Here is a 115343-nt window from a genome sequence, read left to right on the forward strand (position 1 = left end):
GCCCCACCACTCGGCACCTCGCCTAGGCTCGGTGTGCCCGAACGCAGGCTTGAATCCGTGGGCCGCCGCAATGGGCCATCCATGGCCCAGTGCGGCTAACCCGGCGTCCTGCCGGGTTACCCACGGATTCAAGCCTGCGTTCGGCCAGCGTGGTTTAACGGGGCGACTCAGATCAAGAGCAGAAGCCAAAGCGCGGCGGCCTTATAGCCGACCGATATTGTCTGCCGACCGCCGCCCAAATGTGGGAGCGGGCTTGCTCGCGAAGATCTTGAGGGCGCCGCGTTGAATCAGGTCTCCCGCGTTATCGTTAACCACCATCGCGGGCAAGCCCGGCTCCCACAGGGAACGGCGCAGGCTTCAGCTTTCAGGTCGGCTGTCAGGCCGCCTCGCTTTGCTTTTGATTTTGATCTGAGGCGCCCCGTTAAACACGCTGGCTGGAATTCGGCATGGATTTGGGGGGTAAACCGGCAGGGATGCCGGTTTAGCCGCCCCGCGCCATGGATGGCGCGTGGCGGCGGCCCCCCAAATCCATGTCGAATTACGGGCATACCGAGCCTAGGCGAGGTACCGAGTGTTGGGGCAAGAGCCCTTTGGTTACTTTGGGGCTTTTCCAAAGTGACTCGCCGTAAGGGCGAAACCATAAGCCGCCGTTACCCAAATAATGGATATGTACACCGGAAAACAGGACCAACCCCATGAGCCTGCTCCCCTACGCCTGGGCCAAATCCCAACGCATCCTCCTGCGCCCCAGCAGCGAGGGCATGCTACTCACGGTATGCCCCTCAACCCCCGGTTGGTCCATCAGCGAAGTCCAACGCCAGTTCGGCCAGTCCCACATCGAACAGGTCCGCGACGACGAACTCGACGGCCTGCTCACCACCGCCTACGCCGACACCGGCAGCGCCGCTGCAGTGGTGGGCGCCGCCGAAAACGAGGTAGACCTCGACCGCCTGATGCAAGACATGCCCGAAGTCACCGACCTGCTGGACACCCAGGACGGCGCCCCGGTGATCCGCATGATCAACGCCTTGCTCACCCAGGCCGCACGGGACGAAGCCAGCGACATCCACATCGAACCCTATGAAACCCATTCGGTGGTGCGCTACCGCGTCGACGGCACGCTGCGTGATGTGGTTTCGCCGCGCAAGGCCCTGCACGGCGCGCTGGTGTCGCGCATCAAGATCATGGCCCAGCTCGATATCGCCGAAAAACGCCTGCCCCAGGACGGCCGTATTGCCTTGCGCGTGGCGGGGCGGCCGATTGATATTCGGGTGTCCACGGTACCCACCGGGCATGGCGAGCGGGTAGTGATGCGCTTGCTGGACAAGCAGGCCGGGCGCCTGCAACTGGAAACCCTGGGCATGGAGCCACAGCTGTTGGCGCGTCTGGATACGCTGATTCGCCAGCCCCACGGCATCGTGCTGGTCACCGGCCCCACCGGCAGCGGCAAGACCACCAGCCTGTATGCGGCATTGGCGCGCCTGGACGCCAGCACCAGCAATATCCTCACCGTGGAAGACCCGGTGGAGTACGACTTGCCGGGCATCAGCCAGATCCAGGTCAACGCCAAGATCGACATGACGTTCGGCCTGGCCCTGCGCGCGATCCTGCGCCAGGACCCGGACATCATCATGATCGGTGAGATCCGCGACCTGGAGACCGCGCAAATCGCCGTACAGGCTTCGCTCACCGGTCACCTGGTGCTGGCGACCCTGCACACCAACGATGCGGTGTCGGCGGTCAACCGGCTGATCGACATGGGCGTCGAGCCGTTCCTGTTGGCGTCCTCGTTGTTGGGGGTATTGGCCCAGCGGCTGGTGCGTCGCCTGTGCCCCCATTGCAAGCAGCAAGACCCGGCAGCGCCCGGTACGTGGCGTCCGGTGGGGTGTGCGCAGTGCAACCAGATTGGCTACAGCGGCCGCACCGGGATCCACGAACTGTTCACCGTCGATGACGCGGTGCGCAGCCTGATCCACCAGGGCGCCAACGAACAGGACCTGCGCCTGGCCGCCCGCCGTGCCGGCATGTTCAGCATGCGTGAGGACGGTGAGCGCTGGGTGCGCAGCGGCGTCACCGCGCCGGAAGAAATTCTGCGTGTGACACGGGACGCCTGATGAATCGCTATCGCTATGAAGCCGCCGACGCCAGCGGCAAGGTCGAGGTCGGGCATGTGGAAGCCGACAGCCAGGGGGCGGCGTTTGCCAGCCTGCGCGGGCGTGGTTTGACGGCGTTGCTGGTGCAGCTTGAGGGCAACCCACAAGCAGCCAGTAGCAGCCTGTTCGCCGCCAAGCTATCGGATAACGACCTGGCCTGGGCCACGCGCCAATTGGCGAGCCTGCTTGGCGCCAGCCTGCCGCTGGAAGCCGCGTTGAGCGCGACGGTGGAGCAGGCCGAGAAAAAACACATCGCCCAGACCCTGAGCGCAGTGCGCGCCGATGTGCGCGGCGGCATGCGCCTGGCCGACGCGTTGGCCGCGCGGCCACGGGACTTCCCGTCGATCTACCGCGCGTTGATCGCAGCAGGGGAGGAGTCTGGTGACCTGGCCCAGGTGATGGAGCGCCTGGCCGATTACATCGAGGAGCGCAACACCCTGCGGGGCAAGATCCTCACCGCCTTTATCTACCCCGGTGTAGTGGGGTTGGTGTCCATCGGCATTGTGATTTTTTTGCTCAGCTACGTGGTGCCCCAGGTGGTCAGCGCATTTTCCCAGGCGCGCCAGGACCTGCCGGGGCTGACCCTGGCGATGCTCAACGCCAGCGACTTTATTCGCGCCTGGGGTTGGTTGTGTTTTGCCGGGATCGTCGGTGGTTTCTGGGGCTGGCGCCTGTACTTGCGTAACCCCGTGGCGCGTTTGAACTGGCACAGTCGGGTGTTGCGCCTGCCGTTGATCGGGCGATTTGTGCTGGGTTTGAACACGGCGCGGTTCGCCTCGACCCTGGCGATCCTCGGCGGTGCCGGGGTGCCATTGCTGCGTGCCCTGGAAGCGGCGCGCCAGACCCTGTCCAACGACCGGCTCGACCAATGTGTCACTGACGCTACGGCCAAGGTGCGCGAAGGCGTCAACCTGGCGCCCGCGCTGGCGGTGGAGAAAGTGTTCCCGCCGGTGCTGATCCACCTGATCGCCAGCGGCGAAAAGACCGGTTCGCTGCCGCCGATGCTGGAGCGCGCGGCACAGACCCTTTCCCGCGATATCGAGCGGCGCGCCATGGGCATGACGGCGTTATTGGAGCCGCTGATGATTGTAGTGATGGGGGCGGTGGTGTTGGTGATCGTCATGGCTGTTCTGCTGCCCATCATCGAGATCAACCAACTCGTTACTTAAATGTGCATACGGGCTTGTGTGGGAGCGGGCTTGCTCGCGAATGCGGTACATCCGTGACGGATGCGTTGGCTGATCCACCGCATTCGCGAGCAAGCCCGCTCCCACATTAGTGCTCGGTGTTTTCAGTGTCCCGACCAAGCTCGGGTTCCTCATTTCGTCACATCTGCACCGCTGTGCGGCCTCCAGACACGCACCCTGAAACCCCGCTGTCATCTCCCCTCCAAACCGCTCAAAACCATGACCAAAACACCCGAGAATCTTTTTAAATATCAAGCATTTCCTCCCGAGGTTTTTTCCCACAACGGTCATCGGAAACTGCGACTTTCTCTCCATGGTTTTCACCCCCGGCCACCCCCGCATCAAGGCTTGGGACCGAAGCCATGGCGTCATGCAAGAGCATCTACCCCAAACGTACAAACACGACGAAAGGAGCTTCTTCATGTTTAAGCGCAACGTTCTCGCGGTATCCATGACCCTCGCTGCACTGTGCTCGGCCCAGGCTGCACTGGCTGACATCAACGGCGGTGGCGCAACCCTGCCACAACCGCTGTACCAAACCGCTGGCGTACTCACCACCGGCTTCGCCCCCTACATCGGCGTGGGCAGCGGCAACGGCAAGGCTGCCTTCCTGACCAACGACTACACCAAGTTCGTGGCTGGCGTGAGCAACAAGAACGTGCACTGGGCGGGTAGCGACTCCAAGCTGACCGCAGCTGAACTGTCGACCTACGCGTCTGCCAAACAAGCGACCTGGGGCAAGCTGATCCAGGTGCCGTCGGTGGCCACTTCGGTGGCCATCCCGTTCAACAAAGCTGGCGACGCAGCGGTTGACCTGAGCGTTCAAGAGCTGTGCGGCGTGTTTTCTGGCCGTATCACTGACTGGAGCGAAATCTCCGGTGCTGACCGTACCGGCCCGATCACTGTGGTTTATCGCAGCGAAAGCAGCGGCACCACTGAGCTGTTCACGCGCTTCCTGAATGCCAAGTGCACTGAGGGCGCAGACTTCGCTGTCACCACTTCGTTCGGCAGCAGCTTCGCTGGCGGCCTGCCTGCTGGTGCTGTCGCTGCCACCGGTAGCCAAGGTGTGATGACTGCCCTGGCCGCTGGCGAAGGTCGCATTACCTACATGAGCCCTGACTACGCAGCCACCACCCTGGAAGGTCTGGACGACGCCACCAAGGTTGCTCGCGTCGGTAAAGACGAAGAAAACGGCGTAGAAGGCGTGTCGCCAGCACCGGGCAACGTGTCTGACGCTATTGCCCTGGTCCCGGTTCCGGCCACGACGCCCACCACCATTCGTGCCGATCAGAACAACTGGGTCCCAGTGTTCGGCAAAGCCGGCGTAGCAGGTGTTCAGGCTTACCCTGATTCGGGCTACCCAATCCTGGGCTTCACCAACCTGATCTTCAGCCAGTGCTACGCCAACGCCGGCCAGACCACCCAAGTGCGTGATTTCTTCACCCAGCACTTCGGCGCCACCGCCAACAATGACGCCGCCATTTCGGCCAACCGTTTCGTGCCGCTGCCAGCCAACTGGAAATCGGCCATCACCGATACCTTCGTGACCTCCACCAGCGACTTGAGCATCGGCAAGACCAACGTCTGCAACGGCATCGGTCGTCCGCTGTAACCCAAGCGTTCAACGACCCGCAACACGGATCAGCAACGGCCTGTGCCGTTGCTGATTTTTTTGCGTTACCAGCCCTATGTGAACTTTGCGTGACAAACGTTCAGTCCCGGCCTTCGCCAACCGCCTAACCCTCATACGTGAGCCTGTGTTGCTCCCCGTGGAATAACAAAGAAGGAACCTCCAGATGGCCCGCTGCAAACCAACGGTTAACCGTAAAGCCCAGTCAGTGTTGCGCCTCAAGCCGCTGGCCCAGGCCATCGCTGTGTTGATGGTGGCGGGCAACGCCCATGCCGCCACGGCGTTCAGTTCCGCCTGGTTTGCCGAGAAGGGTGCGAGCCAGGCGGCGACGGCGGCGCGGCTCAGTGCTGGGCAGGGCACGCGGGTTCCAACGTTGAACGAGCAGGCGCGGGTCAACCAGCAGTTGGCGCGCTCTATCAGTACGCTCAATAACAGTGTTGCCGCGATTGCGGCGCAACAGGCGGCGCAGGCCGCCGGGCGGCAAGCGGCATTCGGCCAGGTTTCGACCATTCCCGATGGGCTCGGTAAGGGGGGGCTGCAGGTCGACAACAGCCTGACCCAGGGCTGGACCAACGCCAAGAACCCCACCCAGACCCAATCCGGCGGCAAGACCACGGTGACCATCGAGCAGACTGCCGACAAGGCGATCCTCAACTGGGAAACCTTTAACGTTGGGCGCAACACCACCGTGGATTTCCAGCAGCAGTCCAACTGGGCAGTGCTCAACCGCGTCAACGACCCGAATGCACGTCCGAGTGAGATCCAGGGCCAGATCAACGGCGCCGGCACGGTGATGATCATGAACCGCAACGGCGTGGTGTTCAGTGGCACCAGCCAGGTCAACGTGCGCAACCTGGTGGCGGCGGCAGCGAATATCACCGACGATCAATTCACCCAACGCGGCATCTATGTGGATGCCACGGGCACCCAGCCGACCTTCACGGATGCGGCGGGCAAAGTCCAAGTGCAGCGCGGTGCGCTGATCCAGACCCACAACCCGGCCACGTCCACCGACGCCGGCGGCTATGCGTTGTTGCTGGGCTCCGAGGTGGAAAACGCCGGCACCATCAACACCGCCAAGGGCCAGACCACCCTGGCAGCCGGCGACAGCTTTTACATCCGCAAGGGTGTCGGCACCACCGGCAACGATCGCTCCACCACCCGTGGCAATGAAGTAGCCACAGGCCTCAACAGCGGTAGCAGCGCCGGCAAGGTCACCAACAGCGGCCTGATCATGGCCTCCACCGGCGACATCACCCTCACCGGCCACCAGGTGCAGCAAAACGGCGTGGCGCTGGCCAGCACTTCGGTAGACACCCGTGGCACGATTCACTTGCTCAACTCGGCCACCGACGCCACCGGCAGCGTGACCCTGGGGGAGGGCAGCACTACGGCAATCCTGCTGGACAGCAGTGGCAGCACCGCCCTCAACAGCCAAAAAGGCAATGGCCTGATCAACCTCGACGGCACACCGGCCAACCTGACCACCGGGCAGTTCAACAACCTCAGCGCCGTGGCTGACCGCACTGACCAGTCACGTATCGAGATCGTCAGCGGCGGCACCGTGGACTTCCAGAAGGGCTCGATCACCCTGGCCACCGGCGGGCAAGTCGCCGTCAGCGCCGCAGGGCGCAGCCTGGTGCGCGATGGCGCAAGCATTGACGTGTCGGGCGCAGTCGGCGTCAAGGTGTCGATGGAAGCCAACAACATCAAAATCAACGTACAGGGCAATGAACAACGCGATGCGCCGGTCAACCGTGACGATGGGCAATTGATCAACAACGACGTCTGGGTGGACCTGCGCGAGTTGGTGTTCGTGCCGGCCGGCACCAATGGTTATGCGACAGATCGCTGGTACACCGCTGGCGGTTTGCTGGAAGTGGGCGGTTACCTGGGCACCCAAGGTCATTCGGTGGGGGAATGGATGGCCCAGGGCGGCACCGTGACCTTTACCGGCAAGGATGTGGTGACCCAGCAAGGCGCGCAGATCAACCTGTCGGGCGGCACCGTGGATGTGCAGGGCGGTTATATCCAGCAGACCTGGCTCAAAGGCCCCGATGGCCGTTTGTATGAGCTGTCGCGGGCACCGGGGGACATTCTGTATACCGGCATCTACAAGGGCTTTGAATCCACCAGCGCCCGTTGGGGCCAGACCGAGTATTTCTACAACCCGATGATTGCCCAGCAACGTCGCTACGAGTCGGGCTACACCGTGGGCCGTGATGCCGGCAAGTTGGTGGTCGGCACCACCAGCGCCGTGCTGGAAGGCCAGGTGATCAGCGATGTGTTCCAGGGCCAGCGCCAGACCCAGGCGCCGAACATCAACCTCGACGGTTACCAGCAGTCACAGAAGGCGATGGCCCAGGGCGGCCAGTTGATCATTGGGCAGTACACGCCGATCTACAACAAAACCACCGGCACCTTGCGTTATGCCCTGGGGGCGAATGCCGATGAGGTTCTGATCGAAGGCAACACGCAGAAGATCGCCGATGGCCTGGACCTGAGCACTGCGCTGCCAGCCGATCGCCAAGGCAAGGTCGTGCTCGACAGTGATCAACTCAACGGCTTCCAGTTGGGCGCGGTCAAGGTGGCGGCCACCCAGCAGGTGACCGTTAACGGTGCGCTCAAGGTAGCGGATGGCGGGGCTATCACGCTGTTTGCGCCTGGGGTTGCGATCAACGCCAACCTCACGGCCCATGGCGGCAGTATCAACGCGGGCAATATTCTCAGCCAGGTCGACCCACTTAAAGCCGGGGCGGTCAATGACGCGATCCTGGCAGGCAGCGGCGACGTTAGTGTGGCCAGTGGCGTCAAGCTGGACGCCAGCGGCCGTTGGAACAACCTGGCGCTGGACCCCACGGATATCAGCGGCGTGCCCTATGTAAACGGCGGCAAGGTGTCGCTGCGCAGCACCGGTAACGTGAACCTGGCGAGCGGTGCTGTCACGGATGTGTCCTCCGGGGCCACCCTGGGCGTGGGCGGCACGCTTACCGGTGGCAAGGGCGGCGACGTGACCCTGGGCGCCCTCGGCACCCTGGGCCTGGACGGTGAGGTACGCGGCTACGGCGTGAATGGCGGCGGTACCCTGGCGTTGCAGGCGCGCAAAGTGCAGATCGGCGACAGCGCCACCGCACCGGCGGCCGACACCCTGCAACTGGCTGGGGATTTCTTCAACAAAGGCTTCTCGGCCTACGACATCACCGGCAACGAAGGGTTGTTGGTCACCGACGGCACCCAAGTGGATGTCACCACACCGGTCTACCGCTTGGGCGAGCAGACGTCAGTAATGCCCAGTGGCAGCGACCCGGCCGCGGTGTTGGAGCGCTGGACCCCGACGCTGTATGAGCAAGACCCCATCAATGGCGTGCTGACCCAGCGCCGAGGTGCCAGCCTGACCCTGACGGCCGGCCATCAGGAGTCCACGGCTGCTGAATTGGCGACCACGGCGCTGACCGTGGGCCAAGGCGCGGTGATAACTGTCGACCCAGGCCAGGGCATCAACCTGCGCAGTGTCGGCCAGTTGACCATGAACGGCACCCTCAATGCCTGGGGCGGCAGCGTGAGCCTGGGCGGCTTGACCGTCGCGAGCTCAGAAGGCGTGAATGCCGGCGGCCATGGCCGTTCGATCTGGGTGGGTGAGCACGCGCTGATCGATGTCGCCTCCCGCGCCGTCACCGGCGTGGATAATCGCGGCGCGCTCTATGGCCAGGTGCGCAATGGCGGCAAGATCAGCATCGGCGGCGACATCGACCTGGCCACCGGCATTGCCAAGGCCAGTGACCTGTTTGTCGTGGTGCGTGAGGGGGCGCGCCTGGACGCGTCGGGTAGCCAGGCAGCCTTGGATATTCCGGGGCAGGGCCGTGTGCAGGTCGCCAGTAATGGTGGCAGCATCAGCTTTGCGTCCAACAACGGCCTGTACCTGGATGGCAGCTTTATTGCTCGCGCTGGCGGGGCGGGGGCGGCGGGGGGCAGTTTATCCCTGGCGCTGGAAAGCCCGTACTACGCCAAGAATGCCGTCACCGACCGTGTGCTGAATGTGCGTGAGTTGGTGTTGAGCCAAACCCACCAGGCCAGCGCGTTACCGGGCACCGCTGATGCGGCGGCCGGCAGCCTGGAGTACGGCCATGGTCGCCTCGGGGTCGATCAGGTCAGCGCCGGCGGTTTTGACAACCTGGCCTTGCTCAGCAACGGGCTGCTGGGTTTTGACGGCGATGTGTCGTTGAGCATGGGCCAAAGCCTGCGCCTGTACAGCGGCGCCATGGGGCTCACGGAGAACGCGGCAGACAATTCACGGATCAACCTGTCGGCACCGTATCTGTTGTTGGCGGGCATCCTGGCACCGTTGGACGCCACCAAAGATGCCTATCTGCATCCGATACTGAGCAACGCGGTGTCACAACGCGCGAGCCAGGCGCTATTTGCGGCCAGCGCCAACCTGATCGATGTGCGTGGCAGTGTGCTGTTCAGCAACGCCAGTGATCTGCCGCTGAGCGATGGCAGCGTGGTCAGCGTCAACCGTCGCGGTTTTGATGATGTGCAATTGACCAGCCAGGGCGACCTGCGCTTCCTGGCTGGGGCCGGCCAGGATGTGATTGCCACGGGCATCAGTACCCAACTGATGACGCCAGGGGATATGACCCTGCGGGCGGCGCAGTTGTACCCGGCGACCGAGGTGGGCGCACGGGTGCTGGCGGGGTACCTGAGCGGTGATGTGGGTGCCGGCTTTAACTTCGACCCAACCCGTACCCTGACGATTGCTCGCACCGCTGACAGCAATGCTGCCATGCCGTACTCAGCGTTCGGCCGCTTGGTGTTGGGTGGCGCCACCATCAAACAGGGCGGCGTGGTGCGCGCGCCGCTGGGGTTGATCGAAATCGGCACCCTGGGCACCAGCCGGGTCGAACTGCTGCCCGGCAGCCTCACGTCGGTGAGCGGCAAGGGCCTGGTGCTGCCTTACGGCGGTACGGTGGATGGCCAGATCTATCAGTACAACGGCAAGACCGTGACGTTCCTTGGCCAGGGCGGTAAGCCGAATGTGAACGGTGGGTTGAGCGTCGGCGTGGTCATGGGCGGGCAATCGGTGGCGGTGCTGCCAGACGCGACACTCGACCTGTCCGGCGGTGGCGAACTGCTCGGCGCCGGGTTTATTTCCGGGCGCGGCGGCTCTACGGATGCACGTTACAACCCATTGGTGCAATTTGGCGTCAACAGTGGTTTTGTGCTGCCGGGGCTGGGCACCAACCCGATCTATGCGATTGTGCCGGGTGCGCAGCCGGGCTATGCGCCCGTGGCACCGGAGGGCGGCGCGGTCGACCCACTGATCGGCCAGCAGATCACCATCGGCGCCGGTGTGCCGGGGCTGGCCGCGGGCACCTATACCTTGATGCCGTCTACCTATGCCCTGATGCCGGGGGCGTTCAGGGTGGAAATCAATGGGTTGGCCGCCAGCGCCAGCGACGGTGTGGCCCAAGCCATGCGCAATGGCTCGTGGTCGACGGCGGGGCGCCTGTCTATCGCCAACACGGGCATCGCCAACAGCATCGCGAGCCAGGTGATCCTGACCTCGGCCGACACCTTGCGCCAGTATTCCCAGTACAACGAAACCGGCTATGCGCAGTTCGCCGTGGCCGATGCCGCCAGGCTCGGCGTACCTCGGCCGATGTTGGCGGTGGATGCCAAGACCTTGCAGTTGAATCTGCAGGCGGGTGCGGGGGCGGACGCTTTTTCGTTCCAGGGGATCGGGCGCTTTGACGCCGCCGAGGGCGGCTATGGCGGCACCGTAGCCGTGACCAGCCGGGGCAATATCGAAATCGTTGGGCCAGGCAAGACGGTCACCGGCGGGTTCACCGGCGTCACCCTGGATGCAGAGAGCCTCAATGCCCTGGGCGCTACCCGCATGATGATCGGTGGCATGACGGCGGTGGTGTATGGCCAGGGCGGTAACTACATCGAACTGGCCGGCGGCAGCACAGGCACCATTACCCTTCGGGACGGGGCGACCCTGGCAGCACCGGAAGTGTTCCTGGTGGCCTCCAGCGGCTCCATCGTGGTGGAGCAGGGCGCGTCCATCAACACCATCGGGCGTGGCAAGGCCAGTTATGACGCGCGCGACGGCTTTATCTACAACTTGGCCAACGTGTTGGCGGTGTCCAATGGCTTGCTCAATGTGGTCGCCAAGACGCAACCGCAAGCGGGCAAGGGCATCCAGATCGGTGTCTGCGCCAGTGCACCGTGCAGCGGGCAAACCGCTCTGTACTCAGAAGGCAGCATCGTCGGCTTGACCGACAGCACCCTGCAAATGAGCGACCAGGTGCGCTACGGCACCCGGCACCTCAATCTTGGGCTGACCAGCATCAACGTCGGCAGCCCCGAAGCCCTGGCCGCTGCGGCTGCGGCCAACCGCTTGCCGGCGGGGCTGACCCTCACCCAGGACGTACTCAACCGCCTGTTGCGCGGTGACACCCAGTTCGGCGCCCCCGCCCTGGAAACCCTGCAACTGTCGGCACGCGACAGCTTCAACTTCTACGGCACTGCCACGCTGGACACCTACGATGCGGTAACCGGCAAGTCCCTGTTGAGCAACCTGATGCTCTCCACCCCGGCGATTTACGGTTCAGGCGGCGCCAATGATGTCGCGACGATCCACACCGCCAACTTGATCTGGCAGGGCACCGAGGCGGCACCTGGTACCGTGGTGGCGGGCGGCGCCGGCACTGGCAGCGGGCGTCTGGATCTCAACGCCGAACGCATCGAGTTCGGCTATGGCGAATTTGCCCAGGCCAGCACTACGACGATGTTGAACCGCTTGGCCCTGGGCTTTGCCAACGTCAACCTGACAGCCAGTGACCGCATCACCGCCAACCACAAGGGCAGCCTTTCGGTGTATCAAAGCCAGGGCGCCTACGATGCAATCAAAGGCTTTGCCTACAGCGGCGGCAACCTGAATATCCTCACGCCGTTGCTGACGGGGGCAGCCGGCTCGGTCAACAACATCACCGCCGGTGGCGCCATTGATGTCAGCGCTTCGGCTGGCCCGGTGGGTAAGGTGGATGGCTTGGGCGGCGAGCTGTCGCTGCAGGGCGACAGCCTGCGACTGGCCAGCGCGGTGGTACTGCCCAGCGGTAAGGTGACCCTGGGGGCGCGTGGCGATTTGGTGCTCACTGATGCGGCGCGGGTTGACGTCTCGGGTCGCGCCATCACCTTCAACGACCTGACCAAATACAGCGCGGGCGGCGAAGTCCTGCTGGAAAGCCGTGCAGGTAATGTGTCACAGGCAGCAGGCTCGACCATCGACCTGTCGGCCCAATACAACCAGGCCGGCAAACTGCGCGCCGTGGCATTGGGCAGCGCGGCCGGTACCGTGGACCTCGCGGGCAAGATCCTGGCTGGCAGCAGTGGTTACTACGATGCGGGCGGCACCCTGGTACCGTACCTGGCGGGCGCGGTGGAGGTGCAGGCCCAGCACTTGGGCGGCAGCGGCAGCCTGAGCGACAACTTTGCAGCGCTTAACCAGCGTCTCAACGACGGCCAGGTCTATGGCACCCGCAGCTTCCAACTCAAACAGGGCGACCTGGTCATTGGCAATGGCGTCAAGGCCAACACCGTCAACGTCTCGGTGGATAACGGCAGCCTGCGGGTCACCGGCCTGGTGGACGCCAGCGGCGAGCGCGTCGGCAGCATCAACCTGGCCGGCAAGACGGGCCTGACCGTAGACGGCAGCGCCGTGCTGGATGCCCATGGCACGCAATTGCGCGTGGACAGCTACGGCAAGATCATTGACGCACCGAACCGCGCCATGGTGATCCTCGGCTCAGGCCAAGGCCAGTTGACCCTGGCCGACGGCATGCACATCGACCTGCGTCACGGCACCGAAGCCGGCGCAGCCAATGCCGGGCGCAGCCTTGGCACCCTGGAGCTGAATGCGCCGCGCCTGGGTGGCAATGACATTGCCATCGACGCCAGTGGCAACCTGATCATCGAGGGTGCGCGCTCGATCGCCTTGAACGGGATGATCACCTATGACGATGCCGAGGTTAAAAATGACCTGACGGTCAGCGGTAGACCGTATCAGGTGATCGATAAGGATTATCTCGATAAAAAACATACCGCCAGCGAGGTGTTCATCAACGCAGCCCTCAAGAACGACAACCTGGTGCACAACAAACTCGCCGGCCTGAACAATGCCACCTACGGCGATACGTTCCACCTGCGCCCCGGTGTAGAGATCATCAGCAACACCCCGGATGGCGACTTGGTGGTGCAGGGCGACCTGGACCTGTCCGGTTATCGCTACGCCAGTCTCAAATCGACCCAGCTCACCGAAGCCGGCAGCCTGACCCTGCGCGCCGGTGGCGACTTGAATATCTACGGCAGCATCAACGACGGTTTTGCAGCGCCCACAGCCAGCGCCGATGACAACGGCTGGGTACTGCGCGCCGGCATTGACTACACCGGCGGCACGGTGGTGGTGCCCGGTAACGGCGTGAGCCTGGCGGACGGCACCACCTTCCCCGGCGGCTCAATTCTCAACTTCGACTTGCCGATGAAGGCCCGCAGCCTGCCGGTCGGCACCCGATTGCCGGTGGCCGCGACCCTCAACGCCACCTTGGCACTGCCGGCGGGCACGCTATTGGCCGGCGCGGTGCGCAATGCCGCAGGGACTGTGCTGTACCCGGCGGGCACGCTATTGACCGAGCGTGTGAGCCTGCCTGCCGGCAGCATCCTGGACGCCGGTAACGTGTTGGTGAGCCTCACCAGTGTGCGAATCATGACCTGGCCCGCGGGCGTGCCACTGCCCGGGAAACTGGGCAGCACGGCCACGGTGATCCTCAATGGCACCAAGTTGCTGCCCCGTGGTGCGTTGTTGCCGGTGGGCACCAACGTCAAGTTGCTGGGCGGTGTGGCCTCGGTGCAACTGCGCACGCCTGGGGCGGATGGGCAGGGCAAACTGTGGGCGGCTGCGCCGATGCTCGCCGAGGGCTCCCAGGCTTGGTCGATGCGCCTGGTGGCCGGTGCCGATACCCAGGCGACCGACAGTCGCTTGCTGCAATCGCATCCAGCGGCCGGCAATTTGCGTTTGGCCGACAGCCATTACGGGGTCTATGGCCCGACCAATATTGTGGGGGGCAGCACGCGTTTCAGCGTGATCCGTACCGGCGCGGCAGACCTGGAACTGCTGGCCGGCGGCGACCTGAGCATGGAGTCGTTGTTTGGTGTGTACACCGCCGGCAGTTCTGCGGCGGTTACACCCGGTAGCCCGACAGGCGCCTGGTACCCGGAGGGCGGCGGCAATCTGCTGGTGAAGGTGGGTGGGAACCTGACCGGTAACATCACCAGTCAGGCTAACGTAGGTGTTGGACGACCTGTGCCAACCGACATTGGCCAGGATTCGACCAACGTCGGGAACTGGTTGTGGCGTCAAGGCAATGGCTTGAGTGGCAGCGCCGCGCAAGCGACTGCCTGGTGGATCAACTTCGGGGCTTTTGTGCCGGTACCGGATGTGGCCGATCAGATGGTGGGCTTCACCGGGTTCGGTACGCTGGGCGGTGGCAACCTGAATGTCGAGGTCGGCGGTGATGCGGGGATCCTCAGGCCTTTGGCAGCGGGTTATGTGGCTGCCAACGTGAGCCCCCGCAGTACGGGCCTGGTGCTGGCCGTGGGCAGCACTGGCCGGGTCGCGGCCGATGGCAGCGTGCAGCTTACCGGCGGCGGCGATATGAACGTGCGGGTCGGCGGCGCGGTGAACCCGGGCAGTGAAATCGCGTTGGGCCCGCTCAATGGCGCCCTGGTGAATCTGCGCGGGCATGTGCAACTGACGGGTGGGGCCTTGGGTAGCCTGACCTTGCGCTACGGTACCCAGCCTGCAAACCAAAGCCCCAGTGAGGTCCGCGCGTTCGATACGATGCGCTCGACCTCTGCGTTGGCGGCGGGTGGCTGGAGCCTGTTACCGGGCGACGCGACCTTCAGCCTGGCCACCCGTGGCGATTTGGTCCTGCAAAACGTGGCCGACCCCGGTCGTGCACCGCAGATGAATGTCCTGCCCTACGAGAAAGATGGGGTCAGTGGTTTCGGGCAGACCTGGTTCAGCCTGTGGACCGAGCGCACGGCCATCGATCTGTTTACTGCCGGGGGCAATCTTACGCCGTTGACGCAGGCCTTGGAGACTGACATGGCGGCGGTGTATCCCGCGACGCTGCGTGCCGTTGCCGCTAACGGCAGCCTGTATTACGGCGGCGCTTCGGCCAGCAACCCATCAATCGTTCAGCCACTCAAGGCCATGGTGTTGGCACCGTCGAGCAAAGGGCAGTTGGAGCTGTTGGCGCAAGACTCCATCTATGGCGGCGACCTGACCATCAGCCGCTCCAGTGCCGCACCTGATACGTTGGCGACTATTTTCAAACCCGCCTTCCTGGGCTTTATCAACCGTGCGCCGGTGACAGGCAGCGGGAATATTTCCAGCGACGGCAGCGTGGCCGGCGTCGGGCTTCATCCCTTGTTTGCTTTTGGCCCCAACACCGCCAGTACGGCGTGGGGCGATACCCTTGAACCCGCACGTTTCTATGCCTTGACGGGCGACCTGCTGGGCACCAACAGCGGGCGTACCCTGACCATTACCGGTGTCGATGACCCACGTTTCGGCCAGACTTACCATGAAGGCGCCGGTGCGGTGTGGATGTTGGCTGGCCGGGATATTGTCCGCAGCGGCACGCTCTTGAGTGGTGCCAATGGTGGCGACGCCACGACCGGGCAATACACCATCACTGGCAACCTGTTCGTGCATAACAACCCCACCGATATCTCCATTGCCAGCGCCGGGCGCGACATTCTCTACAGCAGCTTCAACATCGCCGGGCCCGGTTCACTGGAAGTGACGGCAGGGCGCAATATCCTGATGGATGACAAGGTCGGCATCACCAGCCTGGGCGCCGTGGCGGCGGGCGATACGCGCCCTGGCGCCAGCATCGTGCTGCAAGCCGGTGTCGGCCCCAACGGCCCGGATTACCTGCGCTTCGTCGAGGCCTACCTGAACCCGGACAACCTGGCGCAACCGGGTGAGTCGATCCAGGGCGGCAAAGTCGCCAAAACCTATGAACGCGAACTGGCCAGTTGGCTCGGCGAGCGCTTCGGTTTTGCCGGCAGTGCCGAACAGGCCCGTGCCTATTACGCGGCGTTGCCTGGCGAACAACAACGGGTGTTTGCCCGCGATGTGTACTTCGCCGAACTCAAGGCGGCAGGGCGCGAGTACAACCAGGACGGCAGCGTGCGCCAGGGCAGCTACCTACGAGGCCGCGCGGCCATTGCAGCGCTGTTCCCGGACAAGGACGTGGCCGGCAACCCGATCACCTACAAAGGCGATATCACGATGTTCGGCGGTGCAGGCGTGCACACCAACTTCGGTGGCTCCATCCAAATGCTCACTCCGGGCGGCAGCCAGACCTTCGGTATCGAAGGCGCGGCACCACCGTCGACGGCGGGCGTGATTACCCAGGGCGCCGGCGATATCCAGCTGTACTCCCTGGGCAGCATCCTGCTGGGCCAGAGCCGCATCATGACCACCTTTGGCGGCTCGATCATGGGCTGGACCGCCGAGGGCGATATCAACGCCGGGCGGGGTTCCAAGACCACCGTGGTGTACACGCCGCCCAAGCGCGTCTACGACAACTGGGGCAACGTAGGCCTGTCGCCGTCGGTGCCGAGCACCGGTGCGGGGATCGCCACGCTCAACCCGATCCCGGAAGTGCCGGCGGGGGACATCGACCTGATCGCGCCGCTGGGCACCGTCGATGCGGGCGAGGCGGGTATCCGCGTGTCGGGCAACATCAACATCGCCGCATTGCGGGTGGTGAACGCGGCGAACATCCAGACCCAGGGCAAGTCGTCCGGGGTGCCGGTGACGGCCGCTGTCAACACCAACGCCATGAGTTCGGCCAGCGCGGCGGGGGCGGCAGCATCCCAGGCCGCAGAAGACGCCGCACGCGGCCAGCAGGCGGCGGCCAAGCAGGGTCGGCCATCGATTGTCACGGTGGAGGTGCTGAGCTTTGGCACCGAACCCGTGCCCCGTGAGCCCGAGCAAAAAAGCTCCAGCTACAACCCCAACAGCCCGGTGCAAGTGCTCGGAGCGGGGCCGCTGAGCGAACAGGCGCGAGCGCGGTTGACGGACGAGGAGCGCAAGCAGATCACGTTGTAGCGTTTTTGAAGGACCTCTCGATGTAGCTTTGGGGCGATCAGTGATCGCCCCTTTTTTTTGCACATTCATTCAACTCTACAGATACACCCAGATCCAACTGTGGGAGGGGGCTTGCCCCCGATGGCGGTGTGTCAGCTGCAAATTTTTCGGCTGACACTCCTTCATCGGGGGCAAGCCCCCTCCCACAGTTGATCTCCCTATGTCTGATAGATCTCGATCTGCTCTGGCTCTGGCTCTGGCTCTGGCTTTTGATCTTGATCTTAGGCGCCCCGTTAACCACGCTGGCCGAACGCAGGCGAGGTGCCGAGTGGTGGGGCAAGAGCCCTTTGGTTACTTTGGTGCTCTTTTCCAAAGTGACTCGTCGTAAGGGCGAAACCAATATCAGCCCTCACCTGAATAATGGATATGTACTCCGCCCCAAATGCCCACCAACCAATCCCAAATGAAGCTTTCATGACAAAAGTTCGGTAGCTCCCGCCCATCCCCGTCTTGCCTATGTAACGCGCTGGATACGATCAAAAGTCGTCTCCGCAGCCGTCAGCAGGACGCCAGGAGTGGGGCAAATGGGAACTATGGAACGTTACTCGAAAGTCGGCATGCAGGAGCTCGATCAGCGCCTGTCAAAGATCGTCGAAGCCGCGCGCAAGAAGCCCGTTTCGGTGTACCGCTACGGTGCACCGTGGGTGTGGATCGTCTCCCAGGAAGACTGGCAGGGCGCCTTGAAGGAAGTGTCCAGCTACATCCCGGCGGGTCATTCGCTGGTGTTGCTGCGCCCACAGATCGACGAGGTGCTCGACCAGCATCGCGACTGGTTGATGGCCGAGCCCGGCATGTTGATCGCGCCGCACACCCTGGTGCACATCCTGTTGCTGCAACTGCTGTATTCGGTACCCAGCGAACAGCAACTGCACGAGCAGCTCAACTACAACCTGCTGTTTCGCTGGTTTGTCGGCCTGGACCTGAACCAGAAGGTCTGGAGCATCCATGTGCTGAGCCGTGACATTGCCACGCTGCTGGGCAACCCGCGTGCCGTGCAACTCATCCAGAAAATCATCGGTGAAGTGTTTTGTGGCGCCTTGCTGCACATGCCGGAGTTCTCGTTGAACTTCGCCTTGCTGCATACCTGGCTGGCCCGGCACAGCCATCTTTCGACCACGAACAATTGAGCGGGCCAGACGCCGTGCACACGGCGATGGCGCAAAAACCTAGGAATGCAGGGGGCGGTGTGGAGCATCTGTTCAAGTCAACGCTGGCGCTGTGCTGCCTGACGTTTTGGGCCGTGGCCCAGGCGCAGGAAGAGGGCGCGGCACGCCGGGTGGACGTCAATGAGTACTTCGTGCGCGGCAATACCGTGCTGGATGCGGCGGCCATCGAAGAAGCGGTGTACCCGTTCCTGGGGCCGCAGAAGACCTTGGGCGATATCGAAGGCGCCCGTGACGCGTTGCAAAAAATCTACCAGGCGCGGGGCTACCAGTCGGTGTTTGTGGAGCTGCCGGAGCAGAAGGTCGATGACGGCATCGTCTACTTGCAAGTCAGCGAAACCAAGGTGGGCCGCGTGCGTGTGGTGGGCGCCAAGCATTACTCGCCGGTGGAAATCCGCGACGAAGTGCCGGGGCTCAAGGAAGGCGCGGTGCCGGACTTCAACAGTGTGCAAACCCAGTTGGCCGGGCTCAACCGCAGTGCTGGCCGCCAGGTCACGCCGCTGGTGCGTGAAGGTCAGCGCGCCGGCACCATGGACGTGGATTTGCAGGTGGAAGACCAGAACCCCTGGCACGCCAGCATCGGCCTGAACAACGACTACAGCGCCGACACCGAAAAACTGCGCTCGGTCGCCACCCTCGGCTACGACAACCTCTGGCAACTGGGCCACAGCATTTCCCTGACCTACTTCACCGCGCCCCAGGACAGCAGCAATGCCAAGGTCTGGTCCGGCTCCTACAGCGCGCCGCTGGATGAGCGCTGGACCTTGCAGTTCTCCGGCTACCAGTCCGACAGCAACATCGCCACCCTGGGTGGCAGCAACGTGCTGGGCAAGGGCCATTCCTACGGCGTGTCCGCGATCTACAGCCTGCCGGCTGCAGGCAATTGGGCCAACTCGTTCTCGTTCGGCATCGACTTCAAAGATTTCGACGAGGAGATGAAATTCGGCTCCAGCAGCGACCAGGTGCCCCTCAAGTACGCACCGTTCACCCTCGGCTATAACGGCTACCGCTACACCGAGCAATCCCAGCTGGGCCTGGGCCTGAACCTGGTGGTGGGCACCCGCGCGTTCTTTGGCTACGGCAGCGACGCCGAGGAGTTCGACTACAAACGCTACAAGGCCAGCGCCAGTTTCGCGGTGCTCAAGGGCGACCTGAATTACACCTACACCTTTGGCAACGATTGGCAGTCGGCGACCAAGGGCGCGTTCCAGTTGGCCTCGGGGCCGCTGGTATCCAACGAGCAATATTCGGCCGGCGGCGCGACCTCGGTACGCGGCTATCTGGCGGCGGAGCGCACTGGGGATGAGGGTTATCTGCTCTCCCAGGAAGTGCGCACGCCGTCCCTGGCCAAGTTCCTCGGCAGCTATGTGCAGGAGTGGCGCTTCTACGCGTTTGCCGAAGGCGCGCGTATGCGCCTGCACGACCCTCTGCCCGAGCAAGAAGACGAATACAGCCTGGCCAGCGTCGGCCTGGGCACCCGCGCCAGTTTGAGCAAATGGTTGTCCGGCAGCCTGGATTGGGGCTACCCGCTGCTCGATGGACCGAACACCCAGAAACAGGACTCGCGGCTGCACTTCAGTGTGCAGGCGACTTTCTGACTTTTTCTTCCGGAGACTTCACCCATGCAACGCCTATTCCTGAGCCTGTTGATCTGCCTGGGCTTCACGCTCCCGGCCACCGCCCATGCCTGGTGGCAAGACGACTGGCACTACCGCAAACAGATCACCGTGGACACCACCGCCCAAGGCGCCGCGATCAACCAGGCCCTGGGCCGCACCGCGCTGCTGGTGCGCCTGCACACCGGCAACTTCACCTTCGATGGCGTAAAGGATGACGGCGCCGACCTGCGCTTTGTCAGCGCCGACGACAAGACGGTGTTCAACCACCAGATCGAAAGCTTCGACCCGCTGATGGGCATGGCCTTGATCTGGGTGGATGTGCCCAAGGTCGAAGGCGGCCAGCGCCAGGACCTGTGGATGTACTACGGCAACCAGAAGGCCCCGGCCACCAGCAACGGCCAGTTGGCGTTCGACCCCAGCTACACCGCGCTCTATCACTTTGACGGCGCCAACGGCACACCGGCCCGTGATGCCACGGCCTATGCCAACACGGCGCTCAATGCCACCGGCGCCAGCATCGATGGCGTGATTGGCCGAGCCTTGCAGTTCAATGGCCAGCCGTTGATGTTGCCGGCCAGCCCGTCGCTGCAACACGCTGCGGGTGGCGCGTTCACCTTCAGCGCCTGGCTACGCCTGGACCAGGCCAGTGGCGAACAGATTGTATTGGCCCGCCGCGACGGCCCCCACAGCCTGCTGCTGGGGCTGAACCAGGGCACGCCGTTTGTGGAAGTCGACGGCCAGCGCGCCGTGTCGAGCCAACCGCTGAACCCCGGCCAGTGGCAGCACCTGGCGTTCACCGCCGAGGGTGAAAAAATCGCGCTGTATGTAAACGGTCGCGAAATCGCCAACCTGGCCGTGGCATTGCCCGCGTTCAATTCCCAACTCGCCCTCGGTGCCGACCTGCCGGAAGCGGGCAGCACGCACCTGCCATTCGCCGGGGCCATCGACGAGCTGCGCCTGTCCAAGGTGGCACGTCCAGCCGCGTTGCTGTTGGCCGATGCCAGCGCCCAGGGTGCCGAGTCCAAGCTGGTGGCTTACGGCGTGGATGAAGAGCAGTCGGGCTTCGGTTTTGGCAGCCTGGGCTTTTTGCTCAACGCTGTGCCGGTGGATGCCTGGGTGATCATCCTGGTGCTGGTGGGGATGATGGTGCAGTCGTGGGTGATCATGTTGCGCAAGAACCGCCAGGTGGCCCGCGTGAGCAGTGCCAACGAGGTGTTCCGCGAGCACTTCGCGCAGATCGGCACACGCTTGGAGATGTACGCCGACGACGCGCAACTGAGCGAGCGCCTGGCCCATTCTTCGCTGTGGCGCCTGTACCTGGTGGCGGTCAAGGAGATCCGTACCCGCCGTGCCCAGGGCGCCGATACCTCGTCGGTGTCGGCCGCCACCATCGAAGCGATCCGCTGCTCCATGGACGGTGTGCGCACCCGTGAAAACCAGGCCCTCAGTTCCAAGCTCTCGACCTTGTCCAACGCCATCGCGGGCGGCCCGTATATCGGCCTGCTCGGCACGGTGCTGGGGATCATGGTGGTGTTCCTCGGCACGGCCATGGCCGGTGACGTAAATATCAACGCCATCGCCCCCGGTATGGCGGCGGCCCTGCTGGCCACGGCCATGGGCCTGTTCGTCGCAATTCCCGCGCTGTTTGGCTACAACCGCCTGATCACGCGCAACAAGGAAGTGAGTGCGGACATGCGTGTGTTCGTCGACGAGTTCATCACCCGCCTGGCGGAGATGCACGGCGAGAGCCAATCCAGTGAAGCCGCGCACCGTCGCGACCACCACGCTGCCGTTCCGGCCTGAGGAGAATCGCCATGGCTAGCGTAAACGCCTCCCACGACGATGACGATGATGCCGCCGTCGACAGCATCAACATCACGCCCCTGGTGGACGTGCTGATGGTGGTGTTGGTGATGTTTATCCTCACCGCCACCGCCCAGGTGTCGGGCATCCAGATTCACTTGCCCAAGGCCAGCGCCTCGGTGTCGCTGTCGGAGGCCAAGACCAAGGCGATCTCGGTCAACGATGGCGGCCAGGTGTTCCTCGACGCTTACCCGGTGACCCTCGGCGAGCTGGAAGAGCGCCTGCGCATTGAAAAAGCGCTGAACCCGGACTTCCCGGTGATCGTGCGCGGCGATGCGATGGTGCAGTACCAGAAGGTGATCGAAGTGCTTGATTTGCTGCGACGGCTGGAGCTGTCCCAGGTCGGGTTGGTCACCGGCAAACCGAGCCAGGGCTGAGTCATGACTGCACAGATCCCGATCGCGCCGTTGCCGGTGAAAAAGAAGCCACCATTGCGCCCGCTCAAGTGGGGCGCAGGCCTGTTGCTGGGCGCGGTGGCGGCCTGGTTTTTGTGGCAGTGGGCCAATGACATGAGTGGCATACGCCGCGAAGCGCCGAAGGTGCCGACGATCATTCCATTGCCGCCACCGCCGCCGCCACCACCGGAAAAACCCAAGGAGCCCGAGCCCCAGGTCGAGGAAAAAGTCCCGGAGCCCGTGCCTACGCCAGAGCCTGAGGAGGTCAAGCCAGCGGAGGAAGCGCCGCCTTCGCCTGCCGATGACCTGGCCAACCCGATGCAGATCGATGGCGATGCCCAGTCCGGCAATGACGGTTTCAACATCGGCGCCGGCAAGGGCGGTGGCATGGCGGGTTCCGGTGGCGGCGGCTTGGGTGCTGGCACTTACAAGCAGTACCTGGCGGGGGTGTTCCAGCGCCTGCTGCGCGAAGACCCGGAACTGCGCAAGAAGGCCTACACCGTGCAGGCGGACTTGTGGCTGAACGCCGAGGGCCAGGTCACCCGTGCGCAGTTGGCCAACTCCAGCGGCGATGCGCAAACCGATGCCCAGGTATTGGCCGCGCTGCGTGCGCCCCATGCCACGCAGCGGGTGCCGGCTTCGATAACGATGCCGGTACGCCTGTCCCTCAAGGGCCGTCGCCCGGATTGATCGAACCTTATTTTTGGCAATTTTCTACAGGAGTTGCGTACACATGATTTCCCCCGTGAATCGACTGACCCTGGCGGTTGGCATGGTCATCGCGACCCTGGTCGGCCAGGCGGCAGCAGCCCCGGTCGCCCCTTCGGAAAACGTCACCATCAACCTGATCCGGTTGCTGGTGCAGCAAGGTGTATTGACCCAGGACACCGCCAACGGGCTGATCGCCCAGGCCGAAAAGGAAGCCCAGCAGGCCCGCCAGGCGAATGCCGCGCCGGTGGTTGCCGCCGGCCCCACTGCAGCGCCCGGTGATGTGCGGGTGCAGTATGTGCCGCAGGCGGTGCGTGACCAGATCCGTGACCAGGTCAAAGCCGAAGTCATGGCCACTGCCAAGCAGGAAAACTGGGCCCAGCCCAATACCTTCCCGGACTGGATCTCGCGCATCAGCTTCGATGGCGATATCCGCCTGCGGGATGAGTCGCGCTTTTTCTCGGGTCGCAACAGCAACGAAATGACGGACTGGGCCAAGCTCAACGACAGCGGCCCTTATGACGTCAACAAGAACTCCAATACCAAGTTCCCGCCGCTGATCAACGCCAACAAAGACCGCGAAAACCTGTTCCGACTGCGCGCCCGCCTGGGCATGAAAGCAGTGATCTCGCCTGAATGGACCGCCGGTATCCGTCTGGGCACCGGTTCCGACAATAACCCGGTGTCCACCACCCAGACCCTGGGCGGCGGCTTTGGCAAGAAGGACATCTGGCTCGACCAGGGTTACCTGACCTGGAAAACCACCGACTACATGAGCCTGACCGCCGGGCGTATCGGCAACCCGTTCTATTCCACCGACATGATGTACTCCAACGACCTCAACTTCGACGGTGTGGCGGCGATCTTCAACCACAAGCTCAACAGTGAGTGGGGCCTGTTCGGTACGCTCGGCGCGTTCCCGGTGGAGTACACCTCCGACAGCGCCACCACCAACGGCGTCGATAAGGAAGACAGCGAGACCAAATGGCTGTTCGGTGCGCAGATCGGCGCCGACTGGAAGATCAACCGTAGCAACAGCCTCAAGCTGGCGGGCGCCTACTACCAGTTCCAGGACATCGAAGGCCAGCGTTCCAGCCCGTGCAGACCCTGGGCGGGCGAAGCCGGTTGCGACACCGATGGCACGCGCGTGGCCTTTATGCAAAAGGGCAACAGCGTGTTCCTGCTGCGTGACATCACGCCTGACGCGACTGACCCGGTCAGGACCCCGAACGCGCAGTATGTGGGCCTCGCCTCCAAGTTCAACGTGCTGGACCTCAATGCGGTCTGGGACAGCGAGCTGCCGGGCGACTTCAAGCTGCGCAGCCAAGGCAACTTCATTCATAACCTGGCCTACGACAAGGGCGAAATGCTCAGGCGCAGCGAAGGCGAGATCGTCAACAACATCAACAGCAATGGCCAGTTTGAAAGTGGCGGCAATGCGTTGATGGTTTCGTTCACCCTCGGCAACGCGTTTGAAATGCGTAAGCGCGGCGACTGGAACGTATTGGCGGGCTACAAGTACATCCAGCCCGATGCCTTGCCCGATGGCTTCAACGATTCCTCGTTTCACTTGGGCGGCACCAACGCCAAGGGTTACTTCATTGGCGCCAACTACGGCATCGAAAAGAACATCTACGCCAGTGCGCGTTGGTTGAGTGCTTCCGAGGTGTACGGCGATCCGTTTGAAGTGGATGTGATGCAACTGGAACTCAACACGCGCTTCTGATGCGCACAGGAGATGCCACATGAACACGCGAATCTGCGGGCTGCTGTTGCTATTGATCGCCACCGGCGCCAGCGCCGAAGGCATGGAAGAGCGCCTGCGTACCCAACTGCGCAGCACCACCCAGCAGTTGCAGGCGTTGCAAAGCGAGCAGGCCCAGGCCAGTGCGGCGCGCATCGCTGCCGAAAACCAGGCCAAGCAGGCCCAGGCGCAAATCAAGCAGTTGACCGCCGAGCTGGAAAAAGCCCGTGGCGTGGCCGAGCAAATGGCCGGCCAGCAACAGAGTCTGCACAGTCAGGCGCAAGCCCAGGTGGCGGCGAGCAACGAGCAGATCGGCAAGTTCAAGAAGGCTTATGACGAGCTGCTGGTCCTGGCCAAGGGCAAGGAAGCCGAGCGTGCGCGCTTGCAGGCCCAACTGAGCGAACGTGACACACAAGTGCAGCAATGTTCGGTCAAGAATCAACAGATGTACGGCGTGGCCCAGCAACTGCTGGCGGCCTACGAAAAGATCGACGTGGCCGAGGTGATGAGTATCCGCCAGCCCTTCGCCAGCAGTGCACGGGTCAAGTTCGAAGAACTGGCCCAAGGCTTTGGTGACGATCTGTACAAGAGCCGTTTCGATGCGCCCCAGGCAACCGCCAATCACTGATAGACAAGGAAGAGATCACCATGAGCGAATTGATCACCAGCGTCACCCCCCAGAGCCTGACCGAACTGCTGCAAGAGGCCGGCTACCGGGTCAACCAGACCGAGCAGAACGGCATCGTGCAGCTGCTCAGCGCCAGCCAGGGCATCGGTTTTGCCGTGCGTTTCGGCAACCCGGCGGCCGAACAGGGCGGCTACGTGGACTTCACCTACAGCTGCGCGCTGCGCATCCAGGGCGACTTGCCCGAGGGCCTGGCCCAGGTGTGGAACGCTTCGCGTCGGTTTGCACGGTTGTCGGTACAGGGCGAATTCCTGCTGATGGAAATGGATGTGGTGGTGGCTGGCGTGGGTGCCAGCCACCTGCGCAGCCAGTTGGAACTGTGGGACCGCCTGTTGCAGGAGTTCATCGTGTACCTGCGTGAATACAGCCAGCAAGCTGCACAGTTGCAGGCCCAGGCGGCGGTTGAACCGTTGGTCGAAGAGGCGCCTGTATCGTGAAAAAACCAACCCTGATGGTCGGCGCCGGGGCGCTGGCCTTGCTGGTGGTGGCGGTGGGCTTGAGCCTGCGACCGGGCAGCGACCCGGTAGCGGCCCAGCAACCGGCACCGGTGAGCAGCGCGCCAGCGGCGGGGCCGGCGGTGGCGCGCCTGGGCAACCAGCAGATCGACCTGCCGGAACTGAAAACCGTGCTGGCCAGCCTGCCCGCCGAATCACGCGAGCAATTGCGTGGCAACCGTGGCGCGCTGGAGACGTGGATTCGATCACGGCTGGCGCAAAAGGCCGTGCTGGAACAGGCCGACGCCCAGGGCTGGCGCCAGCGTCCGGAGGTGGAGCAACAGACCCGCGCTGCCACCGAGCAAATCGTGTTCCGCGACTACATGCTGTCGGTCAGCCAGGTGCCGGCGGATTACCCCAGCGCCGCCGAATTGCAGCAAGCCTATGACAGCGGCAAGGCGCAATGGGTGACACCGCCGTTGTACCAGGTGAGCCAGATTTTCCTCGCAGTGACTGAGCCCCAAAGCGTCGACACGGTACGCCGCCAGGCCCAGGAACTGAGCCGCCGTGCCCAGGCTGCGCCGGGTGATTTCGCGGCCCTGGCCACGCAGTATTCCCAAGACCCGCAAACCGCTCCACGGGGCGGGGATTCGGGCCTGCAGCCGTTGCAGCAATTGGTCCCGGAGGTGCGTGGAGCAGTGTCGCGCCTCAAGGTTGGCGCGGTGTCGGACGTGGTGCAAAGCGCTGCCGGGTTTCATGTGCTCAAGCTCACCAGCCAGCAACCGGCACGCACCGCGACCCTGGATGAATTGCGTGAACGCTTGACCCAGGCCCTGCGCGCCCAGCGCCAGGAGCAAATCGCCAAGGCCTACCTGGAAGGCATGCTCAACACGGCCACCTTGAGCATTGACGGCGCCGAGTTGAACAAAGTGCTGGAGTAACCCGCGTCAACCCGCATTGGATGCACAGACCAACAAGACAGGGAGTCTCCCATGGCATTTCTAGAACCGTCTGCCCCGAACCGACCCGAGACCTACCGTGCACCAGCTGAGTCGCGCGATACCTGGCTGGCCCTGGCCCGCGACATCGACCCGGAGGTGGCACGCTATTTTCTGGTCAGTGCGCGTTGCGGCTGTTTCATGCAGGCGGCGCGCAGTCTGAATATCAAGGCAACGCTGTTGCGCAAGCGCCTGGCGCAGTTGGAAGCGCAGGTGCGCCACGTACTGTTCACCTACCAGGGCAGTGGTCTGGTGTTGAGTCGCGACGGCTCGCACTTGCAGGCGCAACTGATCGCCCTGGCCCATGAACGGCGCCTGCCGGTGGTGGAGCAGCCGCTGATCCGCCTGGCAGTGGCCGAGCCGATCCTGCATGACATCCTTGGTCGCGACTTGATCGCCTTGCTGCGCCGCAATGCCAGCGTGCGGCTGGAGATCATTTCCCTCGACAGCCAGTTGGCCCTGCAGGCGGTGGAGGTGGACGTGGTGCTGTGGTTGTCGGACGCCGACGGCCCGGCGCCGGGGCCCAGTTTTCCTATCGAACCACCACGGGCCCTGGCGCGCCTGGAATATTTACCGCATGTCGCCAAGCGCTATTCACGCCTGACTACCCGCCCGGACAGCGTGGACGACCTCGATGACTACATGCTGGTGCAATGGCAGCCCGACGCTCAGGTCGGTGCCTTGCAACCGTGGAACCAGGTGATTGAGCAGCGCCTGGCGGCCGTGGTGCAGGTGCAGGCCTATTCGCTGATGCTGGAGATGATCCGCTGCGGCGCCTGCATCGGGTTGCTGCCGCACTACATGGCCAGCTTCGACCGTGGCCTGGTGGCGTTGCCGGGGTTGCTGGACCAGAGCATGCAACGCCAGGTGTGGCTGGCGGTGAATGCCCAGGTGCGGCATGCCGAGGCGGTGGGGATGATCGTGGAGTTGATTACCAGCACATTCAAGGGGCGGCGGGAGTGGTTTGATTGAGGGCGGCGGGCTGACCGAGGGTATTTGCCCATCACAGTTCAACATATAGAAGCGGGCTTGCTCGCGAATGCGGTGTGTCAGCCCCAGGTTCTTTGGCTGAACCACCGCATTCGCGAGCAAGCCCGCTCCCACATAAAAGCAGATCTCCAGTGTACCCACCCATTGGGTCTGCCTCAGCGTTGCAGCACACCGCGAAACGTTGCACTCAACGCGCGCAATGTCTCCCGCGAGCGCGCATCGCTGATGCGGCTGTAAAGCACCACCTCACTCACCGGCAATGGCGGCAGGCCATGTTGCTCGCTGACTTCCACCGACCCCGCCGGCGCCACGCGATGGGCGAGGGCCGCCACGCCCAGCCCGGCGCTGACCGCCGCGCCCACGGCCATCACGCCGCCGCCGACGAACACTTCGGTCCAGTCGATGCGCGCCGCATCCAGGGCGCGGGTTGCCAGGTGCCGCACCCCACACGGCGCAGCCATGGTTGCCATGCGCAGCGGCGTGCCGGGCGTGTGCTGCCAGGTCGGCGCGGCAAACCAGCCAAAGCGCTCCACCACCAGCACTTCACCATCCTGGCGATCGCCTTCGTTGCGCACGATTACCGCATCCAGCTCGTTACGGTCGAAGGCGGCCACCAGATCGCGGGAGGAGGCGATGCGCACTTCAAGGATCACCAGCGGGTCGTAGGCTGCCAGGCGGCTAAGCCACAGTGGCAGGTCCGGCCCGGCCACATGGTCGCTGATGCCGATCACCAGGCGGCGGGGGGCGTGAGTGCCCATATCGCCAAGGGCGCGTTCATGGGCGTTGAGCAACGCACGGGCGGCCACGATGAAATGCTCACCTTGGGGCGACAAGCGCACATGGCGTGGGGTTCGCTCCAGCAGGCGATAGCCCAGGCGCTCTTCCAGGCGCTTGAGCTTGAGGCTGATGGCCGCCTGGGAGGTATCGAGGGCTTCGGCGGCACGGGTGAAACTGGCGAAATCAGCCACCAGGACGAAGGCATGCACGGTATCGATATCCAAAGGCTTGGGCGTGTCAGTCATAACCAATCCTTATCGCATATATATCTGGCCATATCTTGTTGAAATCATCAGCGCTGCGCAAGCTGGAACCTCATCTTGCACAGGAGCTTTTACATGTTCGCCAAACAGTATTCACATCGCCTGCCGGCCGACTACGACATGGGCGTGATCCGCCGCCGTGCCGCGCAATTGGGGCCGTTGTGGGATAACGCCCAAGGGTTGCTGTTCAAGGCGTTTATCGCCCAGGAGCACGGCGCCAATCTGTATTCGTCGGTGTACCTGTGGGCCGACCCGTTGCAGGCCGCCGATTTTTTACTCGGGGAGCGTTTCCAGAAGGTGCTCGACAGCTTTGGCCGCCCGCATATCGAGAGTTGGTTGCCGTTGGATGTGCAACGCGGACCGGCGCCCACCGCGTTGAGCCTGTATCGGGAAGAGTGGCCGCTGGCGCCAGGGGCGGATCGGGCCGGGGTACTGGCCGAAGAGAAACAGCGCAATCAACAGGTGGCCGACAGCAGCGAGACCTTCGCGGTATTCCTGGCGCTGGATGTGCAGGCGTGGCGCCTGGTGCGCGTCACCTTGTCAGCCAAGGCGCTGGACCCAGGGCATCCCGGAACGGGCTATCAGGTGCTGTACCTGGCGCAAGGCGTTGCGCTACAGGGGTAACTGCGCCAGTCTTGAAACCCTCACGTTTCAAGTTGAAGACCTGCGCAATGCTTGCCACCCGTTTGACACTGATCTGCCATGCCGTCACGCCCTTACAGAAACAAGGGCGTTTTCCCGATGACGAGGCGGTGGCGATGGATTGGCAAGGCGCGGCGCTGTCGCTGGCGCACCGCTATAAGGCCACCCGCAGCCTGGTGTGCGCCCCTGAGGCCAGGGCCCGGCAGACGGCGGGGCTGTTCGGAGCCGATGCGGTCGTTGAAGACGCGCTGCGCGATGGGGATCTCGGGCAGTGGAAAGGCCAGCAGATTGGACAGCTGGATACTGAGGCGCTGGGCGCCTGGCTCACCCAGAGCACCTGCGCGCCCCATGGTGGCGAGTCAGTGGACCAGCTTTGCGCAAGGGTCGGGCAATGGATGGCATCCCTTGAAGCCCAACCCGGTCATATCGTGGCTATCACCCATCCCTTTGTGATCCGTGCAGCCCTGCTGCACGTCATGCAGTTGCCGGTGGCGATGTTTTATCGGATCGACGTTGAGCCGTTGTCGGCCACCGAGTTGCGCTTCAACAACGTCTGGCGCTTGCGCCTGGAAACTGACATGGCAAAATCCACGCCCCGCAATGAGAGCAACCCATGAAACGCATCCTGATCATCGGCATTGGCGCCGGCAACCCTGACTACATCACGATGCAGGCCGTGAAGGCGCTGAACCGCACCGACGTGTTCTTCCTGATGGACAAGGGCCAGAGCAAAGACAAGCTGATCGACCTGCGTCGCGAGATCTGCCAGACCTACATCACCGAGCCTGGCTACCGTTTCGTCGAGGCTGACTGCCCCGAGCGCGTGCGCGGCGATATCGACTACACCACCGCCGTGCAGGATCTTAACCGCGACAAGCAACACACCTTCGAGCGCATGATCAACGAGGAAATGGCTGACGGTGAAGTGGGCGCATTCCTGGCCTGGGGCGACCCGGCACTGTACGACAGCACCATCCGCATCCTGCAGGCGATTCTGGCCAGTGGTCGCAGCACCTTTGAATTTGAAGTGATCCCCGGTATCACCAGCGTGCAGGCCTTGGCGGCCCAGCACAAAGTGCCGTTGAACCGTATTGGCCGCTCCATCGAGATCACCACCGGGCGCCGGCTGGCGGCCGGGCAGGCGAGTGATGCCGACACGCTGGTAGTCATGCTTGACGCGGAAGATTCCTACCGCACCGTGGCCGACCAGGACCTGGACATCTACTGGGGCGCTTACCTGGGCACGCCGGACGAGATCCTGATCAGCGGCAAAGTCGGCGAAGTGGCCGAAGAAATCGAACGGGTGCGCAAGGCCGCGCGCCAGGAAAACGGCTGGATCATGGACACTTATCTGCTACGCAAACCCTGAGGGACCGTCCCATGCTCAAACTGCTTGCCGTGGCGTTGACCTTGATGGCCAGCGTCGCCCACGCCGATACCGCACTGCACACCGACTTGCCGCTCACGTATCTGGAGCAAACCCAGGGCGATGCGCGCAACGAGCCTTTGGTGATTTTCCTGCACGGGTTTGGCAGCGACGAGGCCGACCTGTTTGGCATCAAGGACGCGTTGCCCTCCACCTGGACCTACCTCTCGGCGCGGGCACCGATGCCGGTGGACCCCAGTGGTTACCGCTGGTTTACGAAGAAGCCCGGTGACGGTGATTACGACGGCGAGACCGCCGACCTGCAGCGCAGCGCCAAGCTGATCGAAGACTTCGTCACCCAGGCCACGGCCAAGTACCACACCCAAAGCGACCGCGTGTTCCTGGTGGGGTTCAGCCAGGGGGCGATCATGTCCTACGAGGTGGGTTTGCGTAAGCCGACATTGGTGCGTGGGATTGCGGCGTTGAGTGGCAGTGTGTTGCCGGTGTTGAAGGCTGAGCTGAAACCCAATGCCTCATTGGACAAACTGGCAATCTTTATCGGCCATGGCACGTTGGATCAGGCCTTGCCGTATGCCTCGGCGACTCGGGCCAATGAGGTGTTGCGCGGGGTGGGGCTGAAGCCTGCGTTTCATGGGTATGTGGGGATGCCGCATACGGTCAGTGAGGCTGAGGTGCAGGATTTGAAGGTTTGGTTGGCGGAGAATCTGAAATAAACACGGTCGAAAATGTGGGAGCGGGCTTGGTCGCGAATACGCTGTGTCAGTCAGTGTTGCAACCACTGAAAGATCGCTTTCGCGAGCAAGCCCGCTCCCACAATAGGTAGGTGTTGTCTGAGCAGATCAGTTACTTGCCGCCCGTAATCTGCTTCACCAGCGCCGCATGCCCCTTCGCATCATCGGCCCGGGAAATCGCCTGGATCACCAGCAAGTGGTTGCCCGAACCGCCCAGGAACGTGGAGTTCAGGGTCTTGCCGCCGCCCTGGGTGGCGGTGCTGTCCACCTGGCGCAGGCCCAGACCTTTGTAGGTCAGTTTCTTTTCGTTCTGCTTCTTGAAGTCAGGCAGGGCTGCGCTCTGGTCCTTGATGAACCCGGCGACGGCGCCATCGAGGAACTGGGTGTCGTTGTCCTGGATGTTTACCCCATCGTTACGCACGGTTTCGGCGACGATCACCACACTTTTTGTGGTCTGGTTGGCGTACATCGTGCCTTGGGTATCGGCGGTGCCATCCTCGGCCTTGCCTGCCGGCAGGGTGTCGGCGGCGTAGGCCTTGGGCAAGGTGAAGGTGAACTTGCCACCCAGGGTGGAGATGGTCTGTGTGGCCGGTTTGGTGGCGGCGAACACGCTACCGGCGGCAAGCGCAAGGGCCAGCAGGGCGGCGGTCTTGGTGAAAGTGGCCATGAAGCGCTCCAGGGGGTGAACGAAATTGCGGCATATTCTGTCAGAAAATTCGCAATATCGTTCACCTGTAGCCTCACACCTTGTCGGACTCTTCCTCAAGCCGGTCCATCTCAAACAGACGCGCCAGCTCCGCCCGGGCTTCCTGGGCGGTTTGCATCACCTTGGCCGCGTCGTCATACACCGCGTGTTGCGCGGCCAGCAGTTGCAGGTCGTGGTTTTTGAAGCGGGTGATGCGCGCATCCGCCTGGGCCTGGGTCAAACCGAGGCCCACCAGGGTGCGGCGGCTCATTTCCAGGCTGGAATAGAAGGTCTCGCGTATGGGGGACGCGTCCAGGTCCACCAGGCGGTGAACGTGCTGGCGGTTACGGGCGCGGGCGATGATCTTCATGTGTGGGTAGAGGTTGCGCACCAACTCGGCGGTCTTGATGTTGATCTCTGGGTCGTCCATGGCAATCACGAAGTACTCCGCCTGGTCGACTTTGGCCGCGTGCAGGATTTCTGGGCGTTGCGGGTCGCCGTAGAACACCGGCATGCCGCCGAAGCTGCGGGTCAGTTCGATGGTTTCCACCGAGGTGTCCAGGGCGATAAACGAGATGTTTTGCGCCCGCAGGATCCGCGCGACGATCTGGCCCATCCGGCCCATGCCGGCGATGACCACACGGGGAGCGTCGCTTTCGATGGTGCGGTATTCCTCGGGAATGTCCACCGGCTTGGCCTTGGGCTTGAACAGCTTGGGGCACACCAACAGCAGCAGCGGGGTCACCGCCATGGACAGGGTGATGGTGAGGACCAGCACATCGTAAAGGTGGGGTTCGAACAGGCCTTGGTCGCGGCCGATCTTGAACACCACGAAGGCAAACTCACCGCCCGCTGCCAGCACCACGCCCAGGCGCAGGGCGCTTTCGCGATTGAGGTCGCCCACCAAGCGGCCTACCGCGTACAGCAGCGGCAGTTTCAAACCGATCAACAGCAGGGTCAGGCCGATCACTACCAGCGGTGAACTCAGCAGCAAGCTGAGGTTGGCACCCATGCCCACGCTGATAAAGAACAGCCCCAGCAGCAGGCCTTTGAACGGTTCGATCTGGGACTCCAGTTCGTGGCGGTATTCCGAATCTGCCAGCAGCAAGCCGGCAAGAAAGGCACCCAGGGCCATGGACACGCCCACCAACTCCATCAGCCAGGCGGTGCCGATCACCACCAGCAACGCCGTGGCGGTGGACACTTCCCGTAGCCCGGTCTTGGCGACGATGCGAAACACCGGCCGCAGCAGGTAGCGTCCGCCGATGATCACCACGGCGATGCTGCCGAGAATCTGCAGCACATGCTGAAGGCCCTGGGCTTCGGTGGTGGGGTGGTCACTGCCGGCCAGCAGCGGCACCATGGCAATCAAGGGGATGGCCGCGATGTCCTGGAACAGCAGAATGGCGAACGCCAGGCGACCATGGGGCTGGTTCAGTTCCTTGCGCTCGGCCAGGCTTTGCAGGCCGAAGGCGGTGGACGACAGCGCCAGGCCCAGGCCCAGCACGATGGCACTGTTCCACGGCTGGCCGAACAGCCACAACGCGACTGCGCCCATCACCAAGCCGGTGAGCAGCACCTGGGCCAGGCCGACGCCGAACACGGCCTTGCGCATCACCCATAAACGTTTGGGCGACAGCTCCAAGCCGATGATAAACAGCAGCAACACCACCCCCAGTTCCGAAAACTGCGCCACGCTTTGCGGGTTGCCTACCAGCCCCAGCACGGACGGGCCGATGATCACACCGGCAAACAGATATCCCAGCACAGCGCCCAGTTGCAGGCGCTTGGCCAGCGGCACGGTGAGCACGGCCGCGAGCAGAAACACCACGGCTGCTTGTAACAGGTTGCCTTCATGGGGCATTGGAAACTCCAAAATCTTCAAAACCAATCAACAGGCGGGTATTAGAGCGCTTTTTACGTTTTGAAAATTGTGTTTTTGCTGCGTGTGGACGTGATATCGCGCCTTCTCTCAAGGGCATGGGCGTTCACTGTCGAGTTAGAAGGACGTACTAACAATTTCCCAGGGGAGGCGGGTGCAAGCCTAGCCGCTTTCTCCTGCGTTTTAAGTTCTTGAGTTTATATTCCTTGGGTGGCATATTTTCATGGGCTGGGAAATTGAATACACGGATGAATTCGCAAGCTGGTGGGATGAACTCGGAACAAAGGAACAGATTTCGGTCTCCGCCAGCGTTGATCTACTTGGGCTGTTCGGGCCAGGCTTGGGCTTCCCTCATAGCAGCGATATCAAAGGCTCCCGGCATCGCAACTTGAGGGAGCTGCGCGTCCAGCACGCAGGCCGGCCATTCCGGGTGTTGTATGCATTTGATCCACGCCGATGCGCGTTATTGCTGATCGGCGGGGATAAGACCGGACGCCATCGATGGTATGAAGAACACGTCCCCATTGCAGAAAAGTTATACGACGTGCATTTGGAAACATTGCGTAAAGAGGGCCGCAACCATGGCTAAGAAATTCGCTGAACTTCAGGCGCAGATGACGCCGCAAGCCCGTGCCGAAGCCAACCAGTTGTTCCAGCAACATCTTCAGGAAATGCCCCTCCATGAGCTGCGCAAAGCCCAGCAGTTAAGCCAGCAAAGCCTGGCCAAGGCATTGAATATCAATCAGGCGGCGGTCTCCAAGATGGAGCGCCGTACCGATATGTACATCAGTACGCTGCGCGACTACATCCGTGCCATGGGCGGCGAGTTGGAGATCATCGCAACGTTTCCTGACGGCCAGGTGAAGATTGATAATTTCTCTTGCTGAAAAACGCCCAGCCCAGCGCTGGCCGGCGATACAACCCTACGCCCAACCCCGTTAGGATGATCGCCATCGAGATCAGGTCCGGCGTCGAAACCTGCTCGCCGATGATCAGCACCGAACTGGCAAGTCCAAACACGGGGATCAGGAGTGACAGCGGCGCCACGGTCGACACTGGATAGGCCTTGAGCAATGAGTTCCAACCCCAATAGGCAAAGTGCGTGGCCAGGTACACCTGGAACAGGATCGACCCGATGACGGTCGCATTGAGGCTGGCGGGAAGGTTCTCGAAGGCGGTGCTGCCGTGCATGCACCACGCCATCAGCAACAGCGGGATCGGCGGGAACAGGCTTGCCCACACCATGAACGAGAAGATCTCCTTCACGCCCGATTTTTTGATGATGACGTTGCCCACGCTCCAGGCCAGCGCACTGAACACGATCAGCATGACGCCCAGCACGGCGTGGCTGCCGTCCTGGTTGACGATGATGCCCGACAAGCCGATCAAGGCCAGCCCTGCGCCGACCAATTGCGCGTCACGCAGGGTTTCGTTGAACAACACTACGCCCCAACCCAGAGTGAAAAACACGCTGAGCTGGATGATCAATGACGCGATTCCTGGGCTGACCCCCACCTGGATGCCATAGTTGATCACGCCCCACATACCCAGGCCGAAAATCACGCCGTAGGCGGCCACATAGCCGAACGGAACGGCGGGGCGCTTGATGAAGAACACCAGGGGTAACGCCGCGAGCGTAAAGCGGATACCGGTGAGTACAAAGGGGTCGATGCCGCGCAGACCCAGTTTGGTAATCGGAAAGTTGAGCCCCCAGACCAGAGTGACGAGTACGGCAAGTGCCAGGTGTTTTTTCAGCATGGGCAATCCCTTGAGCCCGCAGGCGTGTTTGAAGGCGTTCAGGTTAATCACCAATGCGGTGGCCCGCTTGCTATGCCAGGTCATAGTTTGACAATATCGGGCCATGATTCCGACTTTTACACCTGATGACCCCGGTGCGCTGGTGACGCTGCGCGAATACGCGTCCGGCACTGTGTTTGCGCGGCACACCCATGCGCGCGGCCAGTTTGCCTATGCCTCCACCGGCGCCTTGAAAATGTTCACCGACCTCGGCAATTGGGTGGTGCCGCCGCAGCGCGCGATTTGGGTGCCTGCTGGCGTCCCTCACGAAATGCATATGCGTGGTGATGTGGTCATGCTCAACACCTACCTTGACGATGCTGCCGCTCAGTGCGCCGGGCTGCAGGCGCATTGCCAGGTATTCGAGGTGTCACCGCTGCTCCGGCACCTGCTGGAAGCAGCACTGGCCATCGACCCAGCCACGTTGCCCAGTGTGCGCCAGCGTTGCGTGCTGACGTTGCTGATCGATGAAATCGGGGCCATGCCTGAGGTGCCTTTGAGTGCGCCGCTGCCCACCGAACCGCGCCTTGCCCAGGCATGCCAGCGCTTCCTGGATGCGCCCACGCAAACCCTCTCGATCGATACGATGGCGGATTGGTCGAGCATGAGCCGACGCACCTTTACCCGACAGTTTTTCGAGCACACCGGCATGACGTTCGTGGCCTGGCGCCAGCAGGTGTGCCTGCTGGAAGCTACGGCGCGACTCGGTCATGGCACGTCTATCACTGAGGTGGCGTTGGCACTGGGTTTCAGCAGTTCCAGTGCGTTTACCTCGGTGTTCCGGCGCAACCTGGGGGATTCTCCGGCACGCTATCTGGCCAAATCCAAGGCGGCCTCGTTGTTCTGAGCACCGCTCACGTCGGTCAGGATTCATCTCGCTCCCGGTCGCGCTTTGTTACTATCGCCGTCCTTCATCGCCAGGAGTCACCGCCCCATGCAACACCAGTGGGATGAAATGCACCGCACCCGTAAACCCACGTTTGTACTGTGTGGCGAGCCCCAGGGGGACGTGCTCAATCTCTATGTTCACGGTTATTCGGCCTTCTTTAACCGGCAACAACTGGGTAGCTTCAAGGAACAGTTGGCGTGTATCGAGGGCTCGACCAACCTGATGTTGTTCTGGCCGGCCGGGCACTTCCTGGAAAACCTGTTTGCACCGTTCAAGGATGTGATCGGCGCCATGCTCGGCGGCGGCGGTCTGGGGGCGGCGACGGTGGGGGTTGGCAAAGCGCTGGCCTATTTTCTCGACCACTATAAAAGCGTCGAGGCGCGAGTAGATGAAGTGGCCAGGAGCTTGCTGCCGGAGTTGGCCAATTACCTGCACGGCGAGTCCCTGGCGGTACGGCGTATCAATTTGATCGGCCATTCCCTGGGCGCGCGGATCCTGGTCAAGAGCCTGCTGGCCAGCCCCGAAGTCGCCCGCGAGCTGCCCTTGGATAACCTGCTGCTGATGGGCGGGGCGATCTGCACGTCCAGCCCATGGGATCAGGTTTCGGCGCCGCTCAAGGGGCGGGTGATCAACTGCCACTCCAGCAAGGACTGGGCCCTGGCCATGAAACCGGACACCGAGCGCTGCATCGGCCGTTATGCCATCCCGGTGACCCCGGCGCTCAAGGCCAAGGTCACCAATGTGCATCTGGCCACCTTCGATCACGCCGCCTATTGGCCGCAGTTGCAGACAGTGGTGCAGTACACCGACTTGTTGCATGAGCGGCGCGGCATGATTCGCGCCGACCAGCGCAGCACCGAAGTGCGTTTTGCCGAAGAAGACGTGGAACTGTTCCCCGCCCTGGTTCAGGCGCGGCCGGAGGAATTGAAGTTCCTCGCTGAGTTGATGGCGCAAAAGCGCAGTGCTTCTATCGATGCCGACGTGCGTGAGCCGCTCAAGCTGGCGATCGAGTTGCAACGCATGGGCGGCGACAGCTTTATGAACCTGGCCCGTGGGCATGGCGTGAGCTATCGCCAGATCGCCGAAGATGTGGGGCGGCGGCTCGGGATCAAGTTTGATGACCCCCTGGACAGCGTTCCGCTGGCGGACCTGGAAGCCCAAGTCGCGGAAAAACTCATCGAGCAGTACAAGGACAAACTGAGCCACGCTGACCGGTTGGTGTTCGACGCTGAACTCAAGGCCGCCGCGCTAAAAGAGCAGGGGCTGTTCAGCCGATTCGATATGGGCCGTTCGGCCACCACTGCGTTGAGCAGTACGGCGCTGGCGGGATTTACCGGGTTTATTGTGCGTCGGGGTGCGGCCACGGCGATTCCGGTGGTGGGCCAGGCGTTGGCGGCGGCGATGCTGTTGGTGACGGGAGTGCGGGCGTTTTCCGGCCCTGCTTATTCAATCACCACACTGGCGGTACTGGTGATCGGTGTGATTCGCCAGCGCATGGAGCGCGAGGCGCTGAACCAGGAGATGGACCTGGTGGTGCAAGTGGTGGAAGCCTTCGACCTGCCTCGGGACACAGTAATGCGCACGGTCGCGTCAGACTGCTAAGCTGCGGGCCTATCGAGTGTGTTTGCCTGGGATACCGCGTGAAATTCAGCTTGCCTAAAATCGCTACCGCCCCGTTTTGCCCGCCGGAAGTGGCCGGCTCCGTCGCCGTTGACCCCAAGGCTTCGTTCTTCAAGCGCGTATTGATGTTTGCAGGCCCCGGCCTGTTGATCTCCATCGGCTACATGGACCCGGGCAACTGGGCCACGGCCATCGAGGCCGGCTCGCGCTATGGCTACAGCCTGTTGTTTGTGGTGCTGCTGGCCAGCCTGGCCGGGATGGCGGTGCAATGCCTGTGTTCGCGACTGGGCATTGCCACTGGCAAGGACCTGGCGCAACTGTGCCGCGAGCGCTACAGCAAGCGCTCGGCTCGTACCCAATGGCTGCTGGCGGAAATCTCCATCATTGCTACCGACCTGGCCGAAGTGCTCGGTTGCGCCTTGGCGTTTCATCTATTGTTGGGTGTGTCGCTCACCACCGGTATTGTCATTACTGCCTTCGACACGCTGTTGATCCTGGCCCTGCAAAACCGCGGCTTCCGGCGCCTGGAAGCGATCATGCTGGCGCTGGTGGCGACCATCGGCGTGTGTTTCTTTGTTGAACTCGTGTTGATCAAACCCTACTGGCCGGATGTGTTCAGCGGCTTTACCCCCTCACTGTCGGCCATCAGCGATGCCGCGCCGTTGTACCTGGCCATTGGCATCCTGGGCGCCACGGTGATGCCCCATAACCTCTACCTGCACACGTCCATCGTGCAAACCCGCCTGGTCGGCAAGGATTTGGCCAGCAAACAGGACGCGGTGAAGCTGGCGCGTATCGACACCATCGGCTCCCTGGCCCTGGCGTTGCTGGTTAACGCGGCGATCCTGGTGCTGGCTGCTGCGGCGTTCCATAACACCGGGCATTCCGACGTGGTCGAGATCCAGGACGCTTACCACTTGCTCGACCCCTTGGTGGGTGGCGCATTTGCCAGCATCCTCTTCGGTGTTGCGCTGCTGGCGTCCGGCCAAAGCTCCACCTTCACCGGTACCATCGCCGGGCAAGTGATCATGGAGGGCTACCTCAACCTGCGTATTCCCTGCTGGCAACGCCGCCTGATCACTCGCGGGCTGGCGCTGATCCCGGCGTTTCTCGGGGTGTGGCTAATGGGCGACGAGGCCATCGGCAAGCTGCTGATTCTCAGCCAGGTGGTGCTCAGTTTGCAGTTGCCTTTCGCGCTGTACCCGTTGATCCGCATGAGCGGTGATAAACAGTTGATGGGGCCGTTTGTGAACCGGTTGCCGACCAAGGTGCTGGCGTGGTTTCTGTTTGCGGTGATCAGTGGGGCGAATGCTTGGTTGATCGGGCAGTGGGTATTTTGAGTCGGTGAGTCACGGTCCTACACGAGAATCGCCAGGGGTGTGTATTGCGCAACCTGCGGATCGGCGGTGACCAAGCGCATCGGCTCGTTCAGGGCTACGGCGACGATGAGTCGATCGAACGGGTCCTTGTGGTGACGTTCAAGATCCTTAACCGCGACGGCGTGTTCCGTGGTGATAGGCAGCTCGACGATCCCGCTTTGCAGGCATGACTCACGCGCTTTTTTCAGATCGATATTGAGCTTGCCCAGGCCGACCTTAATGGCCATTTCCCAGAATGTCGCAGCGCTGACGTATATTTCTGCCGCATCTTCAATAAGCGTATGAGCGTTGCTGGAAAGCTTGGGGTCGTCAGTCAGCGCCCACAGCAAAATATGAGTATCGAGCAACACCCTCATGAAGAGGTGCCTTCGAAGGCGTCCAGCAGGGCGTCCGGTAGCGGCGCATCAAAGTCATCGGGTACGATGAACATGCCTTTCATGGCGCCAATGCGTGATTTTTTGGGTCTTTCCAAAGGTACAAGCTGCGCTATTGCACGGCCATGCTTTGAGAGGGTGATGATTTTGCCGGACGCCGCTTCATCCACCAGTTTTGACAGATTATTCCTGGCTTCACCCAAGGGCACGATAGTCATAGGAAGCTCCCCATGTTTCGGCCAAATATAGCCAAAGGCCGGTGAGCTGTCACAGACCGCGTGACAACTGGCTGAGGCGGCTCGTTCAGCACGGGATTTTGTGGGGTACATGAAGCCCATGGCAACTCTCCGAAAGGATTTCGCCAAAGTCTGCCCTAGCGCTTACGGCCTAAAAATAGTGGCTCGTAAAATCAGAGTGAGCCTACTCTCGCAGGTCAGAAATTTCCTCAAATCCCGCCCTGTATCACCGATCCCAATATGGCACCCCCCCAAAGCACTCCACAAAATAATCAATCACCGTCCGCACCTTCAGCGACAGCCGCCGGCTTCCCGGCCATAGCGCTGCTATCTGCTGGGGTTCCAGGGTAGTGGCCACTTCGTACTCGGTCAGCACCGCCTGCAATGTGCCTGCCCGCAAGGCTTCGCCAATCAGCCAGGATGGAAACACCACCAGCCCCAGGCCTTGCTCGGCGGCGTGGGTGAGGGTGTCGGCGTGGTTGCCAGTGATGGGGCCCTTGACGCTGTAGGGCGTCCAATCCCCAGCGTCGCGGCGGAAGAACCAGCGTTGCTGGCCGGTGATGCCTTTGTAGGCCAGGCACTGGTGATGGATCAGTTCGTCGGGGTGTGCAGGTGTGCCGTGCTGGGCCAGATAGGCCGGGCTGGCCGCAATGCGAAAGCGCTGGGGCGCGAAGATGCGCGCCTGCATGCCGGAGTCATTGAGCACGCCGATGCGAAACAGCAGGTCAGTGCCGTCTTGCAACGGGTCGACGTAGGTGTCGGTTTGCTGGATATCCAATTGCAGCTTGGGGTAGCGGCGGCACAACTCGCCCAACCAAGGGGAAAGGTGGCGTTGGCCGAACACCATGGGGGCATTGATGCGCACCAGGCCGCTGGGTTCGCTTTCCTGTTCCTGCAGGGCCTGGCCGGCCGCTTCCAGTTGTTCGAGCATCAGCCGCGCGTGCTGCCCCAGCAGGCGTCCGGCTTCGGTGGGGCTGACTGCACGGGTATGGCGGTACAACAACTGTTGCCCGAGGGCCTGTTCCATCAATTGGATTTGCCGGGAAATGGAGGAAGGCGCCAAGCCTTCGCGACGCGCCACCTCCGAAAAACTGCCGAAGTCCAGCACCGCCACGAACAGGCGCAGCGCCTTGAAACTCAATTCATTCAAACCCTGCATAGTGGCTCCAGGCTGTGCGTGTTGCGCAAAGGTGTTGTCAGCATGCTCCCATTTATCGCACAGCACGGCCACCGGATAATGCGCGCCATGTTTCCTTTTCTGAAATGCAGGTGATGTATGCAGGCGAGTTCTATCGAGGGTGTGGCGCAGGCCACGCCGAAAAAAAATCTGCTGCGGTTGCTGTTACTGCCCCTGGTGATCCTGGCGGGCATGGGGTTGTCGGTGGAGGCCGGCTTGCTCGGGCCGTTGGGCGTGCAGGTGGGGCACTTGTGGGCGACCTTGAGCATCTTTGGGGTGGGCTCGGCGATCTTGTATTTGCTGCTGTTGTTCAGCGGCCCGCAAAAGGGTCCGGCTTTGACCGACCTGCCGCGCTGGCAGTTGATCGGTGGTTTTCTGGGGCCGATGTACGTGGTGGTGCTGACCCTGGCCACACCCCATATCGGCATTGCCATGACCATGATTGCGATCCTGTCCGGGCAAGTGGGCAAAAGTGTGCTGATTGACCACTTCGGTTGGTTCGGCACGGCACGCAAGCGGGTCAACAAAGAGCGCTGGATAGCGCTGGCGTTGATTGTGGCGGCACTTGTTCTGATTGCACGAGGGTAAGGCGATGAATCTGATTCTGTTGTTGGTGCTGGTGATTGCCGCCGGCGCGGTGTTGAGTGTGCAGGCGGCGATCAATGGGCGCCTGGGCCAGAGCGTCGGTGTGTTGCGCAGCAGCCTGCTCACCTTCGCGGTGGGGGCGTTGACCACGGCGTTGTTGATTTTCTTCTTTGAGCCGGCCCAGGCCGTCAGCCTGCTGGATGTACCGAAATGGCAGCTTACCGGTGCCTTGTTCGGCGTGGTGTACATGATGGTGATGGTCGGCGCGGTGCCTGTTGTCGGTACTGCGGTGGCGACCGTGGCGGTGATTGTCGGGCAACTGGGCATGGGCATGCTGATCGACAACTTCGGCTGGTTGGGCAACCCCGCCATCGAGCTGTCCGGCAGCCGCATCGTGGCGATGCTGTTGTTGGCGCTGGCGTTGGTGTTCATGTATCGCAGCAATACCCGGCAGGTCGATTAACCACATTTGGATTTGTGTTGTTCCAGTGGTCGAGAGGTTATTACCATGATGGCCTACCTTTGATCGATGCCCACTTCCATGGCCCTCGCTGCACCCCCCGACCTCAGTGACCACGCCGTCCCCGTGCAGCCCTTGGCCCGCACCTACCCGCGTGGTTTGTACATCGAGCCCCATAGCCACGACTGGGGCCAGTTGCTCTACGCCATGAGCGGGGTGATGTGGGTCGAGACTCCTCGCGAAGCCCTGGTGGTACCTCCGCAGCGCGCTGTATGGCTGCCGCCCGGTGTGGAACACGGGATTCGCGTGGTATCGGACCTGCAGATGCGCAATATCTACCTGCGCCCGGGCCTGGCGGCGACGCTGGACAGCCAGGTGCAGGTGATCGAGGTCGGTGGCCTGCTGCGCGAGCTGATCGTCACGCTGGTGAATGAGGGCGACAACGGTGACGTGGCCTACTACGACGCCTTGGTCGGCCTGGCGCTGCTGGAGTTGCAGCGTGCGCGGCGCTCGCCGATCCGCATCGCCATGCCGGTGGATGCCGACCGCCGGTTGATCACCGCCTGCCAGGCCGTCATGGCGGCGCCTTCCCTGGATATCCCTTTTGAACATCACGCCGAAGCGGCCGGTGCCAGCGTGCGCACGTTGGCGCGGCTGTTCCAGAACCACTTGGGCATGGGGTTCGCCGAGTGGCGTCGCCAGGTACAGCTGGCCACGGCGGTCGCTGAGTTGATACAGGGCGAGCCGGTCAACGCTATCGCCCGTTCACTGGGCTATTCGCCCAGCAGTTTCAGCGACATGTTTCGCCGCGAGCTGGGTGTGGCGCCGTCCCTTTATCGAGGGTAAGGGTTTGGCCGATAGCCTGAAGCACTTGGCCGACGCTTCAGGATTGGGCTCTCTACACTGAGCCCATCAACCCACAAGGCGCTGCTGTCATGAACTACCTGATCTCCCTCGCCATCGGCCTGTTAGTCGGCGTGATCTACGGCGTCTTGGACTTCCGCTCACCCGCACCGCCCGCCATCGCCCTAGTGGGCCTGATGGGCATGCTGCTGGGTGAAAAGCTCTGGCCCATGGGCCGCGAGTTGGTAAGCGGTTGGTTGTCCTGATCTCTTTTCCCTTCGATGGATATTGGCCATGAAAGCACTGCAATTTTCCGCCACTGGCGATCTTAATGCCTTGAGCTTCGTCGAGGTGGCTACCCCGGTGCCGGCAGCCGGCGAGGTGTTGGTACAGATCAAAGCCGCTGGCCTCAACCCTAGCGATGTGAAAAACGTCCTCGGGCGCTTCCCCTACACCACACTGCCGCGTATTCCCGGCCGTGATTTCGCTGGCGTTGTTGTTCAAGGCCCACAGCATCTGCTCGGCCAGCAAGTGTGGGGCACGGGCCGCGACCTGGGTTTTTTTGCCGACGGTTCCCATGCCGAATACGTGACCGTTTCAGCCAAAGGCGTCGCGCATAAACCCACCCACCTGAGTTTCGCCCAGGCCGCCAGCCTGGGCGTGCCGTACACCACGGCCTGGGATGCCCTGGAGCGCAGCGGCGTGACCCATGGCACGCGCTTGCTGGTGATTGGGGCCAATGGCGCGGTGGGCAGTGCGGCCCTGGCCCTGGCGAAAATCCGTGGTGCACAGGTACTGGCGGCGGTGCGTCGGCCTGAACAGGTCACGGCATTGCAGGCACAGGGTTTTGAAGCGATTGCCCTGGGCAAGCCAGACGAACTGGGTGCGCAGGTAAACGGGGTGTTCAAGGGCGGTGCCGATGTGATCTTCGACACCACTGGGTTCTGGTTGCCGGCCGCGGTCGCAGGGCTTGCGCCGTTCGGCCGCATTGCCATCATCGCCGCGCCGGTGGACGGCCATGTGCAACTGCCGGCGTTGGCGCTGTACCGTAAGGGCGGGTCGGTGGTGGGGATCAATTCCTTGCTCTACAACTGTGAGCAATGCGCGGTCATGCTAGAGCAGTTTGGGCGGTTCTTCGATGAGGGCTTGTTGCCGCTGCCCACCGGCCTGCTGGAAGTGGCGCTGGCGCAGGGTTTGCAGAGCTATGAGGCGGTGAACAGCGGTAGTGCGGACAAGATCATCTTCGTGCCTTGAGCGCTGTTGTAGTGTTACCGATGCCGAGGGTCTTCGCCGCGTCGGTATTCACTCGGCGTCTGTTGCATCTCGATGCGAAAGTGCCGGTTGAAGTTGGACAGGTTGGCGTAACCCACTTCAAAGCAGATGTCCGCTACCGACATCTGGCTTTGCAGCAACAGCCGGCAGGCACGCTGCACCCGGAACTTGCGCATCAGGTCGATAAAACCATGGCCGGTGTTGCGCTTGAAGAAACGTGAGAACCCAGGCTCGCTCATCTCCAATTGTTGAGCGATCTCTGAAAGGCGCACGTCACCGGTGAGTTCGCGCATCAGGTAGTCAAAGGCCTTGTTGATCCGTTCGGCGCTGCGCACGTCCAAGGTGGGGGCGTAGCAGGGGCTGGCGAGGGTTTTTGTCTGGTGCGGCGGGGCGTTTTTCAGGCAGTCGAGCAGCTGCAGGAACAGGATCAGCCGTTGCAGGCCGTTGGCGTGGCCGATGCCTTCCATCAGGCGTGCGGCCTGTATGGCAGTATCGCCGCCGAACTCCAGGCCGCGCCGCGCCTGGTCAAACAATGGCTGTAAATCCCCCAGTTCCGGCAGGGCCTTGCGCAGGGCGAGGAGGGCGGCGCCGTCGAATTGCAGCACCACGTCGCGCCCGTGCAGGTGCTCGCCGGGGGCCAGTTCGCCGATCCAGTCGTGGGGCAGGTCCGGCCCGATCAGCGCGACATGCCCGGCGCTGAACGCACCAATGTAGTCACCCGCCACCAACTTGCCGCTGCCTTGGCGGATCAGATGGATTTCGAATTCGGGGTGGTGGTTCCAGCGCGCCAGGTCGTAGGGGTAGTCGTGCTCGAACCAACGGAAGCAATGGTCCGGCTCGGGCAGGATCACTTCAAGCTCGGCGGGGCGGTGCTCGAACAGTTGGGCGCGGCTGGCAGGCATGGTGGGCGTTCTTATCGTTCTTGGAATCGCTTCAAAATACGCGCCTCTGTCGGGTGGGCGCTACCCCCGGTGTGGTCGGGTACTGATACTTTTTTAACTTCGGCCTCAAGGTTAAAAAAGTACCAGTCGAGCATCCGCTGCGGGTTTGTGAGGGGCTGGACAAGCTGCTGTAATCGGTGCTCTACAACAAAAACAACAGGTAGAAACCGCTATGTCAAAGCTATCGCAAGCGTTGTTCCTGCTTTCCAGCCTGGCGCTGGCCTTGCCCAGCCAGGCTGCCGATACCGTCACCATCGCCACGGTCAACAACAGCGACATGATCCGTATGCAGCGCCTGTCCAAGGTGTTCGAAGCGCAGCACCCGGATATCAAGCTCAACTGGGTGGTGCTTGAAGAAAATGTACTGCGCCAGCGACTGACCACCGATATCGCCACCCAGGGCGGCCAGTTCGACGTGCTGACCATCGGCACCTATGAAACTCCGCTATGGGGCGCCAAGCATTGGCTGGAACCGCTGACCCAACTGCCGGCCGACTATGATGCCGACGATATCTTCCCCTCCGTACGCCAGGGCCTGTCGGTGAACAACACCCTGTATGCCTTGCCGTTCTACGGCGAAAGCACGGTCACCTACTACCGCACCGACCTGTTCAAGCAGGCTGGCCTGAGCATGCCCGCGCATCCAACCTGGAGCCAACTCGGCGAGTTCGCGGCCAAGCTCACCGCCAAGGACAAGGACCAATATGGCCTGTGCCTGCGCGGCAAGGCCGGCTGGGGTGAAAACATCGCCCTGTTGAGCACCATGGCCAACGCCTTTGGTGCACGTTGGTTCGACGAGCAATGGAAGCCGGAGCTGACCAGCCCCGAGTGGACCGCGGCCGCCAATTTCTACGTCAACACCCTCAAGCAATACGGCCCGCCAGGCGTTTCCAGCAACGGTTTCAACGAAACCCTGGCCCTGTTCAACAGCGGCAAGTGCGCGATCTGGGTCGATGCCAGCGTCGCCGGCTCCTTCACCACCGACAAGAGCCAAAGCAAGGTCGCCGACAGCGTGGGTTTCGCGGCCGCGCCGACCGAAGTCACCGATAAAGGCTCATCGTGGCTGTACGCCTGGTCCCTGGCCATCCCGGCAACGTCCAAGCACAAGGATGCCGCCAAGGCCTTTATCGCCTGGGCCACCTCCAAGGACTACATCCAACTGGTGGCCGACAAGGAAGGCATCACCAACGTACCGCCGGGCACTCGCCAATCCACCTACAACGACGCCTACTTGAAGGCCGCGCCGTTCGCCCAGGTGACTTTGGAAATGATGAAACACGCCGACCCCGCACACCCTTCGGCCAAACCGGTGCCGTACGTGGGCATCCAATACGTGACCATCCCCGAGTTCCAGGCCATCGGCACCTCGGTGGGCAAGCTGTTCTCTGCCGCGCTGACAGGCGGCATGACCGTTGACCAGGCCCTGCTGCAAGCCCAGTCCACCACCGAGCGCGAGATGAAACGCGCCGGTTACCCGAAGTGATTTTTACAGGACCTCGCCATGAAACGACTTGAAGGTAAAAGCGCGCTGATCACCGGATCGGCGCGGGGGATTGGTCGCGCCTTTGCCCAGGCCTATATCGACGAGGGCGCCACCGTTGCCATTGCCGATATCAACCTGCAACGGGCGCAGGCAACGGCAGCTGAACTGGGGCCACAGGCTTACGCGGTGGCGATGGATGTCACTGACCAAGCGTCCATCGATGACGCAATTGCCGCTGTAGTGGCCGAGGCTGGCAAGCTGGACATATTGATCAACAATGCGGCGCTGTTCGATTTGGCCCCCATCGTCGATATCACCCGAGACAGTTTTGATCGGCTGTTCTCGATCAACGTCGCCGGTACGCTGTTCACCCTGCAGGCCGCCGCACGGCAAATGATCCGCCAGGGCCACGGCGGCAAAATCATCAACATGGCCAGCCAGGCCGGGCGCCGTGGCGAACCGCTGGTAGCGGTGTATTGCGCGACCAAGGCCGCGGTGATCAGCCTGACGCAATCGGCGGGGCTGAACCTGATCAAGCAGGGCATCAACGTCAACGCCATCGCCCCGGGTGTGGTGGATGGCGAGCATTGGGACGGCGTGGACGCATTGTTTGCCAAGCACGAAGGGCTGGCACCGGGGGAGAAGAAGCGGCGAGTAGGGCAGGAGGTGCCGTTTGGGCGAATGGGGACGGCGCAGGATTTGACCGGAATGGCGGTGTTTCTAGCCTCCAGGGACGCCGATTATGTGGTGGCCCAGACCTATAACGTTGATGGTGGGAACTGGATGAATTAGGACCCGTCCAGACAAAGGAGCTTCCACCTTTGATCTTTGTGGTTCTCGCAGTGGTAGCTAGTCCGCAAAACTACGATCAAAAAAGTAGACCTCTCCAGGCTTCAGGTTCTCCACCGTCGCCTGCGGTCTACCCCCTTCACCATTCTTCTTGCGCCCGGTCTCACGCAAATACCCGGCCTCAGTGAGCTTTAACAAACGCTGGCGAATGCTGGTTTTCAGCACCGGCCGCGCCAGCACTTGCGAAAAGATAGTGGTCGCTTCCGGTGCACTGAATTCTCTGCCCAGGAACATCAACGGCAAGCTGCTGTACAGCGACTTGGACAACAAGCGTTCCTGCACCGCCGCGACGATCAGGTTGTGGTCGAACGGCAGCTTGATGCTGCCATCGGCCACGGCGTCCAATGCGAACCAGGCCTGATGCTCGGCCAGCTGCACCTCGTCCGCGACAATCGCCAGGTAGTAGGTGGACGACGACCAACAGCGCGGGTCGCGAAACGCATCCCCCACCGTGCCCACCTGTTCGCTCCAGGCCAGGTCGAAGCCCACCTTGTCACTCGCCCGCAACCGCTCCACGGCATCCTTGAGGCTCAGGTCCTGCACGCCGCCGTTGACCACCACGCCCGGCAGCGCCCAATGCCCGGCGAACGGCTCGGCGTCGCGCTTGTTCAGCAGCAGTTTGAGTTCCCCGGAGGCGCGGCAGTAGAACAGCACGCACAGGTCAACGGTATGCAGGTAGGCGCTAAGCGGCATGGAGGGTTCCTTTTGAACAGTGGCGGGGCACAGTCTAACGGATCGAACAGATATGTCATGTACTGCGGCCAACATCGATATCCAAATGTTTCTTGCAATGAAAGTACATGACGTGTACTTTTGTTTCCAGGCCACAGGAGAACCGCCATGACCCTCGCGAAAACAGCCATTGCTTCCTTCGACGTCGATGCCCAGAAGAGCTTCACGCCACTGTGCCCCAATGAATTGCCAGTGGCCGGCGGCGACCAGATCGGCGCCGAGCTCAACTTCATGGCCAGCCTTGCCGGCTATCGCGTGGGCAGCAAGGACGCCCACACACCCCACGCGCCGTGGGTGGTGTCGCAGCACAGCGACATGCTCAAGCCCACCGGCCTGGCCCATGCCGATGTGACCTGGGTCAGCCACTGCGTACCGGGTACCGAGGGCTTCACCCTGCTGGACGAGTTGCCCACGCCCTATGACTACCATTACTTCATCTGGAAAGGCGTCGAACCCGACCTGCACCCCTACGGCGCTTGCTTCCACGACCTTCACGACAAGCTGTCCACCGGCGTCATCGAGTATTTGAAAGCCCAAGGGGTTGTCCGCGTGCTCGTCGGCGGCCTGGCCCTGGACTACTGCGTCAAGACCACCGCATTGCAACTGCTCAAGGCCGGCTTCGAGGTGGTGCTGCACTTGCCCGCCTGCCGAGGCATTACCGAGGAGGGCGGTGTCCAGGCCGTCAACGATTTGCTCAAGGCCGGTGCCGTCATCAGCAGCACCCGCGAAGAACTGGCCACGATGGCCGCGCACTAAGGAGACACACCATGGAAAGTGCCTACGACTTTGATGCCCCGGTGATCCAGGGGTTGCTCGATACCGACTACTACACCTTCACCATGATGCAGGCCGTGTTGCACCAGTACCCCAACGTTGAAGTGGAATACAACTTCATCGTGCGCTCCAAGGAGAAGCTCGGCCACCTGATCCCTGAACTGCGCGCCGAGCTTGAAAAGATGTCCAGCCTGCAGATGCGCGAAGGCGAGCTGCGCTTCTTGTTCAACCCGCGTTTTCGCGAGTACCTCACGCCGGATTACGAACGTTTCCTCGGCTTGTACCGTTTCAACCTGCGTTACATACACGTCAGCGAAATCGACGGCCAACTGAACATCCGCGTCATTGGCCCGATGCTGCACTGCATCATGTTCGAACAGCCGGTGTTGGCTTTGGTGAGCGAGCTGCGCAACCGTGACAAATACCCGGATGTGACCCTGGAAGACGTCACCCGTAAGCTCTACCAGAAGTTCGACTGGCTAGAGAAAAACCTCACCCGCGACGAGCTGGCCGACCTGCGCGTGTCCGACTTTTCTACCCGTCGGCGCTTGTCGTTCAAGGCCCAGCGCGAAGTGGTGGACATCATGCGCCGCGACTTCCCCGGTCAGTTCGTCGGCACCAGCAACGCGCACCTGGCCTATGAGTTCGACCTGCCGCTGATTGGCACCATGGCCCACCAATGGCTGATGGTGCACCAGCAACTGGGGCGCCTGCGCGAAAGCCAGAACGCCGCGCTGGAAAACTGGGTGCGTGAATATCGTGGGCGCCTGGGTATTGCCTTGACCGACTGCATCAGCACCGACTTCTTCCTCAAGGACTTCGACCTGTACTTCGCCAAGCTGTATGACGGCCTGCGCCAGGACTCCGGTGACCCCATCGTCTGGGCCGACAAGGTACTGGCCCGCTATAAGCAACTGGGCATCGACCCGATGACCAAGGACCTGATGTTCTCCGACGGCCTGAACTTCGAGAAATGCCTGCCGATCCTGCGTCACGTAAGGGGCAAGGCCAAGTTCGGTTTCGGCATGGGCACCAGCCTGGCCTGTGATGTGGAAGGGGTGGAGCCGCTGAGCATCGTGATGAAACTGGTGCGGGTGCACGGTGAGCCGGTGGTGAAATTCTCTGATGACCCGATCAAGAATGTCTGTGAAGACGCCTCGTTTTTGCAGTACGCGGCACAGGTGTTCAACGTCGGCAGCGTGGAGGTGTGACATGCAAGACCGTATCGCACAGGAACTGAATATCGACCGGCAACTGGTCAAGGGCGGTGAAGCCGGGGAAATTCAACGGCGCATTGATTTTATCAAGACCACCCTGCGTGGCTCAGGCTGCAAGGCCCTGGTGCTGGGCATCAGCGGCGGTGTCGATTCCCTCACTGCTGGTCGGCTATGCCAACTGGCCGCCGAGCAGTTGCGCAGCGAAGGATACGCCGCGCGCTTTATCGCCATGCGCCTGCCGTATAAAACCCAGGCCGACGAAATCGACGCCCAGGCCTCCCTGGACTTCATCACCCCGGACCAGATCGATACCCTCAATATCGCCGCCAGTGTTGACGGCCTGATGGCCAGCCTCAGCGCCAGCGAAGCCAGCGCCGGCCATGTCGATTTCATCAAGGGCAACGTCAAGGCGCGCACACGGATGATCGCCCAGTACGCTGTCGCCAACCTGCACAATGGCCTGGTGGTGGGCACCGACCACGGCGCCGAAGCACTGATGGGGTTTTTCACTAAGTTCGGTGATGGTGCCTGTGACCTTGCGCCACTGTCCGGCCTGACCAAGACCCAGGTACGTTTGCTGGCGACAGCCCTCGATGCACCGGGCGCTCTGGTGCACAAACAGCCCACTGCCGACCTTGAGGAACGGGTGCCGGGCAAGTTGGATGAACATGCCTATGGGTGCACCTATGAAGAGATCGATGCGTATTTGATGGGCGAGCCGGTGAGTGAGCGGGTGAGGGCGATTGTGGAGGGTGCCTACAGCAAGACCGCTCACAAGCGAGCGTTGCCCAGTACGCCGCTCTAACATCCATCCGCATTCAATGTGGGAGGGGGCTTGCCGCCGATAGCGGTAGTTCAGTCACATCATCGACAACTGACAGGCCGCCATCGGGGGCAAGACCCTCCCACAAAAACCTCACACAGCTTCAGATTGCAGCAAGGGCAACCGATGTCGCAGCGGTGCGGGTCTCCACGCCCAACTTCACATACACATGCTCCAAGTGCTTGTTCACCGTCCTGGGGCTCAACCCCAAAATATCGCCGATATCCCGATTGGTCTTGCCACACGCCACCCACCGCAACACCTCAACCTCCCGCTCCGTCAGCGCAAACCGCGCCGACAACAACCGCTGCGCCGGTTCATCCTCCAAGGTCAATACGCTCGGCAGCCTGGCCTCCCGTGCCGACAGCAAAATGCGCGAGGTACGCAAATGCGCCGCTACCCGTGCCAGCACCTCGTCGGTCTGGATCGGCTTGGTCACATAATCACTGCCGCCCACCTCAAACCCCTGCACCACATGCCGGGTTTCCGTCAGCCCGGTCATGAACACCACCGGGATATCCGCGCTGGCAGGCTGCGCCTTGAGCCGACGGCAGGTTTCGAAGCCGTCCAGGCCAGGCATCATCGCGTCCAGCAGGATCAGGTCCGGGCGCCGGCGCTGCACACGGTTCAGCGCGCTGAGGCCGTCCAGGGCCACCAGCACCATGTAGCCGGCGTCGTCCAAAGCATCGGAGAGCATGGCCAGGTTGTCCGGCGTGTCGTCCACGATCAACACCACGCCAGGTTCAGTGCTGTGGGTGAGTGCATTCATCTTTGGCCTCCTTGAGGGTTCGGTTGAGTTCATCCAGGCGGAAACCCTTGAGCAGGCCTCGCACCTTGCCAATAAATGGCGCGGTGTCCGGGCGCTGCTCAAGGATGCTATCGAGTTTGGCGTGCAGGCCGCGCACATAGCCAATGGCGCTGAGTTCGGCCAGTTCAGCCAGGTCTGCGGGGCCGGGCAACACGCTGGGCGCTGCTGGCGGCACACGGCTTTGGGTGCGCCGCAACCACTGCAACCCCAGGTGCTGTTGCACGCGGCCGAGCAGTTCCGGGGTGCGTACCGGCTTGGCCAGGTAGTCGTTGCAGGCAGCGGCAATGCTGCGTTCGCGGTCGTCGGTAAAGGCGTTGGCGGAGATCACGATGATCGGCGCGGTGGACAGCGCATTGCGGCGGATCAGGCGACTGGTTTCGTAGCCGTCCAGCGTTGGCATCGACAGGTCCATCAGGATCAGGTCCGGCGCCAGCAGCGCCACCTGGCGGATCGCTTCCTGACCGTTGCTGGCCTGGATCACTTCGAAACCCAAGGGGGTGAGCATGCCACTGAGCACCTTGCGGTGGTCCACATGGTCGTCCACCACCAGGATGCGCCGACGCTCGCCCTGATAGCCGATGATGTCGTGCTCCACATGCACCACCGCTTGCGGCGCACGTACTTGGGAGAGGAACAGCCGCACCTGGAAGCAGGTGCCTTGGTCCAGCTCGCTGGTGACGCGCAACTCGCCGCCCATCAATGCGGTGAGCATGCGCGTGATGGTCAGGCCCAGGCCTACGCCGTTGTCCTGGCGCATCAGGTCGCCCCGTTCAAACGGCTGGAAAATCCGCTCCAGTTGCCCAGGATCAATGCCGATGCCTGTGTCGATAATCTCGAAGTTGGCGGTCTCGCGCATATAGCTGACCCGCAGGCGCACCTCGCCGCTGTCGGTGAAATTCACCGCATTGCCCAGCAGGTTGATGAGGATCTGGCGCACACGTTTTTCGTCGCCACGCACCACCGCCGGGATCTTGCCCACGCAGTCCAGGCGAAAGCGCAGCCCCTTGTCCTGGGCCTGGGGCGTGAACATCTGTTCCAGGTCGTGGAGCAGTTCGGGGAAGGGGATCTCGGTGAGTTCCAGGCGCAGCTTGCCGGCCTCGATCTTGGCCACATCCAGCAGCCCGTCGATCAGCGACACCAGGTGCGAGCCGCTGCGCAATATGGTCGCCAGCGCGTCTTGATGCTGTTCGGGCATGGCGCTGTCGCGCTGCAGAATCTGGGTGAAGCCCAGAATGCTGTTAAGCGGCGTGCGCAGCTCATGGGACAGGCCGGTGACATAGCGGCTTTTGGCGGCATTCGCCGCTTCCGAGGCCTCCTTGGCCTGTTGCAGCGCTTGGTCGGTCAGGCTATGGGCATCGATTTCCTGCATCAGCAGCAGGGTCTGGCGGTCGGATTCCTCTTGGGCCACGCCACGGCTTTCGCGGGTCAGCACCACCCACCAGGCGAGCACGGCAGCCAACACGGACAAGGTCAGGAAGGCTTTGAAAAACGCCTGGTACAGGGTTTCCGAATGGGGCAAGCCCTGGGCCGCCTGCACGTAGATCAACGCCAGGGCGCCGGCCAGCAGCAGCACCAATGTCAGCAGCAAGCCGAGGTAGTGAGCCAGGCGGGTATGCAGGCGCGGCATCATCGTGTTGGGCAGCAACCAGCGCAGCACGCCTTCGAACTGGCTGACCAGTCGCCCATGGGGTTTGCAGCGATCACCGCAGCGCGCATCCAGCGAGCAACACAGCGAACAGATCGGTGTGCTGTAGGCCGGGCAGAACGCCATGTCTGCCGTCTCGAACGGGTTGCTGCACAGCCCGCAAACGGCGTGGGTGGCAGGTGCCACCGGGTGAATCAACTGTGCATCGCTGGTGCGGGCAATGTAGTACTTGCCCTTGGTCAACCAGGCCAGCAGCGGCGCCATCAGCAGGGCGGTACCCAGGGCGACGAAGGGCGGTGCCGCCTGGGCCAGGGCGCCGAACAGGCCGAAATGGGCCAGGATCGAAAGCAAGGACGCGATCAGCATCGAGCCGACGCCCACCGGGTTGATGTCGTAGAGGTGCGCGCGCTTGAACTCGATGTGCTTGGGCGACAGGCCCAGGGGCTTGTTGATCACCAGGTCAGCCACCAGGGTGCCGATCCAGGCAATCGCGATATTGGCGTAGAGCCCCAGCACCTGGTCGATCACATCGAACACACCCAACTCCATCAACATCAGCGCAATGGCCACGTTGAACACCAGCCACACCACGCGGCCAGGGTGGCTATGGGTGACGCGGGCGAAGAAGTTCGACCAGGCCAGGGAGCCGGCGTAGGCGTTGGTCAGGTTGATCTTCATTTGCGAAATGAACACGAACAGCACCATGGCGCCGAGGGCCCATTCCGGCGAACTGAATACGTAGCCGAAGGCCACGAGGTACATCTGGGTCGGCTCGGCCGCCCGTTCAATGGGGATTTCATGCTGCAGGGCCAGAAACGCCAGGAACGCCCCGGCAAACATCTTCAACGCGCCGGGGATGATCCAGCCGGGGCCGGCGCAGAGCAGGGCGGCCCACCAGCGCTTGCGGTTGGCGGCGGTTTTTTCCGGCAGAAAGCGCAGGTAGTCCACCTGCTCGCCGATCTGCGTCACCAGCGACAGCGCCACGGTGCAGGCGGCGCAGAACGCCAACAGGTTGAACCCGCCGCCATCGCCGCTGCGCCCTACAAAGCTGGTCCAGTCGCTGAAGGCGTCGGGGTTTTTCCACCACACAAAGCCGTAGGGCAGCATCAGCAACAGCAGCCACACCGGCTGCGTCCACAATTGCAGGCGGCTGATCAGGGTCACGCCGTAGGCCACCAGGGGAATCACCAACAACGAGCAGATCACATAGGCGAAGGCCAGCGGGATATGGAAATACAACTCCAGGGCCAGGGCCATGATCGCCGCTTCCAGGGCAAAGAACAGGAAGGTGAAGCTGGCGTAGATCAGCGAGGTGATGGTGGAGCCGATATAGCCGAAACCGGCGCCACGGGTCAGCAGGTCCATGTCCACGCCGTAGCGCGCCGCGTAATAGCTGATGGGCAGGCCCGTGAGGAAGATCACCAGGCTGATGGCGAGGATCGCCCAAAAGGTATTGGTAAAGCCGTAGCTCAGGGCCAATACCCCGCCGATGGCCTCCAGCGCCAGGAACGACACCGCGCCCAGGGCCGTATTGGCAATGCGCAGCTCCGACCATTTGCGAAAGGACTTGGGGGTGTAGCGCAGGGCGTAGTCTTCCATGGTTTCGTCGGCGACCCAGGTGTTGTAGTCGCGACGGATCTTGACGATGCGCTGGGTGCCGGGAGGAGGGTGCACGGTGGGAAACTCCGGAAGAGGGCGAGGTTGGTGAGCAAGTTCCATGCCCTTACAGGCACTGAAATCTAAATGTGGGAGTTCCATGCCCTTACAGGCACTGAAATCTAAATGTGGGAACGGGCTTGCTCGCGAATGCGGTGGGTCAGTCAATGCATGTGCAAGCTGATCCACCGCATTCGCGAGCAAGCCCGCTCCCACAGGGGATCTCCAGTGCCTGGGGGAGCGCGATCCTGCCCTGAAAGGGTGCGCAGCGGCATACGTCAAATGACGTACGCCGTTACGTCAGGCTGCGTATACCCGCGCTGGCCCCATGCCGCCATGCTGGACCCCTCATTGCAGAGGAGTCGCCCCATGGCACCCAGATTGATCCGCTCCAAACCGCTGTTGGCCTTGTCATTGCTGGCCGCCGCTCTGTTCAGCCAGGGCGTGTTGGCCGATAACGAAGGCCTGGCCGTGACCCCCACCGAAGTCACCGTCGGCCAGTTGCACTCGGCCACCGGCACCATGGCGATTTCCGAGACCGGCTCGATCCAGGCCGAACGCCTGGCTATCGAACAGATCAACGCGTCGGGCGGGATCCTGGGACGGCAGATCAAGGTCATCCAGGAAGACGGCGCCTCCGACTGGCCGACCTTCGCCGAAAAAGCCAAGAAGTTGCTGGTCAACGACAAGGTGGCCGCCGTGTTCGGCTGCTGGACCTCGGCCTCGCGCAAAGCCGTGCTGCCGATCTTCGAAAAAGAAAACGGCCTGCTCTATTACCCCACCTTCTATGAAGGCCTGGAACAGTCGAAAAACGTGATCTACACCGGCCAGGAAGCCACCCAGCAGATCCTCGCCAGCCTCGACTGGATCGCCAAGACCAAAGGCGCCAAGACCTTCTACCTGGTGGGTTCGGACTACATCTGGCCGCGCACCTCGATGAAGATCGCGCGCAAGCACATCGAAAACGTGCTGCACGGCACCGTGGTTGGCGAAGACTACTACCCGTTGGGCAACACCCAGTTCGGCTCGCTGATCAACAAGGTCAAGCTGAAAAAGCCTGACGTGGTGTTTGCAGCGGTGGTGGGCGGCTCCAACGTGGCCTTCTACAAACAGCTCAACGCAGCCGGTGTGAACTCGGCCAAGCAAACCCTGCTGACGCTCTCCGTGACCGAAGACGAACTGCTGGGCATCGGCGGCGAAAACATGGCCGGTTTCTACGCCTCGATGAAGTACTTCCAGAGCCTGGACAACCCCAACAACAAGGCTTTCGTCGAAGCGTTCAAGGCCAAGTATGGCAAGGACGCTGTGATCGGCGATGTGACCCAGGCGGCGTACCTCGGCCCATGGCTGTGGAAGGCAGCGGTGGAGAAGGCCGGCAGTTTTGACGTGGATAAAGTCGTGGCCGCATCCCCTGGCATCGAGCTCAAAACCGCGCCGGAAGGCTACGTGAAGATTCACGAGAATCACCACTTGTGGAGTAAATCGCGCATTGGCGAAGTGCAGCCAAACGGTCAGTTCAAGGTGATTTATGAGTCGGATCTGATCGAGCCGAATCCGTTTCCTAAGGGCTACCAATAACCTCCCTGACTAAATGAGATTCAAATGTGGGAGGGGCGGTGCGACGATTCGACTTGCTCCCGATGAGGGAGTGTCAGTCACCTGGTCTATTACTGACCCACCGCCATCGGGAGCAAGCCCCCTCCCACATAGAGCAAAAGCAAACTGCATTTCAACTACCACCTCCCGCTCAGGAGACCATCATCATGGAATGGCTATCGGAATTTGGAGCCATCGCGGCAATGCAGGGGTTCAACGGCTTGTCCGTGTTCTGCGTGCTGTTGCTGATGGCATTGGGGCTGGCGATCATCTTTGGCCAGATGGGCGTGATCAACATGGCCCACGGTGAGTTCCTCACCATCGGCGCCTACACCACCTACGTGTGCTCCAGCCTCACGGCGCACTTTGCGCCGAGCTTCCAACCCTATTACTTCTTCTTCGCCATCGCCCTGTCGTTCCTGGTGGCCGGTGCCATTGGCTGGCTGGTGGAATGGGCGATGATCAGCCGCTTGTACAAGCGCCCGCTGGACACCTTACTGGCCACCTGGGGCCTGTCGTTGGTGATGCAGCAAACCTTCCGCTCGGTATTCGGCGCCCGCGAAGTCAGCGCCGAACCGCCGGCCTGGCTGATGGGCTCGGTGAACTTCACCGACGCCATCGAGATCCCGCGCAATGGCCTGTTCATGATGGGCCTGACCCTGCTGCTCACCGCCGCGATCTTCCTGATGCTCTACCGCTCGCGCTGGGGTCTGCAGGTACGTGCCACGGTGCAAAACCGTTTGATGAGCCGCGCGGTGGGTATCAACACGCGCAAGGTCGACCGCATGACCTTCGCCCTCGGCTGCGGCGTGGCCGGGGTGGCCGGTGCAGCGTTCACCACCATCGGTTCTACCGGGCCCACGGCGGGCTCGCAATACATCGTCGATACCTTCCTGGTGGTGGTGTTCGGCGGCGCGCAAAGCCTGTTCGGCACCATTGCCTCGGCGTTCGTGATTGCCCAGACCCAATCGCTGTCGGAGTTTTTCCTCAGTGGCTCGATGGCCAAGGTGCTCACCTTGTCCTCGGTGATTCTGATCCTGATGCTGCGCCCGCAAGGGTTGTTCTCCATCAAAGTGCGCAAGTAGAGGCGAGCGGATGAAGGCTTTAGACAAGCTGCTGGGCGGCCAGCAAAACCTGATCGGCATCGTGCTGTTGGCGGTGTTGATCCTGGTGGTATTCCCCCTGACCCTGGACGCGTTTCGCCTGAACATGGTGGGCAAGTACCTGACCTACGCGTTTGTCGCGGTGGGCCTGGTGTTGTGCTGGGGCTATGGCGGTATTCTCAGCCTGGGGCAGGGCGTGTTTTTTGGCGTCGGCGGCTACTGCATGGCGATGTTCCTCAAGCTCGAAGCTTCGGACCCGGAGAGCACCAAGATCCAGTCCACACCGGGCATTCCGGATTTCATGGACTGGAACCAGATCACTGAGTTGCCGATGCTGTGGCAGCCGTTTCACAGTTTTGGCTTTACCGTTTTCGCGGTGATCGCGGTACCGGTGCTGCTGGCGTTCATCATCGGCATGGCGCTGTTCAAGCGGCGGGTGGGTGATGTGTATTTCTCCATTGTGACCCAGGCGATCGCCTTGATTCTCACGGTGTTGATCGTCGGCCAGCAGGGCCTGACCGGCGGCGTCAACGGCATCACCGACCTCAAGACTTTGCTGGGCTGGGACCTGCGCACCGACAGCGCCAAGTTGATCCTGTATTTCATCAACGCTGGCTTGCTGTTTGGTTGCATCTTTATCGGCCGCTTTATCCTCGCGTCCAAGCTCGGCCGCTTGCTGATGGCGATGCGCGACAAGGAAGAGCGCGTGCGCTTCTCCGGCTACGACGTGGCCAGCTTCAAGATCTTCGTGTTCTGTGTGGCGGCGGCGTTCTCGGCGATTGGCGGGGCGATGTTTGCCTTGCAGGTGGGCTTTATGTCGCCTTCGTTCGTCGGCATCGTGCCGTCCATCGAGATGGTGATCTTCGCCGCCGTGGGCGGGCGCATGTCGCTGCTCGGCGCGGTGTACGGCGCGCTGTTGGTGAACTACGGCAAGACCTACTTTTCCGAATCTTTCCCCGAGTTGTGGCTGTATTTGATGGGCGGCTTGTTTATTGCGGTGGTGATGTATTTCCCCAATGGCCTGGCCGGTTTGTGGGAGAGCCATGGGCGTCAGGCATTGGCTAAGGTGCTGGGACGAAAACCCATTACGAAAGCCCCGGTTGAAGCCAAGACCAAGGCTAAGACCAAAATCCTGGAGACCCAACCATGACCGCCGTCGGCTTTGAAATGAAAAAACCGGTGCTGGCCATCGAAGGCCTCACCGTGTCGTTCGACGGCTTCAAGGCGGTCGATAATCTCAACCTGTATATCGACCGCAATGAAGTGCGCGTAGTGATCGGCCCCAACGGAGCCGGCAAGACCACGGTGCTCGATCTGATTTGCGGCAAGACCCGCGCCACCAGCGGCAGCATCCAGTTCGACGGGCAGGAGCTGACCAAGATGCGCGAATACAACATCGTGCGGGCGGGGGTAGGGCGCAAGTTCCAGAACCCGTCGATCTACGAAAACCTCACGGTGTTCGAGAACCTGGAGATGTCCTACCCGGCCGGTCGCAAGGTGTGGGGTGCGCTGTTCTTCAAGCGCAACGCCCAGGTGATTGCACGGGTGGAGGAGGTGGCGCGGGAAATCTTCCTCGGCGATCTGTTGCAGCAACAGGCTGATCTTTTGTCCCACGGGCAAAAGCAGTGGCTGGAAATCGGCATGCTGCTGATGCAAGACCCGGAGCTGTTGATGCTCGATGAGCCGGTGGCCGGCATGAGCGTCAACGAGCGTGCGCAAACCGCCGAGTTGCTCAACCGCATCAGCCAGGGTCGTTCGGTGCTGGTGATCGAGCACGACATGGAATTTGTCAAAAGCATCGCCCACAAGGTCACGGTGTTGCACCAGGGCAAGGTGCTGGCCGAGGGCAGCATGGAGTCGGTGCAAAGTAACCCTAAAGTCATCGAAGTGTATTTGGGCCACTGAGGAACCGGGCATGTTCAAGATCGACCAGTTGTCCTGCGGCTACGGGCAGAGCCAGATCCTCCACGACCTGGACCTGAACGTGGCCAAGCGCGAGATTGTCGCGGTGATGGGCCGCAATGGCATGGGCAAGACCACCTTGTTCAAGAGCCTGATGGGCATCCTGCCGCAATGGAAAGGCCAGGTGAGCGTGGACGGCCACAACGTCTCGGCGCTGGAAACCCACGAGCGGGTGGAACGCGGTATTGCCTATGTGCCCCAGGGCCGCATGATTTTCCCCAGCATGAGCGTGCTGGAAAACATCCAGACCGGCTTGCCCGCCTCGGCGCGAGGCAAGGTGCCGGAGGATTTGTACGCGTTGTTCCCAGTGCTCTACGACATGCAATCGCGCAAGGGCGGCAACCTGTCGGGCGGCCAGCAACAGCAGTTGGCAATCGCCCGGGCATTGGCCACCAACCCCAAGGTGCTGTTGTTGGATGAACCCACCGAAGGCATCCAGCCCTCGATCATCAAGGACATTGCGCGCACGCTCAAAGAGATCCGTAACCTGCGGGACTTGACCATCGTGGTGTCGGAGCAGGTGCTGTCTTTTACCCTGGAAATTGCCGACCGCTTCCTGGTGATTGAAAAGGGCCGCTTCGTGATCGAAGAGACCCGGGACCGGGTGGATGAGGCGACGATCAGTCGTTATCTGTCGGTGTAGTGGGGCGGATCATGGTGTCGGGGCGTACGCGCAAGGCGTATTCCTCGGCCGTGATGAAGCCCAGTTGCACCGCCGCTTCCTTGGGTGACAACCCTTCGTCGGCCGCCTTGCGGGTGATCTGCGCCACCCGGTCGTAGCCCAGCAGCGGGTTGAGTGCGGTGGCCATCAACAGCGAATGCTCCACATTGCGCGCCAGTTGTGGGCGGTTTACCTCCAGGCCCTGCAGCAGCTTGTGGGTGAACAGGCTGACGCAATCGGTGAGCACTTCAATCGACTGCAGCAAGTTGTGGATCAACACCGGCTTGGCCACGTTCAACTCGAAGGTGCTGGACGCGCCCGCCAGGGTGATGGTGGTGTGGTTGCCCATCACCTGCATCGCCGCCTGCACCAGCACTTCGGCGATGGTGGGGTTGCGCTTGCCGGGCATGATCGAGGAGGTGAGGCCGTCGTCCGGTACGATCAACTCGCCCAAACCACAACGCGGGCCGGAGCCCAGCAGGCGGATGTCGTTGGCGATCTTGGTCAGCGACACGGCCAGCACATTCAGCGCACCGGAAGCTTCCACCAGCGCATCGTGGGTGCCCATGCCTTCGAACTTGCACGGGTTGGTTATGAAGGTTTCGCCGGTGAGCCGGCTGATTTCCTCACAGAACGCCACATCAAAACCCTGCGGTGTATTCAGCCCGGTGCCCACCGCCGTGCCGCCTTGTGGCAACAGGCGCAGGCGCGGCATGCAGGCTTCAATGCGCGCCATGCCGTGCTGGATCTGCTGGGCAAAGGCGCCAAAGGCCTGGCCCTGGCTCATCGGCACTGCATCCATCAAATGGGTGCGGCCGATCTTCAGCACGTCTTGCCAGGCGTCGGCCTTGGCTTGCAGCCCATTGCGCAAATGCCCGAGGGCCGGCAGCAGGCGCCCGCGCAGCTCCAGCACGGTGGTCAGGTGCATCACCGTGGGGAAACTGTCGTTGGAGGACTGCGAGCGGTTCACATGGTCATTGGGATGCACCGGTGATTTGCTGCCCAGTTCGCCACCGAGCGCCAGGTTGGCGCGGTTGGCGATCACCTCGTTGGCATTCATGTTGGTTTGGGTACCGGAGCCGGTTTGCCAGATCGACAGCGGGAAATGTTCGTCGAAGGCGCCATTGGCCAATTCCTCGGCCGCGTCTTCGATGGCCTGCGCCAACGCCGGCGCCAATGCGCCGAGCCGTGCGTTGGCTCGGGCGCAGGCGCGTTTCTGCTGGCCGAAGGCGCGGATCAGGCAGGCGGCGAACGGCTGTTTGCCGCCGAACACCTCCAGTGCCCGCTGGGTCTGTGCGCCCCAGTAACGCTCGGCCGGGATCGATACCGGGCCGAACGCGTCGTGTTCGATTCGCAACGTCGTCATCGACAGGCTCCGTTACAAGGCAGCGCCGGCCGGGCGGCCAAGCACCCGTTGATATTCGACCTTGGCGGTCTGCTCGGAGAACTCGCCCGACCACTTCGACACCACCACCGTCGCCACGCTGTTGCCAATGGTGTTGCAGGTAGCGATGGCCATCGACATAAAGCGGTACACCCCGAACAGCAGCGCCAAACCTTCGGCCGGCAACACGCCGATGGCGGTGACGGTGGCGGCAAACACCACGAAACTGCCGCCCGACACCGCTGCGGCGCCTTTGGAGGTCACCAGCATGATCGCGATGATGCCCAGCTGTTGTTCCCAACTCAGCGGCACGCCGTAGGCATTGGCGATAAACAGCACGCACAGCGACATGTAGATCGAGGTGCCATCGAGGTTGAACGCGTAGCCGGTGGGCAGCACTAGGCCGACGCTTTGTTTGGAACAGCCGAACTTCTCGAGCTTTTGCAGCAGGCGCGGCAGTGCGCTTTCCGACGAGGCGGTGCCGAGCACGATGAAAATCTCATCCTTGATGTAGGTGAGGAAGCGCCACAGGCTGAACCCGCTCAAGCGGCACACCGCGCCCAGCACCACAAAGATAAAGAACGCGATGCCCACGTAGAACATCAGCACCAGGTTGGCCAGGGACATCAGCACGGCGGTGCCGTTGCTGCCCACCGCGTAGGCCACCGACCCGAAGGCACCCAGGGGCGCGAACTTCATGATCAGGTTGATGAACTCAAAGAAGCATTCGGAGATGCGGTTCAGGCCGTCCTCGATCACCTCGCGGCGCTCGGGCTTCAACGCCAGCAGGGCGAAGCCGAACAATACCGAGATCACCAGCACTTGCAGCAGTTGCCCGCCCGCGAAGGCGCCGACGAAGTTATCGGGGAAGATGCCGTAGATAAAGTCCATGGTCGAGGCCGGTGCATGGCCCTTGGCAACCGCAGCACTGGCGGCCGCAGCAGCGGCGCTGCTTGGGTGCGCATCGTGCATGCCCGAGCCGATCTGCAACAGGTTGCCCCACAACAGGCCGATGGCCAGGGCAAGGGTGGACACCACTTCGAAGTAGATCAACGCACGCAGGCCGACCTTGCCGACGCGTTTGATATCACCGGCCGAGGCGATGCCGTGGACCACGGTGAAAAACACCAACGGCGCGACGGCGGTCTTGATCAGCTTGAGGAAGATATCGCCGAGGATCTTGAAACTGGCGGCCAGTTCGGGGGCGAGAAAACCGAAGGCAATGCCCAGGAACATGGCGGCGACGACCTGGAAGGTCAGGTCTTTGTAGAGCGGTTTTTTTGCGGGGGTGGATGACATGTCGGTGATCTCATTGTTGTTATGGTTCTATTTAGCGCCGCAGATCCATTGTGGGAGCGGGCTTGCTCGCGAATGCGGTCTTTCAGTTGATGCATCGGGTGACTGATACACCGCTTTCGCGAGCAAGCCCGCTCCCACATTTGGATCTCCAGAGGGCTTGGGGTCAGCGGGGGATTGCACCCTCACGCGCCAGCGCGATATCCACCATCTGCGGCGCCAGCCCCAGATAGTTGGCCGGGTCGGTCAGGCGTTGCAGTTCGGCCACGTCCAACTGCGCGGTGGCTTCACCCTGGGCAAGCAGGGCGTCCAGCAGGCTGGTGCCCTGGTCGTTGGCCATGCGGCAGGCGGCGTAGACCACATCGTGGGCCACCTGGCGGCCGAGGGCGGGCGCCAGGCCCATCATCACGGCTTCGGCCACGATCAGGCCTTGGGTCATGTCGAGGTTCTTGCGCATGCGCTCGGGGCGCACTTCAAGGCCTGCGAGCATAAAGGTCGCCTGGCCCAGGGACGCAGCGCTGAGGGCGAAGGCTTCCGGGATGGCGATCCATTCCGCCTGCCACGGGCCGGTGGAGCGTTCGAAGTCCTGGATCATCGCGTCCAGCATCAGCCCGGCATGTTGACGCACGCCCTTGGCGGCGGCGTACATCAGTTCGCAGGAAATCGGGTTGCGCTTTTGCGGCATGGTGCTGCTGGCGCCACGGCCCTTGACGAAGGGTTCGTACACTTCGCCCAGTTCGCTGGTCATCATCATCATGATGTCCAGGGCGATCTTGCCCAGCGACCCGGTGACCAGGCCGAGGAAGTTCAGGGTTTCGGCCAGGCCATCGCGGGCGACGTGCCAGGTGGCTTGCGGTACGCCCAGGCCCAGTTCGGCCATCAGTGCTTCTTGTACTTCCAGACCCTTGTCACCGAGGGAGGCGAGGGTGCCCGCAGCCCCCGCGAACTGGCCGATTTCCACCCGTGGACGCAGCTCCACCAGACGCTCGGCGTGGCGGTCGAACATGCTCAGCCACACTGCGCACTTGTAGCCGAAGGTGATCGGCAGCGCGTGCTGCAAGTGGGTGCGCCCGGCCATCGGCGTGTCGCGATAGCGCTGCGCGAGGCCGGCGAGCAGCCCGCGTACCGCCTGGATATCACGCTCGACGATGGCCAGGGCAGCGCGTACTTGCAGCACCACGGCGGTGTCCATGATGTCTTGGGTGGTGGCGCCCCAATGCACGTAGCGCCCGGCTTCGCCGCAGATCTTCGACAACTGCTCCACCAGTGGCAGGATCGGGTAGCCGACGATCTCGGTCTCGTGCTGCATCAGCGCCAGGTCCAGCGCCTCGTACTGCGACAGCGCAGCGATCTGTTCGGCAGCGTCGGCCGGGATCACACCGCAGCGGGCTTCGGCGCGGGCCAGGGCCACTTCCACTTCGATGTAGCGCTCGATCAGCGCTTTGTCGGAGAACACACCGCGCATTTCGGCGGTGCCGAACATGTCGCGAAAGAGGGCGGAATCAAAAACGGTACTCGACATGGGAAAATCCTAATTGTTATTTTTAAACCATACATATTTAATATGTCCGTACATTATGATTACGCTTGTGCTGATACACTGTCAACTCGACAACGAGGGTAAAAATGGAAAGCGTGAGCCAGAGGCGTTATGCGGCGGTGGCCAAGGACTTGATCGAGCAGATTGGTAGCGGCCACTACCCGGTGGGGTCGTTGTTGCCGACTGAATTCGAGTTGTGCTCGCTGTACGCGGTGAGCCGACACACCGTGCGCGCGGCCATTGACCAGTTGCAGGGCCAGGGCATGGTCTCGCGGCGCAAGCGCGTGGGCACGCGGGTCGAGGCGTCGTCGCCCAAAGGGGGCTACACCCAGGCCATGGCGTCGGTGGCCGACCTGGTGCAAGTGGCCGAAACCCATATCCGCGATATCCAGGGGGTGCGCGAATTCGTTGCCGATATCGCCCTGGCCCGGCGCCTGGGCCTGGAGCCGGGCGGGCATTACTTCTGTGTGTCGAGCATCAAGGTGGACGCCGGCAACGGCAATGCGCCGTTGTGCTGGACCGACGTATACGCCGAGCAAGCCTTTGCCGACGTAATCCCCGAAGCGCGCAAGCATCCGGATGAACTGATCGCCGCGCTGATTGGCAAAGCCTACGCGCGGCACATCGACGTGGTGGACCAGCAAGTGCGCCCGGTGCAACTGTCGGCCGAGCTGGCCACCAGCCTCAAGGCGCAAAACGGTGCGCTGGGGCTGGCGATCACTCGGCAATATCGCGATGAGGCGGGGGGGCTGATTGCCGTGGCGGAGTCGGTGTACCCCGCCGACCGTTTCACCCTGACCATGCAGATGAAACGCGACAAGCTCTGAGCGCTTACGCGACGTTGAAGAACGCCACCTTGGTGCTTAAACGGTCGGCCAGCTCCGCCAATTGCTGATTGGAGCTTTCCATCACTTCGGAGTCGGCGGCCGATTGCACGGTGGAACTGTGGATGCGGGTGATGTTCTGCGCCACCTCTTCGGCGGCGACGCTTTGTTGCACCGAGGCGCTGGCGATCTGCGCGTTCATCACGTTGATCGCGCCGACTTTCTCACTGATCTTGCTCAGGGCTACCTGGGAGTCGCGGGTCTGTGCCACGGTGATCTGCGCCAGGCTGCGGCTGCGTTGCATGATGTCGGCGGCGTCCTGGGTGCCGCTTTGCAATTTGCCGATCATCTCGCGGATCTCCTGGGTCGACTCCTGGGTGCGGGTGGCCAGGGAGCGCACTTCATCGGCCACGACCGCAAAACCACGGCCATGTTCCCCGGCGCGTGCGGCCTCGATGGCCGCGTTCAACGCCAACAGGTTGGTTTGCGCGGCAATGGCGTTGATGACCTCGATCACGGTTTCGATGTTTTCGCTGTCGCTGGACACCTGGTTTACCCGCGCAGTGGCCTGGTCAAGTATGGTCGCCAACTCTTCGATGGCCACGGTCACCTCGCCAACCAGCCGGTGGCCACTGTCGACGCCAGCGTCGGCAAGGATGCTCGCCTTGGCCGCCGCCGAGGCATAACCCGAGACTTCAGTGACCGACGCGGCCATTTGCGTAATGGCCGCCGCGACATGGTGGGCTTCGCTGGTTTGCAGGGTGATCTGCTGGCGGTTGTCGGTGGCCACCGATAACAGCGTGACCGAGGAATGGCGCAGGTCGTGGGCAGCCAGGCGCACGTCGTTGATGGTGTCGCCCAGGCGGGTCAGGGCGCTTTTCAGGATGCCCATTACGCTGTCGGGGTAGGGCGTGTCGATGGCCTGGGTCAACTCGCCATCGGCCAGGCGGCGGATCGCGTCGGCCACTTCCTGCGGTTCGGCGCCCAGGGTTTTTTTGACATTGCCGATGATCAGCAGCGACACCAGCACGCTCAGCAGGATGGCAACCGCGCTGGCCAATACCATCAGCAGTGCGAAATTACTGGCGGTGGCCTGGACGGTGTCCAGGCGTTGCTTGATTCGGCTTTCTTCGAAGTCGATCAAGGCATTCACGCGCGTGAGCCATTCGGTGTATTGGCCGGAGGCCTGGGTCAGCAGCAGCGCCTGGGCGCCGGCGATATCGTTTTGCCGACGCAGGCTGATCACTTGCTCGGACGAGGCCAGCGCCTGGGTCTCGATGGCCTTGATCGCCGCCAGCAGGCGGGTTTCTTCGGCACTGGTGGCGGTGGTGTCGAACAGGCGATCCATCATCTGGGCGGCGTCTTGATAATCGCGTTTGAGCTGGTCGATATCGGCCAGGTGGCGGCTGAGCGTCGGTTCATCCCGGACCAGCACGGCGTCGCGTATGGCAATGGCGCGGTTGTGCACGCTGCCGCGAAAGTTAATGGCATAACGTTGGACCACGGCGGCTTTTTCGCTGACCTCCTTGAGGGTGTTGTCGATAAAGCCCACGCGTTGGATACCGATGGCGGTGATCAGCACCAACAACGACAGGGTGGATGCAAAGCCCAGTCCGATACGCATCGCCAGCGAGACAGGTTTTTTCATGGAAAGCTCGATGTTCAGGGGGGTTAGGGTGATGGCTAAAAGCTATCTTTGTTGGAGAATCTATCCAGCCGCCTGGCGTGCGTCCAATCAGAAAACACTGAACCTGTCATCGAGCAAATTGATGGAGTGAAGCCGCGCCATGGTCATGGATACGTCATCCAACGTATTCCCCGTTTTACCCGGCTCCACGAGACTGGATCGCACGCAACCGTCATCCGTCCAGGAGCCAGTCCATGACCGAAACGCTGATCAAAGTCGACCTCAACCAGCCTGTCACCGAAAACGAGCAGATCCACAACCGCTGGCACCCGGATATCCCGATGGCCTGCTGGGTCAAGCCGGGTGATGACTTCATCCTGGAGACCTACGACTGGACCGCCGGCGCGATCAAGAACAACGACGATGCCAGCGACGTGCGCGATGTGGACCTGTCCACCGTGCACTACCTGTCCGGCCCGGTAGGCGTGCACGGCGCCGAGCCGGGGGATTTGCTGGTGGTGGACCTACTGGACATCGGCGCCAAGGCCGACTCCCAATGGGGTTTCAACGGTTTCTTCTCGCGCCAGAACGGCGGCGGTTTTCTCACCGATCACTTCCCCAGCGCGCAAAAAGCCATCTGGGATTTCAAGGGCATGTTCACCAGCTCCCGACACATTCCAGGGGTGAACTTCGCCGGCCTGATCCACCCCGGCTTGATCGGCTGCCTGCCCGACCCGGTGATGCTTGCCGACTGGAACCGCCGCGAGCAGGAACTGATCGACACCAACCCCACTCGCGTGCCACCGCTGGCCAATGCACCGCTGGCCGCCACGGCCCATATGGGCAAGATGCAGGGCCAGGCCCGCGACGATGCCGCCGCGACCGGCGCGCGCACCGTGCCACCGCGCGAGCACGGCGGTAACTGCGATATCAAGGATTTGTCGCGGGGGTCGAAGATCTTTTTCCCGGTCTACGTCAAGGGCGCCGGGCTGTCGGTGGGCGACCTGCACTTCAGCCAGGGCGATGGCGAGATCACCTTTTGCGGTGCGATCGAAATGGCCGGCTGGGTGCACATGAAAGTCGAGCTGATCAAGGGCGGCATGGCCAAGTACGGGATCAAGAACCCGGTGTTCAAGCCAAGCCCGATCACGCCGAACTACAAGAACTACCTGATCTTCGAAGGCATCTCGGTGGACGAGCAGGGCCAGCAGCACTACCTGGACGTCAACATCGCCTACCGCCAGGCGTGCCTGAATGCAATCAACTACCTGACCAAGTTCGGCTATTCGCCCGCCCAAGGCTATGCGCTGCTGGGTTCGGCGCCGGTGCAGGGGCATATCAGCGGCGTGGTGGATATTCCCAATGCGTGCGCCACGTTGTGGCTGCCCACGGAAATCTTCGAGTTCGACATCAACCCCAATGCCAACGGCCCCACCAAGTTCCTCGACGGCAGCGTCGACCTGCCCATCGCCCCGGACCTGTAGCCATGCCGACCTACGAATACGCCTGTGCGGCGTGCGGCACGTTCACGATGTTGCGGCCCATATCCCAGCGCAACGAGCCCAGCCAATGCCCGTATTGCGAAGGGCCGGGGGGGCACCTGCTGGTGTCTGCTCCGGCCTTGCAAACCTTGTCGGCCAACCAGCGCAAGGCCATCGCCGGCAACGAGCGCAGCGCCAATGCCCCGCAAACCGTCGGCGAATACCAGCAAAGCCGCCGACATCCGGCCGGTTGCAGTTGCTGCGGCACCAGTAAAAAGGTGGTGCCGAGCAAGGCCAACCCCCTGGGCCTCAAAACCAAGACCGGCCCACGGCCGTGGATGATCAGTCACTAGAACAGGAGCGTTGCAATGCGTCATGGCGACATTTCCAGCAGCCCGGACACCGTCGGTGTAGCGGTGGTGAACTACAAGATGCCGCGCCTGCACAACAAGGCCGAGGTCATCGATAACGCCAAAAAAATCGCCGAGATTATTCTCGGCATGAAGCAGGGCCTGCCCGGCATGGACCTGGTGGTGTTCCCCGAGTACAGCACCATGGGCATCATGTACGACCACGACGAGATGATGGCCACCGCCGCGAGCATTCCCGGCGAAGAAACCGCGATCTTCTCGGCCGCCTGCCGCCAGGCCAATACCTGGGGGGTGTTTTCCCTGACCGGCGAGCGCCACGAGGAGCATCCCCACAAAGCGCCTTACAACACCCTGGTGCTGATCAATAACCTGGGCGAGATCGTGCAGCGTTATCGCAAGTGCATTCCCTGGTGCCCCATCGAAGGCTGGTATCCGGGTGATCGTACGTATGTATGCGATGGGCCCAAGGGCATGAAAATCAGCCTGATCATTTGCGACGACGGTAACTACCCGGAGATCTGGCGCGATTGCGCCATGAAGGGCGCCGAGCTGATCGTACGCTGCCAGGGCTATATGTACCCGGCCAAGGAGCAGCAGGTGCAGATGTCCAAGAGCATGGCCTGGGCCAACAACTGCTACGTGGCGGTGGCGAATGCCGCCGGTTTCGATGGGGTGTATTCCTACTTCGGCCACTCGGCGATCATCGGCTTCGATGGGCGCACCCTGGGGGAGTGCGGTGAAGAGGAAATGGGCATCCAGTACGCACAACTGTCGGTGTCCCAGATCCGTGATGCACGGGCCAACGACCAGTCCCAGAACCACCTGTTCAAGTTGCTGCACCGGGGCTACACCGGCATGCATGCCTCGGGCGATGGCGACAAGGGCGTGGCGGACTGCCCGTTCGAGTTCTACCGCACCTGGGTGCTGGACGCGCAAAAGGCCCAGGAGAACGTGGAAAAGATCACCCGCAGCACCGTAGGCGTTGCCGAGTGTCCGGTGGGGCAGTTGCCCCATGGCGGTAAAGAAAAGACTGCGGGGTAGGGCATGCGCTTTACCTTTGAACCGGCCCAGGTCATGGCCTTGTTGCGCAGCCGTATCGTCGGCCAGGAGGCGGCGCTGGCCCAGGTGGAAGGTTTGCTCAAGGTGGTCAAGGCCGATATCGGCGAGCGTGATCGCCCCTTGAGCGTCAACCTGTTCATGGGCCCTACCGGCGTGGGCAAGACCGAGATCGTGCGCCTGCTGGCCCAGGCGCTGCACGGGCGCAGCGATGGCTTTTGCCGTATCGACATGCACACCCTGGCCCAGGAGCATTACGCCGCAGCGTTGACGGGGGCACCGCCGGGTTATGTGGGCAGCAAGGAGGGCATCAGCCTGTTCAACAGCGAACTGATCCAGGGCACCTACAGCCGGCCGGGCATTGTCTTGTTCGATGAGCTGGAAAAAGCCAGCCAGGAAGTGGTGCGCAGCCTGCTGGGGATCCTGGAAAACGGCCAGCTCACCTTGGCCGGTGGTACCCGTACGTTGGACTTTCGCAACAGCCTGATCTTCATGACCAGCAATATCGGCGCCCAACAGGCCCGCCGTCATCGCCTACGGTTTGCCCAGGGTTGGCGGCGCCTGTTACGAGGGTTTGTACGTGGCGAGGCAGCGGTGCTGGAGGACGCCTTGCACGGGCACTTCGAGCCGGAGTTTCTGAACCGTATCGACCGCATCCTGATGTTCGAGCCCATCGACGCCCAGTGGCTGGACGCCTTGCTGGAGGTGGAACTGGGCAAGCTCAATCAGCGACTGGCCGCACAGCAGCGCTCGCTGGAGGTGGATGACCAGGCGCGTGCGTGGCTCTGCCGTCAGCACGACGTACGGTTTGGCGCGAGGGCGCTGGCTCGGCGTCTGCGGGTAGAACTGGAGCCGGCAATCGCCGAATGCCTGTTGCAAGGCAATGCCCGCAGCCTGACGGCAACGGTGCGCAACGCGTGTCTGGTGGTGGAAGCCGAAAGCACGGGAAGATGGGATCCAACTACGGTATAACCCTCGGACGCTTTCGTCATCCGAGGCCCCGTTTTTCATGCAAAGCCCTTTGCAACGCCCGCTGTGGCAGGTCTACCTGATCTTTCTGGCACCGATGGTGCTGTCCAACTTCCTGCAAAGCTTTTCCGGCACCCTCAACGGCATTTATGTCGGGCAAATGCTCGGCACCCAGGCGCTGGCGGCGGTGTCGGGCATGTTTCCCATCGTGTTTTTCTTTATTGCCCTGGTGATTGGCCTGGGGGCGGGCGCGTCGGTGTTGATCGGCCAGGCGTGGGGTGCCCAGGAGACGGGCATGGTCAAGGCGATTACGGGCGCCACCCTGACCCTGGGCGCTTTGGTGGGGCTGATCGCGGCTGTACTGGGCAGCCTGTTTGCGCGCCCGGCGTTGCAGGCGCTGGGTACGCCAATGGATGTGCTGGACGATGCGGTGGGCTATGCCCAGAAGATGATGTTGATCATGCCGTTGCTGTTGGTGTTCATCCTCTATACCCAGTTGTTGCGTGGTGTGAGTGACACGGTCTCACCGCTGTTGGCGCTGGTGGTTTCGACCCTGGTGGGCCTGCTGCTGACGCCCGCGCTGATTCGCGGCTGGATCGGCCTGCCGCCCATGGGCATCCAGAGTGCGGTGTACGCCGGGTTGGTGGGCAATGCATTGGCGATGCTGTTTCTGGTGCTGCGCCTGCGGCACAAACACCATGTGATGGCGCCGGACCGTGAGCTGGTCGCAGCCTTGCGCCTGGATCGGGTGATCTTGGGCAAGGTCTTGCGCATCGGCCTGCCCACCGGCTTGCAGATGGTGGTGTTGTCGCTGTCTGAGCTGGTGATCCTGGCCCTGGTCAACGGCCATGGTTCCCAGGCCACGGCGGCCTATGGCGCGGTGACGCAGATCGTCAATTATGTGCAGTTCCCGGCGTTGTCGATTGCGATCACCGCGTCGATCCTTGGTGCCCAGGCCATTGGCGCCGGGCGCCTGGAGCGGATCGGCCCGATCCTGCGCACCGGACTGTTGATCAACACCTGCCTGACCGGTGGCCTGATTGTGCTGGGGTATGTGTTGTCCCACTGGCTACTGGGCCTATTCATCACCGATGACGCGGCGCGGGCCAAGGCTGAGCACCTGTTGCACATCATGTTGTGGAGCATCCTGGTGTTCGGTTTCCAGGCGGTGGTGGGCGGGATCATGCGCGCCAGCGGCGTGGTGTTGATGCCGGTGGTGATCTCGATTTTCTGTGTGGTGTGCGTCGAGTTGCCGATGGCGTACCTGTTCAATGCCCACTTTGGCCTCGAAGGCGTGTGGATGGCGTTTCCGGTGACCTACCTGGCGATGCTGGGGTTGCAGGTGGCGTATTACCGGTTGGTGTGGCGGCATAAGCAGATCAAGCGGTTGGTGTGATACAAGGTGGCGCAATTTAAGGACTGAAGGCGTGTAACCCATGGCAAACCCCTATGCCGCGTTGTTCCAGGTGCCTGGCGCCCGGGCTTTCGTATTGGCCGGCATGCTGGCGCGAATGCCGGTGTCGATGACCGGTATCGGCCTGATTACCATGCTGTCCCAGGTACATGGCGGCTACGGCCTGGCAGGGTCGGTGGCGGCGGTATTTGCCCTGGCCACGGCGTTTTGTGCGCCACAGGTGTCACGCCTGGTGGACCGCTACAGCCAGGGGCGGGTGTTGCCGATTGCCGCGCTGATCGGCGGTGGGGCGTTGTTGATGCTGCTGCTGTGCACCCGCTTGCAGGCGCCGAATTGGACGCTGTTCCTGTTCGCCGCCCTGGCCGGCTGCATACCGAACATGTCGGCCATGGTGCGCGCACGCTGGACCGAGTTGTACCGGGGCCAGCCCAAGCTGCAAACCGCATTTGCCCTGGAATCGGTGCTCGATGAGGTGTGCTTTATCATCGGCCCGCCGATTTCGGTGGGCCTGAGTGTGGTGCTGTTCCCCGAGGCCGGGCCGTTGGTAGCGGCGTTATTGCTGGCCGTGGGCGTCACCGCGTTTGTGCTGCAACGGGCAACCGAACCACCGGTGCATGAGCACCACGAGCATCACAGCGGTTGGCTGATTGCGTCACCTTCAGTGTTGATCCTGATGATCCTGCTGCTGGCCATGGGTGTGATCGTCGGCGTGGTGGATGTGGTCAGCGTGGCCTTCGCCCAGCATCAGGGCCAACCGGCGGCGGCCAGTATCGTGCTGTCGGTGTACGCCATTGGTTCGTGCCTGGCCGGGTTGGCTTTTGGCACCCTCAAGCTCAAGGTGTCGTTGCCGCGCCAGTTTCTGTTCTGCGGCGTGGCCACGGCGCTGACCACCTTGCCGTTGCTGCTGGTCACCAACATTCCAGGGCTGGCGGCGGCGATCTTTGTCTCTGGGCTGTTCTTTGCACCCACGTTGATCGTGTCCATGGCCCTGGTGGAGCGCATCGTGCCACCCAGCCGCCTGACTGAGGGCATGACCTGGCTGATCACCGGCCTGAGCATCGGCGTGGCCATCGGCGCCGCCAGCTCCGGCTGGATGATCGACCACTTTGGCGCCGCCAGTGGGTTCTGGGTGGCGCTGGTGGCGGGGGCGGTGGTGATGGGCTCAGCGGTGCTTGGCTATCGGCGCCTGGGTTGACAGCAAGGCCGCCAATGGCTGGGGCTGATGGCCGTAGCGTGCAAGGACGTACGCCTCCAGCAGCTGGATAAAGTCTTCGGCGATACTCGGCCCCTTGAACGTCATTACCCGCTCGCCGTCCAGGTACACCGGTGCCGAAGGATGTTCCCCGGCGCCGGGCAGCGAAATGCCGATATCGGCCAGGCGACTTTCGCCAGGCCCGTTGACCACACAGCCCATCACCGCCACCTGCAGGCGTTCGACGCCAGGGTAGCGGGTGCGCCAGACCGGCGTTTGCGCCTGCAGGTACACCTCGATCCGTTGTGCCAGTTCCTGGAAAAACACACTGCTGGTGCGTCCGCAACCGGGGCACGCCACCACTTGCGGGGTAAAGGCGCGCAAGCCCATGGTTTGCAGGATCTGTTGCGCAACCTGCACTTCTCGGCTGCGCTCGCCGCCGGGTTCCGGGGTGAGTGAAATACGCAGCGTGTCGCCAATGCCTTCCTGCAACAGCACGGCCAGGGCAGCCGTGGAGGCAACGATACCCTTGGAACCCATGCCCGCTTCTGTCAGCCCCAGGTGCAACGGGTAATCACAGCGCGCCGCCAGGTTGCGGTAAACCTCGATCAAGTCCTGCACATGGCTGACCTTGGCCGACAGCACAATGTGATCCGCCGGCAGGCCCACCTCGATAGCCCGCCGGGCACTTTCCAGGGCCGACACCACCAATGCCTCGCGCATCACCGCATCGGCCGCCAACGGTGTGGGCAGGGCAGCGTTGCGGTCCATCATCTGCGCCAGCAACTCGGGGTCGAGGCTGCCCCAGTTGACGCCAATGCGCACGGGTTTGTCGTAGCGACAGGCAACCTCGATCATCTGGCAGAACTGCTCATCGCGCCGCGCACCCTTGCCGACATTACCGGGGTTGATGCGGTATTTGGCCAAGGCTTGGGCGCATTCGGGGTAGGTGGCGAGCAGGCGATGGCCGTTGAAGTGAAAGTCACCCACCAACGGCACGTCCACATGGCGCCGGTCCAACAGGTTGCGAATCGCAGCGACCTGGGCGGCAGCCTCGTGGCTGTTGACGGTGATGCGCACCAACTCCGCCCCGGCAGCGGCCAGGCGTTCGACCTGAGCGGCCGTGGCCTGTGGGTCGCCAGTGTCGGTGTTGGTCATGGCCTGCACGCCGATGGGGGCGTCGCTGCCCAGGCTCAGGGTGCCGACCTTGACTTGGCGAGTCAGGCGCCGCACAGGGGGCTTCATGACGGCTGCCGGGCGATCAGCCCGAGGGGTGGGCGAAAGTGCACCCGTTCCTCGCGGCCTGGCAAGGTCTGGACATGCACGGGGGCGATGCGCGCCAGCGTTGCCAGGACGTCCTCCACCGAGGTTTCCGGGGTGGAAGCGCCGGCGGTGATCCCCACGGTCATGTCCGCGGTGAACCAGTGGGCTTGCACCGCGCTGCCATCGGCCACCCGGTAGCTGGGCGTGCCGCTGTCATTGGCCAGGGTGCACAGGGTCACGGAGTTGGCGCTGTTGGCACTGCCCACCACCAGCAGCACATCCACGCGCGTGCACAGTTCGCGCACGGCCTGCTGGCGGTTTTGCACGGCGTAGCAGATGTCGCGGCTGGCGGGCCCGACAATAAGGGGATAGCGCTGCATCAAGGCCGTGACCACCGCGCGCGTGTCATCGACGCTGAGGGTGGTTTGGGTGAGATAGGCCAGTGGGGTGTCCGCGGGAAAGCTTAGCGCGGCGACCTGCTCGACGGTCTGGATCAACGTCACCTGTGCATCGACCTGGCCCTGGATACCGACGACTTCAGGGTGGCCCGGTTCGCCGATCAGCACCAGCTGGTAGCCCCTGGCGGCATACTGGCGGGCGTGTTGGTGCACCTTGGTGACCAAAGGGCAAGTGGCATCAATGACCTGCAGGCGGCGTTGTCGCGCTTGCGCCTCCACCTCGCGCGCGACCCCGTGGGCGCTGAAAATAGTGACTGCCCCAGGTGGTACATCGCTCAGTGCTTCAACGAACCGGGCACCTTGCTGGCGCAACGACTGGACGACATGCTGGTTATGCACGATCTCATGGCGCACATAGACGGGTATGCCGTATTGCTGGATGGCGCTCTCCACCGAATCGATAGCGCGCACCACACCGGCACAGAAACCTCGGGGTTGGGCGAGGATCACGTTCATGTTCAAGCCCTCGCCTGAACAGGAGACTGAAGGGTCGCGGGTGTCTGGGTGAAGCGGCGAATCGACGTTTCGATACCACCGGCGTCGAGGCCGTAGCGGCTGAGCAAGCGGTCCGTAGCGCCGTGCTCGATAAACTGATCGGGCAGGCCCAGTTGCAAGGTGGGCCGACACAACCCTTGGCCAGCCAGGTATTCCAGGCACGCTGAACCGGCGCCACCCAGGATGCAGCCTTCCTCGACGGTCACCAGCCAGGCGTGGTCCCGCGCCAGCCGTTGCAACAGGTGGGTATCAAGCGGCTTGATAAAACGCATGTTGGCAAGTGTGGCGCCCAGCGCCGTTGCCGCTTGCAAGGCCGGCGTAACCATCGAACCGAATGCCAGGATGGCGATACGCTCGCCCGCCCGGCAGACGAGCCCTTTGCCCACGGGCAGGGTTGCCAGTTCGGGGGAGGGGGCGATGCCCGTTCCTGCTCCCCTTGGGTAGCGCACGGCGCAGGGGCCGTTGTGTTGCAGTGCGGTATGCAGCATTTGGCGACATTCCTGTTCGTCCGCTGGGGCCATGACGTTCAGGCCTGGGATACAGCGCAGGTACGTCATGTCGAACGCGCCCATATGGGTCGCCCCGTCGGCGCCGACGATGCCGGCACGATCAATGGCGAACACCACCGGCAGCTGTTGCAGCGCGATGTCGTGGATCAGTTGGTCGTAGCCCCGTTGCAGGAACGTTGAATAGATCGCCACCACCGGCTTCATGCCGTCGGCGGCCAGGCCTGCGGCGAAGGTGAGGGCGTGCTGCTCGGCAATGCCCACATCGAAGTAGCGATCGGGAAAGCGTCGCTCGAACTCAACCAGGCCAGAGCCCTCGCGCATGGCTGGGGTAATCACCACCACGCGCGGGTCTCGTTCGGCTTCGTCACACAGCCACTGGCTGAACACCTGGGTATAGGTCGGTCGGCTGGAGGGTTCTGCGCGCAGGCCGTGGGTGGGGTCGAACGGGCCGGGACCGTGATAGCGCACGGGGTCTGAGGCGGCAGGCGAGTAGCCGTGACCTTTTTCTGTGATCACATGCAGCAGTTGCGGGCCTCTGCGGCCCTTGAGGGTGTGCAGGGCCTGGAGCAATTGGCCCAGGTCATGGCCGTCGACAGGCCCGCTGTACGTCAGGCCCATCGTGATGAACAGGTTGGCACGGTCGTCGCGCCGCTGGGCCAATGCATTGAGATGACTGCGTAACGTGCCGACTGAGGGAGAGATCGACATATCGTTGTCGTTGAGGATCAGCAACAGCGGCAGGTCAGGGTAACGACCGACATTGTTGAGCGCTTCGAAGGCCATGCCGCCGCTCAACGCGCCGTCGCCGATCACCGCGATGCAATGACGCGCCTGCGCCTGGCTGCGTGCCGCCAGGGCCATGCCCAGTGCCGCTGAGATCGAGGTGCTGGAGTGCGCGGTGCCGAAGCAGTCGTAGCGCGATTCGCAACGCCGCGGGAACCCTGATATCCCGCCAAACTGCCGGATGCCCGCCATTTCTTCGCGGCGTCCGGTGAGGATCTTGTGGGCATAGGCCTGGTGCCCTACGTCCCACACAATGCGGTCGCGGGGTGTATCAAAAACATAATGCAGGGCCACGGTCAGTTCGACGGTGCCCAGGTTCGCGGCCAGATGCCCCCCTGTGCTGCTGACGCTGTGCAGGATAAAGGCCCGCAGCTCATCTGCCAGGGGCGCCAGTGCTGCCGGGTGCAAGGCGCGCAGGTGGGCGGGGTTGTCGACGGTGCTGAGCAACTCAAACATTGCAGCACTCCAATAGGGGCCATTGGACGGTACTGCGGACCAAAAGAAGGCGGGAAGGGGGAAGGTTCTCTACCAGTTAAGCGCCATTTTCCCAGGGCCAATCCGGTTTTTTTAGGCTGATTTGGAATGGTCAGTTTTTTTTAATGGCGCAAGCTTCACACATATGAAAAAGGCCGATAGAGGCTATCGCAAGTCGGTATTTATGTCGGGTGCCGAGGGGCTAACCTCGTTTAAAGACAAGGCTTATAGGGTGCCTGGATCATGTTGCAACGCCTGCTCGTCCTCGGTTCAACCGGGTCGGTCGGCGACAGTATTCTGGATGTAGTCGCGCGTCATCCCGACAGGTTCCTGGTGCATGGGCTCAGCGCCCATCGGCGCGTCGACAAGCTGTATCAACAGTGCCTGCGCTTTCGCCCGGCGATAGCCCTGGTGACCGAACCGCAACATGCCATTGAGTTACAAGCCCATTTGCTGGCGGCCGGTTTAGCCACCGAGGTGTTGTGCGGGGAAGATGCCCTGTGCGAAGCGGCCCGAGCGTGCGATTACGACACCTTGGTGGCGGCTATCGTGGGCGCGGCCGGGTTGCTGCCTACGCTGGGCGCCGCGCAGGCGGGCAAGAAGATCCTGTTAGCCAACAAGGAAGCCCTGGTGATGTCGGGCGCGTTATTCATGGATACCGTCGCCCAAGGCAACGCCACGGTGATTCCGCTGGACAGTGAACATAACGCGATCTTCCAATGCCTGCAGGGGTGCGCGGGTGACAGGGACGGCGTCGAGCGGCTGATCCTCACCGCATCCGGCGGGCCGTTTCGTACGCGCAGCCTGGAGAGTTTGGCCGGTGTGACGCCCGACCAGGCCTGCGCCCATCCCAACTGGTCCATGGGGCGCAAGATCTCCGTGGACTGCGCGACCCTAATGAACAAGGGCCTGGAAGTAATCGAAGCCCATTGGTTATTCAACCTGCCGGCGCAGCGGATCCAGGCGCTGATCCATCCGCAAAGCGTGGTGCATTCCATGGTGGTCATGCGCGACCAATCGGTGCTGGCACAACTGGGTAATCCCGACATGCGCATGCCGGTGGCCCATGCCCTGGCCTATCCGCAGCGGATCGAATCAGGGGTTGAGCCCCTGGACCTTACACGCCTGGCTGGGCTGACGTTCGAGCATCCCGATGTGCAGCGCTTTCCCTGCCTGGGCCTGGCGTTGCAGGTATTGGCCGAGGGTGGCCAGGCCAGTGCCGCGTTGAATGCGGCCAACGAGGTGGCGGTAGAAGCGTTTCTGGGGCGGCGTATTCGGTTCACTCATATTGCCCAGGTGGTGGAGCAAACGTTGCAACGTATCGACCTGCCCGGCCACGCCGGCCTTGAGGCGATCCTTGGGCTGGACCACCAGGCACGGCAGTTGGCACGGGAGCAGGTGCGGGTGTGTGGGGCCCAGGCCTAGTGATCAACCGATGGCCGGGCAGGGGTCGGCACTGTGGTGTTGCAGGAACTCGTTCAGCGCCTGGCGGGTCAGGTCGTTGAGCGTCACGTTCTTGCGGATGGCTGCCAGGGCCGCAGCCAAGTGCAGGTCATGGCCGACGCGGACATTGAATGACCCCTTGCAAGGCTTTTCCGGTGTTTGCCCCAGGGTCTGGCAGGTGGTGAGATAGTCTTGCACCGCTTCGCGAAAAGCGGCATCCAGTTCAGCCACGGTCTTGCCTTCGTAGCTCACCAGCGCCTTGATGAACAGCACCTTGCCGAACAGGCAGTTGTCTTCGAGGCTGGCTTCGATGGAGCCGATGTAGCCGTTGTGTTTCAGTTGGTTGTTCACTGAATCAGTGCTCCTGATTTCAATTGTTCGATGATCTGGCGCCGAATGTAGTGTTTCAGTTCGTTGCCGGGGTGGGGCCTGTGCAGGGTAATCATTGCGCAGGGGTCGCCGATGTCGAACTTGACGCGGCTCCCGGCCCCCTCAATCTGTGTGTAACCCAGCCAACGCAGCAGCGTTACAAGCTCGGGCCACGTGAAGGCCATTTGTTCGTTAAGCAATTTGGCGAGCAGCTTTTCATTTTTCGACACGGCGATCCCTGCGCGTAACTAAATGTAGTTGCAAAAAGTGGTGTTCGTCAATGCTAGCTCGGGTTCGCGCTGTTTTCCTGGGATTGATGTAACCCTTGATGACACCTCGCGCCACGTCCGCACCCCCCGCTAATTTTTCCCCGGCCGGTTCGTTTTATAGGGACGACGTGCCTTTGGAGTGGAGCGACATGACCGTATTGTTGGAATTCAACGTTTCTGCGTTGTTGAGCGAGCGGGGCAGCTTGCCGTTGTTGATCGAGGCGCCCGAGCCTGGCCTGGGCTTGATGGACGTATTCGCCGAGCTGCAACCCTTGGTAGAGGAGCACCTGCCTCAGAGCGGCGGGATTCTGTTTCGCGGCTTCGAGGTTGGTGGCGTGGATGCGTTTCGCCAGTTCGCCCAATCGTTCGGTCACCCCTTGCTCAATTACGAGTTTGGTTCCACGCCCCGCAGTAATGTGACCCAGGGCGTGTACACCTCGACTGAATACCCGGCGCACCAGAGCATTCCACTGCATAACGAACAGGCCTACACCCTCGAATGGCCAATGAAAATCTGGTTCTACAGCGTAATTGCCGCACAGACCGGCGGCGAGACGCCGATTGCCGACAGCCGTGAAGTCTATCGCCGCATGCCCGAGTACATTCGCCAGCGCTTTGTCGAGAAAGGCCTGATGTATGTACGTAATTATGGCAATGGCCTGGATGTGGGCTGGGAGCAAGTCTTCAATACCGAAGACCGCAGTGTGGTCGAGGCCTACTGCCAGGCCCATGCCATCGAATGGGAATGGAAGGACGACGGCGAATTGCGGACCCGCCAGGTATGCCAGGCTGTGGCCACTCATCCCTCTACCGGGGACCAAGTCTGGTTCAACCAGGCGCACCTGTTCCACGTTTCCAACCTGCCGCAGGAAGTGCGCGAGACCTTGCTCGATATCGTTGATGAGGAAGACCTGCCTCGCAACGTTTACTACGGGGATGGCTCGCCGATTGAAGCCCAGGTGCTCGATGAGGTTCGTCGGGTTCTGGACAGTTGCGCCATCAGCTTTCCCTGGCAGGAGGGCGATGTGCTGATGCTGGACAACATGCTCGCCGCCCATGCTCGCTCACCCTTCACCGGGCCGCGCAAAGTGGTGGTGGCGATGGCCGAAGGTCATACCGAACAACGTCGCTGAACCGTCCACCGTGTGCCTTTGCGGCGCCGTCTTGCGGCGCTGCATGCAGACGGTCGCTCTGTAGTCTTCCTGTCTAAATTAGCCCCTCCCTTGATCGTTCTACTGAAAACGCCTTGGCCCGCAGGCCTGGCCGCAGATCAGTAAGGACGGAATGCAATGAACACCCAGGATTCACTTCGGCTCGCTCGCCGTTTTATCGAGTTGCCTGCCCAGAAGCGGTCTTTGTTTCTAAAGGCCCTGGAGTCGGAGAACGTCGACTTCTCCCTTTTCCCCATTGCGTCCGATGTGCAGGTGGCAGGTCGCGATGCCTTGTCCTACGCCCAGCAGCGTATGTGGTTTGCCTGGCAGCTGGATCCGCGTGGCAGTGCCTACCACTTGCCTATGGCGGTCAAGTTGCAGGGGGCATTGGACGCGGATGCATTGCAGCGCGCCGTCGATGCCCTGGTGATGCGTCATGAAAGCTTGCGCACAGTGTTTCGCGAGCAGGATGACCAGGTCGTCCAGCATGTGGTTGATGCCAGTCAGGTCAACGTTGAATACATGGATTTCTCGGCGGGGCAGGGAGATGAGGGGAGCGCGCGGATCGACAGCCTTGTCAGGGTCGAGGCGCTCGCGCCGTTCGATCTGGTTCGCGGCCCGTTGTTGCGCATCAAGCTGCTGAAAAAACACCACGAAGAACATCTGCTGCTGGTCACCTTGCACCATATCGTCGCCGACGGTTGGTCGATGGGGGTGCTGATCGATGAGCTGGTGCGACTTTACGATGCCGCCTGCATGGGAGATGAAACGCAGTTGCCGGCCTTGCCCATCCAGTACCGCGACTATGCACTCTGGCAACGTAGCTGGCTGGAGGCCGGTGAGCAGGCGCGGCAATTGGCCTACTGGTTGGACAAGCTCGGTGATGAGCATCCGGTGCTGGAGTTGCCTGCCGACTTTCCACGGCCCGCTAAGCCTGGTTACCGGGGTGAGCGGTATGCGGTAGACATCGAGCCCCAGTTGGTGGCGCAACTGCGTGATGTTGCACGTCAGCACAACGTCACCCTGTTCATGTTGCTGTTGGCCTCTTTCAGCCTCCTGCTCTACCGCTACACCGGGCAACCTATCCAGCGAGTCGGGGTGCCGATTGCCAACCGTCACCGCCCGGAAACAGAAGGCTTGATCGGTTGCTTCATCAACACCCAGGTCCTGCATACGGCCATCGACCCCATGATCGATACCGCCGAGTTGCTGCGTCGGGTCAAGGCCAGCGCGTTGGAGGCGCAATCGTTCCAGGACCTGCCGTTCGAAAAACTGGTGGAGGTGCTCAACCTGGATCGCAGCAGTGCCCACAGTCCGTTGTTCCAGGTGCTGTTCAACCATCAGTCGAACGTGACCGACGTCGAGACGATCAAGACCCGCTCCGGGCTGGTGCTGGAAAAGCTCGCACTGCCCAAGACCACCGCACGCTTTGACCTGGCCCTCGACACCGTTGAAAGCGAAGGCCAGTTGCAGGCCGCGTTTACGTTTGCCGTTGAGCTGTTTGCCCCGTCCACCATTGCCCGTCTGGCACAGCATTGGGTGGGAGTACTCAAAGGTCTGGTGCAGGATACGGCGCTGCCCATTGGTGAGATTTGCCTGGGCGAGGCGGTGTCGCAGCGGCCTGCCGCGCCATTGCTGGCGCCCCTGCCGGGCGTGCACGAGTTGATCGCGCAGTGTGCCGGGCAGTGTCCCGAACGCCTGGCGGTGGTCCATGAGGGGCAGTCCCTCAGTTATGCCCAGCTGAACTGCCAGGCCAGCCAATTGCAGCAACAGTTGCAGGCAGCCGGCGTGATGCCGGAGCAGGCGGTGGGGGTGGTGGCCGACCGCTCGCCTGGCATGGTGGTAGGCATGCTGGCGGTGCTCAAGTGCGGTGCGGCCTACGTACCGCTGGAGCCGGACCAGCCAGAGCAGCGCCTGGCGTTCATGCTTGAAGATGCGGCCATAACTCATGTGCTGACCCCTTTCGATTGGGCGCATGCGCTGCCGGCGGGTGTCCAGGCCATCGCCTTCGACCGGATCGCGCCAGATGCGCCTCAGGCGCTGGCGACTCGAGTGGCACCTGGCAACCTGGCGTACATCATCTACACCTCCGGCACCACCGGCACGCCTAAGGGTGTCGCCGTGTCGCACGGTGCCCTGGTCAATTACATCCAGGGTGTGTCCCAGCGTTTGCCCATGGCGGACATCCACCACCTGGCAATGACCTCCACGCCCGCCGCCGACCTGGGGCATACGGTGTTTTACGGTGCGCTGTGCAATGGCAAGTGCGTGCACCTGTTGAGCAAGGAGCGAGTGCTGGACGCCGATGCGTTGGCGGCCTACATGGGTGAGCATGCGATCGATGCGCTGAAAATCGTGCCGTCGCACTTGGATGCGATGCTGTCAGCCAGCGCCAGTGCGGCGGTGTTGCCGCGCCATTGCCTGATCCTCGGCGGGGAAGCCTGCTCCGAAACGCTGTTGGCGCGCATTGCCGGTTACGCGCCGCAGCTTGCGGTGATCAATCATTACGGCCCGACCGAGTCCACCGTGGGTGTCTTGACCGCGCCACTGGTGGTGGGCCAGCCGCCTCATCTGGGCACCCCGCTGGCTAACGTGCAGGTGGCGGTGTTGGACGCGAGCCTGTTGCCGGTGCCCGGTGGCGCCAAGGGTGAGTTGCATATCGCCGGGGCGGGCCTGGCCCGTGGTTATGTGGGGCAACCAGGGTTGACCGCACAACGGTTTGTTCCGGACCCGCATGGCCCGGCCGGTGCGCGCATGTACCGCACCGGGGATTTTGTGCGGCGTGACTCGACCGGCGCCTTGCGATTTGTCGGGCGCATGGATCACCAGGTGAAAATCCGTGGCTATCGGGTTGAGCCAGGGGAGGTCGAGCAGCATTTGCAAGGCTTGCCAGGGGTCAGGCAGGCCCTGGTGCGGGTAACGGGCGCCTCCGATACGCCGCAATTGGTGGCTTATGTGGTCGCCAGCCAGGCGCTGCCGGATGAGGCCGCGGCAAAGGCCACCCGGTTAGCCCTGCAACAGGCCCTGCGCGGGTTCATGCCGGAGCACATGATCCCGGGGCAGATCCTGTTCCTGGACGAGGTGCCGTTGACGGCCAACGGCAAGGTCGACTCCAGCCGTTTGCCGGTCGCCGGTTGCGCCAGCGATGAGCCGCAGTACGTGGCGCCGGTCACGCAGCAGCAGAAGCTGCTGGCGCAAGTCTGGCAGGAGGTGCTCGGCGTTGAGCGTGTCGGCCTTGGGGATAATTTTTTCGCCCTGGGCGGGCACTCCTTGCTGGCGACGCAAATCGTCTCGCGGGCGCGTCGCCAATTGGGCCTGGATATTCCTTTGCGGCTGCTGTTCGACAGCGCCGACCTGGGCACCTTCTGCGCCGCCGTTACCGGCCAGGCCGGGGTCGAGGATGCGCCGATTCGCCCGTTGGATCGCCAGCAGCTGCTGGCGGTGTCCCATGCCCAGCATCGGCAATGGTTGTTCTGGAAAATCCACCCGCAGAGCGCGGCCTACAACACCCCCATGGCCGTGCGTATCAAGGGCGCGCTGAACACCGTCGCCCTGCAGGCTGCGTTCGATGCGCTGGTGGCCCGCCATGAAAGCCTGCGCACGGTCTTTGTCGACGCGCAGGGCGTGCCCTGCCTGAAGGTGCTGCCCAGCATCCAGGTGCCGTTGGTCAAAGCGTTTATCGGCGCGTTGCATGGCCCGGCGCTGGAGCGGCGGTTGCAGGAAGAAACCCAGCAGCCCTTCGACCTGGCCAACGGCCCGCTGCTACGCCTCAACTTGCTGCAAGTGAGCCCCGAGGAACATCTGCTGCTGCTGAACCTGCACCACATCGTGTCCGATGGTTGGTCCATGAGTGTGATGGTGCGCGAATGCATCGCCAGCTATAACGCCGAGGTCACAGGGCAATCCGCGCCAATGCTGGCGCCGCTGACGGTGCAATACGCCGATTACGCCACCTGGCAGCGAGAGCGCCTCGAAGAGGGGCAACTGCACACACAATTGGGTTACTGGAAGACTCAGCTGGAAGATGATTTCAGCGTGCTGCAATTGCCGGCGGACCGTGTGCGCCCACAGATCCAGAGCTATCGCGGCGGGCGTATCGACGTGCGCCTGCCCGCCGAACTGGCCAGCGCTCTGCGCCGTCTGGCGGTGGACGCCAATGCCACGTTGTTCCATATCTTCCTGGCATCGTTTGGGCTGTTGCTGGCTCGCTACAGCGCCAGTGAAAAAATCAACATCGGCGTGCCGGTCACCAATCGCAACCGTCTTGAGCTGGAAGGCCTGATCGGCTTCTTCGTCAATACGCTGGTGGTACGGGTGGGCGTGGACTTTGCCGCGACCTTCGACCAACTGCTGGCCTCGGTCAAGGAAACCAGCCTGCAGGCCCAGGCCAACAAGGACATTCCCTTTGACGTGCTGGTGGAGGAGTTGGGCCCTGAGCGTGGCCTGGGGCATAACCCGCTGTTCCAGGTGATGTACAACCACATGCGTGACCTGGGAGAGCAGGTCACCGGGCAGAGCCTGGCCGGGGTCACCGCCGAGGAAATCGATTTGGTGGAAGGCACTGCACAGTTCGACCTGTCCCTGGACACAGTGGAGCGCTCGGACGGTGTATTGGCCACCTTTGTGTATGCCAGCGACCTGTTCGACCATGCCCGCATCGAGCAGATGACCGCGCACTGGTTGAACCTGCTGCAGGCCTTGGTGGCGCAGCCGCACACCAGCGTAGACCGTCTGCCGCTGTTCTCGCCCCAGGACCAAATGCGTCTGGAGCAGGACTGGTGCCAGGGCCCGGCCACCGTGCACATGGCCGATACCGCCGTGGCGCGGCTGTTCGAAGCGCGGGCCCAGGCGCAGCCCCATGCGCCTGCACTGCTGATGGGCGACACCCGGTTGAGCTATGACGAACTGAACCGTCAAGCCAACCGCCTGGCCCACAAGCTGCGCGAACTGGGGGTCGGCCCGGAAGTGCTGGTGGGGGTTGCGGTGGAGCGCAGCCTGGACATGGTGGTCGGCTTGCTGGCGATCCTCAAGACCGGCGGTGCCTACGTGCCCCTGGACCCGGATTACCCGCGTGAACGCCTGGCCTACATGATGCAGGACAGCGCGATTGTGCTGCTGTTGACCCAGACGAGCCTGCAAGCGCAATTGCCGATACCCGAAGGGCTGCCCAGCCTGTGCCTCGACCAGCCGGGTGACTGGCTGGCAGGCTACGCCACGCACAACCTGTCCACGGTCATCGACCCGCAGTCCCTGGCCTACGTGATGTATACCTCCGGCTCCACCGGTCGCCCCAAGGGCGTGGGGATCAACCAGGGTTCCCTGAGCCTGCACGCCCAGGTCTCGCTGGACTTTTTCAACCTGTCGGCCAGTGACCGCATCCTGCAGTTCGCGACGTTCAACTTCGACGGGTTTGTCGAGCAACTCTACCCGGCGCTGATCTGTGGCGCTTCGGTGGTGATTCGCGGGCCGGCGCTGTGGGACAGCGAAACCTTCTACCGTGAGTTGATCGACAAAGACATCAGCGTGGTCGACCTGACCACGGCCTACTGGTTCATGCTTGCCAAGGACTTTGCCGCCCAGGGCCCGCGCGATTATGGGCGCCTGCACCAGTTGCACGCCGGTGGCGAAGCCATGCCGCCGGAAGGGGTGGTGGCCTGGAAACAGGCAGGGCTTGGGCATGTGCGCCTGCTCAATACCTATGGCCCCACTGAAGCCACCGTCACCGTCACCGCCCACGACTGCACGGCGTTTGCCGTGGCCGACAGCGCGCCGCCACCGGCGCTGATGCCCATCGGCAAGGCCCTGGGCGGACGCGCCATCTACCTGTTGGACAACAGCGCAGGGTTGACCGTGCCTGGCGCCATCGGCGAACTGCAGATCGGCGGCGGCTTGCTGGCGCGCGGTTACCACAACCGTCCGGCGCTGACGGCCGAGCGCTTTATCCCCGACCCGTTCAGCCAGCACGGCGGCCGCCTGTATCGTACCGGCGACCTTGCCCGCTATGTCGACGACGGGGTGATCGAGTACGTCGGCCGTATCGACCATCAGGTGAAGATTCGCGGTTTCCGTATTGAACTGGGGGAAATCAGTGCGCGCTTGCTGGAGCATCCGCTGCTGGCCGATGCGCTGGTCATCGACATTGATGGCGTGCTGGGCAAGCAACTGGTGGGTTACCTGGTGCCAGCCGACCCGGCGATCCTGCAGGCCGATACCGAAGTGCAGAACGCGCAGCTGGGGCATATCCGCGACGATCTTCGCAACAGCTTGCCGGACTACATGGTGCCCGCGTACCTGATGTGGATGGCCGGGTTGCCGCTGACCCCCAACGGCAAGCTGGACCGCAAGGCATTGCCGGCCCCGGATACCCGGCAGATGCAGGCGCTTTACGTCGCGCCGCACACCGACCTGGAGCGCCAGCTGTGCGAGATCTGGGCCACGGTGCTGCGCATTGACCAGGTCGGCATGCAAGACAACTTCTTTGAACTGGGTGGCCACTCCCTCCTGGCAGCTCAGGCCATCTCACGCATCAACACTCAATTGGGTATCGATATGCCAATTCGCCAACTGTTCGAAACACCCGTCCTGAGTGAGTTTTCACAGGCGCTGGAAAGTGCCGGCCGGTCGCTGACCGATGAGGGCCTGTCGGATATCGAGCGACTGATGAACGAAATGACGGAGGCTTGAACATGGATAAGACTACCGCTGAACGGATTGCCAAGCGCTTCGTCGGCCTGCCACTTGAGCAGCGTCGCCAGATCCTGGAAAAAATGCATGCCACTGGCCAGAGCTTCAAGCTGCTGCCCATTGCCGTCACTCGCCACGACGTGGCACGCATCCCGTTGTCCTACGCCCAGCAACGCATGCTGTTCCTGTGGCAACTGGAGCCCACCAGTTCGTTCTACAACATCCCGATGGCGGTGCGCCTGACGGGCGATTTGAATCAGGCGGCCCTGGCCGAGGCACTGGCGTTGCTGGTGCAGCGCCACGAGACCCTGCGTACGCGGCTGATCAGCGAAGAGGGCGAGTTCTACCAGCAAATCCTCGACCATTGCGACGTGTTCCTGGAGCACGCGGACGTAGACGCGCAGGCGAGCATTGAAGCCTTGGTCAAGGAAGAACTGCGCCGCCCGTTTGACCTGCTGAACGACCCGTTGCTGCGGGTCAAGCTGCTCCGCGTGGACGCTACCCACCATGTGTTGACGGTGTGCATGCACCATATTGTCAGCGACGGCTGGTCCAGCGAGCTGATGATCGAAACCTTCGTGCAGTGCTACGACGGCCTGGTGAGCGGGCGGACTGTGGACCTGGCACCCTTGTCGATCCAGTACGCCGACTACGCGATCTGGCAGCGTGCGTGGCTTGAGGCCGGCGAGGGCGAGCGCCAGTTGCAGTATTGGCAGCAGCAGTTGGGGGGCGAGCAGCCAGTGCTGGAGCTGCCGTTGGACCACCCACGTCCGGCCCAGGCCAGTTACAAGGGGGCGGTAGTCAGGGCCGATGTGCCTGCCGCGTTGGCGGCAAGCCTCAAGGCCCTGGCGCAGAAGAATGGCCAGACCCTGTTCATGCTGATGCTGGCGGCGGTGGCCGTGGTGTTGTCGCGCTACAGCGGGCAGTCGGACATCCGCGTTGGTGTGCCCAACGCCGGGCGCAATCGCAAGGACCTGGAAGGGCTGATCGGCTTTTTCATCAATACCCAGGTCATGCGGGTCCAGGTTGATGAATGCGCCACGTTCAATGGCTTGCTGGAACAGGTCAAGGCAGTGGTTGGCGGCGCCCAGTCGCACCAGGAACTGCCGTTCGAACAGCTGGTGGACGCCCTTGCGCCGGAACGCAACCTGAGCCACAACCCGCTGTTCCAGTTCAAGCTCAACCAGAATGTCGCGGGCGAAGCCAGCAGTGCCGGTGCGCGCAAGACCTTGAGCGGCCTGAGCGTGGAAGAATTCCCCCTCAGTGGCGCCGATGCACGGTTTGACCTGGCATTCGACTTCAGCGACAGCGCGCAAGGTATCGAGGCGTATTTCACCTACGCCACCGACTTGTTTGAAGCGCCGACCATCCAGCGCATCGCCGAGTCATTGCAACAGGTGTTGCAACAGTTGGCCCAGGCACCGGCCAGCCGTTTGCTTGATCAGCCGCGCACTGCCTCTACCGCGCTGGCGGGCGATGCCGTCACCTTCGCCCATACGGATTTCCTCGGGCTGTGGCAGCAGGCGTTGACCGGGGCGGGCGACAAGCCAGCGCTGCGCTGCGGCGCCCAGGTGGTCAGCTATCAGCAGTTGGAGCGCCAGTCCAACCAATTGGCGGCTTACCTGCGCCAACAGGGCATCGGCGTTGGTGCGCTGGTAGCCCTGTCCCAGGAACGCACCATCGAGTGGGTGACCAGCATCCTCGCGGTATTGAAAACCGGTGCGGCGTTCCTGCCCCTGGACGGTGCCCAGCCGGCTGAGCGCTTGCAGCAGTTGCTGGTGGACAGCGAGGCCGCGTTATTGATTCGTCCGTTGGGCGATGAGACCTTGGCCCGGTTGCACGCCTGCCCGGTATTGGCCTTCGATCCGGCCATCTGGGCTGAATGCAGTGACGCCACGGTGAACCTTGACGTGCTGCCGGCACAAACCGCTTATGTGATCTACACCTCGGGCTCCACGGGCCAGCCCAAGGGCGTGGTCCTCAGCCATCAGATGTTGGCCAATTACCTGCAAGGGGTTCTGGAGCGCCTGCAGGTGCCGGCCGGAGCCAGCATGGCCATGGCCTCGACGGTGGCGGCAGACCTGGGGCACACCATGTTGTTCGGGGCGCTGGCCTCCGGTCGCTTGTTGCACTTGCTGTCCAAGGACCATGCGTTCGACCCCGACAGTTTCGCCAGCTACATGAGTGAGCATCAGGTCGATGTGCTGAAAATCGTGCCCAGCCACTTGCAGGGCCTGCTGCAGGCCGCCAACCCGGCGAATGTGCTGCCTCGGCAATTGCTGGTCGTGGGCGGCGAGGCTTGCCCCTGGTCCCTGGCGCAGAAAGTGCGGCAACTGCGCCCCGATTGCCGGGTGGTCAACCACTATGGCCCGACGGAAACCACCGTGGGCATCCTCACCCATGAGGTGCAAGACACCTTGGACGGCTACCGCAGCGTGCCAATCGGCCAGCCGCTGGCCAACAGCTGCGTGCGGGTGCTGGATGGCGGGCTCAACCCGGTCCCAGAGCGAGTGGCAGGCGAGTTGTACCTGGGCGGCCAGGGCGTGGCCCACGGCTATCTGGGGCGTGCGGCACTGACCGCCGAGCGCTTTGTGCCAGACCCTGAGGCGCAATACGGTGAGCGGCTGTATCGGGCCGGCGACCGGGCCCGGATCGAACAGGGGCGGGTGGAGTTTCTGGGGCGGGCCGATGAGCAGGTCAAAATCCGTGGCTATCGGGTTGAGCCAGGGGAAATTGCTGAACTGCTGCGCCAGCTCGACGGCGTGCAGGATGCCGTTGTCCTGGCGCAAGCGCTGGACAGCGACCCCGAGCGCCTGCAACTGGTGGCCTACTGCGTGGCGGCCGACGGCGTCAGCGTCGTGACCTTGGCTGCGCAGTTGCAGGCGCGACTGCCGGACTACATGGTCCCGGCCCATATCCTGCTGTTGGAGCGGTTACCACTGACCCCCAACGGCAAGCTGGACAAGCGTGCCCTGCCCAAACCAGAGGTGGTCAGCCGCCAGTACGTGGCGCCAGTGGGCGAGGTTGAAGAAAAACTCGCCAGCGTCTGGGCCGACGTGCTCAAGCTGGAGCGCGTGGGCACCAGCGACAACTTTTTCGAGCTGGGTGGCGATTCGATTCTCAGCCTGCAAATCATTGCCCGAGCCAAGCGCCAGGGCATCAAGATCACCCCCAAGCAGTTGTTCGAGAAACAGACCGTCGGCTTGCTGGCTCAAGTGGCCAAGCAGATCGAAGAAAAGCCCCGTGCGGCATCGACATCATCGGTGGCAGGCGGCGTGGTGCCGCTGCTGCCGATCCAGCAGCGGTTTTTCCAGGCGTCGATCCCTCAGCGCCAGCGCTGGAACCAGTCGGTCCTGCTCACTCCAAGCGAGCGCCTTAGTGCGCCGGCCCTGGAAGCTGCCCTGCAGGCCGTGATGCAGGCGCACGATGCCCTGCGCCTGCGTTTCAGCGAGCAACAGGGTCAATGGCGCGCCGAATTCCAGGCGCCGACGGCATCGAGCGTGCTGTGGCACAACACCTTGGACGACGCGGCACATCTGACCAATGCCGCCGACGAGGCCCAGGGCAGCCTGGACCTGGAGCGTGGGCAACTGGTGCGCGCCGTGCTGTTTGATCTGCCGGACGGCCAGCAACGTTTGCTGGTCGTGATCCATCACCTGGTGGTGGACGGTGTGTCATGGCGGGTGCTGCTCGAAGACCTGCAAACGGCTTATCAGCAAGCCAGCCAGGGCACGCCTGTGGTGTTGGCAGCCAAGTCCAGTGCCTTGCAGCAATGGGCAGAACACCTGAGCCGCTACGCCAGCGGTGAGGCGCTGGCGGCCGAGCGCGACTATTGGCTCGCCGCCCTTGGCGATGGTGAGCAGGAACTGCCCTGCGATTCACCCGAGGGAGCCATGACCCATCAGCAGGCCGCCCATGTGACTTCGCGGCTGGACAAGGCGCTCACACACCAACTGCTCAAGCTGGCGCCGGCGGCGTATCGCACCCAGGTCAACGACCTGCTGCTCACCGCCTTGGCCCGTACATTGTGCCAATGGAGCGGGCAAGCGGGGGTGAGCATTGCCCTGGAAGGCCATGGCCGCGAAGACTTGTTCGATGACGTTGACCTGAGCCGCACCGTGGGGTGGTTCACCAGCCTGTTCCCGGTCCGTCTCACGCCGCACGCCGGCGTGGGCGAGAGCATCAAGCACATCAAGCAGCAACTGTGGCAGGTGCCCCACAAGGGGGTTGGCTACGGCGTGCTGCGTTACCTCGGTGACGAGGGTTACGCCAGCCAACTGCGGGCCCTGCCCGAGGCGCGGGTGACCTTCAATTACCTGGGGCAGTTCGACGGCAGTTTCTCCGCCGATCAGGGCGCGCTGTTTGTGCCGGCCAGCGAAGACTGCGGCCGGCGCCAGGACGATCATGCACCGCTGGGCAACTGGTTGAGCATCAATGGCCAGGTGTACAACGGCGAATTGGTTCTGGACTGGACCTATAGCCGGGACATGTTCCGCGAAGAAACCCTGCAACAGCTGGCCAGTGCCTATGAGCGGTCACTCAAGGAAGTGATCGAGCATTGCCTGGAGGAAACCAGCCAGGGTGTCACGCCGGGCGATTTCCCGCTGGCGCGCCTGACGCAAGCGCAATTGGATCGCCTGCCGGTCGCGGCGCGGGACATTGAAGACATCTACCCGTTGTCGCCCATGCAAGAGGGGCTGCTGTTGCATACCCTGCTGGAGCCGGGCTCGGGCATCTACATGATGCAGTACTGCTATCGGGTGGAGCATGGCATTGATGTACCCGCCTTCATGGAGGCGTGGAAGGTGGTGGTCGGGCGCCACGAAGTGCTGCGTACGTCCTTTAACTGGGAGGTCAGTGAGCGCATGGTGCAAATCGTTCATCGCCGACAGGAACCCGTCATTCGTTTCTATGACTGGCAGCACGTCGACAGCGCTGACTACGAAAGCAAGCTGGCCGCCGAACTGGCCGAGGAATTGCGCCAGGGCTTCGACCTGGCCAGGGAAGTACCCTTTCGTTTGCGCCTGATCCAGCTGGCGCCGGAGCGCTTCGGTTTTGTCTTCAGTAACCACCATGTGCTGCTGGATGCCTGGTGCCGGATGGGCATCGTGGACGAGTTCTTCAAGGTCTACGAAGGCCTGCTCAAGGGTGAGCAGGTGCAGCTGCCGGTGCCGTCGCGCTACCGTGACTTTATCGCCTTGCTCGAAGGTTGGGACCAGGACGCCTCCAAGGCCTTCTGGCGCGACAACCTGCGCGGGTTCGAACGGCCGACGCCGTTGCCGTTCGACCACACCATCAACCGTGAGCAAGGGCAGGCAACGGTCGATGACCGCATTGTCTATTTCAGCCACGAACAAAGTGCGGCCCTGGCCCACAAGGCCCAATCGGCCCAACTGACCGTCAACACCCTGGTGCAGGGCGCCTGGGCAATGCTGTTGCAACGCTACAGCGGTGAGCGTGACGTGCTGTTCGGCATCACCGTGGCCGGTCGCCCGGTGGAGTTCCCGGAAATGCAGGCCACCGTGGGGCTGTTCATCAACAGTATCCCGTTGCGGGTGGCCTTGCCGGGCGCGGGTTCTGCCCAGACGGCGAAGGCCTGGTTGCAGGCGATGTTCGAGCACAACCTGGACCTGCGTGAGCATGAGCATCTGCCGCTGGTGACCATCCAGGGGTGCAGTGAAATCGGCGCCGGCCAGCCCTTGTTCGACAGCCTGTTCGTGTTCGAGAACGCGCCGGTGGAGTCCAGTGTTGGCGTGCAGGCGGCCAGCATGAACGTGCAGGCCGGCACCTCGCGTACGCATACCAACTATCCGATTACCGTGGTGGTCTACCCCGGCGAGGTGTTGGGCTTGCACCTGTCCTACGACCAGCGCCTGTTCGAGGCTGCGACCATCGACGCCTTGCTGGCCGACTTCCAGGCCACATTGCTGACACTGGCCGAAGGGCTCGACCAACCGTTCCACCAACTACCAGCCCTGAACCAGGGCATGGGTGAAGACGACCAGCTGCCTGCTGCGCTGAGCCAGGGCTATGCCCGCTTGTTCGCGGCCAGTGCGATGGAGCATCGCCAGCGTGTGGCTGCCAGTAGCCAGGGCCGCAGTTGGCGTTATGAGGAACTGGATCGCCAAACCACCCAGTTGGCGCAAGCACTGCAAGCCCGCGGCATTGAGGCCGATGGCCTGGTGGCGGTGTTGGGCGAGCGCGACCTGCCGTTGTTGGGCATGGTGGTGGCGACGTTCAAGGCGGGCGGGGGGTACTTGTCGTTGGACCCAGGCTTGCCGGTCAAGCGCCTGGTGGATGTGCTGGGCCTTAGCAAGGCGTCGGTGCTGGTGTGCGATGCCGCTTGCCAGCCACTGGCGCAACAAGTGCTCGACGGCCTCGCGCAGCCGCCGGTGCTGTTGGTGTGGGAGCAGGTGCAGGCGCAGCCACCGCTGGCGACGGCACTGCGTGGCGTTCCTGAGGATGCCGCACGCCTGTTGGCCTATGTGATCTTCACCTCCGGCTCCACGGGTGTGCCCAAAGGGGTGATGGTGGAGCAGGCCGGTATGCTCAATAACCAATTGAGCAAGATCCCGTACCTGGGCTTGTCGTCGGCGGATGTCATTGCCCAGACGGCCTCCCAGAGTTTCGACATCAGCGTCTGGCAACTGCTGACCGCCGCACTTTGCGGAGCGCGCGTGGAAATCATCGCGGACGCCATTGCCCAAGACCCGCAACGCTTGCTGGAGCATGTGCGCAGCAGCGGTGTCAGCGTGCTGGAATGTGTGCCGGCCATGATCCAGGCCGTGCTGGAACTGCCAGCGGTGCCATTGCCTGCCTTGCGTTACCTGCTGACCACCGGCGAAGCCATGCCGCCCGCGCTGGCGCAGCGCTGGCTGGAGCGTTACCCGCAGATCGAGCTGATCAACGCCTATGGCCCGGCCGAATGCTCCGATGACGTCGCCCTGTACCGCGTACGCACAACGGGCGAGCAAGCCCATTTGCCGATTGGCACGCGAACTGACCATAACCGTCTGTATGTGCTCAATGACCTGCTCGAACCGATGCCGGTCCGGGCGACGGGCGAGCTGCATATTGCCGGGGTCGGGGTAGGGCGTGGTTACCTGGGTGATCCGCTGCGGACCGCCTTGAGCTTTGTGCCAGACCCATTCAGTGCCCGTCCCGGCGAGCGCCTGTACCGCAGCGGCGACCTGGCACGCCAGCAGCCAGACACTGAAGTCTTGGAGTACATCGGGCGTGCGGACTTCCAGGTGAAGATTCGTGGCTACCGCATCGAACTGGGCGAAATCGAGGCGCGCCTGCAAAGCCATCCGGCGTTGCTCAGCGTAGTCGTGGTGGATGTCGATGGGGCAGGTGGCAAGCAACTGGTTGCCTACTGCGTGCCTCGCGATCTGGCGTTGATCGACGCAGGCGGCCAGGCACTGGGCGAGTTGCGTGCCAGCCTGGCCGAGCATGTGCGTGCCAGCCTGCCGGGTTACATGGTCCCGGCGCAGTGGGTGATGTTGGCCGCGTTGCCGTTGACCGCCAACGGCAAGCTGGACCGCAAGGCACTGCCACAGCCGGATGTCAGCCAGTTGCAGCAGGATTACGTGGCACCGGTCTCGGCGCTGGAGCAACAGATGGCCGCTATCTGGGCTGATGTTCTGAAAGTGCCCCAGGTTGGCCTGACCGACAACTTCTTCGAACTGGGCGGGCATTCCTTGTTGGTGGTGCAAGTGGTGGTGCGGGTACGCGAACAGCTGTCGATCGAGGTGAGCCTGCGCGAGCTGTTCGAGCACTCGACACTGGCGGCTTTCAGTCGCGTGGCAGCGGGCAAGCAAGACCAGAGCGAGTCGATTCACAGCGAATTGGCTAAATCTTTGGAGGCCCTCAAACGTCTTACTACAGAGGAAATTGATGAGTTGATTTAACGCTCCCCTGCGGGTCGGCATCCACGCATCACGGATGCCGCGCCCGCAGGCCGTGCCACCGAAGGTGGACACTCATTTTTCAGCATTCAAGGAGCCGGCGAAAGTCCGGCTCTTTCATGTGCTCAACACCCACGCGTGCGTGCCCCAGGCGTGTTGAGCCGATATCTTTGTAGGAGAGGTTCAAGTGCAAGCATTGCTCGATTCCGTAGAGTCATTGTCACCCAAGGAACGCAAGGCGCTCGCCACCTTGCTCAAGCGCCAGGGCGTCAACCTCTATGGGCTCACGCCGATCTTCAAAAGAGCCAGTGCCGAACCTCTCCTGCTTTCCTATGCCCAGCAGCGCCAGTGGTTTCTGTGGCAGTTGGCGCCCGATAGCAGCGCCTACAACATCTGCGCCGCCCTGCGCCTGGAAGGTGCGCTGGATGTCGCCGCGCTGCGCGCCAGTTGCACTGCACTGATCGAACGTCATGAAGTGCTGCGCACCACGTTTGTACAGGAGGACGACCGGACGGTGCAGGTGGTGCATCCGGCCGGTGAGTTCAGTCTGCACGTCGATGCCATGAGCGGTGGCGATATCGACCACCAGATTGCCGACTACGTGCAGGCGCAGACGGCAAGCCCGTTCGACCTGCAGCAGGGGCCGCTGCTGCGCATGAAGTTGCTGCAAGTGGCCGACCAGGCCCATGTGCTGGTACTGACGGTGCACCATATCGTCGCCGATGGCTGGTCGATGCCGATCCTGGTCAATGACCTGGTGCAACTCTATGTCGGTTACACCCAGGGCCAGGCGGCGACGTTGCCGGCGCTGCCGATTCAGTACGGCGACTACGCCCTCTGGCAGCGCAATTGGATGGAAGCCGGCGAGCGTGAGCGCCAGGTGGCGTACTGGCTGGAAAAGCTGGGGGGCGAGCAGCCGGTGCTGGAGTTGCCGGCCGACCGCGTGCGCCCGACGGTGCCCAGCGGTGTCGGTGCGCGCGTGGCCATTGATGTGGACGCGGCCTTGTTGGCGGGTCTCAAGGGCCTGGCGCAGCAGCAGGGCGTCACCCTGTTCATGGTGTTGTTGGCATCTTTCCAGGCGCTGCTGCATCGCTACAGCGGGCAACGTCAGGTGCGGGTCGGGGTGCCGATTGCCAATCGGACCCGCAGTGAGACCGAAGGGCTGATCGGCTTTTTCGTCAATACCCAAGTGCTGCAGGCCGAGTTTGCTGCGCAGATGCGCTTCAGCGACTTGCTCCAACAGGTGCGTCAGACGGCGCTGGACGCCCAGTCCCATCAGGACTTGCCCTTTGAGCAACTGGTGGAGGCGCTGCAGCCGGAACGCAGCATGAGCCACAGCCCGATGTTCCAAGTGATGTTCAATCACCAGACCCAGGCCGCGAGCGCCGGTCGCCAGCTCCCTGGGCTGAGTGTGAGCACGCTGGATTGGCAGAGCCATACCACTCAGTTCGACCTGACCCTGGACACTGCCGAGCACCCCGCCGGCCTGTCGGCGTCCCTGACTTATGCCGTCGACCTGTTCGACGCCGGCACCATCGAACAACTGGGTCGGCATTGGCATAACCTGTTGCTGGCAATCGTTGCGCAGCCACAACAACGGGTCGATGAGCTGTCGTTGCTGGGCGCCGAAGAGCGTCAGCGCATCGTCCATGAGTGGAACCGCACCACGGCGGACTATCCCCATGGGCTGTGCGTACCGCAGTTGTTCGAAGCCCAGGTCGAACGGTCTCCCGAGGCCTGTGCCCTGGCATTCGCCGGGCAAACGCTGAGCTACCGACAACTCAACCGACAAGCCAACCAACTGGCGCACAAGCTGCGCGGCCTGGGCGTCGGCCCTGAAGCCTTGGTAGGGGTGGCCCTCAAGCGCGGGCCGCAGATGATCATCGGCCTGTTGGCAATCCTCAAGGCCGGTGGCGCCTACGTGCCACTCGACCCGGATTATCCGTCCGACCGCCTGGCCCATATGATGAATGACAGCGGCCTGCAGCTGCTTTTGACCCAGAGCGAGCTGGTCGAAAACCTGCCGATTCCGGCCGGGGTCCAGAGTTTGTGCCTGGATCAGGCGCCCGGCTGGCTGGCCGATTGCAGCGAGCAAAACCCCACGGCCCAGGCATTGCCAGGCAACCTGGCCTACGTGATCTATACCTCCGGCTCCACCGGTTTGCCCAAGGGCGTGACCATCCGTCACGACGCCCTGGTCAACTTCCTGTGGACCATGGGCGAGCGACCGGGCATCGACGCCAGTGACCGGGTGTTGTCCCTGACCTCGTTGTCATTCGACATTGCCGGCCTGGAGTTGTACCTGCCCCTGCTGCGGGGCGCCGCAGTGGTGTTGTTGGGAGACCAGGAAAACAAGGATCCCCAGGCGCTGCTCAAGGTGATCGACGAGCAGGCGGCCAATGTGATCCAGGCCACGCCGTCGACCTGGCGCATGGTGCTGGATGCGGCCCCTGAGGGCGCACTCACTGGCAAGAAAATCCTCTGCGGCGGCGAGGCCCTGACGGCTGACCTGGCCCAGCGCCTGATCGCCCAGGCCGGTCATGTGTGGAACCTGTATGGCCCCACCGAGACCACCATCTGGTCCGGTATCCACTACGTTGACCAGCCTGCCGGGACCTGGCTGGGACGCCCCATCGCCAATACCACGTTCCATGTGCTGGATGGCAACTTCGATGCGGTGCCGGTGGGCGTCAGCGGTGAGTTGTACATTGGCGGCGACGGCCTGGCACGGGGCTACCTGCGACGTCCCGGCCTGACCGCCGAACGCTTTGTGCCTGACCCGTTCGGCAATGGCCGCCTGTACCGTACCGGTGACCTGGTGCGCTATCGCCAGGACGGCGTGGTGGAGTACGTCGGGCGCCTCGACCATCAATTGAAAATCCGCGGGTTCCGCATCGAACTGGGTGAAATCGAAGCCTGCCTGGTCGCCCATGGGCAGGTGCGTGAAGCCGTGGTCATCGATATCGACGGCCCACTGGGAAAACAATTGGCGGCCTACCTGGTCAGTGTCGATGCCGCTGCCCACCTGGCGGACGACGAAGCCCTGAATGCCTGGCGCCAGGCGCTGAAAAACCATATGAAGCAGCAACTGCCTGACTATATGGTGCCGACCCATCTGGTATTTGTGGACAAACTGCCGCTGACCCCCAATGGCAAGATCGACCGCAAAGCCTTGCCGCGCCCGGATGCCAGCGTGCAGCACGGCGTGCATGTCGCGCCGCAGACGCCGTTGCAAATCGCTTTGGCAGGGATCTGGGCCGAGGTGTTGAAGGTGGAGCAGGTCGGTTTGACCGACAATTTCTTCGAGCTGGGCGGGCATTCGTTGCTCGCCACCCAGATGATTGGACGTCTCCGTCAACGCCTGGACCTAGACGTGCCGTTGCGCCGCCTGTTCGAGGCCCAAGACCTGCAGGGTTTTGCCGAATTCGCCGCGCAGGCCAGCGGCGCCGCCGTGCAGGCCATGGGCATCGTAGACCGCAGCCAACCGCTGGCCGTGTCTTACGCCCAGCAGCGGCAATGGATCCTCTGGCAGCTGGAACCTACCAGCGCCGCGTACAACATCAGCGCCGCCCTGCGCCTGACCGGCCAGCTTGACCCTGAAGCGCTGCGCCGGGCTTTCGAGGCGTTGATCAGTCGTCACGAAACCCTGCGCACCACCTTCCGCCAGGACGGCGATACCCCGTTGCAGGTCATTCACCCCGCGACGGCCTTTGCGCTGGCTCTGGAACACCTGGACAGCGAGGCGCAGCTGGCGGCACGTGTCCAGCAGTTGGTGCAACTGCCGTTTGACCTGGAGCAGGGCCCGTTGCTGCGGGTCAAATTGCTGCGCCTGGAAGCCGACGAACACGTACTGGTATTGACCCTGCACCACATCGTGACCGATGGCTGGTCAACGTCGATCCTGGTGGACGAACTGGTGCAGCTCTACGCCGGGTTCAGCCAGGGCCAGCCTGCGCAACTGGCGCCGCTGGCGGTGCAATATGCCGACTACGCCGCATGGCAACGCCAGTGGCTGCAGGCCGGCGAGCGCGACCGTCAATTGGCGTACTGGGTGCAGCAATTGGGCGGCGAGCAACCCGTGCTGGAGCTGCCTGCCGACCGTGCCCGCCCGGCGCAGCCCAACCGTGCCGGTGGCCAGGTGACGATCACCCTCGAACTGGCCATGATCCACGACCTCAAAGCCCTGGCCCAGCGGGAGGGGGTGACCCTGTTCATGTTGCTGCTGGCCTCGTTCCAGACCTTGTTGCAGCGCTATTCGGCGCAGTCGCAGATACGGGTCGGCGTGCCGGTGGCCAACCGCACGCGCGGCGAAATCGAGCGATTGATCGGCTTTTTCGTCAACACCCAGGTGCTCAAGGCCCAGTTCGACACCCACGCAACCTTTAGCGAAGTACTCCAGCAGGTCAAACACACGGCATTGGAGGCCCAGGCCCACCAGGACCTGCCGTTCGAGCAGCTGGTGGATGCCTTGCAGCCCCAACGCAGCTTGAACCACAGCCCGTTGTTCCAGGTGATGTTCAACCACCAGACCGACGTGAAAGGCGCCCGCCAATCATTGCCGGGCCTGACCGTGGAAGGCTTGAATTGGCAGGCCCACAGCACCCAATTCGACCTCGCCCTGGACACCGTCGAGCACCACCGTGGGCTGTCTGCGGCGTTTACCTACGCGACCCAATTGTTCGACGTTGGCACCATCGAGCAGATGGGCCGGCATTGGCGCAACCTGCTGCAGGCGATCATCGAGCAGCCGGAGCAGCGGGTCGATGAACTGACGCTGCTGGATGATGCCGAGCGGCGCAAGATCGTGCGTAGCTGGAACCGTACCGATGCGGTCTATCCGGGTGAGCGCTACGTTCACCAGCGCTTCGAACACCAGGTTCGCGTGCAACCCCAGGCCACGGCGCTGCTGTTCGCCGACCAGACCCTGAGCTATGAGCAGCTCAACCGTCGGGCCAACCGCCTGGCGCACAAGTTGCGCGAATTGGGGGTGGGCCCGGAAGTGCTGGTGGGCGTGGCCCTGGAGCGCAGCCTGGAAATGGTGGTGGGCTTGCTGGCGATCCTCAAGGCGGGCGGCGCCTATGTGCCCCTGGACCCGGACTATCCGGCAGACCGATTGGCCTACATGCTTGAAGACAGTGGCGTGAACCTGCTGCTGACCCAGAGCCATTTGCTGGAACTGTTACCCATTGCCGAATCGATGCGCAGCCTGTGCCTGGATCAGGACGGCGACTGGCTGGAAAGCTTCAGCGACAGCAACCCGTCGCCCGCACTGTCGTCCAACAACCTGGCCTATGTGATCTACACCTCCGGCTCTACCGGTCGGCCGAAGGGGGCAGGCAACACCCACGAGGCACTGCTCAATCGCCTGGACTGGATGCAAAAAGCCTATGGCTTGCAGGCGCACGACACGGTGTTGCAGAAGACTCCGTTCAGCTTTGATGTTTCGGTGTGGGAGTTCTTTTGGCCGTTGATGGCCGGCGCGCGGCTGGCCATCGCCCAGCCCGGCGATCACCGCGACCCCGAACGCCTGCGCGACACCATCCAGCGTTACCAGGTCAGCACCCTGCATTTCGTCCCCTCGATGTTGCAGGTGTTCATGGCCAGCGAAGGTGTGGAGCAATGCCAGAGCATCCGCCGGGTGGTGTGCAGCGGCGAGGCCTTGTCCAAGGCGCTGTCGGACCAGGCCCGGGCGCGCCTGCCGGCGGCCGGTTTGTACAACCTGTATGGCCCTACCGAAGCGGCCATCGACGTGACCCACTGGACCTGCGGCGAGGAGCACGGTGTCAGCGTCCCCATCGGCCTGCCGATCGATAACCTCAAGACCCATATTCTGGAACCCAGCCTGACCCCGGCGGCCCGTGGGGTCAGCGGCGAGCTGTACCTGGGCGGCATCGGCCTGGCCCGGGGTTACCACCAGCGACCAGCACTCACCGCCGAACGCTTTGTGCCTGACCCGTTCGACCCTGTCGGTGGCGGCCGCTTGTACCGTACCGGTGACCTGGCGCGCTATCGCGAGCAGGGCGTGATTGACTACGTCGGTCGTATTGACCACCAGGTGAAGATCCGCGGTCTACGCATCGAGCTGGGCGAAATCGAGGCACGCCTGATGGAGCACCCCCAGGTGCGCGAGGCCGTGGTGCTGGCGGTTGACGGCGCGCTGGGCAAGCAGTTGGTGGGCTATTGCGTGACGGCCGACGGTACGGTGCCCGAGCCAGGCAGCGAGGAGGGCGCCCGGCTGCGCAGTGAACTGGCGCAGTTCCTGGCCTTGGAGCTGCCCGACTACATGGTCCCGGCACACCTGCTGCTGCTGGCGCAGATGCCGGTGACGGCCAATGGCAAGCTTGCCCGCAACCTGTTGCCGGCGCCGGATATGAGCCAGGCGCTGGAGGAATACCGTGCACCGCGCACGCAGGTCGAGCAACAACTGGTGGCCATCTGGCAAGACGTGCTGAACCTGCCGCGGGTGGGCATCATCGATAACTTCTTTGCACTGGGTGGCGACTCGATCATCTCGATCCAGGTGGTCAGCCAGGCACGGCAACTGGGCTTGCAGATCGCCCCCAAGGACCTGTTCCTGCAACAGACCATCGAAAAGCTGGCTGGCAGCGTGACCCAGGTGCAGGCCCCGGTTGACGTGCAACCTGTGGCCCTGCATGGCTTGAGCGAAGTGCAGGTGCAGGCGTTGCCGATTGACCATGGGCAGGTCGAAGCGCTGTACAAGCTCTCACCGATGCAGCAAGGCATGTTGTTCCTGGGGCTCAACAGCGACCCCGAGGACGAGCTTTACATCAACCAACTCAACGTCTCGGTCGAAGGCCTGCAAGTGGCGCGCTTGCGCCAGGCGTGGGCGTACGTTGCGCAGCGTCACGATGTGCTGCGCACGGGCTTCCTGTGGCAGAACCTGGATGAGCCCGTGCAGTTTGTCCTGCGTGATGCCGGGTTGCCGCTGACCGAGCTGGACTGGCGCCATGAGCCGGCCACAGACCTGTTGATCAAGGACCTGGCGCGCACCGAGCGCCTGCGCGGCTTCAACCTCGCCCAGCCGCCTTTGCAGCGCGTGGTATTGATTCGCCTGGGCGACGACCGCTACCAGTTGATCTGGACCTACCATCACATCCTGCTCGACGGCTGGAGCACGTCCCAGTTGATGGGCGAAATATTGGCGGCCTATTCCGGGCAAACCCTGGCGCCGGTGGTGCCTTATCGCAACTACATTGGCTGGTTGCGCCAGCAGGATCCATCGATCAGCCAGGCGTTCTGGCGCGGGCAGCTAGCCGAGTTCGAGGAACCGACGTACCTGGCCGATGCCTTCGCCAGCGGCCCGCGTGAACATGGCCACCAGGCCCTTTACACGCGCTTCACGCCGCAGGTCACCCAGGACTTGAAGGCGTTTGCCGCTGCGCAACGCATTACCCTGAACACCTTGGTACAGGGCGCGTGGTTGCTGCTGCTCAGCCGTTACAGCGGCCAGCGCAGCGTGTGCTTTGGCGCGACGGTAGCCGGGCGTCCCAGCGCCTTGCCGGGGGCGCAGAGCATGCTTGGCCTGTTCATCAACACGTTGCCGGTGATCCACGAGGTCGACCCTCAGGCACCTGTCGGCCAATGGCTGCAGGACTTGCAACGAGTCAACCTGGAACTGCGCGACCATGAATACACCCCGCTGGGGGATATCCAGCGTTGGGCCGGGCGCAGTGGGCAGGCCTTGTTCGACAGCATTATCGTGTTTGAAAACCAGCCGTTGGACCGCACGCTGCGCGAGTGGAAGGACGACTCCTTGCGCTTTGGCGATATCGGCGGCGCCGGCCTGACCGACTTCCCCATGGACCTGATGGTGACATTGGAAGACTACCTGGCGATCGAATACATGTACCTGCGCCAGTGTTTCAGCGATGTGGCCGTGGAAGGTATCCGTACGAACATGGAAGCGTTGCTGCTGGCATTGGCGGCCGACGCCCGTCAGCCCGTCGGTAATCTGGGCCTGAAATACGCGCCGCCCACCCAGCAACTGGCACCGCCTGCCCGTGCACACGCGTCGTTGGTGCATGAACGCATCCAGCACTGGGCCGAGCGCCAGGGCAGTGCGACGGCGGTCAAGGTAGGTGAGCGCAGCCTGTCGTTTGCACAGCTGGAAACCCGTGCCAATCAACTGGCCCATCACTTGATCGCCGAAGGCGTGGGGCCGGAAGTGCGGGTGGGGGTGGCCTTGCCCCGCAGTGAAACCATGATCATCGCGTTGCTCGCCGTCCTGAAAGCAGGCGCGGCCTACGTGCCCATCGATGCGTCTTACCCGCGTGAGCGCTTGAGCTACCTGATGCAGGATTCGGGCATTGCGCTGTTGCTGACCGACTCGCGGATTGTCGCCAGCCTGCCGATCAACCCGGCGCTGCATGTGCTTGAAGTGGACCGCCTCGATACCTGCCATTGGCCAGCCACGGCGCCGCAGAACCGGGTTCACCCGGAAAACCTCGCCTACGTGATCTATACCTCTGGCTCCACCGGCCAGCCCAAGGGCGTGGTGGTCAGTCATGGCCCGCTGGCCATGCACTGCCGCGCCGTGGGTGAACGCTACGAAATGAGCCCCGCCGATTGCGAGCTGTTGTTCATGTCATTTGCGTTCGACGGTGCCCACGAACGCTGGCTCACCACCTTGACCCACGGCGGTTGCCTGTTGCTGCGCGACGATGAGCTTTGGACGCCGGAGCAGACTTACCAAGCGATGCATCGGCATGGTGTGACCGTGGCAGCGTTTCCGCCGGTGTACCTGTTGCAATTGGCCGAGCACGCCCGACTGGACGGCAACCCACCGCCGGTGCGCATCTACTGTTTTGGCGGCGACGCCGTGCCCGAGGCCAGCTATGCGTTGGCTCGTGAGGCGCTCAAGCCGCAGTACATCATCAATGGTTATGGGCCGACGGAAACCGTGGTCACGCCACTGATCTGGAAGGCGGCCGAAGGCGAGCCTTGCGGCGCGATCTACGCACCGATCGGCGAATGTGTAGGCCAGCGCAGCGCCTATGTCATGGACATTGACCTCAACCCGCTGCCACCGGGTGTTGCTGGCGAGCTGTACCTGGGCGGCGAGGGCGTGGCGCGGGGTTACCTGAACCGTGCCGGCCTCACCGCCGAGCGCTTTGTGGTCGATCCTTATGCCCGTGGCGGTCGCCTGTATCGCACCGGTGACTTGGTGCGCCAGCGAGAAAACGGCACATTCGACTACCTTGGTCGCCTGGATAACCAGGTGAAGATCCGTGGGTTCCGCATTGAACTGGGGGAAATCGAAGCCTGCCTCACTGCCATGGACGAGGTCGGTCACGCCGCCGTGGTGGTGCGCGAAGGGCCGAGCGGCAATCAGCTGTTTGGCTATGTCACCCTTGATCACGCTGCCCCCCAGGGCTTGGTCGACAGCTTGCGCGAGCGCTTGAAGCAGGCGCTGCCCGAATACATGGTGCCGGCGCAGTTGATGGTGCTGGACCGACTGCCCCTGAACCCCAATGGCAAGCTGGACCGCAACGCGCTGCCGATGCCAGACGCGCGCAGCGAGTACCTGGCGCCGCGCAACGAACTGGAGCAGGCCATGGCCGCTATCTGGCAGACCATTCTCAAGGTGGAGCGGGTGGGGGTGACGGACAATTTCTTCGAGCTGGGCGGTGATTCGATCCTCAGCATGCAGGTGGTGGCCAAGTCCCGCGCCTTGAAGAAATTCGGCTTCACCTTGCGCCTGCGCGACCTGATCCAGAAACCGAGCATTGCCCAGCTCACCGCCGCGCCCGCCAAGGCTGTACCGCTGCTGGCCCTCAATGCCGAGGTCAGTGCAAGCCCGCCGCTCTTTTGCGTGCATGCAGGTTTCGGCACGGTATTCGACTATGAACCCTTGGCGCGTCGCCTCAACGGCCGCTGCACGGTGATCGGTATCCAGGCCCGGCAACTGCTGGACCCGAACTGGGAGGAACAGTCCCTGGTCGCCATGGCCAAGGACTACGTCGGTTATCTGCGTGACAAGCAACCCCAGGGGCCCTATCGCCTGCTGGGCTGGTCGCTGGGCGGAACGCTGAGCGTGCTGATGGCGGCTGAGCTGGAGCAGCAGGGGCAAGTCGTGGAACTGCTCGCACTGCTCGACAGCTTCGTGCCGTCATCCGCCAACGCCCAGCAGCAGGACCACTGGCTGGATGACTTGAGCGAGTTGTTGCGCGCCACGGTGCCAGACGCTGGCGCCGTGGACGTGAAGGACACCCGCGAGGAAAGCCCTCAGGCCGCCCGCGCACTGATCGTCGAGGCGCTTGGCCAGGTATCGGGCGGTCTGGGGGTGGATGAGCTGACGCAAGTCTTCGCCTGTGCCCGAACCCTGAAACGCTTGTCCCGAGCGCTGGACTCCTGCCCGAAAGTAACGGCGCAGCCATTGAGCTGGTGGGTCGCCGGCCGAGAGGACGAACAGCGCGAGTTGGCTCGTCAGGTCGGCTCTGCTGGTTTGGCTGCGCAGCCGTTGGCCTGCGGTCACTTCCAGGTGCCGCGCGAGCCGTCGGTGTTGCTTGAGCTGGAAGAAGCACTCAGTGAGCTGCTGGCCGTTACCGAACCTTCTTGAACCTAGAACCCGTCGCTGGGCACCCCCGTGTGGGGGTGCCCATTTGGAGAATCCTTGATCATGCCTCTCAATCCTGACCTCGCCGCTTACCTGGAACTGGTGGGCAGCGGCCGTCGCAGCGGTAAAGCCTTGCCGATGCATCACCTGCAACCGGAGGAAGCCCGACGCCAGTTCGACCAGTCTTCAGCGCTGATGGACCCCGGTGCCGATGAGCCCGAATTCATCCAGTCAGTGTCCTTGACGGCCCGCGACGGCCAGCGTTTGCAAGCTCGGCTGTACCGACCACCGGAGTGGGACGCCAGCCAACACAGTGGTGCCGTGTTGTACTTGCACGGCGGCGGTTATGTGGTGGGCAGCCTGGATTCCCACGATGCCCTGTGCTGGAACCTGGCTCTGGATTCGGGCTTGCCGGTGCTCTCGCTGGAGTACCGTTTGGCCCCGCAGTGGCGCTTTCCCACGGCCTTCAACGATGCCGAGGATGCTTGGCAGTGGTTGGCCCTCAATGCACGGGAGCTGGGTATAGACCCTGAGCGCATGGCTGTGGTGGGTGACAGTGTCGGCGGCAGCCTGGCCACCGTATTGGCCAACAGCCTGGCAGCCCAGCAGGCCCTGCCGCACCCGCGTTTGCAGGTGTTGATCTATCCGGTCACCGATGCCAGCCGTGTCAGTGCCTCGGTGGAGCGCTATGGCGTCGGCCATTTGCTGGAGAAGGACACTCTGGAGTGGTTCTACCAGCAGTACCAGACAACCCCGGCCGACCGACTGGACCCACGCTTTTCGCCGCTGTTGGGGGCGGTGAATGCGCAGGTGGCACCGGTATTGCTCATTGTTGCGCAGTGCGATCCCTTGCATGACGAGGCGGTGGCCTATGCGCGGCATCTTGAGACCGGTGGCGTGGCGGTGCAGTTGGAAGTCTACGATGGCATGTGCCATGACTTCCTGCGGATGGGGTCGATCATTGACGAGGCAGACCTGGCCCGTGAGCGAATCGTCGAGGCGCTGGCCCAGCGGCTGGGTTGACTTTGCAAGCGGCATAAAAAAACCGCAGCCCTTGGGCTGCGGTTTTTTTTACGGGTGGATCAGAAGGTGTATTTGGCGGTCACGGTGAAGTTGCGTGGGTCACCGTAGACGTCATAAGGGCTCCAGGTAGAGTTGCTGGCGATGCCCTGGTAGTACTTTTTGTCGAACAGGTTGTTGATGTTCAGCTGGGTGTCCAGGTTTTTAGTGACCTGGTAGCCGGCCATCAGGCCGAACAGGGCGTAGGCTTCCTGGTCAACATGGAACTTCTGTGATTGGCCGTTGAACGTGACCACGCCCTTGTTGAAGGTGCTGCTTTGGCTGTAGACGTTTGCACCGATACGCAGTTTGTTCAGGTCGCCTTGCAGATGGTAGGTGGTATTGGCCTTGAACATGTGGCGAGGCACGTCGGTGTCGAACAGGGTGCCTTCCTTGGAACCGTCGGCATCCTTTTTGTACTTGGCCTGGGCGAAGGTATAGCCGGCGCCGACCTGCCAGTTTGGTGTCAGTGCACCGTTGATCTCCAACTCGATGCCCTGACTGCGGACCTTGCCTGCGGCCTCGTAGCAGGCATAGCTGCCTACGGCGATGAATCTGCATTGACTGCTGTCTGCGACTTCTGCCGCTCGGTTGAGCTGGTCGATCTGGAACAACGAAGCGCTGGCATTCAGCGCGCCACCAAAGTACTCGCCCTTGATGCCTATTTCATAGTTTTCACCCGTGATCGGTTTGATCCCGGCGCCGTCACCGTCTTTTTCATCCTGAGGCTGGAAGATATCGGTGTAGCTGGCATAGACCGAATGGTTGTCGTCCAGGTCATAGATCACGCCGGCGTATTTGGTGACGTGGCGCACTTCCTTGGTTTTGCCCGAGGTGTAGTACTGGTCGTTGGTCTGGTCGTAGATCGACGTCGAGTCGTACCAGTCCAGGCGTGCACCGAGAATGACTTTGAGTGGGTCGGCAAGGTTCCAGCGCGTGGTGACGTACAGGCCCTCCTGGTCGACCTTGTCATTGATGGAGTAAATGTCTGGAACGAAAGGCCTTGGTGTGTTGGGGTTGAAGTTGTTGATATCGATATTGTCGATGAAGGTAGTGCCGCCCACCGCTTCGGTCTTGAGTTGACGCTTGCTGGCACCCACCACCAGCTCATGCTGGCGCCCAAGCAGGGAGAACGGGCCGCTGGCAAAGAAATCATAGGTGGACTGGTCGTAGTCACGCGTCTGGTTGAATACCCGCTGGCGGTAGGTCAAGTTGGAGTTGCGTTCCAGAACGGCGCCACCCAGCTTGAAGTCGGACCAGTTTTTCGAGGCGCCCAGGTGCAGGCGCCAGTCGTTGTCGAAACGTTGGTCCAGCTCGACGAATACGGTCTTGTTCTCCACGTCCTGGTGCGACCAGCTGTAGCCGAACGATTTGGAACGGGAGAAGCCCATGCTGCTGCCGTCCGGGCTTGCCGGCAAGCCGCCCCAGTTGATGTTGTTATTGTCGTTCTGATCGGAGGCACCCACGGTGAGGGTGGTGCTGTCGGTCAGGTCGAACTCGGTGATGCCGTAGAACACGCCGCGTTCGCGCCCGGCGTAATCCTGGTAGCTGTCCTTGTCGTGGTAGGCGCCGACAAAGCGGCCACGCACGCTGCCGCTTTCATTGACCGGGCCGGATACGTCCAGCTCGCTGCGGTAGTTGTCCCGGCTGCCGGCGCTGCCGGTGATGCTGGCCTGGAATTCCTTGGTGGGGCGCTTGCGCACCATGTTGATGGCGGCCGATGGGTTGCCAGCGCCTTGCATCATGCCGGTGGCACCGCGCACCACTTCGACGCGGTCGTAGGGGGCCAGGTCGGCAGTAGCGACCCAGTCGGCGTTGTAGGTGGTCGGCAGGCCGTCAAACATGATGTTGGTGATCGGGAAGCCACGGGCGAAGTACTCGCTGTTGGCCGGGCGCGCAGCGGACAGGCGCAGCCCTGGGGTGGCCTGGACCACGTCGTCCAGGCTGCGCATGCCTTGGTCATCCATGCGCTGGCGGGTGATCACGGTCACGGACTGCGGGGTTTCGCGCAGGGACAGTGGCAGCTTGGTCGCGGTTTGCATTGCACCGGTGGTGTAGGAGCCGGTGTTTTCCGTGGTGCTGCCCAGGGCCTCGCCGCTGATGGTGGTTGCCCCCAGTTGCAGCGCGTTGTTGCTCGACGCGCTGACCGTCACGGAGGAGTTTTGCATCTGGTAGAACACACCGCTGTCCTGCAGCAGCCTGGCGATGGCCGCCGACGGTTCCAAGTGACCGGAAACGGCAGTGCTGCGCTTGCCTTCCACATCTTGCGGGCTGTAGAGCACTTGCAGGTTCGACTGGGTGCCGAAGGCCTGCAGTGCGCTGCTCAACGGCTGCGCCGGGATGTTGAAGGTCATTTCCTGGGCGTGGACCAGCATAGGCAGCAGGGCAGTCAGGCCTAGTGTGCAGAAACGCAGGTCGGGCTTGAGTGCATGACGGATCACGAGGGCCAGGGCCTGGGGGCGAAGTCGATGTGCAGGCATTTTAGAAAGTGCTCTTGAGTGTCGGCAGAGGTTAAAGGTAGTGAGATTGTTTCTCAATCAACTAATAAGACGCACGTCGCTGGAAAAACCGGAAATTAAACATTGGCGATTTCCTGTTGTTGGGCGCTGACCTTGCCGGCACTCATGTGCACCAACTGGTCGGCAATGTCGAAATAGCGATCGTCGTGGCTGATGACGATGATGGTTTTGCCCAGGCGCTTGAGGTCGGGCAGCAGCTCGGTATAGAAAATCCGCCGGAAGGTCGGGTCCTGGTCGGCAGCCCATTCGTCGAACACCAGAACGGGGCGTTCTTCAAGCCAGGCATTGACCAGTGCCAGGCGCTTGCGCTGGCCGGTGGAGAGGTCGGTGGTGGTGAAGGCGCCGTCCTTGATGCTGACCTTGTGGGCGATCTCCAGGCGTTGCAGGTACTGATTGGCCGTGTCAGGAATGTGCAGGTCGTCACGCACCAGGTCATCGAACAGGTAGTAGTCCGCGAAGATCGTGGTGAACAACTGGCGATAGTCGTCGCGGTTTTGCGCGGTCACCGGTTGGCCGTTGAGGCGCACTTCGCCTTGTTGCGGGGCGTAGAGCCCCAGCAGCAGCTTGATCAAGGTGGTCTTGCCGCAGCCGTTTTCGCCGACGATGAAGATGATGTCGCCCTGTTTGATGTTCAGGTTGACCGGCCCCAGGCGAAACGGCTCGCTGCCCTCCACCGGTGGGAAGTCAAAGCGCACGTTGTTCAGTTCCAGGCTATGCACGGCAGCTTTGGGGGCTTCGGCATCACTGAGCAACAGGTGCGGTTCCGGCGAGGAGAAACGTTCCGACAGGTCGGCAATGCGGCGGAAGGCGATCTGTGCACGGCTGACAATGGGCAGTGTCCCGATCAGGTGTTCCAGTGGCCCCTTCATGTACAGCAGCACCAGCACGAAACCGCTCATGACGCTTTTGTCGGCGCTCGGCCAGTAAGCCTGCAACGCCAGGGCCAGGCCGATCACCACGAAGAACAGCATGGAGCCAAAGGTCTTGGCGACGATGAAGATGTTCACCGAGCGAACCTGGGTGTCGCAGATGCTGTTGGCGGCGGCCTGGATACCCTCGACATTCATGCGGTGGCGACGGGGGCGATGGATGCGCAACTCCTTGGCACCGGAGGCAATCGCGGTGTAGTGCTTTTGCAGCTCTTCTTCCTGCTCCCGCGCCGCATAGAAGCCGCTCATGCCACGGGCGCGCGCGATGTATTGCGCGACGCTGCCGATGACGATGGCGATCAGCATGATCACAAACATTGGCCACGACAGCATCGCCAGGTAGCCCAGGCAACCCAGGGTCACGGTGAAGGAAATGGCCAGCGGCGCGAAGGCGAAGGAGAAGTCGCTGATGGTGTCGATGTCGTGGGTCAGCACCGGGATCAGCCGGTGGTTGCGATAGCGCTCGATCTGCTCGATAGGTGCCGAGAGCACTTTCTCCCCCAGTTCCTTGCGCAGTCGGGCAATGATTTTCTGGCCGACATAGTTGGTGCCGATATCGGAAAAGATCGAGCTGGCCAAGGCCAGTACGCAGAGCCCGGCGAACAGCAGTACCACGCCCTGGGTGAGGCCTGTGTCCGAGTGCAGCGACGTATTGATGGTCGCCAGCAGCGTGGTGATGGCCAGGCCACCCACCATGCCCAGCACAATCGAGAGCGTCACGATGGGCCAGAAAGGTTTGAGCAGGGCGAAAAGTTCGCTGATGGCGCCGCGAGGTTGGCTGGTCATGAAAAAATCCTGTGTGGAGAATGCCCGAAATCCGGCACGAACGACCCGAAGGGCTTGGGCTTCTGGAGGGTGCTTAGCAACTAAACGAAGGGCGGCAGGCGGGATTTAGGGCAGTGTGGCGAGCGGGCCCGCCACAGGGAGTAGAAGGTTTAGAGTTCCCGTGCGACGCGGAACCCGAGGAAATCACCTCTTACATTTTTCTCGCGGCTGTTGCGGTTGCCGGAGCGAGAGAACACCGGCGCTTCACCCCAGTCATTGCCCCGGATATGGGCATCGTTGCAGTCACCGCCCGTCAGCCAGGCGCTGCCGTCGGTGGGGGCACCTTCGTAGTTGGGGTGCCAGCAGTCGGCGACCCACTCGTAGACGTTGCCGTGCATGTCGTACATGCCAAAGGCGTTTGGCGGGTAGCTGCCCACCGGTGCGCTGTAGGTGAAGCCGTCTTTGGGGCCATAGGTATTGGCGTGTTTGCTGATCTGGTATTGGCCTTCCTCATCGAACGGGAAGGGGAAGGGTCCGGTGGTACCGGCGCGGGCGGCATATTCGCGTTCAGCCTCGCTGACCATGCGGTACGTGTGCCCGGTTTTCTTCGACAGCCAGTCGGCATAGGCCTGGACTTCGAAGTAGTCGATGCACACCGCCGGCTGGCGCGGCCCCTGTGTATAGCGGGGCTTGCTGGCTTGGCACAGGCGTCCCGGGCGGGTGTCGCCGTCCTTGATCACCACGCCGCTTTCACGGATATAGGCGTCCAGTTCCCCGGCGGTGACGTGGAAGCGGCTCATGGCAAAGGGTTTGGCGAAGGTCACGGTATGCTGTGGGCTTTCATCGCCTTCCTTGCCTACTTCACCTTCCGGTGTGCCCATCACGTAGCTGCCAGCGGGCAACACCACCATTTCCGGGCAATTCTTGCAGTCCTTGAACACCTTGCCGGCTGCGGGTGTGGGTGCCGCGTGGGCGGCGCCGGCGAGCAGGGTAGCCAGGGACACTACCAGCAGCGCGCGCAGGGAGCGGGGCTGGCGAATAGGAAGCGGAGCACTGTTCATGAGTCGTCTCTATAAAGGAAAAAGGGCGCCTCGGGGCGGTTCGGGTCACAAGGCCTTTTCGAGTACCGCCATCAAGCGGTCGATTTGGCTTTCGTCGTTCAACAAGCCGGGGGCAGTACGCACCACCGGGCCGGCGTCGCGGTGCACAGCGTCGACTACCACGCGCTGCTGCATCAGGTGGGCCGCAACTTTTTCGCTGTCCTGGCCCTTGACCCGGAAAAAGGTAAAGCCGGCGGACAGCTCGGGGCTCAGTGGCGTGACCAGTTCAATCTGGCGGTGTTGTAGCAAGCGGCGCTTGAGGTAACTGTTGAGCTCATGGATGCGCGCCTGTACGTCGGCCTTGCCCAGTTGCAAATGCAGCTTGAAGGCTTCGTCCAGTGCCCAGCGATGTTCGAATGCGTGGTAGCCGCCGGGGGTCATGCTGGTGGCGAAGTCGGTGTCCTGGGAGAAGGTCGGTTCGGTGGGGGTCACGTCGGTGAGTACTTCCGAACGTGCGCAGATGATCCCCGTCCCCCTTGGCCCGAACATCCACTTGTGGGTGCCGGCAATGAAAAAATCGCAGTGCATGTCGGGAAACGCCAGGTCTTCGACGCCAAACCCGTGGACGCCGTCGACCACATAGAGAATGCGGTCCTTCTCATCCCGTTGGCGGTTGCGTTCCTCCACCAGCTTGCCGATTTCCCCGATGGGCAACTTGACCCCGCTGCCCGACTGCACCCAGGTCATGCCCAGTACGCGGGTGTTGGGGCGGATGGCGCGGTCAATCGAGCCCAGCACTTCGTCTGCCGAAACCCGGTAAGCCTCTTCGAACAGTTTGATCTTGCGCACCTGGGTGCCTTCCTTGCGCACCCGAAACTCCAAACTGTTGCGCGTGGAGTAGTGCTCGTGGACGGTGGTCAGGATTTCCTGGTCGGGGCGCACATGAATGCCCCCGTAGATCATGGCAAGGCCTTCGGTGGTGCTGCCGGTGAGGGCGATTTGGGCAGGTTTTGCCTGCACGTAGCGGCCCGCCCATTCGCGCACCTGGGCCTCGCATTTCCAGGTGTGTTCAAGCTCCCAGTCCATGGCCAGGGCCGGGTTGCGATCAAGGTCGGCGCGGTGGCGCTCGATGGCCTCGCGCACGGGCTTGGGGTGGGAGGTGATCAGGAAGTTGGAAAAGTGCAGGTAGTCCGGGTCCTGATTGAACAGCTGGCGCAGTTGGGCCCATTTATCCAGGCCGCCCGCGGGGGCCGGTGTGCCGAAGGCCTGGGGGGTAAGGGCGGCACCCAGGGGCAGGCTGGCGGCAAAAAGGCCTGCCTGCTTGAGAAACGTACGGCGGTCAGTCATGAAGTCGATTCGCTCGGCAAAAAGAGGGTGTCAGCGCTGGGCCACAGGTTTGGCGGCTTGCTGGACTTCGCTCCAGACCCGCAGGAAGTTGCCGCCCCACAATTTGGCGATATCGGCCTCCGAGTAACCCCGTTGCAACAGTTCGGCGGTGACGTTGCGGATCTCGCCGACGTTGTCCCACCCGGCGATCCCGCCGCCATCGTTGAAGTCTGAAGCGATGCCCACATGATCGATGCCGATCTTGCGCACGGTGTAATCGATGGCGTCTCCCAGGTCCTTGAGGGTGGCCTTGGGTTCGTCTTCGAGGATGGCGTACAGGCTGCTGGCATACTCGCCGAACTTCTGCTCGGGCCAGGCTGCGATGATGGGGTCGCCAGGCATCAGTGCCACATGCAGGTTGGGCAGGGGAGGCAAGTCGAAACGCGCCCGCAGGGTATTGAGCTTGTCCTGGGTCTTTTGCGTCAGGGGGCGCAGGTAGGTGCCGAAACCGACCACTTGCACCACGCCGCCGCTCTGCTTGATCAATTGCATTTCTTTGTCGCTGAGGTTACGCGGGATATCCACGGCGGCACGCGGTGCGGAGTGCGAGGCGACCATGGGCGTGCGGCTCAGGCGCGCGACCTGTTCCAAGGCCTTGGTCGACATTTGCGAAACGTCGATGATCACCCCCAGGTCATTGAGGCGGTGCACCGCTTGTTGGCCAAGGTCCGACAGGCCATCGAGCGCGTCGGGGGTGTCATTGAAGAAGGGCAGCGGGCGCGATGAGTCGGCCCAGGTGTTGTTGCCCACATAGCTGAAACCGAACATGCGCATGCCGCGCGCGGCCCACAGGTCCAGTTGGTTCAGGTCGTTGCCCAAGGGGTAGGCGTTGAGCATGCTGATAAAGATCGCGAACTTGCCTTCGCCGTGCAGCCGCCGAAAGTCCTCGGGGGTGTAGGCAATGCCCACCTGGTTGGGGTAGTCACGCACCATGCCGGAGATGATCTTGTAGCGCACCTCCTGCTGGTTGCGGGCCTCGTCGACAAACCCATCGGTGGGTTTGTGGGGGGCGTTCGGCCCGTTCCACATCTCCGGCCAGCCGAAAATGGTCAGCGCCGCGCCGGAC

General features: G+C 62.6%; 76 protein-coding genes and 1 pseudogene (1 of these 77 running past the window's edge). 51 read left to right on the forward strand and 26 right to left on the reverse strand.

Annotation, left to right across the window (positions count from 1 at the left end; translation table 11 throughout):
* Positions 1-695 precede the first annotated feature (695 nt).
* The 14 genes from gspE to DYL59_RS14085 all read left to right on the forward strand — a co-directional run bounded on the left by gspE (position 696) and on the right by DYL59_RS14085 (position 27777).
* Entirely contained in the window at positions 696-2114 is a 1419-nt protein-coding gene (gene gspE, locus DYL59_RS14015) for a type II secretion system ATPase GspE (RefSeq protein WP_135289723.1), read from the forward strand.
* Positions 2114-3322: a type II secretion system inner membrane protein GspF gene (gspF, locus tag DYL59_RS14020; protein ID WP_135289724.1), complete on the forward strand. Its 1209-nt coding sequence runs from the start codon at positions 2114-2116 to the stop codon at positions 3320-3322. Before gspE ends, gspF begins: the two co-directional genes overlap by 1 nt.
* A gap of 439 nt (positions 3323-3761) precedes the next feature.
* Entirely contained in the window at positions 3762-4952 is a 1191-nt protein-coding gene (locus DYL59_RS14025) for a substrate-binding domain-containing protein (protein ID WP_135289725.1), read from the forward strand.
* A gap of 184 nt (positions 4953-5136) precedes the next feature.
* Positions 5137-17157, forward strand: a complete 12021-nt coding sequence (locus DYL59_RS14030) for a filamentous hemagglutinin family protein (RefSeq protein WP_135289726.1) — start codon at positions 5137-5139, stop codon at positions 17155-17157.
* Between the two features lie 572 nt (positions 17158-17729).
* Complete coding sequence (locus DYL59_RS32075; protein WP_135289810.1) at positions 17730-18323, forward strand: transposase; 594 nt, start codon at positions 17730-17732, stop codon at positions 18321-18323.
* 59 nt (positions 18324-18382) lie between these two features.
* Positions 18383-19957 (forward strand): ShlB/FhaC/HecB family hemolysin secretion/activation protein, encoded by a 1575-nt coding sequence (locus DYL59_RS14045; RefSeq protein WP_135289728.1) that lies wholly within the window; start codon positions 18383-18385, stop codon positions 19955-19957.
* Between the two features lie 24 nt (positions 19958-19981).
* Entirely contained in the window at positions 19982-21781 is a 1800-nt protein-coding gene (locus DYL59_RS14050) for a DUF2341 domain-containing protein (protein WP_135289729.1), read from the forward strand.
* Between the two features lie 11 nt (positions 21782-21792).
* On the forward strand, positions 21793-22218 hold the full coding sequence (locus DYL59_RS14055) for an ExbD/TolR family protein (RefSeq protein ID WP_010211136.1): 426 nt from the start codon (positions 21793-21795) through the stop codon (positions 22216-22218).
* A 3-nt stretch (positions 22219-22221) separates the two neighbouring features.
* On the forward strand, positions 22222-22926 hold the full coding sequence (locus tag DYL59_RS14060) for an energy transducer TonB family protein (RefSeq protein WP_135289730.1): 705 nt from the start codon (positions 22222-22224) through the stop codon (positions 22924-22926).
* Between the two features lie 43 nt (positions 22927-22969).
* Entirely contained in the window at positions 22970-24670 is a 1701-nt protein-coding gene (locus tag DYL59_RS14065; protein ID WP_135289731.1) for a putative porin, read from the forward strand.
* 19 nt (positions 24671-24689) lie between these two features.
* Positions 24690-25316: a DNA repair protein gene (locus DYL59_RS14070; protein WP_135289732.1), complete on the forward strand. Its 627-nt coding sequence runs from the start codon at positions 24690-24692 to the stop codon at positions 25314-25316.
* Positions 25317-25336: 20 nt separating this feature from the next.
* Entirely contained in the window at positions 25337-25810 is a 474-nt protein-coding gene (locus DYL59_RS14075) for a YbjN domain-containing protein (RefSeq protein WP_135289733.1), read from the forward strand.
* Positions 25807-26748: a peptidylprolyl isomerase gene (locus tag DYL59_RS14080; protein WP_135289734.1), complete on the forward strand. Its 942-nt coding sequence runs from the start codon at positions 25807-25809 to the stop codon at positions 26746-26748. The genes DYL59_RS14075 and DYL59_RS14080 overlap by 4 nt, the downstream gene beginning before the upstream one ends.
* Before the next feature lie 51 nt (positions 26749-26799).
* Positions 26800-27777: a LysR family transcriptional regulator gene (locus tag DYL59_RS14085; protein ID WP_135289735.1), complete on the forward strand. Its 978-nt coding sequence runs from the start codon at positions 26800-26802 to the stop codon at positions 27775-27777.
* A 173-nt stretch (positions 27778-27950) separates the two neighbouring features.
* Here the strand turns inward: DYL59_RS14085 and DYL59_RS14090 are convergent, their stop codons facing one another.
* On the reverse strand, positions 27951-28817 hold the full coding sequence (locus DYL59_RS14090) for a LysR family transcriptional regulator (RefSeq protein ID WP_135289736.1): 867 nt from the start codon (positions 28815-28817) through the stop codon (positions 27951-27953).
* A gap of 93 nt (positions 28818-28910) precedes the next feature.
* On the opposite strand from DYL59_RS14090, the gene DYL59_RS14095 reads away from it, so the two are divergent.
* The 4 genes from DYL59_RS14095 to DYL59_RS14110 are packed head-to-tail and all read left to right on the forward strand — an operon-like array spanning position 28911 to position 31577.
* Entirely contained in the window at positions 28911-29459 is a 549-nt protein-coding gene (locus tag DYL59_RS14095) for a DUF4865 family protein (RefSeq protein ID WP_135289737.1), read from the forward strand.
* A gap of 47 nt (positions 29460-29506) precedes the next feature.
* Positions 29507-30094 carry a histidine phosphatase family protein gene (locus tag DYL59_RS14100; protein ID WP_135289738.1) on the forward strand — a complete coding sequence of 196 codons (588 nt, stop codon included), beginning with the start codon at positions 29507-29509 and terminating at the stop codon, positions 30092-30094.
* Positions 30091-30846, forward strand: a complete 756-nt coding sequence (gene cobF, locus DYL59_RS14105; RefSeq protein ID WP_135289739.1) for a precorrin-6A synthase (deacetylating) — start codon at positions 30091-30093, stop codon at positions 30844-30846. Before DYL59_RS14100 ends, cobF begins: the two co-directional genes overlap by 4 nt.
* Before the next feature lie 11 nt (positions 30847-30857).
* The gene (locus tag DYL59_RS14110) at positions 30858-31577 is read left to right on the forward strand and encodes an alpha/beta hydrolase (protein ID WP_135289740.1); all 720 of its coding nucleotides are present in this window, start codon (positions 30858-30860) and stop codon (positions 31575-31577) included.
* A 130-nt stretch (positions 31578-31707) separates the two neighbouring features.
* Here the strand turns inward: DYL59_RS14110 and DYL59_RS14115 are convergent, their stop codons facing one another.
* Positions 31708-32262 carry a DcrB/PsbP domain-containing protein gene (locus DYL59_RS14115; RefSeq protein WP_135289741.1) on the reverse strand — a complete coding sequence of 185 codons (555 nt, stop codon included), beginning with the start codon at positions 32260-32262 and terminating at the stop codon, positions 31708-31710.
* 73 nt (positions 32263-32335) lie between these two features.
* Positions 32336-34144: a monovalent cation:proton antiporter-2 (CPA2) family protein gene (locus tag DYL59_RS14120; RefSeq protein ID WP_135289742.1), complete on the reverse strand. Its 1809-nt coding sequence runs from the start codon at positions 34142-34144 to the stop codon at positions 32336-32338.
* A gap of 241 nt (positions 34145-34385) precedes the next feature.
* Between DYL59_RS14120 and DYL59_RS14125 the strand changes: the two genes are divergently transcribed.
* A complete protein-coding gene (locus DYL59_RS14125; RefSeq protein ID WP_135289743.1) occupies positions 34386-34751 on the forward strand; it encodes a type II toxin-antitoxin system RelE/ParE family toxin in 366 nt (121 codons plus the stop codon).
* The gene (locus DYL59_RS14130) at positions 34744-35049 is read left to right on the forward strand and encodes an XRE family transcriptional regulator (RefSeq protein WP_135289744.1); all 306 of its coding nucleotides are present in this window, start codon (positions 34744-34746) and stop codon (positions 35047-35049) included. Before DYL59_RS14125 ends, DYL59_RS14130 begins: the two co-directional genes overlap by 8 nt.
* Here the strand turns inward: DYL59_RS14130 and DYL59_RS14135 are convergent.
* Complete coding sequence (locus DYL59_RS14135; protein WP_135289745.1) at positions 34997-35920, reverse strand: EamA family transporter; 924 nt, start codon at positions 35918-35920, stop codon at positions 34997-34999. The genes DYL59_RS14130 and DYL59_RS14135 overlap by 53 nt on opposite strands.
* 103 nt (positions 35921-36023) lie before the next feature.
* On the opposite strand from DYL59_RS14135, the gene DYL59_RS14140 reads away from it, so the two are divergent.
* The 3 genes from DYL59_RS14140 to DYL59_RS14150 all read left to right on the forward strand — a co-directional run bounded on the left by DYL59_RS14140 (position 36024) and on the right by DYL59_RS14150 (position 39808).
* A complete protein-coding gene (locus tag DYL59_RS14140) occupies positions 36024-36806 on the forward strand; it encodes an AraC family transcriptional regulator (protein WP_135289746.1) in 783 nt (260 codons plus the stop codon).
* Positions 36807-36893: 87 nt separating this feature from the next.
* Positions 36894-38450 (forward strand): DUF726 domain-containing protein, encoded by a 1557-nt coding sequence (locus DYL59_RS14145; protein ID WP_135289747.1) that lies wholly within the window; start codon positions 36894-36896, stop codon positions 38448-38450.
* 38 nt (positions 38451-38488) lie between these two features.
* Positions 38489-39808, forward strand: coding sequence for an Nramp family divalent metal transporter (locus DYL59_RS14150; RefSeq protein WP_135289748.1), 1320 nt, complete (start codon positions 38489-38491; stop codon positions 39806-39808).
* Positions 39809-39825: 17 nt separating this feature from the next.
* Here the strand turns inward: DYL59_RS14150 and DYL59_RS14155 are convergent, their stop codons facing one another.
* From DYL59_RS14155 to DYL59_RS14165, 3 genes are all read right to left on the reverse strand, one after another.
* Complete coding sequence (locus tag DYL59_RS14155; protein ID WP_135289749.1) at positions 39826-40203, reverse strand: type II toxin-antitoxin system VapC family toxin; 378 nt, start codon at positions 40201-40203, stop codon at positions 39826-39828.
* Positions 40200-40439, reverse strand: coding sequence for a type II toxin-antitoxin system Phd/YefM family antitoxin (locus DYL59_RS14160; protein WP_135289750.1), 240 nt, complete (start codon positions 40437-40439; stop codon positions 40200-40202). The genes DYL59_RS14155 and DYL59_RS14160 overlap by 4 nt, the downstream gene beginning before the upstream one ends.
* Positions 40440-40683: 244 nt before the next feature.
* Positions 40684-41616 carry a LysR family transcriptional regulator gene (locus DYL59_RS14165; protein WP_135289751.1) on the reverse strand — a complete coding sequence of 311 codons (933 nt, stop codon included), beginning with the start codon at positions 41614-41616 and terminating at the stop codon, positions 40684-40686.
* A gap of 117 nt (positions 41617-41733) precedes the next feature.
* Here DYL59_RS14165 and DYL59_RS14170 point away from each other — a divergent pair, with 117 nt between their 5' ends.
* From DYL59_RS14170 to DYL59_RS14190, 5 genes are all read left to right on the forward strand, one after another.
* A complete protein-coding gene (locus DYL59_RS14170) occupies positions 41734-42222 on the forward strand; it encodes a DMT family transporter (RefSeq protein ID WP_135289752.1) in 489 nt (162 codons plus the stop codon).
* Between the two features lie 4 nt (positions 42223-42226).
* The gene (locus DYL59_RS14175; protein WP_135289753.1) at positions 42227-42682 is read left to right on the forward strand and encodes a DMT family transporter; all 456 of its coding nucleotides are present in this window, start codon (positions 42227-42229) and stop codon (positions 42680-42682) included.
* 78 nt (positions 42683-42760) lie between these two features.
* A complete protein-coding gene (locus DYL59_RS14180) occupies positions 42761-43525 on the forward strand; it encodes an AraC family transcriptional regulator (protein ID WP_135289754.1) in 765 nt (254 codons plus the stop codon).
* 89 nt (positions 43526-43614) lie between these two features.
* Complete coding sequence (locus DYL59_RS14185; protein ID WP_135289755.1) at positions 43615-43788, forward strand: DUF1427 family protein; 174 nt, start codon at positions 43615-43617, stop codon at positions 43786-43788.
* 28 nt (positions 43789-43816) lie between these two features.
* The gene (locus tag DYL59_RS14190) at positions 43817-44776 is read left to right on the forward strand and encodes a quinone oxidoreductase family protein (protein WP_135289756.1); all 960 of its coding nucleotides are present in this window, start codon (positions 43817-43819) and stop codon (positions 44774-44776) included.
* A gap of 14 nt (positions 44777-44790) precedes the next feature.
* Here the strand turns inward: DYL59_RS14190 and DYL59_RS14195 are convergent, their stop codons facing one another.
* On the reverse strand, positions 44791-45696 hold the full coding sequence (locus DYL59_RS14195; protein WP_135289757.1) for an AraC family transcriptional regulator: 906 nt from the start codon (positions 45694-45696) through the stop codon (positions 44791-44793).
* A gap of 211 nt (positions 45697-45907) precedes the next feature.
* Here DYL59_RS14195 and DYL59_RS14200 point away from each other — a divergent pair, with 211 nt between their 5' ends.
* Entirely contained in the window at positions 45908-47218 is a 1311-nt protein-coding gene (locus DYL59_RS14200) for an ABC transporter substrate-binding protein (protein WP_135289758.1), read from the forward strand.
* An 18-nt stretch (positions 47219-47236) separates the two neighbouring features.
* Positions 47237-48010, forward strand: coding sequence for an L-iditol 2-dehydrogenase (locus tag DYL59_RS14205; protein WP_135289759.1), 774 nt, complete (start codon positions 47237-47239; stop codon positions 48008-48010).
* A 57-nt stretch (positions 48011-48067) separates the two neighbouring features.
* Here the strand turns inward: DYL59_RS14205 and DYL59_RS14210 are convergent, their stop codons facing one another.
* Complete coding sequence (locus tag DYL59_RS14210; RefSeq protein WP_135289760.1) at positions 48068-48760, reverse strand: NUDIX hydrolase; 693 nt, start codon at positions 48758-48760, stop codon at positions 48068-48070.
* A gap of 147 nt (positions 48761-48907) precedes the next feature.
* Here DYL59_RS14210 and DYL59_RS14215 point away from each other — a divergent pair, with 147 nt between their 5' ends.
* From DYL59_RS14215 to nadE, 3 genes are read left to right on the forward strand one after another with little or no spacing between them, the layout of a single operon-like run.
* On the forward strand, positions 48908-49555 hold the full coding sequence (locus tag DYL59_RS14215) for a nicotinamidase (protein WP_135289761.1): 648 nt from the start codon (positions 48908-48910) through the stop codon (positions 49553-49555).
* Positions 49556-49566: 11 nt separating this feature from the next.
* On the forward strand, positions 49567-50784 hold the full coding sequence (gene pncB, locus DYL59_RS14220; protein ID WP_135289762.1) for a nicotinate phosphoribosyltransferase: 1218 nt from the start codon (positions 49567-49569) through the stop codon (positions 50782-50784).
* A 1-nt stretch (position 50785) separates the two neighbouring features.
* On the forward strand, positions 50786-51595 hold the full coding sequence (nadE, locus tag DYL59_RS14225) for an ammonia-dependent NAD(+) synthetase (RefSeq protein WP_135289763.1): 810 nt from the start codon (positions 50786-50788) through the stop codon (positions 51593-51595).
* A gap of 121 nt (positions 51596-51716) precedes the next feature.
* Here the strand turns inward: nadE and DYL59_RS14230 are convergent, their stop codons facing one another.
* Both DYL59_RS14230 and DYL59_RS14235 read right to left on the reverse strand, forming a co-directional pair.
* The gene (locus tag DYL59_RS14230) at positions 51717-52382 is read right to left on the reverse strand and encodes a response regulator (RefSeq protein ID WP_135289764.1); all 666 of its coding nucleotides are present in this window, start codon (positions 52380-52382) and stop codon (positions 51717-51719) included.
* On the reverse strand, positions 52357-55740 hold the full coding sequence (locus DYL59_RS14235; protein ID WP_135289765.1) for an ATP-binding protein: 3384 nt from the start codon (positions 55738-55740) through the stop codon (positions 52357-52359). Before DYL59_RS14235 ends, DYL59_RS14230 begins: the two co-directional genes overlap by 26 nt.
* A gap of 351 nt (positions 55741-56091) precedes the next feature.
* Here DYL59_RS14235 and urtA point away from each other — a divergent pair, with 351 nt between their 5' ends.
* From urtA to urtE, 5 genes are all read left to right on the forward strand, one after another.
* A complete protein-coding gene (gene urtA, locus DYL59_RS14240) occupies positions 56092-57300 on the forward strand; it encodes an urea ABC transporter substrate-binding protein (RefSeq protein WP_135289766.1) in 1209 nt (402 codons plus the stop codon).
* Between the two features lie 185 nt (positions 57301-57485).
* A complete protein-coding gene (gene urtB, locus DYL59_RS14245) occupies positions 57486-58403 on the forward strand; it encodes an urea ABC transporter permease subunit UrtB (protein ID WP_060755338.1) in 918 nt (305 codons plus the stop codon).
* 10 nt (positions 58404-58413) lie between these two features.
* Entirely contained in the window at positions 58414-59571 is a 1158-nt protein-coding gene (gene urtC, locus DYL59_RS14250) for an urea ABC transporter permease subunit UrtC (protein WP_135289767.1), read from the forward strand.
* Complete coding sequence (gene urtD, locus DYL59_RS14255; protein WP_025855702.1) at positions 59568-60326, forward strand: urea ABC transporter ATP-binding protein UrtD; 759 nt, start codon at positions 59568-59570, stop codon at positions 60324-60326. Before urtC ends, urtD begins: the two co-directional genes overlap by 4 nt.
* 10 nt (positions 60327-60336) lie before the next feature.
* Positions 60337-61026 (forward strand): urea ABC transporter ATP-binding subunit UrtE, encoded by a 690-nt coding sequence (gene urtE, locus DYL59_RS14260; protein ID WP_135289768.1) that lies wholly within the window; start codon positions 60337-60339, stop codon positions 61024-61026.
* On the opposite strand, the gene DYL59_RS14265 is transcribed toward urtE, so the two are convergent.
* The 3 genes from DYL59_RS14265 to DYL59_RS14280 all read right to left on the reverse strand — a co-directional run bounded on the left by DYL59_RS14265 (position 61004) and on the right by DYL59_RS14280 (position 65246).
* The gene (locus DYL59_RS14265) at positions 61004-62410 is read right to left on the reverse strand and encodes a class II fumarate hydratase (protein ID WP_135289769.1); all 1407 of its coding nucleotides are present in this window, start codon (positions 62408-62410) and stop codon (positions 61004-61006) included. The genes urtE and DYL59_RS14265 overlap by 23 nt on opposite strands.
* 12 nt (positions 62411-62422) lie before the next feature.
* Positions 62423-63727, reverse strand: a complete 1305-nt coding sequence (locus DYL59_RS14270; protein ID WP_135289770.1) for a cation:dicarboxylate symporter family transporter — start codon at positions 63725-63727, stop codon at positions 62423-62425.
* A gap of 163 nt (positions 63728-63890) precedes the next feature.
* Positions 63891-65246 carry a class-II fumarase/aspartase family protein gene (locus DYL59_RS14280; RefSeq protein ID WP_135289772.1) on the reverse strand — a complete coding sequence of 452 codons (1356 nt, stop codon included), beginning with the start codon at positions 65244-65246 and terminating at the stop codon, positions 63891-63893.
* A gap of 113 nt (positions 65247-65359) precedes the next feature.
* Between DYL59_RS14280 and DYL59_RS14285 the strand changes: the two genes are divergently transcribed.
* On the forward strand, positions 65360-66091 hold the full coding sequence (locus DYL59_RS14285; protein ID WP_193557552.1) for a GntR family transcriptional regulator: 732 nt from the start codon (positions 65360-65362) through the stop codon (positions 66089-66091).
* A gap of 4 nt (positions 66092-66095) precedes the next feature.
* Here DYL59_RS14285 and DYL59_RS32080 read toward each other — a convergent pair whose 3' ends face one another.
* Together DYL59_RS32080 and DYL59_RS32085 are read right to left on the reverse strand one after the other, a co-directional pair.
* Positions 66096-67154 carry a methyl-accepting chemotaxis protein gene (locus tag DYL59_RS32080; protein WP_420359286.1) on the reverse strand — a complete coding sequence of 353 codons (1059 nt, stop codon included), beginning with the start codon at positions 67152-67154 and terminating at the stop codon, positions 66096-66098.
* A gap of 69 nt (positions 67155-67223) precedes the next feature.
* Positions 67224-67736 (reverse strand): annotated as a pseudogene (locus DYL59_RS32085) (MCP four helix bundle domain-containing protein); the annotation flags it as partial.
* A gap of 233 nt (positions 67737-67969) precedes the next feature.
* Between DYL59_RS32085 and fmdA the strand changes: the two are divergent.
* From fmdA to DYL59_RS14320, 6 genes are read left to right on the forward strand one after another with little or no spacing between them, the layout of a single operon-like run.
* Positions 67970-69199: a formamidase gene (gene fmdA / locus DYL59_RS14295; protein ID WP_135289775.1), complete on the forward strand. Its 1230-nt coding sequence runs from the start codon at positions 67970-67972 to the stop codon at positions 69197-69199.
* Between the two features lie 2 nt (positions 69200-69201).
* On the forward strand, positions 69202-69549 hold the full coding sequence (locus DYL59_RS14300) for an FmdB family zinc ribbon protein (protein ID WP_135289776.1): 348 nt from the start codon (positions 69202-69204) through the stop codon (positions 69547-69549).
* A 15-nt stretch (positions 69550-69564) separates the two neighbouring features.
* Positions 69565-70608, forward strand: a complete 1044-nt coding sequence (locus DYL59_RS14305) for an aliphatic amidase (RefSeq protein ID WP_135289777.1) — start codon at positions 69565-69567, stop codon at positions 70606-70608.
* Positions 70609-70611: 3 nt separating this feature from the next.
* Positions 70612-71595 carry an AAA family ATPase gene (locus DYL59_RS14310; RefSeq protein WP_135289778.1) on the forward strand — a complete coding sequence of 328 codons (984 nt, stop codon included), beginning with the start codon at positions 70612-70614 and terminating at the stop codon, positions 71593-71595.
* A 37-nt stretch (positions 71596-71632) separates the two neighbouring features.
* Complete coding sequence (locus DYL59_RS14315) at positions 71633-72988, forward strand: MATE family efflux transporter (protein ID WP_135289779.1); 1356 nt, start codon at positions 71633-71635, stop codon at positions 72986-72988.
* A 40-nt stretch (positions 72989-73028) separates the two neighbouring features.
* Entirely contained in the window at positions 73029-74201 is a 1173-nt protein-coding gene (locus DYL59_RS14320) for an MFS transporter (protein WP_135289780.1), read from the forward strand.
* On the opposite strand, the gene ispG is transcribed toward DYL59_RS14320, so the two are convergent.
* From ispG to dxs, 3 genes are read right to left on the reverse strand one after another with little or no spacing between them, the layout of a single operon-like run.
* Positions 74169-75443 carry a flavodoxin-dependent (E)-4-hydroxy-3-methylbut-2-enyl-diphosphate synthase gene (ispG, locus tag DYL59_RS14325; protein WP_135289781.1) on the reverse strand — a complete coding sequence of 425 codons (1275 nt, stop codon included), beginning with the start codon at positions 75441-75443 and terminating at the stop codon, positions 74169-74171. The genes DYL59_RS14320 and ispG overlap by 33 nt on opposite strands.
* Entirely contained in the window at positions 75440-76375 is a 936-nt protein-coding gene (gene ispH / locus DYL59_RS14330) for a 4-hydroxy-3-methylbut-2-enyl diphosphate reductase (RefSeq protein ID WP_135289782.1), read from the reverse strand. Before ispH ends, ispG begins: the two co-directional genes overlap by 4 nt.
* Positions 76376-76377: 2 nt before the next feature.
* Positions 76378-78162 carry a 1-deoxy-D-xylulose-5-phosphate synthase gene (gene dxs, locus DYL59_RS14335; protein ID WP_135289783.1) on the reverse strand — a complete coding sequence of 595 codons (1785 nt, stop codon included), beginning with the start codon at positions 78160-78162 and terminating at the stop codon, positions 76378-76380.
* Positions 78163-78423: 261 nt separating this feature from the next.
* On the opposite strand from dxs, the gene ispC reads away from it, so the two are divergent.
* Positions 78424-79605, forward strand: a complete 1182-nt coding sequence (gene ispC, locus DYL59_RS14340; protein ID WP_135289784.1) for a 1-deoxy-D-xylulose-5-phosphate reductoisomerase — start codon at positions 78424-78426, stop codon at positions 79603-79605.
* A gap of 3 nt (positions 79606-79608) precedes the next feature.
* Here ispC and DYL59_RS14345 read toward each other — a convergent pair whose 3' ends face one another.
* Both DYL59_RS14345 and DYL59_RS14350 read right to left on the reverse strand, forming a co-directional pair.
* Complete coding sequence (locus DYL59_RS14345) at positions 79609-79974, reverse strand: type II toxin-antitoxin system HicB family antitoxin (RefSeq protein ID WP_135289785.1); 366 nt, start codon at positions 79972-79974, stop codon at positions 79609-79611.
* Complete coding sequence (locus tag DYL59_RS14350; protein ID WP_135289786.1) at positions 79971-80222, reverse strand: type II toxin-antitoxin system HicA family toxin; 252 nt, start codon at positions 80220-80222, stop codon at positions 79971-79973. The genes DYL59_RS14345 and DYL59_RS14350 overlap by 4 nt, the downstream gene beginning before the upstream one ends.
* Before the next feature lie 188 nt (positions 80223-80410).
* Between DYL59_RS14350 and DYL59_RS14355 the strand changes: the two genes are divergently transcribed.
* From DYL59_RS14355 to DYL59_RS14375, 5 genes are all read left to right on the forward strand, one after another.
* Positions 80411-81394: a TauD/TfdA family dioxygenase gene (locus DYL59_RS14355; protein WP_135289787.1), complete on the forward strand. Its 984-nt coding sequence runs from the start codon at positions 80411-80413 to the stop codon at positions 81392-81394.
* A 156-nt stretch (positions 81395-81550) separates the two neighbouring features.
* Positions 81551-88096 carry a non-ribosomal peptide synthetase gene (locus DYL59_RS14360; RefSeq protein ID WP_135289788.1) on the forward strand — a complete coding sequence of 2182 codons (6546 nt, stop codon included), beginning with the start codon at positions 81551-81553 and terminating at the stop codon, positions 88094-88096.
* A gap of 2 nt (positions 88097-88098) precedes the next feature.
* Positions 88099-96006 carry a non-ribosomal peptide synthetase gene (locus DYL59_RS14365; protein WP_135289789.1) on the forward strand — a complete coding sequence of 2636 codons (7908 nt, stop codon included), beginning with the start codon at positions 88099-88101 and terminating at the stop codon, positions 96004-96006.
* Positions 96007-96199: 193 nt separating this feature from the next.
* Positions 96200-106582 carry an amino acid adenylation domain-containing protein gene (locus tag DYL59_RS14370; protein ID WP_475513844.1) on the forward strand — a complete coding sequence of 3461 codons (10383 nt, stop codon included), beginning with the start codon at positions 96200-96202 and terminating at the stop codon, positions 106580-106582.
* Positions 106583-106642: 60 nt separating this feature from the next.
* Positions 106643-107602 (forward strand): alpha/beta hydrolase, encoded by a 960-nt coding sequence (locus tag DYL59_RS14375; protein ID WP_135289791.1) that lies wholly within the window; start codon positions 106643-106645, stop codon positions 107600-107602.
* A 59-nt stretch (positions 107603-107661) separates the two neighbouring features.
* Here the strand turns inward: DYL59_RS14375 and DYL59_RS14380 are convergent, their stop codons facing one another.
* The 5 genes from DYL59_RS14380 to pvdM all read right to left on the reverse strand — a co-directional run.
* Positions 107662-110118 carry a TonB-dependent siderophore receptor gene (locus DYL59_RS14380; protein WP_135289792.1) on the reverse strand — a complete coding sequence of 819 codons (2457 nt, stop codon included), beginning with the start codon at positions 110116-110118 and terminating at the stop codon, positions 107662-107664.
* Between the two features lie 95 nt (positions 110119-110213).
* A complete protein-coding gene (locus DYL59_RS14385) occupies positions 110214-111872 on the reverse strand; it encodes a cyclic peptide export ABC transporter (protein ID WP_135289793.1) in 1659 nt (552 codons plus the stop codon).
* 149 nt (positions 111873-112021) lie between these two features.
* Complete coding sequence (gene pvdO / locus DYL59_RS14390; RefSeq protein ID WP_135289794.1) at positions 112022-112912, reverse strand: dihydropyoverdine dehydrogenase; 891 nt, start codon at positions 112910-112912, stop codon at positions 112022-112024.
* Positions 112913-112957: 45 nt separating this feature from the next.
* On the reverse strand, positions 112958-114238 hold the full coding sequence (gene pvdN, locus DYL59_RS14395; RefSeq protein ID WP_135289795.1) for a pyoverdine-tailoring periplasmic protein PvdN: 1281 nt from the start codon (positions 114236-114238) through the stop codon (positions 112958-112960).
* 30 nt (positions 114239-114268) lie between these two features.
* Positions 114269-115343, reverse strand: partial view of a pyoverdine-tailoring dipeptidase-like protein PvdM gene (pvdM, locus tag DYL59_RS14400; protein WP_135289796.1) — the 3' portion only. 269 nt of this gene lie beyond the right edge of the window; 1075 of the gene's 1344 nt are visible here — the last part of the coding sequence; its start codon lies off the right edge, out of view — the gene reads right to left on this strand; its stop codon occupies positions 114269-114271.

Source organism: Pseudomonas kairouanensis (genome assembly GCF_004682055.1).
Taxonomy (GTDB): domain Bacteria; phylum Pseudomonadota; class Gammaproteobacteria; order Pseudomonadales; family Pseudomonadaceae; genus Aquipseudomonas; species Aquipseudomonas kairouanensis.

Bases quoted from the DNA above. Each gene is read 5' to 3' on its own strand.
- gspE (WP_135289723.1), top strand. From the start codon at position 696: ATGAGCCTGCTCCCCTACGCCTGGGCCAAATCCCAACGCATCCTCCTG.
- gspF (WP_135289724.1), top strand. From the start codon at position 2,114: ATGAATCGCTATCGCTATGAAGCCGCCGACGCCAGCGGCAAGGTCGAG.
- DYL59_RS14025 (WP_135289725.1), top strand. From the start codon at position 3,762: ATGTTTAAGCGCAACGTTCTCGCGGTATCCATGACCCTCGCTGCACTG.
- DYL59_RS14030 (WP_135289726.1), top strand. From the start codon at position 5,137: ATGGCCCGCTGCAAACCAACGGTTAACCGTAAAGCCCAGTCAGTGTTG.
- DYL59_RS32075 (WP_135289810.1), top strand. From the start codon at position 17,730: ATGGAACGTTACTCGAAAGTCGGCATGCAGGAGCTCGATCAGCGCCTG.
- DYL59_RS14050 (WP_135289729.1), top strand. From the start codon at position 19,982: ATGCAACGCCTATTCCTGAGCCTGTTGATCTGCCTGGGCTTCACGCTC.
- DYL59_RS14055 (WP_010211136.1), top strand. From the start codon at position 21,793: ATGGCTAGCGTAAACGCCTCCCACGACGATGACGATGATGCCGCCGTC.
- DYL59_RS14060 (WP_135289730.1), top strand. From the start codon at position 22,222: ATGACTGCACAGATCCCGATCGCGCCGTTGCCGGTGAAAAAGAAGCCA.
- DYL59_RS14065 (WP_135289731.1), top strand. From the start codon at position 22,970: ATGATTTCCCCCGTGAATCGACTGACCCTGGCGGTTGGCATGGTCATC.
- DYL59_RS14070 (WP_135289732.1), top strand. From the start codon at position 24,690: ATGAACACGCGAATCTGCGGGCTGCTGTTGCTATTGATCGCCACCGGC.
- DYL59_RS14075 (WP_135289733.1), top strand. From the start codon at position 25,337: ATGAGCGAATTGATCACCAGCGTCACCCCCCAGAGCCTGACCGAACTG.
- DYL59_RS14085 (WP_135289735.1), top strand. From the start codon at position 26,800: ATGGCATTTCTAGAACCGTCTGCCCCGAACCGACCCGAGACCTACCGT.
- DYL59_RS14090 (WP_135289736.1), bottom strand. From the start codon at position 28,817: ATGACTGACACGCCCAAGCCTTTGGATATCGATACCGTGCATGCCTTC.
- DYL59_RS14095 (WP_135289737.1), top strand. From the start codon at position 28,911: ATGTTCGCCAAACAGTATTCACATCGCCTGCCGGCCGACTACGACATG.
- DYL59_RS14100 (WP_135289738.1), top strand. From the start codon at position 29,507: ATGCTTGCCACCCGTTTGACACTGATCTGCCATGCCGTCACGCCCTTA.
- cobF (WP_135289739.1), top strand. From the start codon at position 30,091: ATGAAACGCATCCTGATCATCGGCATTGGCGCCGGCAACCCTGACTAC.
- DYL59_RS14110 (WP_135289740.1), top strand. From the start codon at position 30,858: ATGCTCAAACTGCTTGCCGTGGCGTTGACCTTGATGGCCAGCGTCGCC.
- DYL59_RS14115 (WP_135289741.1), bottom strand. From the start codon at position 32,262: ATGGCCACTTTCACCAAGACCGCCGCCCTGCTGGCCCTTGCGCTTGCC.
- DYL59_RS14120 (WP_135289742.1), bottom strand. From the start codon at position 34,144: ATGCCCCATGAAGGCAACCTGTTACAAGCAGCCGTGGTGTTTCTGCTC.
- DYL59_RS14125 (WP_135289743.1), top strand. From the start codon at position 34,386: ATGGGCTGGGAAATTGAATACACGGATGAATTCGCAAGCTGGTGGGAT.
- DYL59_RS14130 (WP_135289744.1), top strand. From the start codon at position 34,744: ATGGCTAAGAAATTCGCTGAACTTCAGGCGCAGATGACGCCGCAAGCC.
- DYL59_RS14135 (WP_135289745.1), bottom strand. From the start codon at position 35,920: ATGCTGAAAAAACACCTGGCACTTGCCGTACTCGTCACTCTGGTCTGG.
- DYL59_RS14140 (WP_135289746.1), top strand. From the start codon at position 36,024: ATGATTCCGACTTTTACACCTGATGACCCCGGTGCGCTGGTGACGCTG.
- DYL59_RS14145 (WP_135289747.1), top strand. From the start codon at position 36,894: ATGCAACACCAGTGGGATGAAATGCACCGCACCCGTAAACCCACGTTT.
- DYL59_RS14155 (WP_135289749.1), bottom strand. From the start codon at position 40,203: ATGAGGGTGTTGCTCGATACTCATATTTTGCTGTGGGCGCTGACTGAC.
- DYL59_RS14160 (WP_135289750.1), bottom strand. From the start codon at position 40,439: ATGACTATCGTGCCCTTGGGTGAAGCCAGGAATAATCTGTCAAAACTG.
- DYL59_RS14165 (WP_135289751.1), bottom strand. From the start codon at position 41,616: ATGCAGGGTTTGAATGAATTGAGTTTCAAGGCGCTGCGCCTGTTCGTG.
- DYL59_RS14170 (WP_135289752.1), top strand. From the start codon at position 41,734: ATGCAGGCGAGTTCTATCGAGGGTGTGGCGCAGGCCACGCCGAAAAAA.
- DYL59_RS14175 (WP_135289753.1), top strand. From the start codon at position 42,227: ATGAATCTGATTCTGTTGTTGGTGCTGGTGATTGCCGCCGGCGCGGTG.
- DYL59_RS14180 (WP_135289754.1), top strand. From the start codon at position 42,761: ATGGCCCTCGCTGCACCCCCCGACCTCAGTGACCACGCCGTCCCCGTG.
- DYL59_RS14185 (WP_135289755.1), top strand. From the start codon at position 43,615: ATGAACTACCTGATCTCCCTCGCCATCGGCCTGTTAGTCGGCGTGATC.
- DYL59_RS14190 (WP_135289756.1), top strand. From the start codon at position 43,817: ATGAAAGCACTGCAATTTTCCGCCACTGGCGATCTTAATGCCTTGAGC.
- DYL59_RS14195 (WP_135289757.1), bottom strand. From the start codon at position 45,696: ATGCCTGCCAGCCGCGCCCAACTGTTCGAGCACCGCCCCGCCGAGCTT.
- DYL59_RS14200 (WP_135289758.1), top strand. From the start codon at position 45,908: ATGTCAAAGCTATCGCAAGCGTTGTTCCTGCTTTCCAGCCTGGCGCTG.
- DYL59_RS14205 (WP_135289759.1), top strand. From the start codon at position 47,237: ATGAAACGACTTGAAGGTAAAAGCGCGCTGATCACCGGATCGGCGCGG.
- DYL59_RS14210 (WP_135289760.1), bottom strand. From the start codon at position 48,760: ATGCCGCTTAGCGCCTACCTGCATACCGTTGACCTGTGCGTGCTGTTC.
- DYL59_RS14215 (WP_135289761.1), top strand. From the start codon at position 48,908: ATGACCCTCGCGAAAACAGCCATTGCTTCCTTCGACGTCGATGCCCAG.
- pncB (WP_135289762.1), top strand. From the start codon at position 49,567: ATGGAAAGTGCCTACGACTTTGATGCCCCGGTGATCCAGGGGTTGCTC.
- nadE (WP_135289763.1), top strand. From the start codon at position 50,786: ATGCAAGACCGTATCGCACAGGAACTGAATATCGACCGGCAACTGGTC.
- DYL59_RS14230 (WP_135289764.1), bottom strand. From the start codon at position 52,382: ATGAATGCACTCACCCACAGCACTGAACCTGGCGTGGTGTTGATCGTG.
- urtA (WP_135289766.1), top strand. From the start codon at position 56,092: ATGGCACCCAGATTGATCCGCTCCAAACCGCTGTTGGCCTTGTCATTG.
- urtB (WP_060755338.1), top strand. From the start codon at position 57,486: ATGGAATGGCTATCGGAATTTGGAGCCATCGCGGCAATGCAGGGGTTC.
- urtC (WP_135289767.1), top strand. From the start codon at position 58,414: ATGAAGGCTTTAGACAAGCTGCTGGGCGGCCAGCAAAACCTGATCGGC.
- urtD (WP_025855702.1), top strand. From the start codon at position 59,568: ATGACCGCCGTCGGCTTTGAAATGAAAAAACCGGTGCTGGCCATCGAA.
- urtE (WP_135289768.1), top strand. From the start codon at position 60,337: ATGTTCAAGATCGACCAGTTGTCCTGCGGCTACGGGCAGAGCCAGATC.
- DYL59_RS14265 (WP_135289769.1), bottom strand. From the start codon at position 62,410: ATGACGACGTTGCGAATCGAACACGACGCGTTCGGCCCGGTATCGATC.
- DYL59_RS14270 (WP_135289770.1), bottom strand. From the start codon at position 63,727: ATGTCATCCACCCCCGCAAAAAAACCGCTCTACAAAGACCTGACCTTC.
- DYL59_RS14280 (WP_135289772.1), bottom strand. From the start codon at position 65,246: ATGTCGAGTACCGTTTTTGATTCCGCCCTCTTTCGCGACATGTTCGGC.
- DYL59_RS32080 (WP_420359286.1), bottom strand. From the start codon at position 67,154: ATGGTATTGGCCAGCGCGGTTGCCATCCTGCTGAGCGTGCTGGTGTCG.
- fmdA (WP_135289775.1), top strand. From the start codon at position 67,970: ATGACCGAAACGCTGATCAAAGTCGACCTCAACCAGCCTGTCACCGAA.
- DYL59_RS14300 (WP_135289776.1), top strand. From the start codon at position 69,202: ATGCCGACCTACGAATACGCCTGTGCGGCGTGCGGCACGTTCACGATG.
- DYL59_RS14305 (WP_135289777.1), top strand. From the start codon at position 69,565: ATGCGTCATGGCGACATTTCCAGCAGCCCGGACACCGTCGGTGTAGCG.
- DYL59_RS14310 (WP_135289778.1), top strand. From the start codon at position 70,612: ATGCGCTTTACCTTTGAACCGGCCCAGGTCATGGCCTTGTTGCGCAGC.
- DYL59_RS14315 (WP_135289779.1), top strand. From the start codon at position 71,633: ATGCAAAGCCCTTTGCAACGCCCGCTGTGGCAGGTCTACCTGATCTTT.
- DYL59_RS14320 (WP_135289780.1), top strand. From the start codon at position 73,029: ATGGCAAACCCCTATGCCGCGTTGTTCCAGGTGCCTGGCGCCCGGGCT.
- ispG (WP_135289781.1), bottom strand. From the start codon at position 75,443: ATGAAGCCCCCTGTGCGGCGCCTGACTCGCCAAGTCAAGGTCGGCACC.
- ispH (WP_135289782.1), bottom strand. From the start codon at position 76,375: ATGAACGTGATCCTCGCCCAACCCCGAGGTTTCTGTGCCGGTGTGGTG.
- dxs (WP_135289783.1), bottom strand. From the start codon at position 78,162: ATGTTTGAGTTGCTCAGCACCGTCGACAACCCCGCCCACCTGCGCGCC.
- ispC (WP_135289784.1), top strand. From the start codon at position 78,424: ATGTTGCAACGCCTGCTCGTCCTCGGTTCAACCGGGTCGGTCGGCGAC.
- DYL59_RS14355 (WP_135289787.1), top strand. From the start codon at position 80,411: ATGACCGTATTGTTGGAATTCAACGTTTCTGCGTTGTTGAGCGAGCGG.
- DYL59_RS14360 (WP_135289788.1), top strand. From the start codon at position 81,551: ATGAACACCCAGGATTCACTTCGGCTCGCTCGCCGTTTTATCGAGTTG.
- DYL59_RS14365 (WP_135289789.1), top strand. From the start codon at position 88,099: ATGGATAAGACTACCGCTGAACGGATTGCCAAGCGCTTCGTCGGCCTG.
- DYL59_RS14375 (WP_135289791.1), top strand. From the start codon at position 106,643: ATGCCTCTCAATCCTGACCTCGCCGCTTACCTGGAACTGGTGGGCAGC.
- DYL59_RS14380 (WP_135289792.1), bottom strand. From the start codon at position 110,118: ATGCCTGCACATCGACTTCGCCCCCAGGCCCTGGCCCTCGTGATCCGT.
- DYL59_RS14385 (WP_135289793.1), bottom strand. From the start codon at position 111,872: ATGACCAGCCAACCTCGCGGCGCCATCAGCGAACTTTTCGCCCTGCTC.
- pvdO (WP_135289794.1), bottom strand. From the start codon at position 112,912: ATGAACAGTGCTCCGCTTCCTATTCGCCAGCCCCGCTCCCTGCGCGCG.
- pvdN (WP_135289795.1), bottom strand. From the start codon at position 114,238: ATGACTGACCGCCGTACGTTTCTCAAGCAGGCAGGCCTTTTTGCCGCC.